Source organism: Jiella sonneratiae (genome assembly GCF_017353515.1).
Taxonomy (GTDB): Bacteria; Pseudomonadota; Alphaproteobacteria; order Rhizobiales; family Rhizobiaceae; genus Jiella; species Jiella sonneratiae.
The window spans coordinates 224,264-339,606 of record NZ_JAFMPY010000003.1 but is presented as its reverse complement, the minus strand read 5'-3'; the positions used below and the strand labels follow the sequence as shown (position 1 = coordinate 339,606).

General features: G+C 67.4%; 97 protein-coding genes, 1 tRNA gene and 2 pseudogenes (2 of these 100 running past the window's edge). 53 read left to right on the top strand and 47 right to left on the bottom strand.

What is annotated here, in order from left to right:
• Positions 1–54: the end of a DEAD/DEAH box helicase gene (locus tag J1C47_RS03825; protein ID WP_207349390.1), read on the top strand. The gene continues 1,494 nt to the left of window position 1, outside the view; only the last 54 of its 1,548 coding nucleotides appear in the window; the start codon falls outside the window, past its left edge; its stop codon occupies positions 52–54.
• Positions 55–231: 177 nt separating this feature from the next.
• On the opposite strand, the gene hflX is transcribed toward J1C47_RS03825, so the two are convergent.
• The 8 genes from hflX to dusB form a co-directional block, all read right to left on the bottom strand.
• A complete protein-coding gene (gene hflX, locus J1C47_RS03820; RefSeq protein ID WP_207349389.1) occupies positions 232–1,623 on the bottom strand; it encodes a GTPase HflX in 1,392 nt (463 codons plus the stop codon).
• Positions 1,624–1,872 (bottom strand): RNA chaperone Hfq, encoded by a 249-nt coding sequence (hfq, locus tag J1C47_RS03815; protein WP_083589440.1) that lies wholly within the window; start codon positions 1,870–1,872, stop codon positions 1,624–1,626.
• Between the two features lie 181 nt (positions 1,873–2,053).
• Entirely contained in the window at positions 2,054–3,430 is a 1,377-nt protein-coding gene (trkA, locus tag J1C47_RS03810) for a Trk system potassium transporter TrkA (protein ID WP_207349388.1), read from the bottom strand.
• A gap of 55 nt (positions 3,431–3,485) precedes the next feature.
• On the bottom strand, positions 3,486–4,850 hold the full coding sequence (gene ntrX / locus J1C47_RS03805; protein WP_207349387.1) for a nitrogen assimilation response regulator NtrX: 1,365 nt from the start codon (positions 4,848–4,850) through the stop codon (positions 3,486–3,488).
• Positions 4,832–7,087 (bottom strand): sensor histidine kinase NtrY-like, encoded by a 2,256-nt coding sequence (locus tag J1C47_RS03800; protein ID WP_207349386.1) that lies wholly within the window; start codon positions 7,085–7,087, stop codon positions 4,832–4,834. Before J1C47_RS03800 ends, ntrX begins: the two co-directional genes overlap by 19 nt.
• An 81-nt stretch (positions 7,088–7,168) precedes the next feature.
• Complete coding sequence (ntrC, locus tag J1C47_RS03795; RefSeq protein ID WP_207349385.1) at positions 7,169–8,611, bottom strand: nitrogen regulation protein NR(I); 1,443 nt, start codon at positions 8,609–8,611, stop codon at positions 7,169–7,171.
• A gap of 7 nt (positions 8,612–8,618) precedes the next feature.
• On the bottom strand, positions 8,619–9,764 hold the full coding sequence (locus tag J1C47_RS03790) for a two-component system sensor histidine kinase NtrB (RefSeq protein WP_245396330.1): 1,146 nt from the start codon (positions 9,762–9,764) through the stop codon (positions 8,619–8,621).
• Between the two features lies 1 nt (position 9,765).
• Positions 9,766–10,803 (bottom strand): tRNA dihydrouridine synthase DusB, encoded by a 1,038-nt coding sequence (dusB, locus tag J1C47_RS03785; protein WP_207349384.1) that lies wholly within the window; start codon positions 10,801–10,803, stop codon positions 9,766–9,768.
• Positions 10,804–10,970: 167 nt separating this feature from the next.
• Here dusB and J1C47_RS03780 point away from each other — a divergent pair, with 167 nt between their 5' ends.
• Together J1C47_RS03780 and J1C47_RS03775 are read left to right on the top strand one after the other, a co-directional pair.
• Complete coding sequence (locus tag J1C47_RS03780; RefSeq protein ID WP_207349383.1) at positions 10,971–12,182, top strand: bifunctional 2-C-methyl-D-erythritol 4-phosphate cytidylyltransferase/2-C-methyl-D-erythritol 2,4-cyclodiphosphate synthase; 1,212 nt, start codon at positions 10,971–10,973, stop codon at positions 12,180–12,182.
• On the top strand, positions 12,179–12,703 hold the full coding sequence (locus J1C47_RS03775) for a CinA family protein (protein WP_207349382.1): 525 nt from the start codon (positions 12,179–12,181) through the stop codon (positions 12,701–12,703). Before J1C47_RS03780 ends, J1C47_RS03775 begins: the two co-directional genes overlap by 4 nt.
• Positions 12,704–12,720: 17 nt before the next feature.
• On the opposite strand, the gene J1C47_RS03770 is transcribed toward J1C47_RS03775, so the two are convergent.
• The 7 genes from J1C47_RS03770 to J1C47_RS03740 all read right to left on the bottom strand — a co-directional run bounded on the left by J1C47_RS03770 (position 12,721) and on the right by J1C47_RS03740 (position 21,588).
• Positions 12,721–13,530: a phosphate/phosphite/phosphonate ABC transporter substrate-binding protein gene (locus tag J1C47_RS03770; RefSeq protein ID WP_207349381.1), complete on the bottom strand. Its 810-nt coding sequence runs from the start codon at positions 13,528–13,530 to the stop codon at positions 12,721–12,723.
• A gap of 52 nt (positions 13,531–13,582) precedes the next feature.
• Positions 13,583–14,548 carry a fatty acid desaturase gene (locus J1C47_RS03765; protein ID WP_207349380.1) on the bottom strand — a complete coding sequence of 322 codons (966 nt, stop codon included), beginning with the start codon at positions 14,546–14,548 and terminating at the stop codon, positions 13,583–13,585.
• A gap of 144 nt (positions 14,549–14,692) precedes the next feature.
• A complete protein-coding gene (locus J1C47_RS03760; RefSeq protein WP_207349379.1) occupies positions 14,693–15,850 on the bottom strand; it encodes an NAD(P)/FAD-dependent oxidoreductase in 1,158 nt (385 codons plus the stop codon).
• Between the two features lie 302 nt (positions 15,851–16,152).
• Complete coding sequence (locus J1C47_RS03755) at positions 16,153–17,343, bottom strand: NAD(P)/FAD-dependent oxidoreductase (protein WP_207349378.1); 1,191 nt, start codon at positions 17,341–17,343, stop codon at positions 16,153–16,155.
• A 10-nt stretch (positions 17,344–17,353) separates the two neighbouring features.
• Positions 17,354–18,961: an FAD-dependent oxidoreductase gene (locus tag J1C47_RS03750; protein WP_207349377.1), complete on the bottom strand. Its 1,608-nt coding sequence runs from the start codon at positions 18,959–18,961 to the stop codon at positions 17,354–17,356.
• Positions 18,962–20,233 (bottom strand): cystathionine gamma-synthase family protein, encoded by a 1,272-nt coding sequence (locus J1C47_RS03745; RefSeq protein WP_207349376.1) that lies wholly within the window; start codon positions 20,231–20,233, stop codon positions 18,962–18,964.
• The gene (locus J1C47_RS03740; protein WP_207349375.1) at positions 20,230–21,588 is read right to left on the bottom strand and encodes an aromatic ring-hydroxylating oxygenase subunit alpha; all 1,359 of its coding nucleotides are present in this window, start codon (positions 21,586–21,588) and stop codon (positions 20,230–20,232) included. The genes J1C47_RS03745 and J1C47_RS03740 overlap by 4 nt, the downstream gene beginning before the upstream one ends.
• A 90-nt stretch (positions 21,589–21,678) precedes the next feature.
• Between J1C47_RS03740 and J1C47_RS03735 the strand changes: the two genes are divergently transcribed.
• A complete protein-coding gene (locus J1C47_RS03735) occupies positions 21,679–22,680 on the top strand; it encodes a LysR family transcriptional regulator (protein ID WP_207349374.1) in 1,002 nt (333 codons plus the stop codon).
• 184 nt (positions 22,681–22,864) lie between these two features.
• On the opposite strand, the gene J1C47_RS03730 is transcribed toward J1C47_RS03735, so the two are convergent.
• Positions 22,865–23,173, bottom strand: a complete 309-nt coding sequence (locus J1C47_RS03730; RefSeq protein ID WP_207349373.1) for an FtsB family cell division protein — start codon at positions 23,171–23,173, stop codon at positions 22,865–22,867.
• A 223-nt stretch (positions 23,174–23,396) separates the two neighbouring features.
• On the opposite strand from J1C47_RS03730, the gene J1C47_RS03725 reads away from it, so the two are divergent.
• The 3 genes from J1C47_RS03725 to J1C47_RS03715 all read left to right on the top strand — a co-directional run bounded on the left by J1C47_RS03725 (position 23,397) and on the right by J1C47_RS03715 (position 26,752).
• Positions 23,397–24,359 (top strand): formate/nitrite transporter family protein, encoded by a 963-nt coding sequence (locus tag J1C47_RS03725; RefSeq protein ID WP_207349372.1) that lies wholly within the window; start codon positions 23,397–23,399, stop codon positions 24,357–24,359.
• Between the two features lie 243 nt (positions 24,360–24,602).
• Complete coding sequence (locus J1C47_RS03720; RefSeq protein ID WP_207349371.1) at positions 24,603–25,325, top strand: hypothetical protein; 723 nt, start codon at positions 24,603–24,605, stop codon at positions 25,323–25,325.
• An 80-nt stretch (positions 25,326–25,405) separates the two neighbouring features.
• The gene (locus J1C47_RS03715; protein WP_207349370.1) at positions 25,406–26,752 is read left to right on the top strand and encodes a cytochrome P450; all 1,347 of its coding nucleotides are present in this window, start codon (positions 25,406–25,408) and stop codon (positions 26,750–26,752) included.
• Here J1C47_RS03715 and J1C47_RS03710 read toward each other — a convergent pair.
• A complete protein-coding gene (locus J1C47_RS03710; protein WP_207349369.1) occupies positions 26,749–27,453 on the bottom strand; it encodes a metal-dependent hydrolase in 705 nt (234 codons plus the stop codon). The two genes, J1C47_RS03715 and J1C47_RS03710, sit on opposite strands and share 4 nt — an antisense overlap.
• Before the next feature lie 120 nt (positions 27,454–27,573).
• On the opposite strand from J1C47_RS03710, the gene ruvX reads away from it, so the two are divergent.
• Positions 27,574–28,050 carry a Holliday junction resolvase RuvX gene (gene ruvX, locus J1C47_RS03705; RefSeq protein WP_207349368.1) on the top strand — a complete coding sequence of 159 codons (477 nt, stop codon included), beginning with the start codon at positions 27,574–27,576 and terminating at the stop codon, positions 28,048–28,050.
• Here the strand turns inward: ruvX and J1C47_RS03700 are convergent.
• The 3 genes from J1C47_RS03700 to J1C47_RS03690 all read right to left on the bottom strand — a co-directional run bounded on the left by J1C47_RS03700 (position 27,998) and on the right by J1C47_RS03690 (position 30,741).
• Positions 27,998–28,336 carry a DUF6105 family protein gene (locus J1C47_RS03700; protein ID WP_207349367.1) on the bottom strand — a complete coding sequence of 113 codons (339 nt, stop codon included), beginning with the start codon at positions 28,334–28,336 and terminating at the stop codon, positions 27,998–28,000. The two genes, ruvX and J1C47_RS03700, sit on opposite strands and share 53 nt — an antisense overlap.
• On the bottom strand, positions 28,336–28,806 hold the full coding sequence (locus J1C47_RS03695; RefSeq protein WP_207349366.1) for a hypothetical protein: 471 nt from the start codon (positions 28,804–28,806) through the stop codon (positions 28,336–28,338). Before J1C47_RS03695 ends, J1C47_RS03700 begins: the two co-directional genes overlap by 1 nt.
• 234 nt (positions 28,807–29,040) lie before the next feature.
• On the bottom strand, positions 29,041–30,741 hold the full coding sequence (locus tag J1C47_RS03690; protein WP_207349365.1) for an acyl-CoA dehydrogenase family protein: 1,701 nt from the start codon (positions 30,739–30,741) through the stop codon (positions 29,041–29,043).
• 96 nt (positions 30,742–30,837) lie between these two features.
• Here J1C47_RS03690 and J1C47_RS03685 point away from each other — a divergent pair, with 96 nt between their 5' ends.
• From J1C47_RS03685 to dprA, 4 genes are all read left to right on the top strand, one after another.
• Positions 30,838–31,791 carry an aspartate carbamoyltransferase catalytic subunit gene (locus tag J1C47_RS03685; protein ID WP_207349364.1) on the top strand — a complete coding sequence of 318 codons (954 nt, stop codon included), beginning with the start codon at positions 30,838–30,840 and terminating at the stop codon, positions 31,789–31,791.
• Positions 31,788–33,095 (top strand): dihydroorotase, encoded by a 1,308-nt coding sequence (locus tag J1C47_RS03680; protein WP_207349363.1) that lies wholly within the window; start codon positions 31,788–31,790, stop codon positions 33,093–33,095. The genes J1C47_RS03685 and J1C47_RS03680 overlap by 4 nt, the downstream gene beginning before the upstream one ends.
• Before the next feature lie 104 nt (positions 33,096–33,199).
• On the top strand, positions 33,200–33,811 hold the full coding sequence (gene plsY, locus J1C47_RS03675) for a glycerol-3-phosphate 1-O-acyltransferase PlsY (protein ID WP_425354534.1): 612 nt from the start codon (positions 33,200–33,202) through the stop codon (positions 33,809–33,811).
• A gap of 73 nt (positions 33,812–33,884) precedes the next feature.
• Positions 33,885–35,021, top strand: coding sequence for a DNA-processing protein DprA (gene dprA / locus J1C47_RS03670; protein WP_207349454.1), 1,137 nt, complete (start codon positions 33,885–33,887; stop codon positions 35,019–35,021).
• Positions 35,022–35,078: 57 nt separating this feature from the next.
• Here dprA and J1C47_RS03665 read toward each other — a convergent pair whose 3' ends face one another.
• The gene (locus J1C47_RS03665) at positions 35,079–35,270 is read right to left on the bottom strand and encodes a hypothetical protein (RefSeq protein ID WP_207349361.1); all 192 of its coding nucleotides are present in this window, start codon (positions 35,268–35,270) and stop codon (positions 35,079–35,081) included.
• A 252-nt stretch (positions 35,271–35,522) separates the two neighbouring features.
• Here J1C47_RS03665 and topA point away from each other — a divergent pair, with 252 nt between their 5' ends.
• The 6 genes from topA to rpmG all read left to right on the top strand — a co-directional run bounded on the left by topA (position 35,523) and on the right by rpmG (position 43,725).
• The gene (topA, locus tag J1C47_RS03660) at positions 35,523–38,285 is read left to right on the top strand and encodes a type I DNA topoisomerase (protein ID WP_207349360.1); all 2,763 of its coding nucleotides are present in this window, start codon (positions 35,523–35,525) and stop codon (positions 38,283–38,285) included.
• Between the two features lie 5 nt (positions 38,286–38,290).
• On the top strand, positions 38,291–40,573 hold the full coding sequence (gene rnr / locus J1C47_RS03655) for a ribonuclease R (protein WP_207349359.1): 2,283 nt from the start codon (positions 38,291–38,293) through the stop codon (positions 40,571–40,573).
• Complete coding sequence (locus J1C47_RS03650) at positions 40,570–41,025, top strand: DUF983 domain-containing protein (protein WP_207349358.1); 456 nt, start codon at positions 40,570–40,572, stop codon at positions 41,023–41,025. The genes rnr and J1C47_RS03650 overlap by 4 nt, the downstream gene beginning before the upstream one ends.
• Positions 41,022–41,780: an NUDIX hydrolase gene (locus J1C47_RS03645; protein WP_207349357.1), complete on the top strand. Its 759-nt coding sequence runs from the start codon at positions 41,022–41,024 to the stop codon at positions 41,778–41,780. Before J1C47_RS03650 ends, J1C47_RS03645 begins: the two co-directional genes overlap by 4 nt.
• A 143-nt stretch (positions 41,781–41,923) precedes the next feature.
• Positions 41,924–43,117 carry an MFS transporter gene (locus J1C47_RS03640; protein ID WP_207349356.1) on the top strand — a complete coding sequence of 398 codons (1,194 nt, stop codon included), beginning with the start codon at positions 41,924–41,926 and terminating at the stop codon, positions 43,115–43,117.
• 440 nt (positions 43,118–43,557) lie between these two features.
• Entirely contained in the window at positions 43,558–43,725 is a 168-nt protein-coding gene (rpmG, locus tag J1C47_RS03635) for a 50S ribosomal protein L33 (RefSeq protein WP_207349355.1), read from the top strand.
• Positions 43,726–43,940: 215 nt separating this feature from the next.
• On the opposite strand, the gene J1C47_RS03630 is transcribed toward rpmG, so the two are convergent.
• The gene (locus tag J1C47_RS03630) at positions 43,941–44,114 is read right to left on the bottom strand and encodes a YdcH family protein (RefSeq protein ID WP_207349354.1); all 174 of its coding nucleotides are present in this window, start codon (positions 44,112–44,114) and stop codon (positions 43,941–43,943) included.
• Positions 44,115–44,326: 212 nt separating this feature from the next.
• On the opposite strand from J1C47_RS03630, the gene J1C47_RS03625 reads away from it, so the two are divergent.
• The 5 genes from J1C47_RS03625 to J1C47_RS03605 all read left to right on the top strand — a co-directional run bounded on the left by J1C47_RS03625 (position 44,327) and on the right by J1C47_RS03605 (position 47,313).
• Positions 44,327–44,530, top strand: coding sequence for a YdcH family protein (locus J1C47_RS03625; protein WP_207349353.1), 204 nt, complete (start codon positions 44,327–44,329; stop codon positions 44,528–44,530).
• A 29-nt stretch (positions 44,531–44,559) separates the two neighbouring features.
• On the top strand, positions 44,560–45,024 hold the full coding sequence (purE, locus tag J1C47_RS03620) for a 5-(carboxyamino)imidazole ribonucleotide mutase (RefSeq protein ID WP_207349453.1): 465 nt from the start codon (positions 44,560–44,562) through the stop codon (positions 45,022–45,024).
• On the top strand, positions 45,021–46,109 hold the full coding sequence (locus tag J1C47_RS03615; RefSeq protein WP_207349352.1) for a 5-(carboxyamino)imidazole ribonucleotide synthase: 1,089 nt from the start codon (positions 45,021–45,023) through the stop codon (positions 46,107–46,109). The genes purE and J1C47_RS03615 overlap by 4 nt, the downstream gene beginning before the upstream one ends.
• Before the next feature lie 149 nt (positions 46,110–46,258).
• Positions 46,259–46,384: a type B 50S ribosomal protein L36 gene (ykgO, locus tag J1C47_RS03610; protein WP_084411784.1), complete on the top strand. Its 126-nt coding sequence runs from the start codon at positions 46,259–46,261 to the stop codon at positions 46,382–46,384.
• 152 nt (positions 46,385–46,536) lie between these two features.
• Positions 46,537–47,313 carry a tetratricopeptide repeat protein gene (locus J1C47_RS03605; protein ID WP_207349351.1) on the top strand — a complete coding sequence of 259 codons (777 nt, stop codon included), beginning with the start codon at positions 46,537–46,539 and terminating at the stop codon, positions 47,311–47,313.
• Between the two features lie 155 nt (positions 47,314–47,468).
• Here J1C47_RS03605 and J1C47_RS23965 read toward each other — a convergent pair whose 3' ends face one another.
• Positions 47,469–47,603 carry a hypothetical protein gene (locus J1C47_RS23965; RefSeq protein ID WP_281065461.1) on the bottom strand — a complete coding sequence of 45 codons (135 nt, stop codon included), beginning with the start codon at positions 47,601–47,603 and terminating at the stop codon, positions 47,469–47,471.
• A gap of 149 nt (positions 47,604–47,752) precedes the next feature.
• Here J1C47_RS23965 and J1C47_RS03600 point away from each other — a divergent pair, with 149 nt between their 5' ends.
• From J1C47_RS03600 to proX, 4 genes are all read left to right on the top strand, one after another.
• Positions 47,753–48,244, top strand: a complete 492-nt coding sequence (locus tag J1C47_RS03600; RefSeq protein WP_207349350.1) for a hypothetical protein — start codon at positions 47,753–47,755, stop codon at positions 48,242–48,244.
• A 251-nt stretch (positions 48,245–48,495) separates the two neighbouring features.
• The gene (gene proV / locus J1C47_RS03595) at positions 48,496–49,701 is read left to right on the top strand and encodes a glycine betaine/L-proline ABC transporter ATP-binding protein ProV (protein WP_245396329.1); all 1,206 of its coding nucleotides are present in this window, start codon (positions 48,496–48,498) and stop codon (positions 49,699–49,701) included.
• The gene (gene proW, locus J1C47_RS03590) at positions 49,694–50,977 is read left to right on the top strand and encodes a glycine betaine/L-proline ABC transporter permease ProW (RefSeq protein ID WP_245396328.1); all 1,284 of its coding nucleotides are present in this window, start codon (positions 49,694–49,696) and stop codon (positions 50,975–50,977) included. Before proV ends, proW begins: the two co-directional genes overlap by 8 nt.
• A gap of 230 nt (positions 50,978–51,207) precedes the next feature.
• The gene (gene proX, locus J1C47_RS03585; protein ID WP_207349348.1) at positions 51,208–52,251 is read left to right on the top strand and encodes a glycine betaine/L-proline ABC transporter substrate-binding protein ProX; all 1,044 of its coding nucleotides are present in this window, start codon (positions 51,208–51,210) and stop codon (positions 52,249–52,251) included.
• A 244-nt stretch (positions 52,252–52,495) separates the two neighbouring features.
• On the opposite strand, the gene pyk is transcribed toward proX, so the two are convergent.
• From pyk to J1C47_RS03570, 3 genes are all read right to left on the bottom strand, one after another.
• Entirely contained in the window at positions 52,496–53,932 is a 1,437-nt protein-coding gene (gene pyk / locus J1C47_RS03580) for a pyruvate kinase (RefSeq protein ID WP_207349347.1), read from the bottom strand.
• A complete protein-coding gene (locus J1C47_RS03575; protein ID WP_207349346.1) occupies positions 53,929–54,402 on the bottom strand; it encodes a DUF1036 domain-containing protein in 474 nt (157 codons plus the stop codon). The genes pyk and J1C47_RS03575 overlap by 4 nt, the downstream gene beginning before the upstream one ends.
• Before the next feature lie 100 nt (positions 54,403–54,502).
• Complete coding sequence (locus J1C47_RS03570; RefSeq protein WP_342591925.1) at positions 54,503–55,498, bottom strand: DMT family transporter; 996 nt, start codon at positions 55,496–55,498, stop codon at positions 54,503–54,505.
• 389 nt (positions 55,499–55,887) lie between these two features.
• Here J1C47_RS03570 and J1C47_RS03565 point away from each other — a divergent pair, with 389 nt between their 5' ends.
• The 3 genes and pseudogenes from J1C47_RS03565 (at position 55,888) to J1C47_RS03555 (ending at position 56,861) form a co-directional block, all read left to right on the top strand.
• A complete protein-coding gene (locus J1C47_RS03565; RefSeq protein ID WP_207349345.1) occupies positions 55,888–56,199 on the top strand; it encodes a DUF1244 domain-containing protein in 312 nt (103 codons plus the stop codon).
• Positions 56,200–56,374: 175 nt separating this feature from the next.
• A pseudogene (locus tag J1C47_RS03560) lies at positions 56,375–56,509 on the top strand (DUF2312 domain-containing protein); the annotation flags it as partial.
• 88 nt (positions 56,510–56,597) lie between these two features.
• Complete coding sequence (locus J1C47_RS03555; protein WP_207349344.1) at positions 56,598–56,861, top strand: DUF2312 domain-containing protein; 264 nt, start codon at positions 56,598–56,600, stop codon at positions 56,859–56,861.
• Between the two features lie 8 nt (positions 56,862–56,869).
• Here J1C47_RS03555 and J1C47_RS03550 read toward each other — a convergent pair whose 3' ends face one another.
• The 4 genes from J1C47_RS03550 to J1C47_RS03535 form a co-directional block, all read right to left on the bottom strand.
• Positions 56,870–57,616, bottom strand: coding sequence for a hypothetical protein (locus tag J1C47_RS03550; RefSeq protein ID WP_207349343.1), 747 nt, complete (start codon positions 57,614–57,616; stop codon positions 56,870–56,872).
• Positions 57,617–57,669: 53 nt separating this feature from the next.
• Positions 57,670–61,077, bottom strand: a complete 3,408-nt coding sequence (locus J1C47_RS03545; protein ID WP_207349342.1) for a VPA1269 family protein — start codon at positions 61,075–61,077, stop codon at positions 57,670–57,672.
• Positions 61,067–62,584, bottom strand: a complete 1,518-nt coding sequence (locus tag J1C47_RS03540) for a site-specific integrase (protein ID WP_207349341.1) — start codon at positions 62,582–62,584, stop codon at positions 61,067–61,069. The genes J1C47_RS03545 and J1C47_RS03540 overlap by 11 nt, the downstream gene beginning before the upstream one ends.
• A gap of 642 nt (positions 62,585–63,226) precedes the next feature.
• Entirely contained in the window at positions 63,227–63,574 is a 348-nt protein-coding gene (locus J1C47_RS03535; RefSeq protein WP_207349340.1) for a DUF5615 family PIN-like protein, read from the bottom strand.
• A gap of 399 nt (positions 63,575–63,973) precedes the next feature.
• On the opposite strand from J1C47_RS03535, the gene J1C47_RS03530 reads away from it, so the two are divergent.
• Positions 63,974–64,474 carry a hypothetical protein gene (locus J1C47_RS03530; protein WP_207349339.1) on the top strand — a complete coding sequence of 167 codons (501 nt, stop codon included), beginning with the start codon at positions 63,974–63,976 and terminating at the stop codon, positions 64,472–64,474.
• 91 nt (positions 64,475–64,565) lie between these two features.
• On the top strand, positions 64,566–66,506 hold the full coding sequence (locus J1C47_RS03525) for an AAA family ATPase (RefSeq protein WP_207349338.1): 1,941 nt from the start codon (positions 64,566–64,568) through the stop codon (positions 66,504–66,506).
• A 368-nt stretch (positions 66,507–66,874) separates the two neighbouring features.
• On the opposite strand, the gene J1C47_RS03520 is transcribed toward J1C47_RS03525, so the two are convergent.
• The 4 genes from J1C47_RS03520 to J1C47_RS03505 all read right to left on the bottom strand — a co-directional run bounded on the left by J1C47_RS03520 (position 66,875) and on the right by J1C47_RS03505 (position 72,757).
• Positions 66,875–68,674 (bottom strand): helicase HerA domain-containing protein, encoded by a 1,800-nt coding sequence (locus tag J1C47_RS03520; protein WP_207349337.1) that lies wholly within the window; start codon positions 68,672–68,674, stop codon positions 66,875–66,877.
• Complete coding sequence (locus J1C47_RS03515) at positions 68,655–69,872, bottom strand: SIR2 family protein (protein ID WP_207349336.1); 1,218 nt, start codon at positions 69,870–69,872, stop codon at positions 68,655–68,657. The genes J1C47_RS03520 and J1C47_RS03515 overlap by 20 nt, the downstream gene beginning before the upstream one ends.
• 1,002 nt (positions 69,873–70,874) lie before the next feature.
• A complete protein-coding gene (locus J1C47_RS03510; protein ID WP_207349335.1) occupies positions 70,875–71,243 on the bottom strand; it encodes a response regulator in 369 nt (122 codons plus the stop codon).
• On the bottom strand, positions 71,243–72,757 hold the full coding sequence (locus J1C47_RS03505) for a sensor histidine kinase (protein WP_207349334.1): 1,515 nt from the start codon (positions 72,755–72,757) through the stop codon (positions 71,243–71,245). The genes J1C47_RS03510 and J1C47_RS03505 overlap by 1 nt, the downstream gene beginning before the upstream one ends.
• 351 nt (positions 72,758–73,108) lie before the next feature.
• Between J1C47_RS03505 and J1C47_RS03500 the strand changes: the two genes are divergently transcribed.
• Entirely contained in the window at positions 73,109–74,737 is a 1,629-nt protein-coding gene (locus J1C47_RS03500) for an ABC-F family ATP-binding cassette domain-containing protein (protein WP_207349333.1), read from the top strand.
• Between the two features lie 16 nt (positions 74,738–74,753).
• Here the strand turns inward: J1C47_RS03500 and J1C47_RS03495 are convergent, their stop codons facing one another.
• Positions 74,754–75,653, bottom strand: a complete 900-nt coding sequence (locus tag J1C47_RS03495; protein ID WP_207349332.1) for a LysR family transcriptional regulator — start codon at positions 75,651–75,653, stop codon at positions 74,754–74,756.
• Positions 75,654–75,761: 108 nt separating this feature from the next.
• Here J1C47_RS03495 and J1C47_RS03490 point away from each other — a divergent pair, with 108 nt between their 5' ends.
• The 14 genes and pseudogenes from J1C47_RS03490 to J1C47_RS03425 all read left to right on the top strand — a co-directional run bounded on the left by J1C47_RS03490 (position 75,762) and on the right by J1C47_RS03425 (position 94,427).
• Positions 75,762–77,246 carry an aldehyde dehydrogenase family protein gene (locus tag J1C47_RS03490; RefSeq protein ID WP_207349331.1) on the top strand — a complete coding sequence of 495 codons (1,485 nt, stop codon included), beginning with the start codon at positions 75,762–75,764 and terminating at the stop codon, positions 77,244–77,246.
• Positions 77,247–77,421: 175 nt separating this feature from the next.
• Positions 77,422–78,504 carry an alpha/beta fold hydrolase gene (locus J1C47_RS03485; protein ID WP_207349330.1) on the top strand — a complete coding sequence of 361 codons (1,083 nt, stop codon included), beginning with the start codon at positions 77,422–77,424 and terminating at the stop codon, positions 78,502–78,504.
• Between the two features lie 41 nt (positions 78,505–78,545).
• On the top strand, positions 78,546–79,304 hold the full coding sequence (locus J1C47_RS03480; RefSeq protein ID WP_207349329.1) for an alpha/beta hydrolase: 759 nt from the start codon (positions 78,546–78,548) through the stop codon (positions 79,302–79,304).
• 67 nt (positions 79,305–79,371) lie between these two features.
• The gene (locus J1C47_RS03475) at positions 79,372–80,073 is read left to right on the top strand and encodes an SDR family oxidoreductase (protein WP_342591924.1); all 702 of its coding nucleotides are present in this window, start codon (positions 79,372–79,374) and stop codon (positions 80,071–80,073) included.
• Between the two features lie 1,709 nt (positions 80,074–81,782).
• On the top strand, positions 81,783–82,088 hold the full coding sequence (locus tag J1C47_RS03470; protein ID WP_207349327.1) for a helix-turn-helix domain-containing protein: 306 nt from the start codon (positions 81,783–81,785) through the stop codon (positions 82,086–82,088).
• Positions 82,089–82,148: 60 nt separating this feature from the next.
• Positions 82,149–84,296 (top strand): DEAD/DEAH box helicase family protein, encoded by a 2,148-nt coding sequence (locus J1C47_RS03465; protein ID WP_207349326.1) that lies wholly within the window; start codon positions 82,149–82,151, stop codon positions 84,294–84,296.
• 13 nt (positions 84,297–84,309) lie between these two features.
• Complete coding sequence (locus J1C47_RS03460) at positions 84,310–85,935, top strand: HsdM family class I SAM-dependent methyltransferase (RefSeq protein WP_207349325.1); 1,626 nt, start codon at positions 84,310–84,312, stop codon at positions 85,933–85,935.
• On the top strand, positions 85,932–87,128 hold the full coding sequence (locus J1C47_RS03455) for a restriction endonuclease subunit S (protein ID WP_207349324.1): 1,197 nt from the start codon (positions 85,932–85,934) through the stop codon (positions 87,126–87,128). The genes J1C47_RS03460 and J1C47_RS03455 overlap by 4 nt, the downstream gene beginning before the upstream one ends.
• Positions 87,125–87,988, top strand: coding sequence for a hypothetical protein (locus J1C47_RS03450; protein WP_207349323.1), 864 nt, complete (start codon positions 87,125–87,127; stop codon positions 87,986–87,988). Before J1C47_RS03455 ends, J1C47_RS03450 begins: the two co-directional genes overlap by 4 nt.
• Positions 87,989–88,051: 63 nt before the next feature.
• Entirely contained in the window at positions 88,052–88,978 is a 927-nt protein-coding gene (locus tag J1C47_RS03445; RefSeq protein ID WP_207349322.1) for a restriction endonuclease, read from the top strand.
• A 342-nt stretch (positions 88,979–89,320) separates the two neighbouring features.
• The gene (locus tag J1C47_RS03440; protein WP_207349321.1) at positions 89,321–90,448 is read left to right on the top strand and encodes a hypothetical protein; all 1,128 of its coding nucleotides are present in this window, start codon (positions 89,321–89,323) and stop codon (positions 90,446–90,448) included.
• Positions 90,445–92,631, top strand: a complete 2,187-nt coding sequence (locus J1C47_RS03435; RefSeq protein ID WP_207349320.1) for a Rossmann-fold NAD(P)-binding domain-containing protein — start codon at positions 90,445–90,447, stop codon at positions 92,629–92,631. The genes J1C47_RS03440 and J1C47_RS03435 overlap by 4 nt, the downstream gene beginning before the upstream one ends.
• A gap of 217 nt (positions 92,632–92,848) precedes the next feature.
• Positions 92,849–92,983 (top strand): annotated as a pseudogene (locus tag J1C47_RS03430) (DUF2312 domain-containing protein); the annotation flags it as partial.
• 277 nt (positions 92,984–93,260) lie between these two features.
• Complete coding sequence (locus tag J1C47_RS03425; protein ID WP_207349318.1) at positions 93,261–94,427, top strand: mandelate racemase/muconate lactonizing enzyme family protein; 1,167 nt, start codon at positions 93,261–93,263, stop codon at positions 94,425–94,427.
• Positions 94,428–94,769: 342 nt separating this feature from the next.
• Here the strand turns inward: J1C47_RS03425 and J1C47_RS03420 are convergent.
• Together J1C47_RS03420 and J1C47_RS03415 are read right to left on the bottom strand one after the other, a co-directional pair.
• Positions 94,770–94,854 (bottom strand) — tRNA-Leu (locus J1C47_RS03420).
• A gap of 142 nt (positions 94,855–94,996) precedes the next feature.
• Positions 94,997–96,385 (bottom strand): M20/M25/M40 family metallo-hydrolase, encoded by a 1,389-nt coding sequence (locus J1C47_RS03415; RefSeq protein WP_207349317.1) that lies wholly within the window; start codon positions 96,383–96,385, stop codon positions 94,997–94,999.
• A gap of 222 nt (positions 96,386–96,607) precedes the next feature.
• Here J1C47_RS03415 and J1C47_RS03410 point away from each other — a divergent pair, with 222 nt between their 5' ends.
• Complete coding sequence (locus J1C47_RS03410; RefSeq protein ID WP_207349316.1) at positions 96,608–97,651, top strand: aldo/keto reductase; 1,044 nt, start codon at positions 96,608–96,610, stop codon at positions 97,649–97,651.
• A gap of 211 nt (positions 97,652–97,862) precedes the next feature.
• Positions 97,863–99,095: an MFS transporter gene (locus J1C47_RS03405; protein ID WP_207349450.1), complete on the top strand. Its 1,233-nt coding sequence runs from the start codon at positions 97,863–97,865 to the stop codon at positions 99,093–99,095.
• An 85-nt stretch (positions 99,096–99,180) separates the two neighbouring features.
• Here the strand turns inward: J1C47_RS03405 and J1C47_RS03400 are convergent, their stop codons facing one another.
• Both J1C47_RS03400 and rirA read right to left on the bottom strand, forming a co-directional pair.
• Positions 99,181–99,486 (bottom strand): DUF1289 domain-containing protein, encoded by a 306-nt coding sequence (locus J1C47_RS03400; RefSeq protein ID WP_207349315.1) that lies wholly within the window; start codon positions 99,484–99,486, stop codon positions 99,181–99,183.
• Positions 99,483–99,944, bottom strand: coding sequence for an iron-responsive transcriptional regulator RirA (gene rirA, locus J1C47_RS03395; RefSeq protein WP_207349314.1), 462 nt, complete (start codon positions 99,942–99,944; stop codon positions 99,483–99,485). The genes J1C47_RS03400 and rirA overlap by 4 nt, the downstream gene beginning before the upstream one ends.
• Positions 99,945–100,228: 284 nt before the next feature.
• Between rirA and J1C47_RS03390 the strand changes: the two genes are divergently transcribed.
• The gene (locus J1C47_RS03390) at positions 100,229–100,747 is read left to right on the top strand and encodes an RICIN domain-containing protein (protein WP_207349313.1); all 519 of its coding nucleotides are present in this window, start codon (positions 100,229–100,231) and stop codon (positions 100,745–100,747) included.
• A 52-nt stretch (positions 100,748–100,799) separates the two neighbouring features.
• On the opposite strand, the gene J1C47_RS03385 is transcribed toward J1C47_RS03390, so the two are convergent.
• The 4 genes from J1C47_RS03385 to dnaG all read right to left on the bottom strand — a co-directional run bounded on the left by J1C47_RS03385 (position 100,800) and on the right by dnaG (position 106,536).
• On the bottom strand, positions 100,800–101,093 hold the full coding sequence (locus J1C47_RS03385; RefSeq protein ID WP_207349312.1) for an HlyU family transcriptional regulator: 294 nt from the start codon (positions 101,091–101,093) through the stop codon (positions 100,800–100,802).
• Positions 101,094–101,211: 118 nt separating this feature from the next.
• Positions 101,212–101,832, bottom strand: a complete 621-nt coding sequence (locus tag J1C47_RS03380; protein WP_207349311.1) for a Uma2 family endonuclease — start codon at positions 101,830–101,832, stop codon at positions 101,212–101,214.
• Positions 101,833–102,245: 413 nt separating this feature from the next.
• Positions 102,246–104,261, bottom strand: coding sequence for an RNA polymerase sigma factor RpoD (gene rpoD, locus J1C47_RS03375; protein WP_207349310.1), 2,016 nt, complete (start codon positions 104,259–104,261; stop codon positions 102,246–102,248).
• Positions 104,262–104,595: 334 nt separating this feature from the next.
• Positions 104,596–106,536 (bottom strand): DNA primase, encoded by a 1,941-nt coding sequence (gene dnaG, locus J1C47_RS03370; RefSeq protein WP_207349309.1) that lies wholly within the window; start codon positions 106,534–106,536, stop codon positions 104,596–104,598.
• Positions 106,537–106,877: 341 nt separating this feature from the next.
• Here dnaG and J1C47_RS03365 point away from each other — a divergent pair, with 341 nt between their 5' ends.
• A complete protein-coding gene (locus J1C47_RS03365; RefSeq protein WP_207349308.1) occupies positions 106,878–108,296 on the top strand; it encodes a DUF2793 domain-containing protein in 1,419 nt (472 codons plus the stop codon).
• A gap of 50 nt (positions 108,297–108,346) precedes the next feature.
• Here J1C47_RS03365 and J1C47_RS03360 read toward each other — a convergent pair whose 3' ends face one another.
• Positions 108,347–109,801, bottom strand: coding sequence for a RimK family protein (locus J1C47_RS03360; protein WP_207349307.1), 1,455 nt, complete (start codon positions 109,799–109,801; stop codon positions 108,347–108,349).
• Between the two features lie 9 nt (positions 109,802–109,810).
• Positions 109,811–110,911 carry a GNAT family N-acetyltransferase/peptidase C39 family protein gene (locus tag J1C47_RS03355; RefSeq protein ID WP_342591923.1) on the bottom strand — a complete coding sequence of 367 codons (1,101 nt, stop codon included), beginning with the start codon at positions 110,909–110,911 and terminating at the stop codon, positions 109,811–109,813.
• A gap of 425 nt (positions 110,912–111,336) precedes the next feature.
• On the opposite strand from J1C47_RS03355, the gene J1C47_RS03350 reads away from it, so the two are divergent.
• Together J1C47_RS03350 and J1C47_RS03345 are read left to right on the top strand one after the other, a co-directional pair.
• Positions 111,337–113,142 carry a methyl-accepting chemotaxis protein gene (locus tag J1C47_RS03350; protein WP_207349305.1) on the top strand — a complete coding sequence of 602 codons (1,806 nt, stop codon included), beginning with the start codon at positions 111,337–111,339 and terminating at the stop codon, positions 113,140–113,142.
• 39 nt (positions 113,143–113,181) lie between these two features.
• Entirely contained in the window at positions 113,182–113,667 is a 486-nt protein-coding gene (locus J1C47_RS03345; RefSeq protein ID WP_207349304.1) for a chemotaxis protein CheW, read from the top strand.
• 56 nt (positions 113,668–113,723) lie between these two features.
• On the opposite strand, the gene J1C47_RS03340 is transcribed toward J1C47_RS03345, so the two are convergent.
• Positions 113,724–114,470, bottom strand: coding sequence for an SDR family oxidoreductase (locus J1C47_RS03340; RefSeq protein ID WP_207349303.1), 747 nt, complete (start codon positions 114,468–114,470; stop codon positions 113,724–113,726).
• A 118-nt stretch (positions 114,471–114,588) separates the two neighbouring features.
• On the bottom strand, positions 114,589–115,343 hold the 3' portion of the coding sequence (locus J1C47_RS03335; RefSeq protein WP_207349302.1) for a C40 family peptidase. 118 nt of this gene lie beyond the right edge of the window; 755 of the gene's 873 nt are visible here — the last part of the coding sequence; its start codon lies off the right edge, out of view; the stop codon is at positions 114,589–114,591.

Here is a 115,343-nt window from a genome sequence, read left to right as displayed (position 1 = left end):
ATCGGCTTCGGCGACGACATTCCCGCCTTCATGCTGATCCAGACCGGCACCTGACGGCGCCGGCCGGTTTCTTCTGACAGTGCCAACGTGATCGCGCGTCTTTCATGCGTCCCCCGGGACGCATGACGGCCTCGAGCATGATCCCGAAAAGTGGGAACCGGTTTTCGGAAGAGATCATGCGGACACAGGAAGATGGAGCGGGAGGATGAGCAACGCTCATTCCATCCCGCTCTAGCCCGCGATGGTGACGCCCGCCGTCGCCTGCCCGATCCGCCGCAGCTCGTTGCGCGCCTGCGCCGTCATCTCCGCCTTGAGATGCACCACGCCGTCCTCGCTGTCTTCGCGTTCGAGGACGGTGGCGTTGTCGTAGACCCAGGGCAGAAACGCCATCGCCTCCGGGCCGACGTCGAGCGCGACGCTGGTGATCTGGCCGGCGATGCGCCGCTCGATGTCGGCAAGAAGCGCCTCCGTCCCCTCGCCGGTCACCGCGGAGACGAGATGCGCCGACCCGGGATCGGCGAGCGAGGCCCTCGCCGCGGCGACGCGGTGCAGCGCGTCGGCGTCCAGCCGGTCGATCTTGTTCCACACCTCGACGACGTGCTCGGTGTCCTCGGTGTCGACGTCGAGATCGCGCAGGATCCGGCGCACGTCCTCGGCCTGGGCGAGCGTGTCGGGATCGGAGACGTCGCGCACGTGCAGGATCAGGTCGGCCTCCAGCACCTCTTCCAGCGTCGCGCGGAAGGCGGCCACGAGATGCGTCGGCAGGTCGGAGACGAAGCCGACGGTGTCGGAGAAGAGGATTTCTGTGCCGTGCGGCAGCACGGTCTTGCGCAGCGTCGGATCGAGGGTGGCGAAGAGCAGGTCCTTGGCGAGGACGTCGGCGCCGGTCAGCCGGTTGAACAGCGTCGACTTGCCGGCATTGGTGTAGCCGACGAGGGCGACGATCGGATGCGGGCGCTTGCGGCGCTTTTCGCGATGCAACTGGCGGGTGCGGCGGACCTGGTCGAGTTCCTTCTCCAGCCGCTTGATCTTTTCCTGCAGCTGCCGGCGGTCGGCCTCGATCTGGGTCTCTCCCGGGCCGCCCATGAAGCCGGCGCCGCCGCGCTGGCGTTCGAGGTGGGTCCAGGAGCGGACCAGCCGGCCGCGCTGGTAGTTGAGATGCGCGAGTTCGACCTGCAGCCGGCCTTCCTTGGTCCGGGCCCGGCGGCCGAAGATCTCGAGGATCAGGCCGGTGCGATCGAGCACCTTGGTGTCGAGCTCCTTTTCGAGATTGCGCTGCTGGACCGGGGTCAGCGGATGATCGACGATGACGAGGCCGATCTCGCCCGCCGCGACCACGCCCTTCAGCTCCTCGACCTTGCCGCTGCCGATCAGCGTCGCCGGCTGCGGCTTCTGGCCGGAGACGACGCCGCTCGACACCACGTCGAGGTCGATCGCGGCGGCGAGCCCGACCGCTTCGGAGAGCCGGGCCTCGTCGCTGCGGCGCACCGCCTCGAGCGCCGTCGCGCCGCGTGCGTCGGCGTCGGCCCTCTGCCGGAACACCGGCACGAAGACTGCGGCCCGCGTCGCAACGCGCTCGTGCTCGACCGGCCCGCGCGGCCCCTTTTCGCGAAATTCGGTCAATCAGGCCTTCCCGCTCTCGTCGACGCCCTCGTACATCTGCACCGGCTGCGACGGCATGATGGTCGAGATCGCATGCTTGTAGACGAGCTGCGAATGACCGTCCCGGCGCAGAAGGACGCAGAAATTGTCGAATGACGTCACGACGCCGGTCAGCTTGACACCGTTGACCAGAAAGATCGTCAACGAAATCTTCTGCTTGCGGACCGTGTTGAGAAACAGGTCCTGGAGATGTTGGGTCCGCTCTGGCATGCAGAAATGTCCTTTTTTGATTGTGCTGCAGCCTGGTTGATGACAGTCGCGGCCGTTTGCTGCGGACGCATTTTCCTTGATACCGCAGCTGCGAACCGGATCGAAGCCCGCCGCTTGCGAATCATGGTGCAATTTTCGCGACTGCTAACGAGATTGGCACGTTGGCAGGCAAAGTCACCGGTCAAAAGAATTCCAGGCTGACCCTGAACATCTGTTCGACGTGACGCACGGCCGCCGCGGCCGCGAAGATCACCACACGATCCTTCGCCTTGATCCGCGTCTGGCCGGTCGGCTTGACGTAGGTGCCGTTCCTGAGGATCGCGCCGATCCTGAGATTGTCCGGCAGGTCGAGGTCGCGCAGCGGCTCGCCGACCAGCGGCGAGGTCTCCAGCGCCTCGGCCTCGATCACCTCCGCGACGCCGTTCTGGATCGAATGGACGGCCCGGATGCGGCCGCGCCGCACGTGCTGCAGCACACGCGAGATGGTGACGGAGCGCGGATTGATGAAGGCGTCGATGCCGAGCATCCGGGTGAAACCCTGGTAGTCGGCATTGTTGAGGAGGGCGAGATTGCCCTTGCAGCCGAGTCGCTTGGCCATGACGCTCGACAGGATGTTGACCTTGTCGTCGTTGGTCAGGGCGACGAGCAGGTCGCTGGAGTCGATGTCGGCTTCCTTCAGGATCGCCTGGTCGAGGCCGCTGCCATGCAGCACGATCGTCCGCTTCAGCCCGTCGGCGATCGTCACGGCGCGGTCGTGATTGTCCTCGACGACGCGGATCCTGGCGCCGAAGTTGCGCTTCTCGATCTGCCGCGCGACGAAATAGCCGATGTTGCCGCCGCCGACGATGACGATGCGGCCGGCTTCCGGCTCCTCGTGGCCGAACAGGCCGAGGGCGCGGCGCACATGCGACTTCTCGGCGACGACATAGGCGACGTCGCCCGGCACCATGTGGTCGTTGGAGCCGGGGATGAACAGCCGGTCGCCTCGCCAGATGCCGACCACCGTCGCGTTGAGGTCCGGGAAGAGGTCGGTCAGCTGGTCGAGCGGCGTGTTGACGACCGGGCAGTCCTCGGAACATTCGATCGCCACCATGGCGATGTTGTCGTCGGCGAAGCGCACCGCGTCCATGGCGCCCGGCAGCGCGATGCGGCGCAGCACCATCTCGCCGACCTCGATCTCCGGCGAGATGATCACGTCGATCGGCATGTTCTCGGTGGAGAACAGGTCCTGCCAGTGCGGCCGCAGATAGCTCTGCGAGCGGATGCGCGCGATCTTGGTCGGCACGTTGAACAGCGAATGGGCCACCTGGCAGGCGACCATGTTGACCTCGTCGTGCAGCGTCACGGCGATGATCATGTCGGCCTGTTCGGCGCCGGCCTCGGCGAGCACGTCCGGCTGGGCGCCGTGGCCGACGAAGCCCCGCGCGTCGAGATTGTCGCGGATCGCCTGGACGAGATTGCGCGAGGTGTCGATCACCGAGACGTCGTTGCGCTCGGAGGCCAGCCGCTCGGCAATGCCGTAGCCCACCTGCCCTGCCCCGCAGATCACCACTTTCATCGCGGCCGCTCCATGTCCGTCCGTTCCCGGGGCGAAGCCATAGCGTATCGGCGCGTCAGATGCCGAGCGATTTCAGCTTGCGGTGCAGCGCCGAGCGCTCCATGCCGACGAATTCGGCGGTGCGCGAGATGTTGCCGCCGAAGCGGTTGATCTGGGCGACCAGATACTCCTTCTCGAACACCTCGCGCGCGTCGCGCAGCGGCAGCGCCAGAATCTGGCCGTTGGCCTGGCTCGGCGTGCGCGGCAGCATGTCGCCGACCTCGTTCGGCAGCATGTCGGCGGTGATCGGGTTGTCGCCGTCGCCCTCGCGCGACAGGATCATCAGCCGCTCGACGTTGTTGCGCAGCTGGCGCACGTTGCCCGGCCAGTCGCTCGCCTGCAGCACCGCCATCGCCTCCTCGCTGATGCGCTTCGGCTTGATGCCGGTCTGCTCGGCGATCTGCTTCATGAAGGCCTCGATCAGGAGCGGCACGTCCTGGCGCCGGTCGGCGAGCGGCGGCACGGTGATCGGGACGACGGCGAGGCGGTGGAACAGGTCCTCGCGGAACAGTCCCTCGGCGATCAGCGAATCGAGGTTCTGCGAAGTCGAGGAGATGATCCGGACGTCGACCTTCACCCGTTTCGACCCGCCGACCCGTTCGAAGGTCTGCTCGGTGAGGACGCGCAGGATCTTGTTCTGGGTCTCGCGCGGCATGTCGGCGACCTCGTCGAGATAGAGGACGCCGCGATGCGCCTCCTCCAGCGCCCCGACCTTGCGCTCGACGCCGGGGGGCGTCTCGTTGCCGAAGAGTTCGATCTCCATCCGGTCCGGGGTGATCGCCGCGGCGTTGAGCGCGATGAACGGCCCGGAGGCGCGCGGCGATGCGGCGTGGATCGCCCGCGCCACCATCTCCTTGCCGGATCCCGAGGCGCCGAGGATCATCACCCGGCTGTTGGTCGGCGCCACCCGCTCGATGACGTTGCGCAGTTGGTTCATCGGCTGCGACTTGCCGATCAGCTCGGCGAAGTCCGACGAGCGGCGCTTCAGTTCGAGCACCTCGCGCTTCAGCTTGGAGGTCTCGAGCGCACGCTCGGCGATGAGGATCAGCCGGTCGGCCTTGAACGGCTTCTCGATGTAGTCGTAGGCGCCGCGCCTGATCGCCGAGACCGCGGTCTCGATGTTGCCGTGGCCGGAGATCATCACCACCGGCACTTCCGGGTGCTGCGCCTTGATCACGTCGAGGAGGTCGAGCCCGTCGAGCCGGCTGCCCTGCAGCCAGATGTCGAGAAAGACCAGCCGCGGCACGCGGTCGGTTATCGCTTGCAGGGCGGCGTCCGAATTGCCGGCCGTGCGGGTCTCATGTCCTTCGTCCTCGAGGATCCCCGCGACCAGTTCGCGGATGTCGGCCTCGTCGTCGACGATCAGGATGTCCGATGCCATGGCTCACCAATCCTTTCCTCATCAGCATTGTTCGGTGCGCCGGCCCCCGCCGGGGCAGCGCCCGCCGGCAGCACGATGCGCACCATCGCGCCCTGCGGCTGATCCGGAGCATCCTCCAGAGAGATCGTTCCGCCGTGGTCCTCGATGATCTTGCGGACGATCGCGAGGCCGAGACCGGTGCCCTTCTCGCGCGTCGTCATGTAGGGCTCGAGCAGCCGATCGCGATTCTCCTTGGGAAAACCGCGGCCGTTGTCGACGATGTCGATCTCGTAGACGTCGCCGAGCGCCTTGGCGCGGATGGCGATCCGGCCGGCGACGCCCTCGGTCGCCTCGAGCGATTCCACCGCGTTCTTCACCAGATTGCCGAAGGCCTGCGACAAGAGCCGCACGTCGTAGGAGCCGTACATCGGCTTGTCGGGAATGTCGGCGGAAAAGGCGATGCCGTGGTCGCCCATCTCGCGCATGAAGACCGCCTCGCGCAGCGCGTCGCGCAGGTCGATCCGCTCCATCGTCGGCTTCGGCATGCGGGCGAAGGTCGAGAATTCGTCGACCATGCGGCCGATGTCGGAGACCTGGCGGATGATCGTCTCGACGCAGCGGTCGAACACCTCCCGGTCGTCCTCGACGCGCTTGCCGTAGCGCCGGCGGATGCGCTCGGCCGACAGCTGGATCGGGGTCAGCGGGTTCTTGATCTCGTGGGCGATGCGCCGCGCGACGTCCGCCCAGGCCGAAGTGCGCTGGGCGTCGACGAGATCGGTGATGTCGTCGATCGTCACCACCGAGGACTGGTCACCCTCGCCCTCTTCGGCCGAGGTGATGCGGATCGCCAGCGTGCGTTCGCGCTCGCGGATCTTCAGCTTGACCTCTTCCTGGTGTTCGGGCCGGCGCGAGGCGAGCGCCGCCTTGCGGATGCGGCCGATCTCCGGAAAGCTCGAATCGAGCTTGCGGCCGGTCACCCGGCCGGCCTCGACGCCGAGGATGCGCTCGGCGGATGGGTTGACCATCGAGATCGTCCCGTCGCGCTCGATGCCGATGACGCCGGCGGTGACGCCCGACAGCACCGCCTCGATGAAGCGCCGGCGCTCGTCGATCACGTCCTTGGCGTTGACCAGCTCGGAGCGCTGGCTCCTGAGCTGCAGGATCATGTTGTTGAAGGTGTTGGAGAGCGAGCCGACGTCGCCGTCCGACACCCGGACCGGGACGGAGACCGACAGGTTGCCCTCGGAAACCTCGTCGGCCGCGCCGATCAGCATGCGGATCGGCCGCACCAGACGGTCGGCGACGCCGATGCCGGTCCAGATCGCCGACAGAAGCACGATCAGCGTGATGCCGAGATAGAGCAGCGCGAAAGCGAGCTGCAGCCCGAATCGGTTCTCCCTGAGGCTCGAATACTCGGCCGAGCGCTCCTCCATCTCGCGCAGCGCCTTGATGACGTCGGGATCGACGGCGCGCACCGTGTAGAGATAGGCGTTGGATATCTGCCGCAGCCGGATGATCGCCCCGACGAGATTGGTGATGCCGGGCGGGATGAAGACGAGGTTGCCCTCGGCCGCCTTCTGCAGCGCGTCGGCCGGCGGCACCGGCAGCGGCTTGTCCTCGTCGACGTCGGCCTTGAGGAGCGGCTGGCCGTCGAGCCGCAGGATCTGGGCGCCGAGCAGCGAGCGCCCCCGCGCCTGTTCGGTCATCAGCTCCTGGAAGCCGCCGCGGTCGAGGTCGTAGAGCTGGCGCTGCTGGTCGAGGTCGTAGGCCATCGACAGCGTCGTGCCCTGCAGGTTGCGGGCGTTCTCGTTGACATAGGCCCGGGCGACGCTGATCGAGGATTCGACGATCGCCCGGGTGCGCATGCCGAACCAGCGGTCGAGACCGAGATCGAGGGTGACGCTGGCGACGATCGCGACGAGCAGCGCCGGCAGGATCGCGACGATCGAGAACAGGACGACGATGCGCACGTGCAGCCGCGAGGCGGCCCGCCCCTGGCGCCGCGCCCTGACCATGCGCAGCACCTCGCGGCCGATCAGCGCCGACAGGACGACGACGAAGCCGCCATTGACCACCGTCGCCACCGTGACGATCGTGTCGGTCGGCTCGACCGGCGTCAGCCCCATCAGCACGACGAAGGAGATCGCGCCGGTGATCAGCGCACCGGCGACGGCGAGGAGGCCCGGGAACAACAGGAAGCGCCGGCGTTCCATCAGGAACGGCACTTCGGTCTCGCTGTGAATCGGATGTGTCGTCATGCTTCGTGAATGGAATCAACGTCCGTTGCCACAAAGCAACGGAATGTGTCTAAACTGCAACGAAGCAACGAAAAAAGCGAGTCAGCGGATCGACCGGACGACGGAAATGTCGAGATCGCGGATCTTCTTGCGCAGCGTGTTGCGGTTCACGCCGAGGAGATCGGCCGCCTTTACCTGATTGCCGCGGGTGGCCGCAAGCGCCGCCGCGATCAGCGGATATTCGACCTCGCGCAGGATCCGCCCGTGCAGCCCCGCCGGCGGCAGGTCGTCGCCGAAGGAGGCGAAATATTCCGACAGATAGCGTTCCACGGAGGCCGAGAGGTCGATCGGCTTGGAGCCGTCGGTTTCGATTCCCGGGCCCTTGATCGGGTCACTGGTGAGCTCGTGCTCGACGATCTCGGCGGAGATCTCGTCCTGCGGATAGAGCGCGGCGAGCCGCCGGATCAGGTTCTCCAGCTCGCGCACGTTGCCCGGCCAGGCGTAGCGGCGCATCACGTCCAGCGCGCCCTGCGACAGCGTCTTGCGGGGCAGGCCTTCCTTCTCGGCGGCGGCGAAGAAGTGCCGCGCCAGATCCGGCAGGTCCTCGATCCGCTCGCGCAGCGGCGGCAGGCGCAGCGGCACGACGTTGAGGCGGTAGAACAGGTCCTCGCGGAACAGACCGCGGGCAATCAGCTGCCGCAAATCCTTGTTGGTCGCCGCGACGATCCTGACGTCGGTGGCGATCGGCGTGCGGCCGCCGACGATGGTGTATTCGCCCTGCTGCAGCACGCGCAAAAGCCGCGTCTGCGCCTCCATCGGCATGTCGCCGATCTCGTCGAGGAACAGCGTGCCGCCCTCGGCCTGCTCGAATCGGCCGCTGGTGCGGGCCTGCGCCCCGGTGAAGGCGCCCTTCTCGTGGCCGAACAGCTCCGATTCGATCAGGTCGCGCGGAATCGCCGCCATGTTGATGGCGACGAAGGGTCCCTTGCGGCGCCGGCCGTAGTCGTGGAGGGCCCGGGCGACGAGCTCCTTGCCGGTGCCGGACTCGCCGCTGATCGTCACCGTCAGGTCGGTCTGCATCATCCTGGCGAGTGCGCGGTAGATGTCCTGCATGGCCGGCGAGCGGCCGACCAGCGGCATCGCCTCCTGCATGTCGTCCGGGGCGGCGGCGCGGCCGGTCTTCGGCTCCGACAGCGCCCGGCGCACGATCGAGACGAGCTCGGTGAGGTCGAAGGGCTTTGGGATGTAGTCGTAGGCGCCGCGCTCCGAGGCCTTGATCGCCGTCATGAAGGTGTTCTGCGCGCTCATCACCACGACCGGAAGCTCGGGGCGCGAGTTCTTGATCTTCGGCAGCGTGTCGAAGGCGTTGCCGTCCGGCATCAGGACGTCGGTGATCACGAGGTCGCCTTCGCCGGCGGAGACCCAGCGCCAGAGCGTCGCGATGTTCGAGGTCACGCGGACCTCGAACCCGGCGCGCATCAGCGCCTGGGAAACGACCGTGCGGATCGCGGCATCGTCGTCTGCTACGATGATCTGCATTGCCATGGAGGTATCAGCCCTGTTCGTCGGCCGCTGTGGACGGCGCGTCGGGTTCGGAAAGCTCGCGCCAGGCCGGCATGAGGATGCGGAAGACGGTGTGCCCCGGCTGCGATTCGCATTCGATGACGCCGCCGTGGTCGCCGACGATCTTGGCGACCAGCGCAAGGCCGAGGCCCGATCCGCTGGGCTTGGTCGTGACGAAGGGGTCGAAGATGTGCTCGCGGATGTCCTCCGGCACGCCCTCGCCATTGTCCTCGACGGCAAATTCCAGCGGCAGCGTCACCCGGTCCTTGGTGCCGGGCACCGACAGCCTGACGCCCGGCCGGAACGCCGTGGTCAGCCTTATCTCGCCGTCCTCGCGGCCCTTCACCGCCTCGGCGGCGTTCTTCAGGAGGTTGAGGAACACCTGCACCAGCTGGTCGCGATTGGCGAGCACCGGCGGCAGCGACGGGTCGTAGAGCTCGAGGATCCTCACTTCCCGGGCGAAGCCGTTCTTGCCGAGCGTCTTCACGTGCTCCAGCACGGAGTGGATGTTGACCGCCGAGCGCTCGATCGGCCGCTGGTCGGAGAACACCTCCATGCGGTCGACCAGCTTGACGATGCGGTCGGCCTCCTCCTGGATCAGCCGCGTCAGCGCCCGGTCCTCGTCGCTCGCCGAGGTCGCCAGCAGCTGCGCGGCACCCTTGATCCCCGACAGCGGGTTACGGATCTCGTGGGCGAGCATCGCCGCAAGGCCGGTGACGGTGCGGGCCGCGGAGCGATGGGTGAGCTGGCGGTCCATCTTTTCGGCGATCGAGCGCTGCTGGATCATCACCACGACGAGGTCCGGCGCCTCCGGCATCGACGAGACGTAGAGATCGACCAGCCGCTCGCCGCCGAGCCGCGGCGAGGAGACGTCGACCCGGTATTCGCTGAACCGCGCCTGCTGCAGCCGCGCCTGGTCGACCAGCGAGAAGAACGGGCTGTCGCCCGGCACGAAGTCCTTCAGGCGCTTGCGCGCGAGATAGGCCGAGCCGGCGGAGAAGAACTGCTCGGCATCGGAATTGGCGAAGCGGAACCGACCGTCGGCATCGACGACGATGACAGGATGCGGCAGGGCGTTGAGGATCTGGAACGCCTCGTCGAGCATCGGCGGATTGTCGGTGGGCGTATCGGGCATATCAGGCGGCCTCCGTCCTCGGCGCCACCGCGGCGGCTTCGATATCGGCTGGGGTGGTGCCGGCGAGAAGGCGTGCGAGGCACCGCCGGACCGTGGCGGGCTCCTGCGCCGTCATCACCGCGCGACGGTCGGCCGGCGGCACGAGGCCCCCAAGCGCCGAAAAGCGGTCGAGATACCAGCTGAGATGCTTGCGCGCATGCCGCACCCCGGTCGCGATGCCGTAATGGGCGAGCATCGCGTCGTAATGGTTGAGGACGAGGGTCGCGAAGTCGGTGGCGGCGAGATCGTCGAAGGAGATCGCTCCGGCCATCAGGCCGGCGAGCCATGGCCGGCCGTAGCAGCCCCGTCCGACCATCACCGCGTCCGCGCCGCTCCGGGCCAGCATCGTCGCGATCTGCCCGGGCGCGACGAGATCGCCGTTGGCGACGAGCGGCACGCCGACGGCGCGGCGCACCGCGCCGATCGCCGCCCAGTCGGCGACGCCGTCGTAGAAGTCCATGCGGGTGCGGCCGTGCACGGTGACCAGCCGGGCGCCCGCCTCCGCGGCCCGGCGCGCCAGCCAGGGGGCGTTCATCGACTCGCGGTCCCAGCCGAGCCGCATCTTCACCGTGACGGGAACACGTCCGGCCCCTGCCACCACCGCCTCGACGATGGAAAGCGCGAGCTCCGGCTCGCGCATCAGGGCAGAGCCCGACAGGCCGCCGACGACCTTCTTCGCCGGGCAGCCGAAATTGACGTCGACGAGATCGGCGCCGGCATCCGCCAGACGGCGCGCCGCCTCGCCCATGACCCCGGCTTCGCGCCCGGCGAGCTGAACGGCATGGATGCCATGTCCGTCGCGCAGGGCTCGCAGGGTCGATTCGCCGTCGCCCTTCAGATATTCGCCGCTGGCGACCATCTCCGAGAAGACGAGGCCGGCGCCGAACCGGCGCGCGAGACGGCGGAACGGCACGTCGCTCACCCCCGACATCGGGGCGAGGAAGACGCGGTTGGCAAGACGCAGGCCCGCAACCTCGAGAGGTGTGGAAACGTCTGCCATTCTTCCGAATTCGCCTAAACTCTGAGCGACCATCGTAACTGTCGATTCTTGCGGCACCTGTGCCGTACTTAATCGGAGCATGCTCAAATGACAAGCAGTTTGGGCCTTGCATTCGCGATCGCCTTCGTGCTCCTCGCGCCCAGGATGTCGACGGGGGCGGAAGAGGCATGAGCGATGGCGTCGGGGTGATCCTGGTGGCGGCCGGCCGCGGCGAGCGCGCCGGAATCTCGACGGAAGGCCCGAAACAGTATCGGCGCATCGGCGGGCGCGCCGTCCTTGCCCACACGCTCGACGCCTTCCGCAGCCACCCGGCGGTCGGCGCCATCGTCCTCGTCGTCCATCCGGACGACCAGACGCTCTGCGAGGCCGCGCTCGGCGCGGCGATGGAGGCGGTCCATCTCGTCACCGGCGGCGCCGAGCGCCAGGTCTCGGTGCGCCGCGGCCTCGAACGGCTGGCGGCCTTGAACGACGCCCCTGAGATCGTCCTCGTCCACGACGCCGTCCGGCCCTTCGTCGACCGCGCGACCATCGACCGGGTGATCGAGGCGGTCCGAGCCGACAACGGCGGCGGCGGCGGCGGCGCGATCCCGGCCATGCCGATCGCCGACACGATCAAGCGCGCCGCCGCGGACGGCACGATCGCCGGGACGGTCTCCCGCAGCGGCCTCTACGGCGCGCAGACGCCGCAGGGCTTTCACCTCGACGCGATCCGCGCAGCCCACGCCGCGGCGGCCGAATCCGGGCGCTCTGACTTCACCGACGACGCGTCCATCGCCGAGTGGGCTGGCGCGCGCGTCGTGCTCGTCGAAGGGGCGGCGGACAACGTCAAGCTGACCACCCGCGAGGACATCGCCCGCGCCGACGCAAAGCTGAAGGACAGACACCCGATGATCGACGTGCGAACCGGCAACGGCTACGACGTGCACCGCCTCGTTCCGGGCGACCACGTCACCCTCTGCGGCGTCAGGATCGCCCACGACCAGGCGCTCGACGGACATTCCGACGCGGATGTCGGCCTGCACGCCCTCACCGACGCGCTGCTCGCCACCTGCGGGGCCGGCGACATCGGCGACCATTTCCCGCCGAGCGACCCGCAATGGCGCGGCATGGCGTCCCACGTCTTCGTCGAGCGGGCGGTCGCGATCGTCGCCGAAAAGGGCGGACGGATCATGAATGCCGACGTCTCGCTGATCTGCGAGGCGCCGAAGATCGCGCCGCATCGCGAGGCGATGCGCGCAAAGATCGCGGCGATCACCGGGCTCGCGATGGACCGGGTGTCCGTCAAGGCGACGACCAACGAACAGCTCGGCTTCCTCGGCCGGCGCGAGGGCATCGCCGCGATCGCGACGGCCTCTGTCGTCTACGGAGAGGCGCAATGAGCGGCGGCGCGGAGGAAGTAGGGGCCGCAGCCGAAGCGACGGCCGGCCGGCCCCTCGCCCGCGCCGTCGTCGAGCGCTATCAGGCACGGGGCTGGACCCTTGCCACGGCGGAATCGTGCACCGGCGGCCTCGTCGCCGGCGCGATCACCGACGTCGCCGGCTCCTCCGCCGTCCTCGATCGCGGCTTCGTCACCTATTCCAACGCGGCGAAAATCGACCTCGTCGGCGTCGACCCCTCGGCACTCGCGGCCCATGGCGCGGTGTCGGAGACGGTTGCGCGGCAGATGGCGGAGGGCGCGCGGGCCCGCGCCGGCGTCGACGTCGCGGTCTCGATCACCGGCATTGCGGGTCCCGGCGGCGGCTCGCCGGCAAAGCCCGTCGGCCTCGTCCACTTCGCCTGCGCCAGCGCTGCCGGAACCATGCATCGCGAGGCGCGCTTCGGCGACGTCGGCCGCGCCGCAATCCGCGCGGCATCGGTCGAGACGGCGCTCGCGATGCTGCTCGATGCGCTGGCCTCCTGAGCCGGTCGGCCAGCGGGTCAGGCGAGAACCGGATAGCCCGCCGCCTGCGCCTCGCGCTCGTACTTGAGGACGACGGCATAATCGTCCAGCGTGACGGGTTCGACGCCGCAGAGCCCGAGCGCCTCGGCCGCACCGGCGAGCGTCGGATCGGCCAGAGCCTCCGCAAGCGCCTGCCGCAGCAGCGCGATCTCCCGCGCCGAGGCGCCTGCCCGCGTCACGAAGGGCAGCGCCGGGCTTAGCGCCGTTTCGGCGATGATCCTGAGCCCGGCGACGCGCTCCGGCCGATGATGCTTGACGAGCCCGAAGGTGACGCAGTCGATCGCCGCGGCGTCGGCCCGCCCGGCGCTCACCGCCTCGAGGCTCGCGACATGGCTGCCGGTGACGACGACGCCGGCAAAGAACCGGCCGTTACGGGAAAGCGGCGCGATGCGGTGGCGGAAGAGGTTCATGCCGGAATTGCTGTCCGCCCCGTTGAGCGCCGCCCGCCGGCCGGAGAGATCGGCGAGGCTTTCGAGGCCCGCCCCGGCGCGCACGACGACGACGCTGCGATGCCGGGCTCCCTCGCAGCCTGGCCAGCGATAGACCGGAGCCGCCACCGGCGTCACCGCCTCGGCAAGCGCCGTCGCCAGCGGATAGCCGCAGGTCTGGGCGAGGATCAGCGCCGGGTCGCGCCAGATCTCCGAAAGCGGCCGCGCCCGGTCGAGCCGCTCGGGGACGTCGGTCATTCCCGCCGCGGCGAGCCGTCCGGCGACGCCGGCCCAGAGCGCGTCGTTCGCCTGCCGGAGCCAGTCCATGTCGTACATTCCAAGGCTCGCGACGCGGCTCATGATCCGCCCTTCCCGGCGTGTCGGGCGGGGCTTCCGCCGCCTCGACCGGCCGTCAGGCCGGCACGCTGCCGCCGCCGGAAGGCGTCGTCGGCGCCCGGCCGAGCGGATGCGCCGGCCGGTCGTGGGCGGCGACGAAGAAGCGCCGGAAGACGTCGCCATAACCCTGGTAGAGCAGGCCGCCATTGCCGTCGAGCAGCGACGCCCGGTTCGCGCGGTACCAGGACGGCAGGCGATACCACGGCAGCGTCGGATGGGCGTGGTGCGCCGCATGCAGGTTGTTGTTGAGGAAGAGCAGCGCGAAGACCGGCGAGCCCTCGACGACGGCGGTGCGCTTCGACACCACCCCTTCCGCCTTGTGCTCGGCAAAGGAGCGCACCAGCAGGAGCGCCGTCCCCGGATAGACGAAGATCGCCAGATAGGCGAGCGGCGACATCCCGCAGACGAAGACCAGCCAGGCGACGAGCACGGCACAGCCGAGAGCGTGGCGCGCCCAGATGACGGCGAGCCGGCGGTCGCCGGAAAGGATCGCCCGACCCTCCGACCACAAGAAGCGCGCGATCGACCAGGCCGGGCCGATCACCAGCCGCCCGGCGAGGCAGGTCTGGGCCTCGACGAGGCCGCGGGCGAGCGGGCTCAGCCGCATCCAGTCCGCTTCGGTGAAGTAGTGGGATTCGGGATCGTCCAGCGGGTCGGTCAGCCGTTCGTCGCGGTGATGGCAAAGATGCATGGTCCGGTAGCGCGCGAAGGGGATCCACAGCGACAGCGGCACGAAGCCGAGCGCCCGGTTGAAGGCCCGCCAGCGCGTCGGATGGCCGTGAATCACCTCGTGCTGCAGCGAGCCGTGCCAGGCGATCGTCCAGGCCGCCGCCGGCACCAGCAGGACGAGCGGGATCGCCGCATGCCAGACCGTCAGGATGCCCCACGAAGCGTAGATCACCACGGCGAGGCACAAGGTCGGCCATTCGATGGCCTGGCCGCGGTGGAAGGGTTTTGCTGTGATTCGAGGCGCGTTCGTCATGCGCCCATGATTCGGGCAGTCTTAGCCGGCTGACAATTCCGCACTTCAACAAGCCGTGATGAGAGTTATCCCGAAATCGCGCCAGACTCGTGACTTCTTTCACCACGCGCCGGGAACGATCCGCGATTTTCCGGCCGGCCCCGCCTATCCGGCGTGCTCCATCGCCGCCGCCTCCTCGGGCGACATCCGTCCGGCCGCCCATTTCGTCGTCGCTTCGTCCGACGCCTCGCCGGCGATCGCTGCGGCGACGCCCTCGCCCATCAGCGGTCCGAGCTTGAACCCGTGGCCGGAGCAGGCGCTGAGCACCCAGGCCCTGCTGCCCCAGGGCCTGACCTGGAACTCTTCGCTCGGATCGCGGGTGACGGTGTAGAAGCAGATCTTCCTCTCGATCACCCGGTAGCGGTCGAAATCGCGATAGGCGAGCCGCGCCGCGCGGTTCAGCCGGGCGAGATCGGCCGCAGTGGCGATGCGGTCGCCGTCGGCATCGCCGGCCCGCGTGAAGACGTGGTCGCCGATCTTCAGCCGGGTGCCGTTCTTCGGCGGCAGCGAGTAGGTGCCGCTCTCGGTCCCGAGATCGATCATCACCGGGGCGTTCTTCCAGGCGTCGACCAGTTCGGCCGGCGGGGTGAGATACATCACCGCCTGGCGCGACGGCACGACGCTGTCCGCGACGAGCGGCGTCAGCTTGTTCACCCAGGCGCCGGCGGCGATCACCACGCGGTCGGCGCGGTGGGTCTCGCCATTGGCGACGACGGTGCCGGCTTCAGGGTCGACCGCCTCGACCCGCGCGTCGGCGTGAAACGCGACCCCGGCATTGCCGAGCCAGACGGTGAGGTCGGTGAGGATGCGGATCGGAAACAGCATGCCGGCCTCTTCCGTCTCCACCACCTGCGTCAGGCCCTTCGTCTCGATCATCGGGAAACGCTCCGGCACGTCGGCGAGCGGCACCTCGTGGAAGCGCTTGCCGAGCGCCGTCATCGTGCGGGCCACCGGTTCGTACCAGTCGACGGGATCGCGCAGGAAGTAGAAGAGGCTGCCGGGCAGGAAGTGCCGCGCGCCGATGTCCTGAAACAGCCGCTCGTACATCCGGAATGCCCGCGGCATCAGATGGCCGTAGCCCTCCAGCGTGCCGTAGGCGTGCCGGGTGATCCGATGCTCGTCATAGGAGGAGGCGCGCGGATTGGGGATCGGCCCCTGCTCGAAGACCGAGACCCGGAAGCCGCGGCGGATCAGCGCCCAGGCGGTGGAAAGGCCGGCGATGCCGGCGCCGACGACGATGACGTGGCCGCGGGATTTCGTCATGGGATCAAGTGCTTCCTGTCGTTTCCGTGTGTTTCGAGCGAACCGCTCGAGGGACCGTTCCGGGGGAGATTACGCCAATCGCCGTGCAGCCGCACCCTCGCCTCAGGAGGCGCCGAACCTCCCCGCTTCGTCATTCTCGGGCCCCGTCCCGAGAATCCAGGGGCGGCTGCCGCCCCTTCTTCGGATGGCCCGTCCATGCCGCGACCCGTGGCGCCCGACGATCTCTGGATTCTCGGGACGGGGCCCGAGAATGACGACTGTCCGAGTTGCCGCGTCCCTTTTCAAAGCCGCCCCGTTCGACGTCATGCCGTACCGGCCCGGCCACCGGAAGCTTCCACCCTTGCCTCCGCCGGCTCCGGCGGCAGCCAGTTCAGATGCTCGCGCCAGTCGGCACGCAGGCCGTCGAAGCGCGCGAGCGACAATTTCGACAGGTCGGCGAAGCTGCATCTTCCGTCCACCACCAGGTCGCGGATGGCATGGCCCGACGCCGGCGACAGGCCGAAGCCGACGCTCGACATCGTCGCGACGGTGACGTTGCCGGGCGAGGACAGCCGCTCGATCACCGGCCGCCCGTCCGGGGTGTTCTCGACCACCCCGGCCCAGGAGCGGATGACGCGCGCATGCGCCGCTTTCGGCAGGAGCTCGGCGACCCGCCTGGCCAGGTTGCGGGTGACCGAGCCCGAGGGCTTCGGCGGCGCGGCGTCGAGCGCGACGTCGTCCAGCCATTCGTGCGGGCCACCCCCGTAAGCGAGATTGCCGCGCAGCGTCTGGCGGCCGTAGAGGCCGTGGCCGTCGACGCCGGTGAACGGCATCATCGCCAGCGGCTCGGTGACGATCATCTCGGCCCGCGCCGGCGCCATCGGGAGGTCGATGCCGAGCATCGCGAGGAGCTTGCCGGTCTGCGGGCCGGCGGCGATCACCAGGGCGTCGCAACCGATCGTCCCGGTCGCCGTCTCGATGCCGGTGACCCTGCCGCCGGCCGTCGCGATGCCGGTCACCGCCGTGTGCTGCAGGATCGTCGCGCCGAGATCCTGCGCCGCCCAGGCATAGGCCTGCGCGGTGCGCTGCGGATTGGCATGGCCGCCGAAATGAAAACGCACGCCCGAGACGACGTTGTCGCCGGCGAGCGGCACCAGGTCGCGCACGTCGTCGGGGCTCAGCACCTCCCAGTCGTAGCCGTCGGGAAGGCGCAGCGAGAGCCCCTCGTGGAACCTCTCCTTGCGCGGATCGACCTGGAAGATGATGCGGCCGCGCCGGTATTCCGTCGGATAGCCGAGGAGTTCGTCCATCTGCGGCCACAGACGCTGCTCCTCGTGGAACAGCGGGCTCTGATAGTGGGTGCAGCCGCCGCCGTTGCGGCCCGACGCCTCGAAGCCGACGATGCCCTTCTCGACCACGGTGACGGCAACGCCGGAGCGCGCCAGCCACCAGGCGGCCGAAAGGCCGGTGACGCCGCCGCCGACGACGACGACCGACGTGCCCTTCTCGCTCATCGCCCGCTCCTCAATAGGGCATGCCGGCGCGAAGCTGCTCGGCCTCACGCGTCGTGCCGATGTCCTCGTAGCCGATCCACTGGGTGGCGATGCCGAACCAGACGTTCCAGCCGGCATCCATCTCCGGGCTCTCCTGCCAGTCGGCAATGACCGACAAAGGCAGCGGCCGGACCGGCGCGCGATAGCCGGCGAGCGGCACCGTCTCTGGCGCGACACCGGCGCCGAGCGCCATCATGAGCGCCACCTGCTCGCGGCAGCGCCGCGCCTGGCAGGCACCCATGCAGACCCGGGTCAGCCGCTTCATCTGGTCCGGATTGACCGGGCCGTCCGCGGCGATCGTCGTCAGGTCGCGCCGGGCAAGGGCGTTGGAGCGCCAGTCGAGATAGCGGGGCGGCCTGACGCCGAGGAGGTCGCCGCGGGTGACGTCCTCGCAGATGCAGGCGAGGACGTCCGCGCCGCCGGTGCCGAGCATCGCGCGGGCGAAATCGAGCTGATAGTCGAGGCCGTTCATGGCCGCCGGCCGGTCCGCGGCCGCCCCGTCCGGAACGACGCCCGCCCCCGCCGTGCTCTTGCCGAGCGAGGCGAGCGCCGCCTGCCCGGCCCGCCGGCCGGACGCCGCGGCATCGCTGCCGAGGCCGGCACAGTCGCCGGCGACGAACACCTCGCCGAGCGACGTCGCGCCGTCGGCCGCGGCGACCGGGACGTGGCCGCCGCGCGCCGGCGCCATTTCGCGGGCGAGCCCGAGCACGTCGCAGAGTTCGATCACCGGCACGGTGCCGACCGCCATCACCACCGTGTCGCAGGCGATCTCGCGGCGGCTGTCGCCATCCCCGCTGCCGCAGACGACGAGCGCTTCGACACCCTCGGCGCCGCCCTTCGCCCGCAGCGGCACGTGGCCGGTCAGGAACGCGGCGCCGCGCGCCTCGAGCGCCGCGACGGCTTCCGCAGATCCCTGCGGCGCGTCCCGCAGTTCCACCAGCGCCGCGACGTCGAGGCCGCGCGCGAGCGCGCGTTCGGCCGTTCCGAGCGCCAGATCGCCGGAGCCGACGATGACGAGCCGCCGGCCGGCGAAGGCGTCGTAGCGGTCGAGGAGGGCGTGAAACGCCTGCGCGCCCATGACGCCCGGCTGGTCCGAGCCGGCGAAGGTGAAGTTGAGGTCGCGCGCGCCGGTGGCGAGCACCAGCCGGTCGAAGCCGACGAACCAGCTGCGCGTCTCGTCCGCGAGACCCGCAAGCCCCGAGGCGAGGCCGGCGAGCCCCGGCCCCTTCACCCAGGCGCCCCAGACGCTGGTCGACAGCTTCACGTCGACGCCCGCCTCGAAGGCCTCGGCGAGCGCCGGATTGCCCTCCAGCAGCTTCTCGACCAGCCGTTCCGGCGTCTGCACCGCATGGGTCGCCCGGCCGCCGTAATAGAGCGGCACGTCCATGCCGACGAGGCCGGCGGAGACCGGGTTCTCGTCGACCAGCATCACCGAGGCGCCGGCATTCGCGGCCTCGATCGCCGCAGCGCAGCCGGCGGCACCGGCCCCGACGACGAGGATTTCGACATGCTCGTCGATGGCAGCGGGTTTGCCGGCGATCGAGAAGCGATCGGGCGGCGGCAGTGTCACGTCGGTCATTCAGAATGCCTTCAGAGCCTGATCGAGATCGGCGACGAGATCGTCAGGGTGCTCGATGCCGACGGAAATGCGCAAGGAGGAATCGTCGACGCCGACCATTTTGCGGATCTCGGGCGGGACCAGATAGTGGGTGGTCGAGGCGGAATGGCAGATCAGGCTCTCCGTCCCGCCGAGGCTGACGGCCATGCGGAACACCTTGAGCCGGTCGAGCATGGCGAAGGCTTCGCGCTCGCCGCCCTTGATCCTGAACGAGAAGGTCGAGCCCGCCCCGCCGCACTGCCGGTCGTAGACCGCTTTGGCCGGCGAGCCCTCGTCGAGGAAGCCGAGATAGGTGACGGTCTCGACCTTTTGATGGTCGCGCAAGAATGCGGCGATCGCCCGGGCGTTGGCGTTCGCCCGGGCATTGCGCAGCGGGAAGGTCTCCAGCGAGCGGAGCAGCAGCCAGGAGGTGAAGGGATCCATATGCGTGCCGAGCAGCGTGCGCAGCATGCGCAGCGGGCCGATACGCTGCAGCGAGCCGGTGACCGAGCCGCCGAGAAGATCGGAATGGCCGCCGGCATATTTGGTGAGCGAGGTGATGCAGAGGTCGGCCCCGCATTCGAGCGGCTTCTGCAGCAGCGAGCCGAGGAAGGTGTTGTCGACGGAGACGACCGGCCGGGTCTGCTGCCGCCCGCCGAGTTCGTCGGCAAAGGCGGCGATCATCTGGATGTCGGCGATGCCGGCGGTCGGATTGGCCGGCGATTCGACGTGGATGAGGCCGATCGGCCCGTGCGCCAGAGCGGTTTCGGCCGCGGCTTCGAGGCTCATGCGGTCGAGGGCGTCGGCAATCCCCACCGGCTTGATGCCGAGCCCGGTCATCGGGCCGTGCAGCAGGCCGTGGGTGCCGCCGTAGAGCGGCGTCGTATGCAGGACCGACTGGCCGGGCTTCAGATGCGCCAGCATCGTCGCCGAGATCGCCGCCATGCCGGAGGCGAAGGCCGCGGCATCTTCGGCGCCGTCGAGCACGGCGAGCCGCTCCTGCAGGAGCTTGAGGTTCGGATGATCGAGCCGCGCATAGATGAAGGGCGCGTCCCTTTCCGGCGCCGGGCCGTCGAAATAGGCGCGGTGGACGTCCTTCGCCGCCGCGGCCGACGGATAGGCGAAGGTCGAGGAAAGGACGATCGGCGGCTTCACCGCGCCATAGGCCTCGCGCGGGTCGTAGCCGTAGCCGACGGCGAGCGTGTCGGGATGAAGGCCGGCGTCGCGCCCGTCCGGCGAGGTTTTCGCGCTCACGCCGGGCGCGCCGTCGGCTCGGCGGCGGTATCCTGGCCGGCAGAGGCGATGGCGGCGGCGGGGGCAAAGGCCTCGGTGGCCGGCCCGCTCGCAATGGGTGCCGCCGGCACGGCGTTCATCGCCTGCGGCCGCCGGTCGATGCCGGTCCGCGCGGCGATGAAGTCCTGCGCCTTCTCGCAATACCAGTCGATGAAGCGCACGACGTAGGATTCGCCGTCCTCGCAATAGGGGCCGGGCGTGTAGCCGAGCGAGTTGACGCCGCGCTGGTTGAGCTCGACGAGATCGCGGTCCTGGAGGTTGGTGACGTTCCACAGGGCGGTCAGCCGCTCGACGTCGTAGTCGACGCCCTCGACCGCATCCTCGTGGACCAGCCACTTGCAGGTGACGATGGTCTCGTTCGTCGCCGTGGGCATCGCCGAGAAATACACCGTCGTGTCGGCGGTCGAATGGCAGAAGGAATGCGGCTCGATCGCCCAGCGGAGCGATCCGACGTCGGCGTCCTCGCCGGCGATCATCAGCTTCTTCACCGCCGGCTGGCCGTCCATCGTCAGGGAGACCTGGCCCTCACGCAGCGGGAAGCGTTCGACCTGCCACCACGGGCCGAGATGCGGCCCCTTCTTCAGGCCGCAGGCGTCGAGCCGCCGGTCGAAGGCCTCGTGCCGCGGATCGCCGTCCTTGGCGAACTGCGCGCCGCGGGCCTCGCCGATCGGGAAGGTCAGCGCCAGTTCCGGATGGCCGACGGCGCAGTGGTAGCACTCGCGGGCGTTCTCCATCACCAGCTTCCAGTTGCCCCTTTCGACGAGGGTGTTCTGGTGGGCGAGCTTGGCGTTGTAAAGGCGATGCGGCGCGAGCAGCGGCTCGAGCTCTGCGCGGAAGCGCTCGAAGGCCGGCGGGACGTCGGCCATCGAGACGAAGATCGCGCCGGCGACCTCCTCGACATGGATCTTCTTCAGGCCATGCGCGCCGGGATCGAAGCTCGCCTGCATGTTGGCGGCGTGGACCAGCTTGCCGTCGAGGCCGTAGACCCACTGGTGGTAGGGGCAGGTCAGGCGCGAGCGCGCACCGGCGCCGTCGGCGCAGACCTGCGCCCCGCGATGCCGGCAGGAATTGTGGAAGGCCCTCAGCGCCCCGTCACGGTCGCGGGTGATCACCACCGGCGAGCGGCCGATGGTGAGCGCCATGTAGCCGCGCGGCTTCGGAATCTCGCAGGAGAATCCGGCGAGGATCCAGGACTGGCCGAAGATCGCCTCGAGGTCGAATTCATGGACGTCCGGACTGTTGTACAGGGCCTGCGGCAGCGAATGGCCGGGCTTGCGGCGGGCGAAGAGTGCCGCAATGTTGGACAGATCGGACATGGTGGCTCCTTTTGGTGCAAGGAGCTTGTCAGCGCTTGGAATCGGTTTCAAATACCGTTTTTCGATCGCCCTATCGAATTGAGGCAACGAATGCCGCTGCGCGCCGCCGATGCGGTCGACGAACCCCGGACGAAACCGAAGCCGGGCCCGGCGGACTTGCCGGGCAGCGCCCGGCTGTGGCTGCCGCTGAACGCGCTGCGGGCCTTCGAGGCGGTGGCCGAGCGGCAGAGCTTCACGGCAGCGGCGGCGGCGCTGCACATTTCCCAGAGCGCCCTCAGCCGGCATGTCGGCCGGCTGGAGGATCTGCTCGGCTGCAAGCTCCTGGAGCGCCGCCCGCAGGGTCTCGCCTTGACGCCGGCAGGCGCCGCGCTCCTGCCCGTCGTCGCCAGGTCCTTCGACGGCATCGAGACCACCATGCACGCGCTGCGGCGCCGGGCCGGCACCGGCCAGCGCATCCTGCGCGTCCACATGCCGCCGACCTTCCTGACCGTCATGGGAATGTCGCTGGTGCAGGAGTTCCGGCTCGCCTTTCCGGACATCTCGATCGACCTGTTCTCCTGGAACGGCGTCGGCCTGCCGCGCGGCGCGAGCTGCGACATCGCCGTCGTCTTCGACCGTCCGCGCTACGACGACGCCGTGCGGGACGCGCTGTGGATGATCGCCCAGACGCCAGCCTGCGCGCCTGAGCTCGCCGCGCGCTCGAAGGGTGTGGCGCTCGACGCCTTCCTGAGGAACAACGAGCTTCTCCACACCCGGCTCGAGGGCGAGCCCTTCGGCGTCCTCTGGTCGGCATTCGTCCGGCATTTCGGGCTCGACATTCCGGCCGAGCGCGGTCTCGCCCTCGATACCGAACGCCTGACGGTCGAATGGGCGATGACCGGCAACGGCGTCATTCTCGTCGACCCGGCGATGTTCAAGCGGGAGATCGACGACGGCCGCCTGGTCGTTCCCTACGACGCGGTCTCGGATTCAGGCTTCGGCTACTTCCTGACGGTTCATGCGGACGACATGTCCGACCCGGCGATCGCGCTGTTCCGCTCCTGGGTCATCCAGCGCTTCGCACACGTCCAGAAGGACGCGGTGCCGGCCTAGTGGATTGAATTTGACGGCTGAGCCCCGATCGGGTGAGGCGTCATGTCGAATGTCAAATTCGAAAAGCCACCCGAATCATGAACTTGGCTCCTGGTCTTTGGATTCCGTCGTTCGCTGCGCGGCGAAAGTCGGCCGGGTCGGTCGGCTCTTCGGGCACAAGGACGGCGCACCGCGACCGGTCCGCTCAGCGCAGAATGACGATCTCGTCCTCGCGGGCGACGTTGAGCGCCCGGCGGGCATTCTCGTCGATCATGTCCTTTTCGAGCGTCCCGTCCTTCATCGCCCGCACCCGGTGTTCGAGCGCGTCGCGCCGGGCGGTCAGTTCGGCGAATTCCGCCTTGCGCTCGGCGAGCTGCCGCTGCAGCGCCGCCTTTGCCTCGCTGCCATACTGGCCGGTCTCGGCATGCGTCGCGAAATAGGCGAGCACCGCCGAGGTCAGCGCCGGGACGACGAGCCTGCCGAGATAGGATTTGCGCTTCTGGATCGTGAGCATCGGTGCCTCCGCCGTGAAACTCGCACGCCCGTGGTTAAGCCCCCGTGAACGGCCCCCCATCGGACGTGAACGAGCCAGTTTGAATCGGCCGGCGCGGCGCGCCGATGAAATGCGCGTCAACGCCCCGGGATCCCGTTCTTTCAGGGGATTGGCGCCCTATCCTCGCCCGCGCCGACGGTTGTTCGCGGAAGGCTCCGGAACGTCTGGCATGGAACCCCGATTCATGGCGCGCGAAACCAACATCTCTCGTGACGACAGGCCCGAAGACGCGGACGAGGCGGAGAAAGCCCGCAAGGACCCTGAAGAATCCCTCGACAACGCCCCCTCCGAGGGCGCCACGATCCGCGACTTCTTCTCCTTCGAGGAGATCTTCGCGCGCGTCCTGTCGGTGGCGGATCACGAGCTCGACGCGACCAACCGCTATCTCTTCTGGAGTGGCCTCGGCGCCGGCGCGGCGCTCGGCCTCACCTTCCTCGCCCGCGTCGTCTTCACCGAGACCGCCCACGAGGCCGAGCCCGGACTTCTCGGCAACCTGCTCTATCCGGTCGGCTTCCTGATCATCGTGCTCGGCCGCTACCAGCTCTTCACCGAGAACACCCTGACCCCGGTGGTCCTCGTCCTGACGAAGCTCGCAAGCGTCGCCAACCTCCTGCGGCTGTGGCTGGTCGTCCTCGTCGCCAACATGGTCGGGGCGGTCGGCGTCGCGGCGATCCTCGCCTATTTCGACGTGCTCGACGCGCCGCGGCTCGAAAAGGCCGTGGAGATGGGCCGCCACGCCTACGAGACCGCCTGGTTCAAGATCTTCTCCAAGGCGATCATCGCCGGCTGGATCGTCGCGGCCATGGTCTGGCTGGTGCACAGCGCCCGCGACACGGTCTCGCGCGTCCTGTTCGTCTGGCTGCTGATGTATTTCGTCGGCGTCGGCGGCCTCTTCCACATCATCACCTCTTCCGTCGAGGTGTTCTTCCTCGCCTTCCGCGAAAGCGACGTCGACCTCCTGCCGCTGTTTCCGAACTTCGTTTTGCCCGTCCTGATCGGCAACACCATCGGCGGGGTGACTTTCGTCGCGGTGCTGAACTACGCGCTGTTCGCCGAGCACAAGGATTCCCGGCTCTTCGAGCGCTACGGCGAAAAGCTCGACTGGCGCGACTGGCTGTTCGGCATCGAGAAGAGGCATCGGCGCTGATCTCTGTGGGCGGCTCGGCGGGGAAAGTTCATCGCCGCGCCCGCCGGCCGCCCGTCAGGCATCGGCGACGCCTCGTCGGCGTCGCCGCCCGGGCGCCACTCCGATGAACCGGTCTTTTATCGAATTTCATTCAAATCCTTGGCATTAATATTGCCGAGAATTGTTCGGGTATGCTTCGATACATTTTCGGCGGAAGCGATCTATTGTGTCTTTCATTCACGCTCGAGAATGAAGGACGACGCAATGAAGAGCAGGATCTTCGTTTCCCTGTTGACCGCAGCGAGCACCGTTTCCCTCCTCGCCGCGCCGGCGAACGCCGGCGGCGCCCCCGTCGCCTGCTACCAGCCGGTGAGCGAGCCGGCGGCCTATGCGACGGTCGAGGAGAGCTACGTCGTGCGGCCGGCCGAGACCGTCTACGACGTCGTTCCCGCCCGCTACGGCTGGGGCACCCGCCAGGTGGAGGTCGAACCCGGCCGCGTCGTCGAGACGCCGGTCGCCGCCGAATACCGCTGGGTGGAACGGCAGGTCGTGCTTGAACCCGCCCGGGTGGTCCGCCACGCCGCCCCGGCCACCTATCAGACGGTCTCCGAACCGGTGCTTCTCGAACCCGGCGGCGCCCGCTTCGAATGGCGCGTCGTCAACGGCAAGCGCGTCTACTGCCGCGTCGCGGTCGAGCCGCGCTACGGATCGAGCGCCCGGACGATCGTCGTGCCCGGCCGGGAATGGACCGAGGTGATTCCGGCGCAATACGGCGTCTCGCGCGAAAGGGTGCTGGTGCGCCCGGCGACGGTCGAGCGCTACGTCGTGGCGCCGCGCTACGAGACCGTGCGCGAGTGGATGGTGATCGAGCCGGAGCGACGCGTCGCCCGGGTCATTCCGGCGCAATACGGCACCCGCCAGGTGACCGTGAAGGTGCGCGAGGAGCGCAGCGGCTGGCGGCAGGTGCATCTGCGCGGCTCCTGCTGAGCCACACACACAGGGCGGGACGGGGGGCGGCGCGGCAGATTCGCCGTTGCCTTCCGGACGCGGCGGCGCGATGACGCGGCATGGACCGTGCGACCGATCATGCCGCTTTGCCCGAAAGCTTCCACCTCGCGGCGGGAAAGCTCGCCCTCGACCCGCGCGATCCGAGCTTCTTCCAAAACCCCTACCCCGCCTATCGGGCGCTGATCGCCGCCGGCGGCACGGCGCATTGGGAAGCGGTCGGCGGTCTCGCGGTGGCCGGCCACGCCCTCGTCTCCGCCATGCTGCGCGACCGGCGCTTCGGCCGGGTCGTGCCGTCCGGCCCGGACGGGCGGGCGGATCCGTCGGGGCGGCCGGCGCATCTTGCCGACTTCTACGCCCTCGAGGCGAACTCGCTGCTCGAACTCGAGGCGCCGACCCACACGAGGCTGCGCGCCCTGTTGACCAAGGCCTTCGTCTCGCGGCGGATCGAGCGCCTCGCCCCGACGATCGGGCAGATCGCCGACGCGCTGATCGACGGCTTTCAGGACGGGGCCGAGATCGATCTCATCGGGCGCTTCGCCGCGCCGCTTCCCGTCATGGTGATCGCCGACCTGATCGGCGTGCCGCGCTCGGCCGGCGACGCGCTCGTCGGCTGGTCGCACGCCATGGTGGCGATGTACACGCCCGGCCGCAGCCTCGAAACCGAACACGCCGCCAACCATGCGTCGTGGGAATTCGCAGCCTTTCTCCACAAGCTCATCGCCGCAAAGGCGCGGGCGCCCGGCGACGATCTCGTCTCCGCCCTGATCGCCGCCGAGACCGAGGGCGGCGGACGCCTGTCGCGGGACGAGACGGTGTCGCTGCTCGTGCTTCTCCTCAATGCCGGCCACGAGGCGACGGTGCACCAGATCGGCAATGCCGTGAACGCCATTCTCCGCCACGTCGGGCACGAGGCCCGCGGCCCCGCCGGACAGAGCCCGGCGGCGTCGCCCGCCGGCCTCTTCGCCGACGCGGCCCTGGCCGAGGCCACCGTCGAGGAGACCCTCCGCTTCGACCCGCCGCTGCATCTCTTCGAACGTTACGCGCTGGAGCCGGTCGAACTGCCCGGCGGCGCAAGGCTCGAGCGCGGCGACAAGGTGGCGCTGCTGCTCGCCGCGGCGAACCGCGACCCTGCCGCCTATTCCGAGCCGGATCGCTTCATCCCCGCCCGCTTCCTCGGAACAAACCCGCCGACGCCGGTCTCCTTCGGCGGCGGCATCCACTTCTGCATCGGCGCGCCGCTCGCCCGGCTCGAAATGAAGATCGCGCTGACGCGGCTCTTCACGCGCTGCCCGGACATCTTTGTCGCCGCGCCGCCGCCGGTGCGCGACGCCTGGCATTTCCGCGGGCTGGAAAGCCTGCTCGTCGCGACGGCGCGGCAGGAGCACGGGCCGGACGGCCCGCGCTAGACCTCGAAGGGCTCGCCGACCTTCGGCGTCAGCACCTTGCCGGCATCGCCCTCCATCGCTTCCCGGAATTTTTCGGGGTTGGGATCGAGGATCGGCAGCGTGCCCCAGTGAATCGGCACGATCTTGTCGAAGGCGAAGTAGCGCCGGCAGGCGAGCGCCGCGACGGCCGCGCCCATGGTCAGACGGTCGCCGACCGGCACCATCGCGATTTTCGGATGATGCAGCTCCTCGATCAGCGCCATGTCGCCGAAGATGTCGGTGTCGCCCATGTGGTAGACGGTCGGGCCCGAATCGAAATGGAAGACGAGCCCGTTCGGCATGCCGAGATAAGTCACGGTGCCGTTCTCCTCGACCGAACCGGAGGAGTGGAACGCCTGGGTCAGGGTCACTGAGAAGTCGCCGAAGGCAGCGGTTCCGCCGGTGTTCAGCGGCTCGATCGCCTCGACCCCCTGCTTGTTCAGCCAGCTCACCAGCTCGAAATTGCCGACCACCTTGCAGCCGCTCTTCCGCGCGATGTCGACGGTGTCGCCGACATGGTCGAAATGGCCGTGGCTGAGGACGACGTGGGTGACGCCGCTCGTCGCGGCATCGACGCTATTTCCCTCGAAATGCGGGTTGCCGGTGAGGAACGGGTCGACCAGAATGACCGACGAGCCGGTGTCGATCCGGAAGGCCGAATGGCCGAGATAGGTGATCTTCATGGAGCGCGCCCCCTGTTGAGTGTCATCCGCCCCGCCGTTTGCTTCGGCGGGGAAACCGTCAGGACCGGTAAGTGCTCGGCCGGCCGCGGGCGTCAAGCCGTGCCGCAGGGGTCGCGGTGAATGGCCGTCCTGTCGCTCGAAGCCTTCCTCGACGCCGTCGCCCCGGGCCTGCCGCTCGCCGGCCTCGACCTCGGCACCAAGACCGTCGGCCTCGCTCTGTCCGACCGGAGCTGGGGCTTCGCGACGCCGCGGCCGGTGATCCGCCGCCGCAAGTTCGGCCTCGACGCCGCCGCCCTGAAACAGGCGCTCGACGGGGAGCAGGTCGCCGGCCTCGTCATCGGCCTGCCGCTCAACATGGACGGCAGCGAGGGACCGCGTGCCCAGTCCTCGCGCGCCTTCATGCGCAACTACGCCGCCCTCGACCCGCGGCCGGCGCTGTTCTGGGACGAGCGGCTGTCGACCGTCGCGGCCGAACGGGCGATGATCGCGGCCGACGTCTCGCGGGCCAAGCGGGCGGAGCGGATCGATTCGGCCGCGGCCGCCTTCATTCTGCAGGGGGCGCTGGATCGGCTGGTGGCGCTGCGCGGCTCAGCCTGAGGGACGCCGCGAGGCCGGCGGCGAACGCCGCGACGGCGCGGCGATGGCGAAGCCCCAGGATCGCGAGGAGGATCGCCGTGTCGAGGAGGAAGCCCGATGCGACCATCGCCGGCAGCCGCTCCGGCGCGACGCCGAGAATGTGCCCGGCGACGAGAAACACGCCTTCCCGGAAGTCGCGCGAGAGATAGACGCTGCCGAGGCTCTGCCCGACATCGGCGGCGGAGAGTGTGTACCAGCATACGACCGCGACCGCCGGCGCCAGCCAGAGGGCGAGGACGCCGCGCATCAGCCGCGGTCCTGGTCGCCGTCCTTGCCCTCGTGCCGCCGGCGATCGGCGACGGCGGCGCGCTTGGCCTCCTCGATCTGCGACATCACCGCCTCGAAGACGGCGTCGCCCTCCGCGTCGCTGCGGTCGGCGACGACGTGGTCGAAGAGCAGCGCGGCGAAGCCGAGGGCGATGAACAGCGTCGCCAGCGGCCCGGTGCCGAAGAGCGCGATGGCCGCGGAGCCGGACAGAGCGAGCGCGGCGTAGAAGCCGAAGAGGGCGGAAAATGTCGCCGCGGCGAAGGGCTCGGCAAGGCGTTCCGACGTCTTGGCGAGCGACAGGATGCCGGCGATCGAGACGGCGAAGGCGATGGTCAGCGCCGCGAGGATCGCGGCAAGGCCGAGCAGCTCGCCCTCGGAGATGCGAATCGCCGGAAGCTGCGCCTCGGCGAAGAGCCGCGCCCCGTAGGAGCCGACGAGAAGCTCGGACAAGCCGGCCTCGTGGGCACAGCGCAGGGCCGAAACGCCGCAGAAGCCGGCCCAGCCCGATAATGCGAGGATCGAAGCGACCCGGTTCGTCACGCGTTGGCTCCGTCGCCATGATTAACGAAGTGTTAACGCGAGTGTCGCGCTTTGGTGGCGCAGCTTCAACCCGTTCCCGCAAACGTCGTTAACGGGCCCGGCGCCCGGGCGCTCCGCCGCGGTTCCGGAGCGATCGAACGCCGCTCAGCGCAGCGGCGGGTAGAGATCGTCGACGATCGCCCGGCAGTCGTGCCTCAGGTCCACCATGCCGTAGCTGTGGCTGAAGACGCCGCCGAGCCTCGTCTCGGCGAAGGCCGCGGCGATCGGTCCGAGGCCGAGCCGCCTGAGGCTCGCCGCCGCGGCGGCAAGGGCCAGCTGCTCGGCGAGGAGCCGGCAGGACCCCTCGTCGGAAGCCGCCATCGACACCGCCGCCCGCAGCACGCCGGGCGTGCCGCCGGCAATCTCGCCGAGGTCCCGCTCGATCGTCGTGATCACCGTGTCGAAGGCCTCGGGATCGCGCTTCATGACGCGCAGCAGGTCGAGGGCGACGACGTTGCCGGAGCCCTCCCAGATGGCGTTGACCGGCGCCTCGCGATAGGCCCGGGCGAGCCGCCCGTCCTCGACATAGCCGTTGCCGCCGAGGCATTCCATCGCCTCGTAGGCGAAGGCCGGGGCGATCTTGCACACCCAGTACTTCGTCACCGGCGTCATCACCCGCGCCCAGGCGCGGGCCTCCTCGCCCGCTTCCGCCGCGAAATCGTCTGCCGCGTCGCCCGCTGCCGCGGGGCCGCCGCCGACGCCGCAGCGGTCGAGCGTCTCGGCGAGGCGGAAGGCGAGGACCGTCGCGGCGGCGGAATCGATGGCGAGTTCGCCGAGGACGCGGACCATCTGCGGCTGGTCGATCAGCAGCTTGCCGAACACCTTGCGCTCGCGGCAATGGTGGACGGCCTCCGCCAGCGCGCCGCGCATCAGCCCCGCCGAGGCGAGAGCGCAGTCGACCCGCGTCAGCGTCACCATGTCGAGGATCGTCGCGATGCCCCGCCCCTCGGCGCCGACCGGCCTCGCCTCGGCCTCGACGAACTCGACCTCCGAGGAGGCGTTGGAGCGGTTCCCCAGCTTGTCCTTCAGCCGCTGCAGATAGAGACCGTTGAGTGAGCCGTCGGCCCGGCGCCGCGGCAGGAGGAAGCAGGTCGGCCCGGCGGCGGTCTGGGCGAGTAACAGGAAGGCGTCGCACATCGGCGCCGACATGAACCACTTATGGCCGGTGACGGCGAAGGTCCCGTCGCCGCGCGGCACGGCCCGCGTCGTGTTGGCGCGGACGTCGGTGCCGCCCTGCTTTTCGGTCATGCCCATGCCGAGGGTGACGCCGGCCTTCTCCGACGCCGGCTTGATGCCGGGATCGTATTGCCGCGAGGCGATCAGCGGCAGCAGCCCGTCGCGGAGCGCGGGCGCCGCGGCCAGTGCGGCAAGCGCCGCGGAGGTCATGGTGACCGGGCAGAGATGCCCGCATTCGACGCCGGCCGTCATGTAGAAGCGCGCCGCCCGCGCAAGGTGGCGGATGCCGGCCTCCGCCGCCGGCCCGTCCCAGATCGAGGCGGCGAGGCCCTCGGCGATCGAGCGGCGCATCAGCGCGTGATAGGCCGGGTGGAAGTCGACCATCTCCAGCCGGTGGCCCTTCTCGTCGAATCGCCTGAGGCTCGGCGTTTCGAGATTGGCGAGCCGGGCGAGGTCGTGCGCCTCGTGCGAGCCGCAGAACCGGCCATGCTGGTCGAGCGACAGGATCACCTCGTCGCCGAAGCCCGCCGAAAGCACCTTCAGCAGCGGATCGGAGCGATAGGCGTTGAAGCCGGCGAATTCCGAGGACTGGTTGAACACCTCGTTTGCGGCGGGAAGCGCTTCGGGCATCTCTCCCTCCTCCTGATGCGACGGCCGGGCTGATGCGGTGGCCGGGCGCGAATTTCTTGCCGCGCCTTCCGACACCCCTTATAGCCCTCGCTCGATATGATCGCACCCGCTCCCCGCCCCGAGACCCCGCCCCGCCATCTCCTCGGCATCGCCGGACTTTCGCCCGTGGAGATCGGCGAGTTCCTCGATCTCGCCGAGGCCGAGGTCGCCGTCTCGCGGCAGACCGAGAAGAAGAAGTCGGTCCTGAAGGGTCGCACCCAGATCAACCTCTTCTTCGAGGCCTCGACGCGCACGCAGGCCTCCTTCGAGCTCGCCGGAAAGCGGCTCGGCGCCGACGTGATGAACATGTCGGTGGCGAGTTCCTCGGTGAAGAAGGGCGAGACGCTGATCGACACGGCGATGACGCTGAACGCCATGCAGCCGGATCTCCTCGTCGTGCGCCATCATTCGGCCGGGGCCGTCGCGCTGCTCGCCCAGAAGGTCGCCTGCTCGGTGGTCAACGCCGGCGACGGCGCCCACGAGCATCCGACGCAGGCGCTGCTCGACGCCCTGACCATCCGTCGCCGCAAGGGCCGCATCGCGCGGCTCGTCGTCGCGATCTGCGGCGACGTCCTGCACAGCCGCGTCGCCCGCTCCAACATCCTCCTCCTCAACGCCCTCGGCGCCGAGGTCCGGGTCGTCGCCCCCTCGACGCTGCTGCCGAGCGGCATCGACAAGATGGGCGTCACGGTCTTCCGGCGCATGGAGGACGGGCTGAAGGGCGCCGACGTGGTGATGATGCTTCGCCTGCAGCGCGAGCGCATGGAGGGCGCCTTCGTGCCGTCGGTGCGCGAATATTTCCGCTATTTCGGCCTCGACGCCCAGAAGCTCGCCCATGCCAGGCCCGACGCGCTGGTGATGCATCCCGGCCCGATGAACCGCGGCGTCGAGATCGCCTCCGAGATCGCCGACGGGCCGGCGAGCGTCATCGAGGAGCAGGTGGAGATGGGCGTCGCCGTCCGCATGGCGGTTTTGGAAAAGCTCATCGGCGCATCGGGAGACCCGGCATGAGCGCCGCCGGCGAACGGCCGCTCGTCGTCGAACGGGCGAGGATCGTCGATCCCGCGCGCGGGCTCGACGCCGTCGGCACGGTGGTCGCCCGTGACGGCCGCATCGCGGCGGCCGGGCCGGAGGCGCTGAACCAGGGCCGGCCCGAAGGGGCAGACGTCGTCGACGGCACGGGCCTCACCGTCATTCCCGGCCTCGTCGACGCCCGCGTCTTCATCGGCGAGCCGGGCGGCGAACATCGCGAGACCATCGCTTCCGCTTCCGATGCTGCGGCCGCCGGCGGCGTCACCTCGATCCTGACGATGCCGGACACCAATCCGGTGATCGACGACGTGGCGATCGCCGAATTCGTCATGCGGACGGCCCGCGACACCGCCCGCGTCAACGTCTTTCCGGCCGCGGCGCTGACGAAAGGCCTCGCCGGCAGGGAGATGACCGAGATCGGCCTTCTCGCCGGCGCCGGCGTCAGGGCCTTTACCGAGGGCCGCAAGACCCTGTCGGACCCGGCGCTGCTCCGGCGCATCATGACCTATGCCCGCGACTTCGGCGCCGTCGTCATGCACGAGACGCAGGATGCGGCGCTCACCGGCAGGGGCGTGATGAACGAGGGGCTCTACGCCTCCTGGCTGGGGCTTCCGGGGATTCCTGGCGAAGCGGAGATCATCCCGCTTGAGCGCGACCTCCGCCTCGCGGCGCTGACCGGCTGCCGCTATCACGCCGCCGAGATCTCGCTCGGCGAATCGGCCCGCGTCGTCGCCGCCGCCAAGGCCCGCGGTCTCGCCGTCAGCGCCGGCGTCTCGATCAACCACCTGTCGCTGAACGAGAACGACGTCGGCCAGTACCGCACCTTCTTCCGCCTCTCCCCGCCGCTGCGGCGCGAGGAGGACCGGCTGGCGATGGTCGAGGCGCTGGCGGACGGCACGATCGACGTCATCGTCTCCTCCCACGATCCGCAGGACGCCGACGACAAGCGCCGCCCCTTCGCCGAGGCCGAGCCCGGCGCCATCGGCCTCGAGACCCTGCTGTCGGCGGCCCTGCGGCTGCATCATTCCGGGGCGGTGCCGCTGATGCGGCTGATCGAGGCGATGACCAGCGCCCCGGCGGCGCTGCTCGGCATCGATCGCGGCACGCTGAAGCCCGGCGCCCCGGCCGACCTCGCCATCGTCGACCTCGACCGGCCGTTTCTCTTCACCGAGGACCGGATCCGCTCGCGGTCGAAGAATTCGGCCTTCGAGAACGCCCGCTTCGCCGGCGAGGTCTTGCGGACGGTCGTCTCGGGCCGCACAGTCTACGCCGCGAAGGACTAGCCGGCGGCGTCCGACCGCCGCCCGCGCCGGACGCGGCCCTGGCGCCGCTGTCGCGGACCCATGAATTTCGCGGACGAACGAATGTTTGAGGAGGGGAAATCTTGCTGGACGGTGCGTCCCTCGATCTCGGCTGGGCGGTCGTCTGCCTCGTCGCCGGCTATGTCTGCGGGTCGATCCCCTTCGGCCTCGTCTTCGGCTATCTGTTCGGCCTCGGCGACATCCGCAAGATTGGCTCGGGCAACATCGGCGCGACCAACGCGCTGAGGACCGGCAACAAGGTGATGGCCGGGCTGACGCTCGCCGGCGACATTTTGAAAGGAACCGTCCCGGTCGCCGTCGCGCTCTTCGAGCTCGGCCCCTTCTACGCGGCCGTCGCCGGCGTCGGGGCGTTTCTCGGCCACGTCTTCCCGGTCTGGCTGCGCTTCAGGGGCGGCAAGGGCGTCGCGACCTATCTCGGCATCCTGCTCGGCATCGCGCCGCTCGGCGTCGTCGTCTTCGCCATCGCCTGGCTGTCGATCGCCTACCTCACCCGCTACTCCTCGCTCGCCGCGCTGGTCGCGACGCTGCTCGTGCCGATCGCCTATTTCTTCCTCGGCTATCCGGCGGCGGCGCTTCTGACCACGATCCTGACGGTGCTCGTCTATCTGCGCCATCACGCCAACATCCGGCGGCTGATCGGCGGGACCGAGCCGAAGATCGGCGCGAACAAGGCATGACCCCGCGCCGGCGCCGCAGGGGTCCTGCCGCGGCCGGCGGGACCGGAGCAGGCCGTGCCGCCCCGGGGGCCGGATCGTGAGCCTGCCGGCCGCGCCGCGGCGGGGCGTCGTCCTCACCGAGGACATGCGGCTCTCCTGGCTGCGGCTCAGCCGCAGCGAGAATGTCGGCCCCGTCACCTTCCGCGAACTCATCAACCGCTTCGGCAGCGCCTCCGCGGCACTTCAGGCGCTTCCCGATCTCGCCGCCCGCGGCGGCCGCCGCATCGTCGTCTGCAGCGAGGCCGCCGCCGCCGAGGAGATGGCCCGGGCGAACAAGCTCGGCGCGCGCTTCGTCTGCCGGGGCGAGCCCGACTATCCGCAGCATCTCGCCCGCGTCGAGAGCGCGCCGCCGGTGCTTGCGCTGATGGGCGCTGCCGACTGTCTCCATCGCCCGTCCCTCGGCATCGTCGGCGCGCGCAACGCCTCCCTCTCCGGCGTCAAACTGACGCGGCTGTTCGCGACCGGCGTCGGAAAGGCGGGATATGTCGTCGTCTCCGGCCTCGCGCGGGGGATCGACGCGGCGGCACACGACGCGGCGCTCGCCACCGGCACGGTCGGCGTCTTCGCCGGCGGCCTCGACCACCCCTATCCGACGGAGAACCGCGCGCTGATGCGCCGGATCCTCGACGAAGGCGGCGCGCTCCTTTCGGAAATGCCCTTCGGCTGGACGCCGCGGGCGATCGACTTTCCCCGCCGCAACCGCATCGTCGCCGGGCTCTCCCTCGGCCTTCTCGTCGTCGAGGCTGCGATGCGCTCGGGCTCGCTGATCAGCGCCAGGCTTGCCGGCGAGTTCGGCCGGCTGGTCTTCGCGGTCCCCGGCTCGCCGCTCGATCCGCGGGCGGCGGGCACCAACAGGCTGATTCGCGACGGCGCCATCCTCGCCTGCGAGCCGGCGGACGTCCTCGAAGCGCTCGCCCCGCTCGCCGGGGACGGCACGCGGGGCGACGATCCGACGCTCTTCGAGCCGGCGGCCGACGGGCCTCTCGAAGAGCCCTCGAAGGACGAGCGCGAGCGCGTCGTCGAGGCTCTCGGGCCGACGCCGGTGACGATCGAGGAGATCATCGCCCATACCGGCGTTCCGACCGGCATCGTGCAGCTCGTCCTGCTCGAACTCGACCTCGCGGGCCGGCTCGAACGCCACCCGGGCGGCATGGTCTCGCTGCTCCTGTGAGTTGTCCGGCCCCGTGCCGCCCCTGCCCGGCCCGCCAAAGACGCGGCGGCTCGTCGGTCAGCGTGAACCGCCTGGATCCTCGGCGGCGCGCGCCGACAGCCGATTCTCCGCCTCCAGCCGTGCCATGTCGAGAAAATAGTGGAGGAGATCGCCGCGCTCGACGCCGGCCACACGCTTAAGTTGCTCCAACATGTCCGAGACATATTTGAGATTATCCCGCGTCTCAGCTTGATTTTCGGTCATGGCCATTCCAAACCCCGATGAACGCAGGAGTCGAAAGCGATGTCGGCAGCACTTCCCTCGCCGCCGCGCGCCTTCTATCTAAAGAGTTCTTATATGCAAACTCTCTCAATGGTTGCAACCAACCGGAGGACGAAGGCGCGTCGGACTTGACCGTTTCCGCCTGACTGTCCATCTGACGCATGCTCTGGGCCGGGCTTGGCCGCAAATTCGCGCAAGCCGGGCCCGATCTGCCAAGACCAGCCGCGGACAGGGGACCGAATGGACGTCGTCATCGTCGAATCGCCGGCCAAAGCGAAGACGATCAACAAATATCTCGGCAGCGGCTACAAGGTCATTGCTTCCTACGGACACGTTCGCGACCTGCCGCCGAAGGACGGCTCGGTGAGGCCGGACGAAGATTTTGCCATGAGCTGGGAGGTCGGAAAGCCGTCCCAGAAGCGCCTCAGCGAGATCGCCCAGGCGGTGAAGGGGGCCGACGCGCTGGTCCTCGCGACCGACCCCGACCGCGAGGGCGAGGCGATTTCCTGGCACGTGCTCGAGGTGCTGCGGCAGAAGAAGGCGATCGGCAAGAAGCCGGTGAGCCGCGTCGTCTTCAACGCCATCACCAAGAAGGCCGTGCTCGACGCCATGGCCAATCCGCGGCAGATCGACGAGCCGCTGGTCGACGCCTATCTGGCGCGCCGCGCCCTCGACTATCTCGTCGGCTTCACGCTCTCGCCGGTGCTGTGGCGCAAGCTGCCCGGCGCCCGCTCGGCGGGCCGCGTCCAGTCGGTGGCGCTGCGCCTCGTCTGCGACCGCGAAGCCGAGATCGAGCGCTTCGTCCCGGAAGAGTACTGGTCGATCGTCGCGCATCTCGCCACCGAGCGGAAGGAAGCCTTCGACGCGCGGCTCACCGCCTTCGACGGCGAGAAGATCCAGCGCCTCACGGTCAAGAACGGCGACGTCGCCGGCACCATCAAGCGGATGCTCGACGCGTCGACCTTCGCCGTCGAGAGCGTCGAGGCGAAGCCGACGCGCCGCAATCCCGGCCCGCCTTTCACCACCTCGACGCTGCAGCAGGCGGCCTCCGCCAAGCTCGGCTTCTCCGCCTCGCGCACCATGCAGGTGGCGCAGCGGCTCTACGAGGGCATCGACCTCGGCGGCGAGACGGTCGGCCTCATCACCTACATGCGGACCGACGGCGTGCAGATGGCGCCGGAGGCGATCGACGGCGCGCGCAAGGCGATCGGCTCGGACTTCGGGGCGCGCTACGTGCCGGAGAAGCCGCGCTTCTATTCGACCAAGGCGAAGAACGCCCAGGAGGCCCACGAGGCGATCCGCCCCACCGATTTCTCCCGCTCGCCGCAGAGCGTCAAGCGCTTCCTCGACCCGGACCAGTTCCGCCTCTACGACATGGTCTGGAAGCGCGGCATCGCCAGCCAGATGGCCTCAGCCGAGATCGAGCGGACCACCGTCGACATCCAGGCCAGGGGCGACGGCAAGACGGCGATGCTGAGGGCGACCGGCCAGGTGGTGAAGTTCGACGGCTTCCTCGCCGCCTATGTCGACCACCGCGACGATTCCAAGTCGGCAAGCGATTCGGACGAGGAGGGCGACGACGCCCGTCTGCCGCAGATGGCGGCGAAGGAAAGCGTGACGCGCCGCTCGATCGACGCCGACCAGCACTTCACCGAGCCGCCGCCGCGCTACTCGGAAGCCTCGCTCATCAAGAAGATGGAGGAGCTCGGCATCGGCCGGCCGTCGACCTATGCCGCGACGCTGCAGACCCTGCAGGACCGCGAATACATCGTCGTCGACAAGAAGAAGCTGCTGCCCGAGGCGAAGGGCCGGCTGGTCATCGCCTTCCTGCACAATTTCTTCGAGCGCTACGTCGAATACGACTTCACCGCCGACCTCGAGGAGAAGCTCGACAAGATCTCGGCGGGCGAACTTTCCTGGAAGGACGTACTCCGCGACTTCTGGCGCGACTTCTCCGACCATGTCGAAGGCACCAAGGAGCTGCGCGTCTCCGACGTCCTCGACGCGCTGAACGAGGAGCTGGCGCCGCTGGTCTTTCCGCCCAGGGAGGACGGGACGGAGCCGCGCGCCTGCCCGCGCTGCGGCGACGGCAAGCTGTCGCTGAAGCTCGGCAAGTTCGGCGCTTTCGTCGGCTGCTCGAACTATCCCGAGTGCAACTATACCCGCCAGCTCGGCACGAGCTTTTCCGCCGACGCCGCGGATGCCGAGACCGCCGAGGGGCCGAAGGAGCTCGGCACCGATCCCGAGACAGGCGAGCCGGTGACGCTGCGCTCGGGCCGCTTCGGGCCTTACGTCCAGCGCGGCGAAGGCGGCAAGGAAGCCAAGCGCTCGTCGCTGCCGAAGGGCTGGGAGCCGGCCGACATCGACCTCGAAAAGGCGCTGCGGCTCTTGTCGTTGCCGCGCGAGGTCGGCACCCATCCCGAGGACGGCAAGCCGATCCTCGCCGGGCTCGGGCGCTACGGTCCGTTCCTCCAGCATGACGGGATGTACGCCAATCTCGACTCGATCGAGGACGTCTTCGAGGTCGGCCTCAACCGCGCCGTCTCAGTGATCGCCGAAAAGAAGGAGAAGGGCCGCGGCGCGAGGGCCAAGCCCGCGGCGATCGCGACGCTCGGCGAGCACCCGACGCTCGGCGGCGAGATCACCGTGCGCGACGGCCGCTTCGGGCCCTACGTCAACACCGGCAAGATCAACGCGACGCTGCCGAAGGGCAAGGATCCCGCCTCAGTCACGCTCGAAGAGGCGATCCAGCTTCTGACCGAGCGGGCGGAAAAGACCGGGGCGAAAGGCGCCGGCGGCAAGAAGAAGGCAGCGACCGCCAAGAAGCCGGCCGCCAACGGCAAGGCCGCCGAGGCGAAGGGCGACAAGAAGCCCGCCAAGGCCGGCGCGGCCGGGAAGTCCGGCAGCGCCTCCCAGGCCTCCGGGTCGAAGGCGGGCACGGCGGCAAAGCGCGGCAAGGTCGCGGCGGAAGCCTCCGACACCGTTCCCTGGGACGCGGACTGACGGGCATGGCGAGGCGACGCGACGATCGGCAGGATGCGCCGGCGCTCAGCCGCGAGGCGGTCCTGCGTTTCGTCGCCGACAATCCCGGCCGGGCCTCCAAGCGCGAGATCGCCAAGGCCTTCGGGGTGAAGGGCGACGAGCGCGTCGCCCTGAAGACGCTGCTCGCCGAACTCCAGGCGGAAGGCGTCATCTCCGGCGACCGCCGGCGTTTCAAGACCCCCGGCGCGCTGCCGCCGGTCGGCGTCTTCGAGATCCGCCGCCGCGGCGAGGAGGGCGAGCTGCTCGGCGAGCCGGTGACCTGGGATCGGGCCGAGGACGGCGAACCCCCGGCGCTGCCCGTCCGTCTCGATCGCGCCAAGGGCGCCCCCCCCGGCGTCGGCGAGCGCATTCTCGCACGCGTCGTCGATCCGGCGGCAGACGGCGGCGGCGAGGCCGGCAGGCACCTGACGGTCATCCGCGTTCTGGAAAAGCGCCGCAGCCTCGCCCTCGGCGTATTCCGGGCGATGCCGGGCGGCGGCGGCAGGGTGGAGCCGGTCGAGCGCAGGCAGCTCGAATATGCCGTCGCACCCGGCGACACCAGGGACGCCCGGGACGGCGACCTCGTCGAGGTCGAGGCCGGTCCGCGCCGGCGTATCGGCTTGGCCGTGGGGAGCGTCGTCGAGGTCATCGGCTCGGTCAATTCGGAAAAGGCGATCTCATCGATCGCCCTTCATGCCCACGGCATCCCGCACGTCTTTCCGAAGGCGGTGCTCGAAGAGGCCGAGCATGCCGGGCCCGCCGGCATGAAGGACCGCGAGGATTGGCGGAGCCTTCCCCTCGTCACCATCGACCCGGCCGACGCCAAGGATCACGACGACGCTGTCCACGCGGCACCGGACGAGGACCCGGCCAATCCCGGCGGCTTCGTCGTCACCGTCGCGATCGCCGACGTTTCCTGGTACGTGCGGCCGGCCTCGAAGCTCGACAACGAGGCGCGCCTTCGGGGCAATTCAGTCTATTTCCCCGACCGGGTCGTGCCGATGCTGCCCGAGCGCATCTCCAACGACCTCTGCTCGCTGAAGGAAGGCGTCGACCGCCCTGCCCTCGCCGTGCGCCTCGTCGTCGACGCCAATGGCGACAAGCGCCGCCACGACTTCCACCGCATCATGATGAAAAGCCGTGCGAAGCTCGCCTACGAGCAGGCCCAGGCGGCGATCGACGGCAGCGCGGACGCGGTGGCGCCTCAGATCCTCGACACCGTACTGAAGCCGCTCTGGCAGGCCTATCGGCTGGTTCGCATGGCCCGCGAGCGGCGCCAGCCGCTGGAGCTCGATCTGCCGGAGCGCAAGCTGCGGCTCGACGCCGCGGGGCGCGTCGAGGAGGTCGTCGTGCCGCAGCGGCTCGACGCCCACCGGCTGATCGAGGAGTTCATGATCCTCGCCAACGTCGCCGCGGCCGAGGCGCTCGAGAAGAAGCGCCAGCAGCTCATCTACCGCGCCCACGACGCGCCCTCGCTGTCGAAGCTCGAGGGTCTGCGCGAATTCCTGAAGAGCCTCGACATCTCGCTCGCCAAGGCCGGCTCGCTGCGTCCGTCGCATTTCAACCAGATCCTGTCGCGGGTGAAGGGCGGCGAGAACGAGCAGCTGGTCAACGAGGTGGTGCTGCGCTCGCAGAGCCAGGCGCTCTACACGCCCGAAAATCTCGGCCATTTCGGCCTCAACCTCTCGCGTTACGCGCATTTCACCTCGCCGATCCGCCGCTATGCCGATCTCGTCGTCCACCGGGCGCTGGTGACGGCGTTGTCGCTCGGCGAAGGCGGCCTGTCGAAGGAGGACGAGGAGCTTCTCGCCGAGACCGCCGAGGAGATCTCGCGGGCCGAGCGCCGCGCCATGGCGGCCGAGCGCGACACCGTCGACCGGCTGATCGCCCATCACCTCTCGGAGCGCATCGGCGAGAGTTTCGACGGCCGCATCGGCGGCGTCACCAAGGCCGGCCTCTTCGTCCAGCTGCCGACCTACGGCGCCGACGGCTTCGTGCCGATCTCCACCCTCGGCAACGAATATTTCCACTATGACGAGGGCGCCCACAGCCTCGTCGGCGAGCGCTCCGGCCAGGGCTACCGGCTTGGCGACACGGTTTCGGTCCGGCTCGTCGAGGCGCAGCCGCTCGCCGGTTCGCTGCAGTTCGAGATGCTCACCGAGCCGCGGAAGCTGCCCGGCACGACCGGCTCGTTCCACAAGTCGCGGCGGCGCGGAGCGGCCAAGGGGCGGGACCGCAACGTCGCGTCCAAGGTGAGGAGACGGCGATGAACGAAGCCGGCCGGCCGCCCCTGCCGCCGACGCCGTCGCCCGCCGACTGGCGCCCGGCCACTCCCCGTCCGCTGGGGACGGCCTTGTGGCGCGGCCTGCGCGGCCGCTGTCCGCGCTGCGGCGAGGGACGCCTCTTCGGGTCGTTTTTGAAATCCGTGGAGGCCTGCGAAGAATGCGGCCTCGAAGTCCACCATCACCGTGCCGACGATCTGCCTCCCTACCTCACCGTCTTCATCGTCGGCCACCTCGTCGTCGCCGGCTTCATGGCGAGCGAGGAGCTGGTAGAACTTTCCATGTGGCAGCATCTCGCCATCTGGGTGCCGGTCACCATTCTGCTCAGCCTCGTGCTCCTGCAGCCGCTGAAGGGCGCGACCATCGGCCTGCAATGGGCCCTCGGCCTCGGCGGCTTCTCCGGCATGCCGGAAGCCGAGACCGGGGAGAGCCCCGGTTGATTGGCGACGGGCGGCTCGACGCCCTCGAGGCCGAGCGCCGTGCCGTCCAGGCGAAGGCCGGCGAGACCGCCGCGACCATGGTTCGCGATGCGGCGACCCTCGCCATCGTCGACCGGTCCCGGGACGAACCGCGCTTCCTGATGGGACTCAGGGGCCCGGGGCACGTCTTCATGGCCAACCGCTTCGTCTTTCCCGGCGGTGCGGTCGAGCCCGGCGACCTCGACGGCGCCGGATCCGTCGTGCTTGCCGAAGCCGTCGCGGCGCGGCTGACCGGCGACGTCCCGGCGGGGTTTGCGCCGCGTGACGCGGCCGCCCTCGTCCTCGCGGCGATCCGCGAGACCCATGAGGAGACCGGACTTTTCGTCGCACGCCCGCAGGCGCCGCCGCCTGCCCTTCCCGGCGGCTTCGCGGCCTTTTCCGAACGCGGCCTCGCCCCGGCCTTCGATTGGCTGGTGCCCGTCGCCCGGGCGATCACGCCGGAGGGAGCGCCGCGCCGCTACGATACCCGTTTCTTCGTCGTCGACGCCGCGCGGCTCGGCCCGGCCGAGGAGCGATTCGCCCCGCCGACCGACGAGTTCGCGGAGATCTCATGGGTGGGAGCCGGCGACCTTGCCGGGCGCTCGGTGGCGCCGATCACCCGCACGGTGCTCGACGCGATTCTGGCGCGGCTCGCCGACGGGTCCTGGCTTGACGCCTCCCGACCGATGCCCTTCTACCGCGTGGTCGACGGGCGGTTCCGCCATGACCTCATCTGAATCGGCGCTGCGTCTTGACCTTCGCGTGACGCCGCCACATCCCGCTGACGGAGCCGGCGCGCGGCTCGCAGACCCAGCAAGCCGAAGCGTCGCCTGCTGCGCGCCGCCGGCCGGTTCGAAGAGACGACAGCGGGGATAGCGTTTTGGATCGATCGACCGCGGACGACATCGTCGCCGAAGCCGAGGCGGAGCTCGAATCCGTCGACTGGCTGTCGGCCTCGGCCGCCATCGCCTCGATCAGCGCCGTCGGCATCGCCCTCGGTCTCGGCTTGCCGCTCCTGTCGGTCATCCTCGAGCGCCGCGGCATCTCGGCCTCGCTGATCGGCGCCAATTCGGCGGTCGCCGGCCTCGCCTCGCTGGCCGCCGCGCCGCTGGTGACGCCGATCGCCCAAAGGATCGGCGTCCGGGTGTCGATGCTGGCGGCGATCGTCGTCGCCGGCCTCTCGGCGATCGGCTTCTACGTCTTCACGCCGTTCTGGACGTGGTTTCCGCTGCGCCTGACCTTCCACTTCTCGATCACCGCGCTCTTCGTCCTGTCCGAATTCTGGATCAACGCGGCGGCGCCGCCCGGCAAGCGCGGCCTCGTCCTCGGCATCTACGCGACGGTGCTGTCGCTCGGCTTCGCCCTCGGTCCGTGGATCTTCTCCAAGGTCGGCAGCCAGGGTTTTGCGCCCTTCGGCATCGGCGCCGGCGTTATCTTCCTCTCGGCGATCCCGCTGTTCTTCGCCTGGAGCCGCGAGCCGGCGATCTCCAAGGACCGGCGCAAGGGCTCGTTCTGGCGCTATGTCTATGCCGTGCCGACGGCGACGGGCGCGGTGCTGATCTTCGGGGCCGTCGAATCGGGGGGCTTCACCCTCTTCCCGGTATTCGGCGAACGCGTCGGGTTCTCCGAAGCCGCGGCGGCCCAGCTGCTCACCGCCGTCGGCATCGGCAACGTCCTGATGCAGATCCCGATCGGCATCCTGTCGGACCGCGTGAAGGACCGCCGGACCCTGCTCGCCATCTGCGCCGGCGTCGGCCTCCTCGGCACGCTGTGCCTGCCCGTCCTCGTCGAGGACTGGTGGCTGATGGCCGGCGTCCTGTTCCTCTGGGGCGGCGTCGTCGCCGGGCTCTACACCGTCGGCCTCGCCCATCTCGGCTCGCGGCTGCCGCCGTCCGAGCTCGCCGACGCCAATGCCGCCTTCATCTTCTGCTATTCCGCCGGCATGCTCGTCGGGCCGCAGGCCATCGGCACCGCGATGGACCTCTTCGGCCCTCACGGCTTCGCCTGGTCGCTGGCGTTCTTCTTCGCCGTCTATCTGGCGCTCGCCGTCGGCCGGCTGGTCGCTGCGCGGTAGAGCATGATCCCGAAAAGTGGGAACCGGCTTTCGCAAGAGATCATGCGGAAGCAGGAAGATAGGACGGGAGGATGAGCGACGCTCATTTCGTCCCGCTCTGATTGTCCATCGCCGTCGCTCTGGCCCCACGGCTGCGCAAGCGACGCGGAGGCGGCTCCGTCGGGCAGTCGCCCGAAGGCAGGCACCATCGGCGCCTCTTCGATCCCCCCGCCGCGGCTTCGCGGGATTGCCCGGGCGATGTCGCGATGCTCTTGACACAAGACCGGCCATGGCTATTGTCCGGCCCGAATTTGCCGGCGCCGCGCGACGGCCCGTCTGCTATGGCGGGCGGCGACGCGGCGGCTTCATCCGGCGAGGTTCCCATCGGCGCAGGCCAGCGGTCGATTGCGGGAGGTTCTCCGCCCGGGATCGTTCCTGCGTAGCATCAATCGAGGAAGACCATGGCCAAGGCGACCACCATCAAGATCAAGCTGCTCTCCACCGCGGACACCGGCTTTTTCTACGTCACGCGGAAAAACTCGCGGACGATGACCGACAAGATGAACAAGACCAAGTACGACCCGATCGCGCGCAAGCACGTCGAGTTCCGCGAGACCAAGATCAAGTGATCCCGTCGCGGGCCGCCGGTTCGGCCTGCCGCTGATCTGAACAATCTTGACGGCCGCGGCGGGCGATCCCTGCCGCGGCCGTCCTGCGTTTCGGCTGCATGCCGCGCTTCGCCATGGCCCGGACACCCCTGCCCCCCGAAACGAAAAAAGGCGCCCGCGCGGGCGCCCTGTCGTCCGGGCGCGGCTTGCGCCACGCCCGGCGATGGTTCGATGGCTCAGTGCTCGCGGCGCAGCCTTTCGATCTCCTCCTTCAGTCGCAGCTTCCTGCGCTTCATCTCCTTGATCTCCGCATCGCTCATGGCTGGCTTGGAGGCCATGGCTACCGCGATCTCCTGATCGAGGGCAGAATGGCGCTGCTCCAGCGTCGTGATATGCGTGTTCAAGGACATAGGCATCTCCCTTCGAGAGTTGGGTCCGGCACGCCAGACTTGAGCCGTGACTGAAACCCGGCGAGCGTGTCATAAAACTTTGGTACTGTCGAACGAGGAGACAAGATTCCGCCCCGTCATCCGGCCGGGCGGTTTACAAATTCTGACGGTGTGGCAAGAGCTTCGCTGTGCCCCTTGCGGGGGCCGCGACGATGTGTCTCGAAAGGAAGTCGATGGGGGAACAGGAGCAGGCGGCGCTGCGGCTCGAAGTGGCGCGGCTGCGGCAGGAACACGCCGATTTCGACGCGGCCGTCAATGCGATGGAGGCGACGGGCTGCGACAGGCTGCGCGTCCAGCGCATGAAGAAGAAGAAGCTCGCCATCAAGGACCGGCTGCAGGACCTCGAGGACCAGATCATTCCGGACATCATCGCGTGACCAGCGAAAGCCCCCCCGTCGCGATCATCATGGGCAGCCAGTCGGACTGGCCGGTGATGAAGAACGCCGCCGACGTGCTCGACCGGCTGGAGATCGGCTACGAGGCGAAGATCGTCTCGGCCCACCGCACGCCCGAGCGGCTCTATCGCTTCGCGTCGGGCGCGCGCGAGGCCGGCTTCAAGGTGATCATCGCCGGCGCCGGCGGGGCCGCGCATCTTCCCGGCATGACGGCGGCGATGACGCCGCTGCCGGTGTTCGGCGTGCCGGTCGAGAGCCGGGCGCTCTCCGGCAAGGACAGCCTCCTGTCCATCGTGCAGATGCCAGCCGGCGTGCCGGTCGGCACGCTGGCGATCGGTCGCTCCGGCGCCATCAATGCCGGGCTTCTCGCCGCCGCCGTGCTGGCGCTGGGCGACCCGGCGCTCGCCGCGCGGCTCGATGCCTGGCGCGCCGAACAGACCGCAGCCGTTGCGGAAACCCCGAGGGACGAGACGTGACAGGCTTTCCGCTTCAGCCCGGCGCCACCATCGGCATCGTCGGCGGCGGCCAGCTCGGCCGGATGCTGGCGCTCGCCGCCGCCCGCTTCGGCTACCGGATCGCCGTGCTCGATCCGGCCGCCGACTGCCCCGCGTCCCAGGTGGCGAACGAGATGGTCGTCGGGCCCTATGGCGACGAGGCCGCGATGCGCCGCCTCGCCGGCCTCTCGGACGTCGTCACCTACGAATTCGAGAACGTCGCGGTCGAGCCGATCCGCAAGGCGCTCGGCGACACGCCGCTGTCGCCGCCGGCCGAGGCGCTGGAAGTCTCCCAGGACCGCGTCGTCGAGAAGGCGTTTCTCAACGGCATCGGCGTCGCCACCGCCGAATGGCGGGCGATCGACGCGGCCGAGGAACTCGCCCATGCCCTGCTGGATCTCGGCGGCGACTGCATCCTGAAAACCCGCCGCTTCGGCTATGACGGCAAGGGCCAGGCGCGGATCAGCGCGCAGACGACCTTCAGCGACGCCTTCGAAGCGATCGGCAGCGCCCCTGCGATCCTCGAAAAGCGCGTGCCCTTCGCCTTCGAACTGTCGGTGATCGCCGCCCGCGGCCGCGACGGGTCGGTCGCCGCCTACGATCCCGCCGAGAACGTCCACACCCTCGGCATCCTGAAGACCTCGACCGTCCCGGGACGCATTCCGCCGGAGATCGCCGACGCGGCAAAGGCCGTGGCGGGCCAGATCCTCACCCGCCTCGCCTATGTCGGGGTGATCGGCGTCGAGTTCTTCGTGGGAAATGACGGCACGCTCCTCGTCAACGAGATCGCGCCGCGCGTCCACAATTCCGGCCACTGGACCGAAGCAGGATGCCTGGTGTCGCAGTTCGAGCAGCATGTAAGGGCGATCGCCGGCCTGCCGCTCGGCCCGACTGCGCGGCATTTCGACTGCGTCATGGAGAATCTCGTCGGCGATGAGGTCCGCCGCTTCGACGCGCTCGTCGCCGAGCCGGCGACGATGGTGCATCTCTACGGCAAGGCGGAGACCCGCAGCGGCCGCAAGATGGGGCACGTCACCCGCGTCGCGCCGCTCTCGAAACCGCTCTGAGCCTTGATTGTCCGGCGCATCCGATTGACATCGGCGGGTCTTCTGGCTATCTCGCTGCCATCATCGAGACGCACCCGCATCGGGCGCTGCTCAAACTGTGCGGCGGAACGGAAGGACCCGATCGTCGCGACGATCGATCCGGTGAAGTCATGAAGATCAAGAACTCGCTCAAGGCCCTCAAGTCCCGCCATCGCGCCAACCGCATGGTTCGCCGCAAGGGCCGCATCTACATCATCAACAAGGAAGCGCCGCGCTTCAAGGCCCGCCAGGGCTGAGGCGCCGCCGCGGGCGACAAACGCAGCTCGCGCCTTGCTGTCGAACGACCCGCCCGCTGGCACCGCCCGGGCGGGTTTTCGCGTTGGATGATTTCTGCTGCTCACGACATCGTCGAATTGACAGCGGACCGGCGATCGCCGAACCTTGGGCGATGCGGCTTTTCACTTCCTGTTCCCTGATCCTCGCGCTCGCCACCGTCACGCCCGGCCCGTCGATGGCGCAGGTCACGCCGCCGGCGACGGGCGGGCCCGCCGAAGACGCGGCCCCCCCGCGAGATCCCGGCACCGGCGGCGACAATGCGCCGATGATCGTGCCGCCGCCGGACGAATCGCCGGAGACGGCGCCGGACGCCTTCGGCAGCCCGCCCGTCGCGGATGACGACAGCCTCGACGCACCGGCGGGAGAGACCACCGGCCCCGCCTCCGCCGAAAAGCCCGACGAAACGCGCGAAGCGAAGATCGACCGCCTGTTCGCCGAGCTGAAGAAGCAGCGCGACGCCACCGAAGCCGCCCGGATCGCGGGGCGCATCGAGCGCGAATGGCGCCGCTCCGGCAGCGCCACCATCGACCTTCTGATGCAGCGCGCCGCCAAGGCCATGGCCGACAAGAACGATGCCGCGGCGATGGACGAGCTCGACCAGACGCTGGTGCTCGCCCCCGACTATGCCGAGGCGTGGAACCGCCGTGCGACGCTGAACTTCACCATGGACCGCTGGGGCAAGTCGCTCGCCGACATCGAGCAGACGCTGGCGCGCGAACCGCGCCACTGGGGCGCGCTGATGGGCCTTGCGATGATTCTCGAGCGGCTCGACGAGAAGCAGAAGGCCTACGACACCTATCTGAAGGTGCTGGCGGTCTATCCCTCGCTGAAATCCGCCCAGGATGCCGCCGCACGCCTCGCCGACGACCTGACCGGCCCGGCCATCTGAGAGGCCGGCGGCCTCGCGGAACCGGCCTGTCTCGCCTTCGAGACGTGTACCGTCCCGGATCGAGCGGCGGTCGGCGGCGCTTGCGTGCCGCCATGCCGACCGGGGCGGTCCATCTGCGTCCCCGGGCGATCGGCGCCGCGTGCAGCCCTGGAAGATCAAAGCGTCGTCATCTTGGCCCCCGAGCCGGGATCCATGCCAAATCCCTGGCGCTCGAGCGACGGATCGATCCGACGTCGTTGCATCATCCGGTCCGATTGGCGCGCGAGCGTCATCCCGACATGCTCGGCCATTCCCGAGCCGTGACATCGGCAAGTCGTTGGCCGGCCAAACGCCCTTAATGTTTTCGTAATCTCTCGATCCGGAACGATGATCGCCGGTCCGGATTGGCCTTTCAGAGTGTCGCGGATGTAGTGACACAGAAACGATTGGAGGAATTTCTATGAAAAAGACGATTCTCGCCACCACCATTCTCGCCTTTGCCGCGGCTCCGGCGCTTGCCGCCAGCGGCGACGCCTCGTCGACCACGACGACGGACCAGACCAAGATGAACGATCAGTCGACCATGTCCGACAGCGGCTCCTCCGGCACGACCGGAAGCGATACCGCCGGCATGAGCAAGATGTCGGCCGCGGACATGGTGGCTTCGCAGAAGAAGGTTCTGAAGGCGCTGAAGTCCGCCGGCTACAAGGACGCCTCGATCATGGACGCCGCCTATCTCGTCGGCGCGACCACGCCCGACGGCGACAAGGTGGTGATGATGATCGACACCAGCGGCCGCGTCATGGGCGCCCAGCGCCAGGGCAAGTCGTCCGGCAAGACCGGTTCCGCCGGCACGACGGGCAACGGCATGTCGACCGGCAGCACCGAGAACGACATGTCGACCGGCAGCACCTCGGACGATGCGAGCGGCGGCAGCACCTCGTCGCAGTGATCTGACAGGATCACAGGGTCGACGCTCCCGACGAGCGCCGACGACGATCCGGCGCGGACCCCCGCGCCGGATTTTTCGTGCCCGGACCGGGCAAAAATGCATAGCCCGCTGCGATGGATTGCCTCGAAAGTAACGTTTTCGGCCCCGACGAGACTCGACAGCACGGCCATAATTGGCTAGCTACCCCCCATGATATTCCCAGATTGCAGAGAATTCCGCCGCATCGCATCCACGATTACGAGGCCGACGGTTTGAGTGAAACGAACGCGCTGACGGTTCGCAATCTCTTCAAGGTGTTTGGCGATCGACCGCAAGAGGCGATCGAACTCTACAGGTCGGGCAAGGACAAGGACCAGATATTCGCCGAGACGGGCATGATGCTTGGCGTCTCGGATGCTTCCTTTGCCGTCCGCGAGGGCGAGATCTTCGTCGTCATGGGCCTGTCCGGTTCGGGCAAGTCGACGCTGGTGCGGATGCTGAACCGGCTGATCACGCCGTCCGCCGGCGAGATCGTCGTGAAGGACGCCGACATCGCCAGGATGTCCGACAAGGAATTGATGGAGTTCCGGCGCCGCCACGTCTCGATGGTGTTCCAGTCCTTCGCCCTCCTGCCGCACCTCACCGTCCTGCAGAACGCCGCCTTCGGCCTCGAACTGTCCGGCGTCGACGTCGCGACCCGCGAGAAGCGGGCCAACGAGGCGCTGGAGCAGGTCGGGCTCGCCCCCTATGGCGGCGCCTATCCCAACGAGCTCTCCGGCGGCATGCAGCAGCGCGTCGGCCTCGCCCGGGCTTTGGCCAACGACCCGTCGATCCTCCTGATGGACGAGGCGTTCAGCGCCCTCGACCCGCTGATCCGCACCGAGATGCAGGACGAGCTCTTGGCGCTCCAGGCCGAGCAGCGGCGGACCATCGTCTTCATCTCCCACGATCTCGACGAGGCCATGCGCATCGGCGACCGGATCGCCATCATGGAGGGCGGCCGCGTCGTCCAGGTCGGCACGCCCGACGAGATCCTCAACGATCCCGCCGACGACTACGTCCGCTCCTTCTTCCGCGGCGTCGACGTCAGCAACGTGCTGACCGCGCGCGACGTCGCCGCCAAGAAGCAGGTCACCGTCTGCGAGCGCGACGGCAATCTGCGCGGCGCGCTGCAGCGCATCGCCGAGGCGGATCGCGACTACGCCTATGTCGTCGACGGGCGCCAGGCCTTTCACGGCGTCGTCTCGGCCGCTTCGCTGGAGACGGCGCTGAAACGGGGCGAGACGACGATCCAGACCGCCTTCCTCGAGAACGTCGCGCCGCTCAAGGCCGAGGCGACGATCGGCGAGATCATCACGCCCGTCGCCGAGGCTCCCTGCGGCCTGCCCGTGGTCGACAAGGAGGGGCGCTATCTCGGCGTCGTCTCGCGAAGCCGGCTGCTGCGGGCCCTCGACCGTGCGGAGGCTGCCCATGACTGACCCGATCACGCTTCAGAATTCCGGCGGCGCGGCGGCCGAAGGCGGCGACCACCTCTTGATGGCCCAGAACGCCAATCCCTGGGCGTCGGGCGCCGATACCGGCTCGGCCGACGCTGCCGGCGCTGCGGCGGGCGGCGCTTCAAACGCCGCATCTTCCGCCCCCGACGCAGCCCCGGCGGCCGCCAATCCCTGGGGCGGCGGCGGCGCTCCGGCGGGGGCCGACGGGGCGGCAAGCGCCGGCGCGACCGGCGGCGCCGGCGATGCCGCGGGCTCGCCCGACTGGCTCTCCAACATCGCGCCGGCGCCGGAACGGCATTTCGACCCGCTGCATCCCTTCGACCATTCCGTCATTCCCCTGCAGAGCTGGGTGGAGCACTTCCTGAACTGGGTGGTCTATCATTTCCGCCCGGTGTTCCAGGCGATCCGCTGGCCGATCGACGGCGTCCTTTCGGGGGTCGACGCGTTCCTGCTCGGAACGCCGGAACTGTTGATGCTGTGCTTCATCGGCCTGCTCGCCTGGCAGCTCGCCGGGCCGCGGCTCGCGATCGGGGCGGTCGCCGCAATGACCTTCGTCGGCCTCGTCGGCGCCTGGCCGCAGGCGATGGTGACGCTGTCGCTCGTCATCACCGCGGTGTTCTTCTGTGCCGTGGTCGGCCTGCCGCTCGGCATCTGGGTCGCCCGCAACGACCGCGTCGCGCGCGTCGTGCGCCCGATCCTCGACGCCATGCAGACGACGCCGGCCTTCGTCTATCTCGTGCCGATCGTCATGCTGTTCGGCATCGGCAACGTGCCGGGCGTCGTCGTGACGATCATCTTCGCCCTGCCGCCGCTGGTGCGCCTGACCAATCTCGGCATCCGCCAGGTGCCGTCGGATCTCATCGAGGCGGCGCGCGCCTTCGGATCGTCTGACCGGCAGCTCCTCTACAAGGTGCAGCTGCCGATCGCCATGCCGACCATCATGGCCGGGCTGAACCAGACGCTGATGCTCGCGCTCTCGATGGTGGTCATCGCCTCGATGATCGCCGTCGGCGGTCTCGGCCAGATGGTGCTGCGCGGCATCGGCCGCCTCGACATGGGCCTCGCCACCGTCGGCGGCATCGGCATCGTCATCCTGGCGATCATCATCGACCGGATGACGCAGTCCCTCGGCGTCTCGCGCCGCGAGCGCGGCAACGTCGCCTGGCACGCGACCGGCCCCGTCGGCCTCGTCAGGCGGCTTCTCGGCCGCGGCGATACGGGCGACGCCAAGACTTCGGGCCGGCCCCGCGCCGCCTGATGCCGGCGGCGGCAAGGCGCTGCGAGCCTTCCGCCGCCGAACGACTTCCGGACAAGGCGCGCGCCGCGCGCCGGCCGGATCCAGATGCGTATGGGCCGGGAGCCGGCTGCCCGTCTCCCGAGACCTCTGCGTCTTCGCCGCGGTCCGGCCTGCGCCGGCCCGCATCTTCCGGCGTGCGGCCCCCTGCCGCGTGCCGCAGTTTGCAATCAAGATCAGACAGGAGATCGAGCATGACCAAACCGATCCGCAAAAGCGCACTGAAGGCGCTCGCCGCCTCGGCCGGCATCGCCGCGATTCTCGCCACCGGGACCGCCTTCGCCGCGGACCAGCCGGGTGACGGCGTCACCGTCGTGCCGCTGAAGTCCTCGCTCGCCGGCGAAACCTTCCAGACCATGCTGGTGATGAAGGCGCTCGAAGAGCTCGGCTACGACGTCCAGCCGATCAAGGAGCTGGAATATGCGACCGCCTACGTGGCGCTCGCCAACGGCGACGGCACGTTCATGGCCGACAGCTGGGATCCGCTGCATGCGGACTTCTTCAAGGAGGCCGGCGGCAAGGACAAGATCTATCGCCAGGGCGTGTTCTCCGACAACGCGCTGCAGGGCTACCTGATCGACAAGAAGACCGCCGAGGCCCACGACATCACCAATCTCGGCCAGCTCAAGGATCCGAAGATCGCCAAGCTGTTCGACACCAACGGCGACGGCAAGGCGGATCTCGCGGGCTGCACCCCCGGCTGGGGCTGCGAGAAGGTCATCGAGTATCAGCTCGACGCCTTCGACCTGCGCGACACGGTGACCCACAACCAGGGTTCCTATTCGGCGATCATCGCCGACACGATCGCGCGCCACAAGGAAGGCAAGCCGATCCTCTACTACACCTGGACGCCCTACTGGGTCTCCGGCGTGCTGGTTCCCGGCAAGGACGTGACCTGGCTCAACGTCCCGCATTCGGCGCTGCCCGGCTCGCGCAAGGACGTCGACACCTCGCTGCCGGACGGCTCGAACTACGGGTTCCAGGTCAACCAGCAGAAGATCGCCGCCAACAAGGACTTCACCGACAGCAATCCGGCCGCGGCCAAGCTGTTCGCGGTGATGAAGGTTCCGGCCAACGACATCAGCGCCGAGAACCTTCTGATCCAGAAGGGCGAGGATTCCGAGGAGGCCATCGAGCGCCACGCCGATGCCTGGATCAAGGGCCATCAGGACCGCTGGAACGAGTGGCTGAAGGAAGCCCGCGACGCCGCCGACGGCGACAGCGCCGCGGCGAACTGAGCGCCGCACACGGCGCTGCAGCGAAGCGACATGCAGCGGGCGGCCCTCGGGCCGCCCGTTTTTCGTCTGCAACGGCCATCGGGCGTTGCGGCGTGGGAAAGTTCGCGTCTTGGACTGCCGCAGCGGCTCGAACCGAGCTGCGGATCAAAGGTCGGCCGCCGAGATCGCGCCCGAAGACGCGTCATGGAGACGCTCCGGGTGACGCCGGAAGGCGCGCCACCCGTTGCGGTCCCCGGATCGGCCGCTACACCGCCGAAAGCCCGTCCGAGCCGATATAGGCGATGCGCAGCATGTTGGTCGCGCCAGGGGTTCTCAGCGGCACGCCGGCGGTGATGATCACCCGGTCGCCGGCCTTGGCATAGGCCTGCTCGACGGCGATCCGGCAGGCCCGGTTCACCATGTCGTCGAGATCCTGCGCGTCCTCGGTGACGACGCAGTGCAGCCCCCAGACGAGCGACAGCCGGCGCGCCGTCGCCAGCACCGGCGACAGGGCGATGATCGCGATCTGCGGCCGCTCGCGCGCCTGCCTGAGGCCGGTGGTGCCGGTCGCCGTATAGGTGACGATGGCGGCGACGCCGAGGGTCTCGGCCATCTGCCGCGCGGCGAGCGACACGGCGTCCGCGCCGGTCGGCTGGGGCTCGGGGCGCTGGGCGAAGATGATGCCCGGATAGAGCGGATCCTTCTCGACCCGCTGGGCGATGCGATCCATGGTCGCCACCGCCTCGATCGGATACTGGCCCGCCGCCGATTCGGCCGACAGCATGATCGCGTCGGCACCCTCGAACACCGCGATCGAGACGTCCGAGACCTCGGCTCTGGTCGGCACCGGCGCCGTGATCATCGATTCCAGCATCTGGGTGGCGACGACCACCGGCTTGCCGGCCTTGCGGGCGGCGCGGGTGATGCGCTTCTGGATGCCGGGCACCGCCTCGAGCGGCAGTTCGACGCCGAGGTCGCCGCGCGCCACCATGATCGCGTCGGAGAGCTCGATGATCTCGTCGAGCCGGTCGACCGCCTGCGGCTTCTCGATCTTCGACAAGAGGAACGCCCGGCCGCGGGCGATCTTGCGCGCTTCGGCGAGATCGTCCGGCCGCTGGATGAAGGACAGCGCCACCCAGTCGACCTCGGCGGCCAGCACCGCGTCGAGATCGGCCCGGTCCTTCTCGGTCAGGGCGCCGGTGGCAAGCGTCGTGTCGGGAAGCGAGACGCCCTTGCGGTCGGAGATCTTGTCGCCGGCGACCACCTTGCACTCGATGCGCTTGGAATCGGTCGCCACGCATTCGAGCTGCAGCCGGCCGTCGTCGATGAGCAGCCGGTGGCCGACCTCGACCGCCTCGAGGATTTCGGGATGCGGCAACTGGACGCGCGTCGCATCGCCCGGCGTCGGATCGTCGTCGAGGGTGAAGGTCTGGCCGATCGACAGCGCCACCTTGCCCTCGGCGAACTTGCCGACGCGCAGCTTCGGCCCCTGCAGGTCGGCGAGAATGCCGATCGGCCGGCCGACATCCGCCTCGACCTTGCGGATGCGGGCGACGAGGTCGCGCATCAGATCGTGGTCGGCATGGCTCATATTGATGCGGAAGACGTCCGCGCCCGCCTCGTGCAGGTGGCGGATCATCTCTTCCGACGAAGAGGCCGGTCCCAGGGTCGCGAGGATCTTGACCCGTCGGTTGCGTCTCATTGTTTCCCCGATTCGCTTCTCGGTGCCTCGGTGAGCTGCACCATCCAGCTCGCCTGCTCACCCGTGTCGTATTCCCGGAACCCCATGCGCTGATAGCCGCGCTTGAGGCAGTCCTTGCGTCCGGTGATCTTGAATTCGTTCTCCGCGATGCAGAGGTTGATCGGCCCGGCCCAGCGGCTGCGCCCGTCGGCATCCTCGGCATAGAGATAGTAGTAGCGCGAGGAGAGCGGCCCCTCGATGATCGACTTGCAGGTCGTCGCCGGGATACGCCACCAGCCTTCGGTCGTCCAGCCGGCTTCGGCCCGATAGGCGATGGCAACGCCGACCAGGGACTGGGTGCCGTTGCAGACCCGGAAGTCGGCCCGCGCCGCGCCGGCCGTCAGCGGCGCGCCGAGAAGGAAGGCGGCGCCGGCGAGCGATGCAAGGCGAAGCGACTTCGGGAGCGCCGAGAACACGCCTTCGAGCGTCATATTCGATGTCCTGAAAATTGAACCGTACCTCAGGTCTGCAGTGTTTCGCGTTGCATCATGCCCTGTCAACGACCGGAGGGCCGCCCCGCGCCTTCGACTATCATGCTTCGACGACGCCGGTGCGGCGCGGCGGCCGCGCCAGGAAGATGCCGAGAAGGATGATCAGGCCGCCGGCGATCTGGGTGGGCTGCGGCGTCTCGGCGGCGAAGATCCAGGCGAAGGCCGCTGCCGCCACCGCCTCGACGAAGATCACCAGCGAGGAGAACGAGGCCGACAGCACCCCCAGCGCGACCGCCAGCAGCCCCTGCCCGCCGGCGTGGCTGACGAGACCGAGGGCGGCGAGGCTCGCCAATCCCGTGCCGGTCGCGGGAAGCAGTCCCTCGCCGGCGATCATCGCCAGCGGCAGCATCACGAGAACGGTGACGAGGCTCGTCGCCAGCGTCGTCGCGCCGGCCCCGAGCGCCGCGCGCGCCCGGCGCACCGCGAGGAAGTAGAGGCCGAAGAACAGCGAGGTGAGCAGTCCGAAGCCGTCTCCGAGCATCGAGCCGGCGCCGGTCCGCGACTGGAAGATCAGGAGCGCGGCGCCGGGAATGCAGACGCCGAGACCGAGCCAGGTGCGCCGGCCGACCGCCTCGCCGATCGTCACCCGGGCCAGCAGCGCCACCCAGAGCGGCGCGAGGCAGGCGAAGAAGGTGGCGTTGGCGATCGTCGTGTTGAGGATCGCGAGATGCCAGAAGGCGAGATCGCCGGCAAAGAACAGCCCGGCAAGCCCCACCGCCTTCCAGTCGGCGCCTGTCGGCCGGGGCGCGGCGGCGGGACGCCGCCGCCATTCGATCGCCGTCCAGGCGAGAAGCAGCGGCAGCGCGCCGAAGACCCGCCAGAAGGCGCTGGCGAAGGGGCCGACCTCGGCATTGCGGACGAAGACCGGCGAAATGCCCATCGCCGCGGCGCCGAGGAGCAGGAGCGCCAGCGCCGCCCCCGCCGTCATCGCGGCCGGGCCGGGTGCGGCCGACGGCACGCCGGCGACGGCGCGGCCCTTGCCGAGTGGCAGCCCCGGCAGGTCGCGCGGGGGCTCGCTGAGGATCTGGCTCGACACGGGGTCCACGTCCTTGCGGGAAAACGCTGTTTTGCCGTCATAGGACGGTTCGGCCGAGAGAGCAAAGCAACGGTTTCGAACGATGCGAATCTCGTCTCCGGACCATGATCGCGAAAAGCGGGAACCGGTTTTCCGGAACGGATCATGCGGACGAGAAGACGGGGGCAGGACGACGAGCGAGGCTCGTCGCATCGCACATCACGGCCCTGCCCCGCGACCCTGCCCTGATGCCCTGCCCCGCGGCGCGCTTGGCCCATCCGCCCCCGCCGGCCCAGATCTCGAAGGCCCGCATTTCGAAGGCGCGTATCGCCGGCAGGTGGCCTGCGCTTGATGCGACGCCGCCGAGGGTCGATATGCCATGCGACCGGGACAGACCAGGAGCGACACCGATGACAGATCTATCCGACGCCGATCGCACCGCCCTCGAGGCCGCCGCCTTCCGGCGTCTGCGCGACCATCTGCGCGAGCGCACCGACGTGCAGAACATCGACCTGATGAATCTCGCCGGCTTCTGCCGCAACTGCCTTTCCAACTGGTACCGGGAGGCGGCCGAGGCGAAGGGAATCGCCCTCGGCAAGGACGAATCGCGCGAGCTCATCTACGGCATGCCCTACGAAGAGTGGCGGCGGCAGTATCAGAGCGAGGCGAGCCCCGAGGCGGCGGCCGCCTTCGCCGCCAAGCCGCCGGCCGGGCGGCACTGAGGCGCACCGGAGAGGTCTCACGTTTCCGCCCGTCCTCGCAATCCACAAGGGGCCCGGCCGGAACGGCGGGGCTTTAGCCTCTCGTCACCCCGGCCCGCCATGGTAACGAAAGCGTTAGGAAAGCCCGCTAAAGGCTTTGCACCCGACAACCTGAAACCAACACGGAGTGCCGAACATGGCGGATGTCGACGGCGTCGCACAGGATCAGCTCCGCTCCTTCGTCGAGCGGATCGAGCGCCTCGAGGAAGAGAAGAAGACGATCTCGGACGACATCAAGGACGTCTATGCCGAGGCGAAGGGCAACGGCTTCTAGGCCCCCTCAAAGAACCGATTCTGAACAGTTTAATCAATCACTTGGACGGAAATCAAAAAGCCCGTCGCTGGAAGTAGGCCGCACCATGTCACAGACCTCAGAAAACGTCGCGGAAAGCAGTGTTGCGTCCGACGAATTGCGCTCATTCATCGAGCGCATCGAACGCCTCGAAGAGGAAAAGAAAACGATCTCCGACGATATCAAGGACGTGTATGGGGAGGCAAAATCCCGGGGTTACGACGCCAAGGTGTTGCGCAAGGTGGTCTCGATCCGGAAGCAGGACGCCAACGAGCGGGCCGAGATGGACGCGATCCTCGACGTCTACCTCCAGGCGCTGGGCATGGTCTGAGCCGCCGCTCAGCCATCCCGTCCATCGTCCTCGGCGAGTGCGAGCAAGAGTTCAAACTCGCGCTTGCGGATCAGTTCGGTCTCGGGCGGGTCTGCCATCATCAAGCGTTGGGACGCATACACGAGACCAAACTCACGCATCTCCAGCGGGTCTCGCAGGCGGGCGATCAGTTGTCTCAAGCACACTCGATCGGTCGGGCCCAAGACGGACCGCGGTGCCGGAGCCGCGCCCGCACGGCCGACACCGTCGACCAATGCATCGACGTCGATCGCCGGCATCGTCCTTAACGATGCGCGAAGGAGGTTCAGCTTTCGCTTCGCCTCCAATCCTTCCTCAATCCGCTCCCGGATGGCCATCTGGTTCTCGAAAGACAGCGACTCAAGGCTACGCTCGAAGCTGGCCTTCCGAGATCGCGGACGCTGCGGTTCGCGGAAAGCGAGCTCCTCCGCAAACCGCGCGCTGACGTAACTACGCAGATCTTCGTCTTGGCGGATAAACGCGGCGGTCGGCCCCGTCCATCTCTTGGGCTCCGGCGTCTCCCTGTTTCGCAACCGAACATACGCCTCAATGAGGGCGGGATGCAGGCGCAAGGGCCTGCCGCCGAACTGCACCGCGCGGCTTGGGTCGAGCCGCTTAGCCAGCTTGGCAGCCTCCCCCGACAGGATGTCGTCGCAAGCCGTCTTCAGCCGCTCCAATGTGCCGAGTCGCACGTCCGGTCTCGGCGTCCTGCGCGCCTCCTCGACAAGGCGGGCCATGATTTCGTCCGCCGGGGATACTGTTTTCCCGGCCACAGTATTTCGGCGGCCACTCACGACACGAACCTTTCCGAGCCATCGGTGCGCGACGGTCGTCCTTCGAGTATCTCGCCGATCCGGGCGATCTGGTCGTCGCTCGCCCTTCCCTCGAGAAGCCCGTCGATCTGCCCAATCTCGGCGCCCTGACCGAACAGGAACTCCCCGAGTATGTCGAGCAGCTTGATCTCCCTGTCCAGTCCGGCACCGGCCATCATTCCGCGCATTCCGGCGGAGTCCGCAATCCTGCGAAGTCCTGCGGCCAGCATCGCCTCTGTTCCAGGGGGAACGTCGATTGCAGCGGCGGTCACGATCCTCGCGTCCGACAGGATCCGATGCGCGAGCTCCAACTCGTGCATCTCCTCAAGGCGAACCTCTATCTCGGCCAACGAAGCCTCCGATCCCGCCACGACGAGCGTTCGCGCGTCGGCGCCATCACGTGGCTCCTGCAAGATGGACATGCATTTTGCGATGAGCTCGCTCTCCGCCTGCATCTCGGCAAGGATGGCTGCGCGGAACTCCACGTTCTTCCGGGTTGCGCTCCGTAGATGAGCGACCGGCTTGCCTTCGTCCTCAAGCTCGCGGATCTGACGGTTTATCTCGCGGTCGCGGTTGCCGGAGATCTTGTGCTCCATCGATAAGGCATTGTAGCGGGCGATCAGACCGCTGAGGAACCGGGGTCCTGAGAGACGGAAGCGGCATCCTGAACCGCATGCTCGGGGCCGCCACACGGGCCCGTACTTCTTGGCCGAAAGGCGCTTCCCTCCTGTCTCGCACGATCCGCCAACGCAGATCCCGTGAGCAAAGAAGTCCAGGAAGCCGACTTGGCTGCTGGAGTACTGCATAACGCGGTCGGCATCGATGCAGTCGTCCTCGCGGACGTGTACGGCCTCGGCTACCAGCTCGGCGAGAGCCCCCGGCTCACTGCGCGCGGCTCGCTCGACCACGTCCTTCCGGGCCTCGATGAGACGCATCATGGCTCCGTGCACGTGCTTGGACGACACGGCGCGGTACCGCAAGGTCATGCCGAGCGAGGCATGGCCAAGCACCTGCTGGACGGTCTCAAGGTTCTCTCCCCTCTCGAGCATCTCGGTGGTCGCCGTCACCCTCATCGAGTGCATGTCGAAGATCGCCAAGCCCTTCTCGTCGAGCAGGGGGTAGTGATACCCGAGGTGCTGGTCCACCAACGGCTGGCAATGCTTCATGAGCACCCGCCAGTACGACATCACCGTGCTCGAAGAGGGCGGGTAGATCCGCCTCGTATCGGGAAGGCGGAACAGGGGATAGGTCGGGCGTTTCCTCGCCAACGCCAATCTCTCCATTCCCGTCTGGGGATCCTTCGGGACGATTGGTGACCGCATCGGGTTGTACCGTCGCTGGAGGTCGATGAGCTCAGCTACGGCTGCGGGGAGGTGCGGAGCGATGAACTGGATCTCGTGATCGTCCCGGATCTTGTCCGTGTTGTAAAACATCCCGAGCGTCGCCTGCTCGATGCCATGCCCCAGCTTATACAGTCGAAGGAACCCTTCCCGCCTGCCGCGAGTGGCAAGGGGCGACGGGTTTCTGATTTCGCGAAGCGTGTCGATGTCGACGAGGAACTCGTCACCCTCCCCGCTATCGAGCCACCGAACGCTCGACTGCCGGGCCGGTGAGTGCAAGATGATGTCCACGATGAGAGGCACCACCGGCCAGAAGACGCCCTCAACCTTGGTCGCGCCTTCCTCGACCACACGGAAATGATGTCGTCCCGCTTTGTCGCTTCGTGCCAGGGCGTATCCGTCCCTGCGGTTCTCCACCGCGATGATGGAAAGTACGTTCAAGTCCATTGCCGGGCGTGGCGTACGGGTCCGGCTCGGCGGAGTCTTGCCCGTGTCCATCTTGGCGTCGAAAGGACAGGAGTGAAGTCCGGAGAATCCATCCCGCTTGGCGATGCGGTTCCACAGGTTGGCCAGCAACGAGATCACGCGCCCATGAACGTTCTCGCCGAACTCCGCCCGATTCTTCGTAAGAAAGCCGACGAATGTCGACGGCGAGGGGCTCCGTGCGCCGTCATTGACGTGCAGGGTCCGGACAACCTCAGACATGTCGCGCGGCGCCTCGGATTCGGACAGGGTCAGGAGATAGACCAGCCACGCGTTGCAGGTGGTCACCGGGATGTCGAGAGATTCTACCCTGAGCAAGGGAAGCGCTTCCCGCAGGTAGATCGCCCAGTCCCGTACGTGCGGTGGAATGGAGGTGACCTCTCCCCCAAGGCAGGCAACGGCTTTCTTAGTGTTGCAGGGGGTTGGGTTGAGGCACCAGTCGAAAATGTCGACGCCCGACTTGGCGATCCTGCGGCCAGTGGTGAAGACCGCGTGGAGGGGCGTCGCCGCGAAGTCTATGTCGAAGTGCCTCGCTGCGAGTTCGTAGACCCTGTTCATGCCGCTGGACATGGCATCTGCCGACGATCCATACATCATCATCCAACCCTTCATCGCGGCGAGGCAGCTTGGCGCGAACCGCGGCTCGCACCACGCGTTGCTCGCGAACGTCGTGTAGAGGAACGCTCTGGCCGCGGCCTCGCTTGACGTCCTTCGGCCGGAGGCAGAGAGGCTGATGACCCGTCCGGCGAGTTCGTGGGCATGCTTCGGTACGGCATGCAGGACGCAGAATGGCCAGAGGCTCATGGGATATCCCGCGCGAAGGTGCTTCGCGAAGCCAATCGGCCAGACCCACATCCCACGTGAAACCAGGTAGTGAGAAAACCAAATCGGCGCGTAGGCGATTCGGTCCTTACCTTGCGCCGTCTCGAGCGTCGTCGGTTTAGCAGTCGCAAGTAGCGACGCCTCGGTCGCTTCTGCCAGCGCCTCCAGCATGTCGGCTGGCTCGCAATGAGCGCCGAAGATGTCATAGATCGTTGAAGTCGCCATCCGAGTGTACCCCCTGGTCTTTAGAACCAATTCGAGGTCGCCGTTGTTTTGGGTGATCGTCCGAATAACCCTGCGCTGATCCACCTTCGACAGACCGCTAATAATGCTCGACAGACTTCCCTGCGCGTTTCGAAGACTTTGACGATTCCGCCCAAGCGCCGTTCGTCCGCCAACCGCTCCTATGTCCACCAGCGCTTCGACCACGGCCTGCTCCTTGAGGAAGGCAAACCGAGGCGGATTTCGGTTGATCTTCCTGAAGCCGAACGGTTCGTCCCGATCGAAACCATCGACGAAACCTAGATTTCCCCACCGATCGGTGATCTCGCCGTTCGTCATCGACCAAAGCTCGCCCAGCAAGTCCAGCGCAGATGCCTCAAACTCGCCCCACAGGCGGAGCAGTTCCAAGCGGCTGGGCATGCGGAGGATGACAACCGTATCGTTCAAGAGATTGGCATAGACGCCCGGTTCGTCATCTGTGGAGGCCACATTGCGCTCGTTCCTGAACTCAAGCTGCATAGAATGCACCGAAAAGCCTGGAGAGGGTCTCGTGAAGGTTGAGCGCCCGCCTGCCGTATTCCTCCTGTGATACGATGGAGGCATGGTGCATCATGATCTGGATGTCATGGTCGCTGAGCCCAAGCTCGTGCTTAGCCCTGGCCTTGTAGAAGTGCCGCAGCCAGTGGACAGACGGAATGCTGCGTCCCACGGTGAGGCCGACCCGGTCGACCGCGCGCCGGAAGGCCGCCTCGACGTTCTTGATCCGCAACGGGTCGCCGCGGGTTTCCGGATCGACGCCATTGACGAAGAGGTAGGGGTGGCGGAGGCCGGCGCCCGACATTAGACGGATGTCGCGGATGCGGCCGACCAGTCGCTCGAACTGCTTCGCCCGATCTGGATCGATCCAGTAGACGAAGCCATCGCCGTTGCGCCCTTCGTAGGGGACTAGGCCCTTCCAACCCGCGTAGAGGCCATCCTTCTTCGGAAGAAGGGGCCTCGCGACGAGGCCGTACTTTCGTTCGAGGACCGTTCTGCGGGTTGGACCGGAACGGGCGCTGGCGGACGGGTTGTCAATATAGCGGGAGTTCGTCGGATGAGCGAGGAGGACAAGGGGAGTCCCTGTCATGTCGCTGCTGCCGAAGAACTTGCTCATGTGACCCGGCATGACGTCAGCGTTCCAAACGTTCAGGCCTTCGGCGACACGGATGCCCCCAAACGCCAGCAGGAGCCACAGCGCGCGGAAAACCAAATTGGGTTCCTCGTCCACGAGCTCGTCGACCTGTACGCGCTTGAGGTCGCCCTTAGTCGAGTGTCCGCTCGGGCGGAGTGGAGATTTGAAATGCGAGGGAAACGCCGGATCGGGGGCGGCCAACTCCTTGAAGCGAGCTCTGAACGGCTCGAGGTGGGAGAGCCAGTCGTCGAGAGCCTCATGCCTGCGCCGTCTCGGGAAGTCGAAGTCGGCCGACCTGGAAAGCTGCTCGCCCAACCAGGACATCGGCCCCTCGATGCTTCGAGAGAAGCTGGCGAACTCGCGCACCGCATTGAAGTCCTGACGCGCCACGTCAAGGCAGACTGGGCGCCAGAGGGGAAGCGCCTGGGCCTCCACCTCCCTCGCCTGCTCCATCCCCAGCCGACAGGCAAGAAAATTGTGGACGAGGAGGTCGGCTTCGACCGCGTCCCAGAGTCCCCACCCCGCAACCTTGACGCTGTATTCGTAAAGAAGGCCGAGAGCCGACGCCTTCTGGCGCAGGTCCTTGCGGCCCATGCCGTCGAGTTTCCAGAGCCACTCAAGAACCTCGCGCACGAGGATAGCCTCACCATCCACGCCGCGGATGAAGAGCAACGGTATGGTCCGCTCTAGCCGGACAACGACCTGCCGACCGTTGACAAGGACGCGGTCGGGACGGTGAACCCTGACGTCCGCCACGATATGGGTCCCATAGTCCGGATGGCAGTTCAGCGGATTGCCCTCGGCGGCAGTTTGAATTTCCCCCCCGCCGAGATCCCCGTTGTCAGTGTCGGGCATCGTCCCCCCTTATCTGCGCCGCCCGTCCGACTGGACGGAAGCTTGCACGCAAAGCGTGCCGATCGTGCAGATTAAAGACTATCAAGCAGGAGACGATCCACTGCTCAGGAGTTGCTCACCTCGACCATTCTTGACGGAACGAAACCATTGAAAATCAGAGGATCCATGGCATCTGGCAAGGATTCGTTCGATTGCGAATCCTCAGTCTCGCAAGTCCCAAAGGGTCAAGGGCGCGAGTGCTAGATTTCGCAATATAAAACTCCTGATAGCGCCCTGATAGCAGTCGTTCGGGAGCAAATGAACCACCCGCCTCGAGGATGCTTTGCGCACCAGCAAGGGCAAGTACGGGCCTCGCACGGATCGAGGACGCGCCCGCCCGGCCCCCCTCCTGCTGGAACGCTGACACCTATGTGCTGGAGTTTAAGAGATGGGTTGGCCACAGTCGGCAAAGCATACCTGCGGACGGACCTGCGTCGGGACAGTCGTAACAGCGAGGTGAAAGCGTCAGCTTGATCATCCCCATGAGGCCGTCCCCGCACTGTTATAACCATTTTGTCAAAGTGGTTATAACAGTGCGGGACGGTTCCTACGAAGTGACTCAGGACAACCCGACAGGCCGGGGACCTTCAGCCCACCAGACACCTACTTCGAAACGTCCAGCGGCTCGCACTCCTTGAGGAAGTCCCTGCGGTTGGTCGTCGCGAAGATGTAGTCGTTCTCGATCGCGAACCGCGTCAGGTTCCAGTCCTGCAATCGCGCCTTGCCGATGTGCGGCCCGAAGTCAGCGTCAAGGTCGCGTGCCTTCGCGACCGCGACGAGCTGCGCGCTGAGGCACTCGTCGTTGAAGTAACTGTCCATCCGGTCTTCAACGTCCGGCCATCTCGGGCGGGTTCCCAACCTCGGCGAACCTCTCGGGAACGTCGCCATGAAGCGCTCGATCGACGGCGGCTTGTCCTTCTTCCAGCGGGTCGGGAACAGGGTCTCGGACATGCGGTCCAGAAAAAGGGCGGTGCTGCGGCCGTAGCGCAGCTTCGCTAGTTATGGTGACTGCCTGAGCGAAGGGGTAAGCAGTACCATGAATTCCGGCTAAAGGCTGTTGACCCGACTTTCCTTCATCTCTAATTGTTGAAGCATGAACAATAGCGCGCTTCTTTCTCGTACGTCTCAGCGTCCCCGGCGCTGCATTGCGGCGCGTCAACTTCGCATAGCCATACGCTGATCTCCCGAACCCGTATTGAAAGGTCCGCGAGCGCCTCTTCGGCCGCCGGCAATGGGATAAGTGTATTCATGCTTCGTCACCCAAACGTCGGTAGGCGCCAGGGGTCGCCGAAGGTCCGACCGGATTTTCTTTCCGACCACGCGTTCAAGTTCGTTCATACAGCGAAGTCGGTGGATCTGGCGGCCTTCCCCAACGATGCAAAGCGCAATACTGAGGCCCTGCTCGACACCGAGACCTCAGCCTTTCCCCGGCAGTGCGAGGACGGGACATCCCAACTCGACCTCCAAGTCGCCCGCGAGGTCGGCACCGAGGTTGTAACTGTCGTAGACGCCGACATGCCGCCGTTGGCCACCTGGATCGACGGGGCCAGCGCCGAGGGACACATTCTGCAGGTGACCGATTCCACCAACTTCGCGGCGGTCCATCCTGACAACGCCCGGGAGCTTCTGCGCTACGCCCGCTGGCGTCCGACGCTGGGCGACAGGGTCCGGCTGCTCGCCTTCCTCGACCAGGAGGGCTCGCTGTCCCTCGCCGACTGCATGACGGCGATCCGTTCCGGGCGGGACCCGATAGGCACGATCGCGGCGCTCGCGCTGCGGCGCTTCGTCGAGATCGAGCTCGACGAGGCGCCCATTGGCCCCGAGACCCGGGTCTCCCGCTTCCGGACCTGACCATCGCCCTCATCGACGCCGTCGCCTACGACACGGCCGCCCATCGCCGTGGCCGAAGGATCGCGTCCGCTTTCCGTTGAGGAATCCCCGCATGACCGACAATGCTCGCTCGAACTCTCCTTCCCGCCGACCGGACATCCCGAACCGCCGAACCCGCACCACCGACCTCTCGAGCTTCATCACCAGGGCGCTGATGCTGCGCGCCCTCCGATCGGCGGGAATGCAGCACATGCTCTTCGGCGCGCCCGGCGCGGTGATGGTCATTCCGTCCTCGGATGAGGATGCAGAGGAGTTCGCCAAGTGCGCGCGCCGAATGCTCCGGGGGTCGCCGGACCAATCTCTGGACCTGAAGCTTCAGGTCTACAACGCGACGGGCGGCACAAGCATGGAACGGGCCGCCGTTGAGGGGATCACGGCATATCCTCAGGTGGTCGTGGTGGCGCGCAAAGCCTCTATGTCGCTGCGCGCACTGGCAGCAGGCGCCGACGCGACCCTGTGGCTACCCTCGCCAGACGCCGACCTTGTCGGCACGGCACTGAGAATGGTCCGCAGTAGGAGCCCCGGCAGGCTCGACCTTGAGATGGTCGCGACGCTGCCGATCACCCTGATGGCGTCGTCCTTCCGAGGACGCAGCGTCGAGCAGGGCGTGGCACGAGCCCGGCGGCTGTCCGCAGCAAGGGCGCAGGGCCGGGCTCCCGTAGGCGACGGTCCCTCGTTGGACGACCTCCATGGCCTTGGCGATGCCGCGGCGTGGGGCCGCGCGCTGGCAGCGGACCTCGCCGAATACCGGGCAGGCCGCCTCCCGTGGACGTACGTCGACCGCGGTGTCCTTGTCGCGGGTCCGACGGGCACCGGGAAGACCACGTTTGCCCGTGCGCTGGCGAAGAGCTGCGGGGTGCCGATCCATGTCCACTCGATCGCGCGCTGGCAGTCGGCCGGTCATCTTGGCGATATGCTGCGAGCGATGCGGAAGGCATTCGAGGAGGCGCGTTCTTCCGCCCCGTGCATCCTGTTCCTCGACGAGATCGACTCCGTCGGGAACAGGGACGAGCGGTCAGACCAGAACCGGAACTACACACGGCAGGTGGTGAACGGCCTACTCGAGTGCCTCGACGGGGCAGAGGAGCGCGAGGGAGTGGTGGTCGTTGGGGCGACGAACCTGCCCCATGTCATCGACCCCGCCGTCCTGCGCCCCGGTCGCCTCGACAGGCGTATCGACATCCCGCTCCCCGACGAGCGCGCCCGTCAGGGAATCCTGCGCCATCATCTCCGAAACGACCTTGCGGCCACCGACCTGGCACCCTTCGCGGAACGCCTGGAAGGCAGATCCGGAGCCGACATCGAGCGTGCCGTCCGCGACACCCGCCGCCGGGCTCGAAGCGAGCGCAGGGCGATGGCGGAGGCCGACCTCGCGGCCTCGCTGCCCCCGGTCGAACGGCTATCCGACGCGGCCTTCCGGCGGGCCTGCGTGCACGAGGCGGGGCACTGGATCGTCGGCCACGCTCTCGAGCCGGAGTCCGGCATCGCTCCCGCGCTGGCCCGCGTCGCGCGGCACGTCGCCGAGGGGCGCGGCGGCTTCACGAACTTTGATCGGATTCCCGGGGCCGACCGCACGCGTGCGTCCCATCTCGCCGAGATCGCGGTCTGCCTCGCGGGAGCCGCCGCGGAGCTCGAGGTCCTTGGCGACCGCGGCAACGGGGCGGGCGGAAGGGAAGGAAGCGACCTGCAGATGGCGACGGCCATCGCGGTGGGGCTCGAGTGCTCGCATGGGCTCGGGAGCAGCCTCCTCTACAGGGCGCCCGCTGATGACAGGGCCGTCCGGGCGCTGCTGCTCCGCGATCCAGCCCTCGCCGGGGCGGTGCAGGAGACCCTAGCCTCCTGCCTGGAGCGGGCGCGGACCATCGTGCGCGAGCGGCGCACAGAAGTGGTGGAGGCTGCACGAATCCTTGGCCTGCGGGGCCGTCTCCAAAGGAAGGCGGAAGACTCAAACCAAGGATACGACCAATCCCCAAAATCTGAAGCTTCTGGATGAAAGTCCTGTCCCGCATGGGCGTCCATAGACGCCGCCCTCCAGCTCCAGAACATGATCGGGGTCGGTTCCAACAAGACGGCCTAGCTCCTGCTACCCTAGCTGCGCCGCGCCATGGTCGACCCGGAGCGCACGCCGCTTGAGGGCGAGGTCAACGAGATCTCCTTTCCGTAACGCGAGGACCAATCCCGCGACGGGCGGCCAAGGCAAGAGCACGGTGGGCAAGGTGTGCGTGATCGGCGCCGTCGAGCATCGCTTGGGCCGCACCTCCGGCCGTGTCCGACTGGCGCGGATCCGGGGATGGTCGACTAGCGCGATAGCACGGGCGTACCGGCCGCGGGAGGTCGCGCAATGGTGCCGTGCCCCTCGCATTAGGCAGCGGGCCGTGGTGGCCGCCCCCGTCGGCGTACAGCGGGTGATTCCGCCTTCGCTGCTGCCGCCCTCGACGGCGCTGCTGCTTTTGGCCTCGGCGGAGCCTCGAGCCGTATCCAGGTCCCGCCGACGCCGTCGGAAAGGTCGGGTCGGCGCTTCGGAGGAGTGACCTGCACGGGTAACGGCATCAGGGCACCCGACCCGATGATCAGCGCCTCTCCCTCCCGCAGGGTCGGGAGGAACGCCGCCATCGAGGCGTCTATCGCGCCGCTCGCGTTCACGATGACGCCCTGATCGCGCTCGTTGATCAGGCGGTGGACGATCATGAGCCCGACCTGGCTAAGCACGTCCTCCGGGATGTCGCGGGGCCTTTGGGTCGCCATGACCGTTGTCAGGCCGTACTTCCGGCCCTCCTTCGCGATCAGACCGAAGGCGTCGAGACTGACGCGGTTGAACTCGTCACCGATGGTCTTGGAGAGGAACTGATGCGCCTCGTCGAGGACTACGACCATGGGCCGCAGCTTGAACTGGCCGTCTCGGGCCTTCGCGAGAAGGTGGCGGCCGAGCGCATTCACCACCAACTCGCGCGCGGACTGCTCGAACGGCAAGTACTGCATGGAAACCCGCAGGATGCTGATTTCCCCTCCGAGGAACGCGTCGATTTCCTCGGTCACGTCCGACATGTAATCCTCGGGCGCGAACAGCGGCTTGAGATGGTCGGACTTGACGGCGCTCTCCACGCGCATGCAGAGCGAGGTGCAACTGCTGGCAGAGAATTCGTGCATGCCGCCCCAATGCAGGACGTCGCCGCCGCTAGGCGAAACGCACTCGAAGTAAATCTGTAACGCAAGCTGCCCGATGTCGTAGGGGGCTCCCGCCTTGCGTAACTCGGCGTCCCTTTCCAGCAGCTTCTGGTTGATAGGCTTCTTCCTCTGCATTGCCTTGTGCAGGCACCCATCCTTCCCGAGTTCGGGATGGAGGTGGAGCAGCTTTAGGCTCAGCACGGCGTCACGCAGCTTCGGCGCCTGAACGCCCTGGCTCGGTTGCAGCAGGGCGAAGAGGTCTGTCTCATTCAGGTGACGGTGCGGGAAGGACACAAAGCGACGCGTATCGTCCTCTCCCTCGCGCCGTCCCCCGAGATGCAAGTGCGTCGCCCCCTCCAGCGAATGGTACTCGCCCGTCGGGTCGATCAGCAGGACCTTTCCGCCCAGGCGCGCGATCTCCTCGACGAGGTGGGCGGTTGTCCAGCTCTTGCCGCCGCCCGTTGATCCAAGGATGGCGCAGTGGCGGCCGAACACCGCCATCGCCGACATCACGATCTCGCTGTCCTGCGAGCCAGTGAGGTGCCCGATCCGGACGGAGGAGCCCATCCTGTCGATGGCGCTGTCGATCGCGTGCCGGAGGAACTCGGGATGCGCGAGGTAGACGAACTCCCCCACGCGCGGCGCGCTCGGTATGCCGCGGGATGAGTGGCCGGAAACGAGGTCGACCGATCCTAGGAGGCGTACGACGCCGATGGGATTCGCCGCGTCGCCGCGGTCCTCGCGTTCCGGCTCGACGCTCAGCCGGTCGCGGTCGGGTAGCCGGATCTCTACCATCCGGCCGAGCACCGCCGACGTCTGGCCCTCGATGACGACGAACTCCCCGACTTGACCGCGATCGATAGCGTGCCCGGCGTAGCGGGCCGACGCGATCTCCGTGCCGAACGGAAGATTCAGACGCACGTCCAGCGGGGACACCGCCGTGACGGTGCCGAGGTAACGGGCTCTGTCAAACGGGCTAACGGCGATCTTGGGCATTTGTCGTGATGTTCCGCATGCGGTCGTAGTGGCGCTCGACCTCGGTCTGGGAGACGATGTCGGGGATGAGGGGCACGATGTCCTCGAAGGTTCCCTCGACCAGCGCAAGGCGCCCGTCCCCGTCGTCGACCAGCTTCGCGAAGCTCTCGAGGTAGGGACTGAAGAGTGGGCCGTCCGCGCACCTAGCCTCGATGACCGGGTCCACGACTACGAGGTTGAAGGACAGGTTGGAGCGCACGGCCGCCATGACGGGCTCGGCGATGTGCTTGTCGTTGAAGCCGAACCCGATGACGACGAGCGTCGTTGCGGGCACACGCAGCGACGCCTGAAAGGCGGCCATGATGTCCACGTAGGGCTGGCTGAACGCCATCTCGTACTTGGTCGACCGCGGATAGACGAGGAGCGGCTTACGCGTACCCTCGCGCTTGACGACGCGGCCGGACGCCTCGTCCAGTTCCCAGTCGATCGACCCATGGAGCTTCAGGAGGTGGAAGAGGTTTTCTACGTAGTCGGTCCGCTCCTCGGTGTCGCGGCGTACCACGTCGTAGTTGAATTGGTCGGGATTGAACCGCGGCTCGGATCCGAACGCGAACCCGTCCACCACGATAAATCCCTCGCGACCGGCGGCCACCTCGAAACAGCGGTCGTAGTTCGTCGTGAAGATCCGGACACGCGCCTTGCGGGACGGCCGCCGCGCGATCCGACGCAGGAAGTTGGCGTGCGTCCCGAGCGATACGTCCGCGGCGAGGAAGTCGACGGCGTCGAGTATGACCTCCTCCGCGACCGCCAGCAGCCTCTCCTGGAGCACGCGCACGCGCTCCGGGACGAGTTCCGTCGAGAGCTTGGCACGGGACAGGATGTGCTCGAGGTTGCCTTCCTCCTCGTCCACGTTCGCCGAGGCGGTGAAGGCGGACCAGCGGTCGCGTCCGCCAGGCAGCGGGTCGGCGGCGTCGAGCCGGACGAACTCCGCCCTGACCCGCTCGAGCAACTGCCACATCGTCGGCGCGAGCCTGTCGCCGCCACGCCTGACGCAGAGCGAAGTGCCAAGCCCGGAGAGGATGACAAGGTTCGCGGAGCGCACTGCCTGCGACAAGTGGCGCGCGGCTTCCTGAGCGCCGATGCCGCCGGCCTCGCCGTCCTCCCCGACTCCGTCGACCTCGGCCCATTGGCGGGATGTCCGGCTCGTCCTGATTCGCAATCGATCGTCCTCCGTCGGAAGAGCGAAGCAATAGGTGGCGGCCGATGCAAGCCAGAATTCGGTGCCATGGCAAGAGGACGACTTCCTTCCGTCAAAGGATTCGACAACCGGCGAGTCCGATGGCTTCCCAGCGGAGATTTGGGTCGAGAGACGTAGATCGGCCAGCCGCAGATAGTCGGATCGGAGACCGGGCGGATACCAGGACGGGACGCGACGCGACGCGACGCGTGGACCGCGGCCAACTCGGGTGGAAAGTCTCGATTACGCTCTTGGCCCGGACGACGACGGGCCGACGTCAACAAAGGCGATCGCGGCGCTTGCGCTCGGCAAGCTTGTACGGCGGCATCTGGCTCGATCCCGTGGTTGGCATACTCGGGTCGGTCCCCGTCCCTAGTTACCTGAGTCGAACGAGGTCTGCGACGCCGTTCGTACTCCTGCGCCCGGGAACCTGTTGGACGGAAGTCCGGCCTTCGCGGCGATCGCGGCCACCCCGCTTTCGTCCTGGCTAGTCGTGCCGATGCCGGCGGAAGCGGCTCCAAGCGCATCGGAGGTCACTGTGGCGTCTTCCGAGCGCGCCAGCATCTCGCCCGCCAGTTCTCGCAACTGCAAGAGATGGCGCTCAGCGCCCGCCCCCGCGAACTAAGCCTCGAACAGCTTATTGCCGTGTTCAGGCTGACCATGCGCATCGAGAACTCGAGATCTCGCATCGTCGTGGCATGTGTACCGACGCAGGCAACCGAGGCCTCGATCGCTCCCTTTAGCGCGCGGTTCCTCGCGTGCTCCTCCGCCGCCGCCTTCCCGAAGGCTCGTGACAAGGCGGCCGACGACCTCCACGAGGGAACAAATCGCTCAGGCGTCTTCGCTCTGCGTGAAGAGTCGGAACGTCGCAGCCGCGTCGTCGAGAGTCGCTCGCAGTCGGGAGCCGACCACTGCCGTGTCCTGCACGAGGTCGTCGCGGGCCGCGTCGAGCTGCAGATGAGATGCGGTGACCTCCCCGGACGGCTACGCGAACGCCGCCTTCAACGCGCTCAGCACCTCCCGTTCCGAATAGGGCTTGCCGACGAAGCCGATCGGCTCCCACTGCATTGCCCGGGCACGCGTCTTCTCGTCGAGATTGCCGCTGACGAACAACGAAGGGATGTTCCAGCCTTCCCGAAGACGACCTGCCGTCTCCACGCCGTTGGTTCCCCTCGCAAGATTGACGTCCATGATCGCCGCGTCGATCAGGCTGCCATGTCGCTCCGCGAAAGCGATGGCCTGGTGCATGTCGACGGCATTCCCGACCACCGAATACCCCGCCTCGACGAGGACGTCTTCCAGGTCCATCGCCAGCAGCATCTCGTCCTCGACGATGAGGATGGTGCAGGGCATCACGCCTCCTTCGCGAACACGACCGTCGCGTGGTATCCCTTGGCAGTGGGGCGTTCCTCGAACTCTCCGCCGAGTTGCGCCGCCATCGTCCGCACGAGGCGGGAGCCGAGCCCCGGTTTGATCGCCTGTCCGTCGAAGCCGATACCCTCGTCGGCAACGCAGAGTTCGAGCATGCCGTCCGGCAACTCCTTGAGCGTCAGCACGATCGGACCGGCGGCCCCCTCCGGGTATGCATATTTCAGGGCGTTGGTGACGAGTTCGTTGACGATCAGCGCGATCGGGATCGCCTTCTCGGTCCTGAGCCGGATCGGCTCGACATCGGTCCGGACGTGCTCCCTGAGATCCGAACTGTCGGCGAGGTCTCGGCAGAGGCCGTCGAGATAGTCCTGCATGTCGACGACGAGCGGGTCGTCGGTCCGGTAGAGGCGTTCGTGAACCGAGGTGATCGCCCGGACGCGGGAAATCGCCTGGGCGAACGCGGCCTTCGTGCCGGCGTCTTCGATGCGCCGGCTCTGCAGGCTGAGCGTGCTGACGACCAGTTGGAGGCTGTTCTTGACCCGGTGATTGACCTCCGCGAGGAGGAGGTCCTTCTGCCCCAGCAGGTTTTTCTGCAGCGAGAGAGCCTCCTCCAGGGCCTCTTCCCGCAGTTTGTCCGCAGTGACGTCCATGGCGACGCCGATCAGACGCAACTGGCCCTTCGACGTTCGGAGAACCTCGCCGCGCGACGAGAGATGCCGGATGTCGCCGTCCGGCCGGATCACGCGGTAGTCGAAGCGCAGCGACGTCCTGTCGGGGCTCGAGATCGCGGCCTCCACGATTTCCCGGACGCGCGGAAGGTCCTCCGGATGCATACGGTCAAAGAACGGCGCCGCGACGGGACCGCCTTCTCCCGGAGCGAAACCGAACATCTCGTCGATGACGGCGTTGCGCCGCCAGATGTCGGTTTCCGGCTCGTATTCCCAGGATCCCAATGAGCCCGCATGCATCGCGATCCGCAGACGCGCATCGGCCTCGCGGTCCTTCAGGACGCTCTCCGTTACGTCCATCGGAGTCTGGACGATGTAGCGGACCGCACCGTCCTCGTTCACGATCGGCGTATGGATCGGCGTCCAATAGCGCCTCTGGAAACCGCCCCCTTCTTCCGCCGGCCGGGGGATGTCGTACTGGATGACGTTCATTTCGTGCGTCTTGCCGGTGGCCAGCACGTGGCGAAGCGAGACCTCCAGCGGCCCCTGCTCCACCGCGCCGGCTTCCTCGGGGTTCTCCGGGAAGGCCTCGAGGATGTGCCGGCCGACGATGTCGGCACGAGTCCGGTCCGTCGTCTTCAGGTAGAGGTCGCTGGCGGCGACGATCACCAGCTCGGCGTCGAGGACGAGATAAGCCTGAGGGAGCCCGGCGAAGATTTTCGCGACATCCGCGGGCGGCAGCGAGTGAGGCATGTTCGTGACCAATCGGACGACGCTGGCGGAAGAGGAATTGGCTATTCGGCTACGATCTCGGACGGTCTCCGGCATCGGCCGACGACCAAGGCGGTGAAATTGGTCATTTGTTCGTGCCGGCAAGTTCGTGGATCGTCACGGACATGAGCGCAGAATGACTGATCTCGAGCGGTCAACAGGGGGCCGGACTGTCCAGTCACCACGTCGGCCGGCGATGCGATCCCGACAATTTTGCCCGCTCTGCCGAGCAAGGACATCATTGAGACCCGCGTCAACCCGTGGATCCTGCGAAAGGCGAGCCGGTTGATTTTGCCCTGCAACGGGCTTACCTCGCTTGCCGCGACCGAACGCAGAGGATCACCGCCGCGATGGATTTCCACCTGACCGCAACGCCGATTTGCCTTGCCATCAGGGATTTCCACACCCATGCCTGCGACGATCTCACTTTCCGCCCTCTCGCTCTCCACGCCTGACGGACGCATCCTTTCCACCGACCTCGACCTGACTTTCGGCTGCGAGCGAACCGGACTCGTCGGCCGCAACGGCGTCGGCAAGACGACACTTCTTCGGGTGCTCGCCGGCGATCTGCCGGTCGCCGCCGGCAAAGTCGCCGTCGGCGGCAGCGTCGGGCTGCTCAGGCAGGCCGTCCAACATCGGCCCGGCGAGACGATCGCCGATCTGTTCGGGGTTCGGGCAGGCCTTGCGGTGCTGCGCCGGGCAGAGGCGGGAACCGCCTCGGTGGACGAACTGGCGGATGCCGACTGGACGCTGGAAGAGCGCGTTGCCACGGCGCTCGTCGCCGTCGGCGTCGAGGCGCCGCTCGATACGCCACTTGCCGAACTGTCCGGTGGCCAGGCCACGAGGGTTCGCCTTGCTGCCCTCACCTTCGCCGCCCCCGACTTCCTTCTCCTGGACGAGCCGACCAACAATCTCGACCGCGAGGGGCGCCAGGCGGTGGTGGCGCTCCTTTCCGGCTGGAAGGGTGGCGCGGTCGTCGTCAGCCACGATCGCGAACTGTTGGAGACGATGGATGCGATCGTCGAACTGACGTCGCTCGGCGTGGCACGCTACGGCGGCAACTGGAGCCACTATCGCAGGGAGAAGGCGCTCGCGCTGGAGGCCGCGAGGCATGATCTCACCGATGCCGAGAAGCAGATCGCCGAGATCGACCGAGGCGCCCAACGCAGCGTCGAGACGAAGGCGCGAAAGGACCGCCGCGGCCGCGGCGCGGCGGCAAAGGGCGGGATGCCGCGCATCATCGCGGGCCTACGAAAGGATCGGAGCGAGGATTCGGGCGGCGTCGATGCCCGGATCACCGCTCGCAGACGGGAGCGGGCCTTCGGCGCGCTGTCCGAGGCCCGCGAGCGGATCGAGATCCTGCAGCCCTTCGCGGTGACGCTCGCGCCGACCGGACTTGCCTCCCGCAAGGACGTCCTGAAGCTTAACGACGTGTCTGCCGGCTACGATGCCGCCAAGCCGATCCTGCAGAACGTTTCGCTATCGATCGTCGGGCCCGAGCGCGTGGCTTTGACAGGGTCGAATGGGGTCGGCAAGACGACGCTTCTGAAGCTTCTCGTTGGAGATCTGCAGCCGCTTTCCGGTCGCCTCCGGGTTACGCCGGACGTCGCGATGCTCGACCAGACCGTCGGTCTCCTGAACCCGGCGACGTCGATCCTGGAGAACTTCCGGCGCATCAATCCGGGAGCCGATGCGAATGCCTGCCGTGCATCCCTCGCCCGCTTCACCTTCCGGGCGGGGGCGGCCGAGCAAATCGTCGGGACACTGAGCGGCGGCGAGATGTTGCGGGCGGGGCTTGCCTGCGTGCTCGGAGGGCCGCGCCCGCCTTCCTTCCTCGTCCTCGACGAGCCGACCAACCATCTCGACGTCGCTTCCCTCGAGACGATCGAGGCCGGACTTCGCGCCTATGACGGGGCATTGCTGATCGTCAGCCACGACGAGGCGGTCCTCGACGCCATCGGCATAACGCGGCGATGGCGACTGCGACGATCCGAAAGACCCGGCGTGCATGCCTGGATCGAAGCAGACGGCGAATGATCGTGCGCTCGGCTGATCACCTGCGCCGGCGATGCTGCCCGATCAGCTCGACCAGAGCCCGCAGTCCCGCCGGCACGTGCCTGCGGCCCGGATAATACAGGCGGAGATCATAGGCCGGCGGCATCCAGTCGCCGAGGACCGGCACCAGCCGACCCGTCTTCAGATCGTCGGCGCAGTTCTTGTCCGGCAGGTAGGCAAGGCCGAAGCCGGCGCGCGAGGCTTCCAGCATGACGTTCGGCTCGTCCAGCGTCAGCCTGCCGGGGACGTCGATCGTCTCGAGCTTCCCGTCCCGCCAGAACTCCCAGGGCGAGAGCGCCCCGCTTGGCATGCGCGCCCGAATACATTCGTGCCGCGCAAGATCGCCCGGGGACGCCGGCACGTCGCGTGCGGCGAAATATTCGGGTGTCCCGACCACGACAAATCGCACGTCGTCTCCGAGCGGGACGGAGACCATGTCGCGTGGCACGACCGCCGCCGGCCGAATGCCCGCGTCCCATCCTTCGGCGACGATGTCGACGAGGCGCCCGTCGGTGGCGATGACGACCTCCATGTCGGGGTGGCGACGCAAGTAGTCGACGATCACCGGCGAGAGGATCCGGCGCGCAGCACCCGACGAGGCGTTGATCCGCAGCGTCCCCTTCGGGCTGCCGCGCCGCTGGTTCACGACGTCCATGGCAAGGTTGATGTCGGCGACCGCCGGAGCCACCTGCTCGACGAAGGTCTCGCCGGCTTCGGTGAGGCCGACGCTGCGGGTCGTCCGGTTGAACAGCCTGATCCCGAGCCGCTCTTCCAGAGCGATCACCGCGTTGCTGAGCGCGGATGTCGACATGTCGAGCTCTCGGGCGGCGGCGCGAAAGCTCCGATGCCGTGCGACGGCGAGGACGGCTTCCAGTTCGACAAGCCCCGATTTGTGCATCGTCCGGATTTCCAGGATACGTCATCGCGCAACGTCCTGATTATCGCATATCCCCTTCGCCATTACATCGGCCGCATCCCAAGCTAATCGCTTGAAGAGGAGCGTCCGATGCGTTCGATCGACACCGCCTACATCGATGGGGCCTTCGTCACGGTTTCAGGCGATGAGGTCATCGACATCATCAATCCGGCCAACGAGAAACTGATCGGCCAACAGCGCCTCGCCGGCCGGCAGGACGCAAGACGCGCGATCGCCGCGGCAAGCCACGCACAGACGGCACTCTCGCAAAGCACGAAGGCCGAGCGGCTCGACATGCTGAGGAGCCTCCAAGCTGCCATCCTTCGCCGCGCCGACGAGATCCGCGACGTCACGATCGCGGAATACGGCGCTCCGATCAGCCGGGCCCGCTGGATCAGCCAGTACGCCTCAGACTGCTTCGGCTATGCCGCAGACGCCCTGCAGGGATACCAGTTCAGCCGCAGGATCGGCGATGCGACCGTCCGCATGGAACCGGTCGGCGTTGCCGCCCTCATCCCCCCCTGGAACGCCGCCGCCGGCACGATCTGCAGCAAGCTAGCCTCGGCGCTCGCTGCGGGATGCGCCTCGGTGATCAAGCCGAGCGAACTCAGCGGGCTGCAGTCGCAGGTGGTCACGGAGACGCTGCATTCCGCCGGGCTTCCGGCCGGCATCTTCAACGTCGTCGTCGGGCGCGGCAGCGACGTCGGCGACGAGCTCGGCACCCATCCCGACGTCGCGCGCATCTCCTTCACCGGGTCGACCGCGACGGGCAAGGCCATCGCGCGGGCTGCGAGCGAGACCATGAAGCGCGTCAGCCTTTCGCTTTCGGGCAAGTCGGCGGCGATAGTCCTCGACGACGCCGACTTCGAGGCAGCCCTTCCGATGGCGCTGAACAGCGGCTTCCAGAACAACGGCCAGGCCTGCATCGCGGGAACCCGCATTCTCGTCCCCCGTGACCGGCTGGAGGAGGTCGAGGCGATCGTCCGTGCGGCGATGGGCGCATGGAAAGTCGGCGATCCGGCCGATCCCGGAACGACGATCGGCCCGCTGGCGAACGCTGCCCAGTTCGACCGCGTCCAGCGATACATCGCCCGGGGCATCGAGCAAGGCGCGACCCTGATCGTCGGCGGGCCCGGACGGCCGGAGGGTCTCGCCCAAGGCTATTTCGTCCGACCAACCGTGTTCGCCGACGTCGACAACGACATGGACATCGCTCGCGACGAGATCTTCGGACCTGTTCTCTCGATAATCGCCTACGTCGATGATGACGACGCGGTCGCGAAGGCCGACGACTCCCCTTACGGCCTGCAGGCTTACGTCTATTCGCGCAACGTCGAGCGGGCGAGCCGCATCAGCGAACGGCTGATGGCCGGATCGGTCCTGATCAACCGGGTGACGCCCGACCTGCGGGCGCCGTTTGGGGGCGTCAAGCAGTCCGGCATCGGCCGCGAGTTCGGCATCTTCGGCCTCGAATCCTTCCTCGAACCCAAAGCGATCGTTCGCGAACACGCCGACGTCGAGGCAGCGTCAGCCCCGCAGTGGCGTGGCCCGGAGAGCATCACGGACTTCTACTGAGACGATCCGACCGCCCGCGATGAGCCGGCCGGTCGAGCGACGCGACCCGATATCGCGGCGGCAGCAACACCTGGATGCGATCGCGTCATTCGAAGTGAGAGCCTCCCGCAGTGGGAGCCGGACACCCGCAACCGACCTCGCCCGCCAAAGACCGGGCGTTACAGGAGAAACGAACATGGCAGAGCGACATTTTGCCGGTCCTGGCAAGGCCGAACACGTCGATCGCAACAGACGCGGACTGATCGGCATCGCTGCGGCGGCGATGGCCGCGGCACAACTCGGGAGCATCGGCGAGGCCCATGCGCGCAGCACCGCCACGAAGGCCGCCAGCCGTAACCAAACACGGCCCAGTTCGGGTGCATCCTTCGCGGCGATCCACCAGATCGACGCCGGCGTTCTGAATGTCGGCTATGCCGAGGCAGGCCCCGCCGACGGTCCGGCGGTGCTGCTCCTGCATGGCTGGCCCTACGACATCCACAGCTATGGCGACGTCGCGCCGATGCTCGCCGCCGCCGGCTACCGGGTCGTCATTCCCTATCTTCGGGGCCATGGCTCGACCCGCTTCCTGTCCGATGCGACGATGCGCAACGGCCAGCAGTCGGTCGTCGCGGCGGACGGCATCGCGCTCATGGATGCGCTCGGCATCAAGACGGCCATCGTCGCCGGCTACGATTGGGGAGCGCGCACGGCCGACATCATGGCGGCGCTCTGGCCGGAGCGCTGCAAGGCCCTTGTCTCGGTCAGCGGCTATCTGATCGGCAGCCAGGCAGCGGGCGCTGCGCCCCTGCCACCGAAGGCCGAGCTGCAGTGGTGGTACCAATACTACTTCGCCACCGAACGCGGCCGCACCGGATACGACAAGTACCGGCACGACTTCGCGAGGCTCATCTGGCAGATCGCGTCCCCCGACTGGCAGTTCGACGACGCCACCTTCGAGCGAAGCGCGACGGCGCTCGACAATCCCGACCATGTCGCCATCGTGATCCACAACTATCGCTGGCGCCTGGGTCTCGCCGAGGGCGATCCCAGGTTCGACGCGCTGGAACAACGGCTCGCCACGTTCCCCGCGATTACCGTGCCGACCATCACGCTCGAAGGCGATGCCAACGGCGCCCCTCATCCGGCTCCCGCATCCTATGCAGAACGGTTCTCCGGCAAGTACGTCCACCGCACCATCGAGGGCGGCATCGGCCACAATCTGCCGCAGGAAGCGCCACGCGCCTTCGCGAAGGCCGTCATCGACGCCGACAGGCTGTGAAGCCTGTTCCGCCTCACGTCTCAGACGAAAGGAACGACACAATGAACAAGCTCATCGCCGGGCTAGTGGTCGCCTCGGGCGTGCTGGGCGCCGCCGTCAACTCTGCCGCGGCCCAGAACCCCACGATCGTCCTCGTGCACGGGGCTTTCGCCGACGGATCGAGCTGGCAGAAGGTGATCCCTCTCCTGCGCGCGCAGGGCCTTGGCGTGGTGGCCGTCCAGAACCCGCTCTCTTCGCTGGCGGACGACGTCGACGCAACGAGGCGGGCCATCGATGCAGTTCACGGACCGGTCGTTCTCGTCGGCCATAGCTGGGGCGGGGTTGTTGTCACCGAGGCCGGCAACGATCCGAAGGTGACCTCCCTCGTCTATGTCGCGGCTTTCGCGCCGGACGACGGCCAGTCGATCGCCTCGATGACCGCCGGCGCACCGCCGCCAGCCTATGCGCCCTACCTGCGCAAGGACAGTGGTGGCTACCTCACCCTCACCGAAGAGGGCGTGAAGAAGGATTTCGCCCAGGATCTTCCGCCGGCCGAGGCGGAACTCGTCGCCATCACCCAAGGGCCATGGGCGGCCGAATGCATCGACGCAAAGGTGTCGCACGCGGCATGGCACGACAAGCCGGTCATCGATGTCGTCACCGAGAACGACCGGATGATCCCGCCGTCTCTCCAGGAAGAGATGGCGACGGCGATGAAGGCCAAGGTCGTGAAGGTCGCGTCAAGCCACGTGGCGATGCTCAGTCATCCGAAGGCCGTCGCCGACGCGATCATCGCCGCAGCCAAAGACGCAGGTCGATGAGCGCCCCCCCCCGCCAGCCTGGAGAACGTCCATGAGTGCGAATGAGCCCAATTTCGCCAGCGTCGCGTTGATCTTCGGCGGTTCCCGCGGGATCGGCGCGGCCATCGCCATCCGCATGGCGGAGGCCGGATACCGCGTGGCTCTGACCTATGTCTCACGTCCTGACAAGGCGCGGGAGGTCGCCGCGACGATTGCTTCCAAGGGCGGCGAGGCAGTGGCCATCGAGGCCGACAGTTCCGATCCCAGCGCGATCCGTGCCGCCGTCGCAGGCACTATTGAACGGTTCGGCCGCCTCGACGTCGCCGTCGTCAACGCCGGTGTCCTCCGCCTCGGCACGATCGACGAACTGTCGCTCGAAGACCTCGATCTGACGCTCGCCGTCAATGTCCGCGGCGTCTTCCTGGCGATCCAGGCCGCTGCTGCCGGGATGCTGGAAGGTGGACGCGTCATCACCATCGGCAGCAATGCCGCCGACCACGTCGTCAAGGGAAGCAGCATCTACGCGATGAGCAAGGCGGCCGTCGCGACCATGGTCAAGGCCATCGCCCTCGACCTCGCATCCCGAGGCATCACCGTGAACAACATTCAGCCCGGCCCGACGGAGACCGACATGACGGCTTCGATGGTCTCCGAACTGGCCGCGATGGTCCCCATCGGACGCGTCGGTCAAGGCGAGGAGATCGCCGAACTCGTGCTCTATCTGGCAGGTCCCCTGTCCGGCTACATGACGGGCTCTAGCCTGACGATCGACGGGGGTTTCGCTCTTTGAGCTGAAGCGGCCGCTCCAAGGCTCACTTCCGCAAGACAGCAATTGACCGAGGGAATTCGGCCGACGGCGCGCAATTCCTGGCCGTAGCCATTTTCCTAGCGGTGCCGTATCGGCGGCTCGCCAACCTTCATCTGTCGGCACCGAGCGGAGAGACAGCATGAGCGACGAGCGACGCCCGCCCCTCGATGACATCCGCCGCGAGTTCGACGACATCGTGCCGGGCGCCTCCCCTTCGAGTTTGGAAGCGTATGGAGGGCAGATCCGGAGCCGACATCGAGCGTGCCGTCCGCGACGCCCGCCGCCGGGCTCGAAGCGAGCGCAGGGCGATGGCGGAGGCCGACCTCGCGGCCGACCTGCCTCCGGCCGAACGGATTTCGGACGCGGTTTTCCGGCGGGACTGCGTGCACGAGGCGTGGCACTGGATCGTCGGCCACACCCTCGAGCCGGAGTCCGGCATCGCTCCCGCACTGGCGCGCGTCGCGCGGCACATTGCCGAGGGGCGAGGCTGCTTCACGGACTTCGACCGGATCCCTGGGGCGGACCGCACGCGAGCGTCCCACCTCGCCGCGATCGCCGTCTTCCTCGCGGGGGCCGCCGCGGAGCTCGAGATCGCGGAGAGCGCGGGGACGGCGGGGACGGCGGGGACGGCGCGGGCGGAAGGGAAGGAAGCGACCTCCAGATGGCAACGGCCATCGCAGTGGGGCTCGAGTGCTCGCACGGGCTCGGGAGCGGCCACCTCTACAGGGCGCACGCTGATGACAGCGCCGTCCGGGCGCTCCTACTCCGAGATCCGGCTCTTGCCGCAGCGGTGCAAGAGACCCTTGCCTGGTGCTCGGAGCGGGCGCGGGCCATCGTGCGCGTGCGTCGCGCAGATGTGAACGAGGCGGCACGGATCCTTGGCCTGTCGGGTCGCCTCGAGCATGCGAACTTTCCGCTCCACTGCGGTCCATGATTCAGGCGACCCCGCGCACCAAGATCTCGGAGAAGATCACTCCAGCGTCCGCCTGTCTGCTCCGTGGATACACCTCCCGCACGGACCGAAATGGACCTCGTCGAGACAACCAATTGAGCAACTTGTTCGACCGCTTGCTAGAAGCCTCTTTCCTGATCCACGGGCCGGTACCGTCCCAAGCGATACAGGCCGTCGCCTGTTAGGGTCCAATCCTGATCGAATGCTTCGACCACCACGGGCGAGGTTATGAGCGGGCCATGAGTCGGTGCGAGGCGGGGACAATCTCTGACGTCCCCAACAAGACACACAACCAGCGCAGGGCGCAGATGCCAATTCTCCAGGAGTGGTGCCCGGGCCAACTTCGCACGATGCGATGCTCTTCCCACAGCAATGGCCTTCAGCCCTTTCGTCAACGTCCGTAGCCGGTGAAGCTCCTCGTTAACTCTGGGATCACCTCCGAATGCCCGATATGAAAGGAAAGGTATCACGTTGAATGACATCGACTGCTGCCTCCTCCGCCAAGTGAGCCATGGAGCGACCATCACGACCACCTCGGGACGCGTGGGAGCGAATCCTGTTTTTGATTCGAGACCTGCCGCTGACGGATCGGCCCGCAGCAACCAATCCGTCAGTAGGCCAGCAAAAATCGACAGTCAATGTCGATTAATCGGTATCTTATGCCGATTTTTCAAGGCCTTCTGGATTCAAGTGAAGGACTCGGTATTGCGAATGCGCACCATCAACAATCGCGTTGCACATGGCCGCACATCCGCACCTGCTGAAAGTCGCCCGAATTTTGTTAGGTTGGGACCAGCCGACGCTCGCCGCGAGAGCGCAGGTGGGATTGGGGCTCATTCCCCGTCTGGAGAACGGCAGGAGCGTGAAGGCGACCTCATGGTTGAAGGTGCAGCGTGCTCTCGAAGATGGTGGCGTCGTTTTCATTGAAGGCCAACAGGATGGCCTCGGGCCGGGCGTTCGGTTGAAGCAGGACCTGCCCACGCCGTTTCTGCCAGCAGATTCCTTCGACAAAGTGGTTCCATCTGACGACGAAAGCGGCGAATAGTACTGCGTGCTCCCGAAAGGGTTGCATGCGGAGGTAGTCGGAGTACGGGGGCAGAGAATTTTGGCCAATGAAGCGTTCGCACGGGTCAAGATCGATCAGCTTCTGAAGGATGCCGGCTGGAAGCTCACCGACGGCCTCAGCGTTCGCTACGAGTACCCGCTTAATGATGGCGGCAAAGCCGACTACGTCCTGTTTGATCGCCTGGGCCGCGCGCTGGCCGTGCTGGAAGCGAAGAGCACTACAGTCAATCTGAGTGCCGGAGAGGCACAGGGCTTACGCTATGCCGACCAGATCGATGTACCCTTCGTCTTTCTCTCCAACGGCGAAGAGATCTGGTTCCGCGACAAGGGGCAAGACGCGCACTTTCGCCGCGTGGAGACCATTTTCAGCCAGGACGACCTTGCCCGGCGCAAGGCGGTCGCGGACATCCGCCGCAATCCGCTCGACGTCCCCATCGATGTAAGGATTGCCGGTGGCGGGGCGCGTCACCATCAGAGGGCTTGTATCGACAAGCTCTCGCAGGAAATTGTCGCCGGTCGCCGAAAGATGCTCGTGGAGATGGCTACAGGTACGGGTAAGACCCGCACCGCCGCGGCACTGCTCAAGCGCCTGTTTGAAGCCAACTGGGTGACCCGAGCCCTATTCGTCGTGGATCGAAACACGTTGGGGATCCAGGCGGAAGACGCCTTTGCCGAACACCTGCCGCATCTTCCGTGTTACCGCGTTCCGCGGACGGGACGACGCTTCCAGGACGAGAAGCGCATTACGATCGTGACGCTCCAGACCTTGGTGAACGAATACGAGAAGTACTCGTCCGGCTATTTCGACCTTATCATCATCGACGAGTGCCATCGCAGCATCTACGGACAATGGCGGCGGGCCCTTGACCATTTCGATGGCGTCAAGATCGGCCTCACCGCCACGCCCTGCGTAATGCGCGATGCTCCTGACGTGGATGAGGAGGATCGCGTCGCGATCCGGGACACTCTCCGCTTCTTCGAGGTTGCCCGTCCGACCTACAGCTACACGATGGCCGAAGCGATCGCGGACGGCCACCTCGTTCCCTACGAGATCTATCGCGCGATGACGGTGCGCACGGCCGCCACCGAAGGGTTCACGGTGGCCCGCAACGAAATCGACTGGGAGGCACTGGACGAGGAGTCCCGTCTTCAACTGGAAGCCCTCTTCGCCGACCAGGATCCTTTGACTGTCGACCCGACGGCATTGGAGCGGAGGTTCACGATACCCGAGCGCAACCGGGCCATGGTGCGCGAGTTTCGCGACGTCCTAGAGCGCGGCTACACGGGCCCCAAGGGTGTTCGGCGGGCGCCGGAGTGGGGCAAGACGATCGTCTTCGCCGTCACGAAGCGGCACGCCGAGACGCTCGCGCGGATGTTCGACGACGTGTTCGCGGACAAGAAGCCATCACCGACCACGCGCTACGCAGATTTCGTCGTGTCCGGAATGGGTCCGGACGACACTGTCGATGGCCAAGCCAAGATTAAGCGCTTCAAGAAGGAGGCGTTCCCGCAGATTCTCGTCAGCGTGAACATGCTGGATACGGGATTCGACTGCCCCGAAGTGCGCAACCTCGTGATGGCCCGCTTCACCCACAGCTCGATCCTTTACCAGCAGATGCGCGGCCGCGGCACGCGTCAGGCGCCTGGGAAGAGCCGCTTCAACATGTGGGACTTCACCGGAGTCACTTTGCGCCATGGCGATGACGAGTCGCCCGGCGAAGGGGGCGTGGTCGTCGTGCGTCCCCTCGACCGCCCGGAGGGCCGTGCGCGCCGAATGCTCACGCTCGACGTCCACGACGAGATCGATCCGACGACGCGCGAATGGGTGACCGTGGACGAGAATGGCAACGCCTTCATGGACATCGACGAAGCGCGTGTCGAATCCCTTGGAGCCGCATTCGAGACGTGGCTCAACGGACGTGAATTCCACATCGACCAAATCCGTCTGCTCCACCTCATCAAGGAGCAGATCAAGGCTAACGCGGCTGACCTCACGCTTTTCGAAAGCTGGCGTTTCGACACGCCTCCGCTTTCCATGAACGGCGGTTTCCAACGCGCCCGTGCTGTCTTCGGCGGCGAGGCCGAGCTCGAGCGGATACTCGCCAGCCTGAACCAAGCCGTGTTCGGCATTCCTTCGTCCGGAACCGCGCCCGACGAGGACGCGCCCCAGCCGGACATCCCCAAGTAAACCGAGTTCTCGAATGTCCTTCACTTCCGACATGCGTCGCAAGGTCGACCAGATCCGCGACTACCTCTACGGGGGCGGTTATCCAGATCCGCTGTCCAACGCGGAACAGCTCAGCTTCCTCTTCTTCTTCTACCTGATCGAAGGGATCGACGCCGCCAACCAGCGACAAGCCAAAGCGACGAAACGGCAATACACGTCCCTCTTTGCTGGCGACTGGACCGTCAGAAATCCGCTGAACGCGCCGGAGAAGGACGTCGACGTCATCCCAAAGGATCGGCTGCGATGGTCCTCTTGGGCGAACGCCATGTCGGGCGACGATCTCGTCCGATTCGTGCGCGAAGAGGTGTTCCCCTTCTTCGCCAGCATCGGCTCCGAGTTCGGTATGAGCTTCATGGCGCAGGCTCGGCTGGTGATCGATGACCCGACCGTCCTCGCCCAGGTCGTGAACCTGGTGAACGAGTTGCGGCTGGAGGAGACCGATCCCGACAGCAAGGGCGACCTCTTCGAGCATGTCCTTCGGCAGATCAAGCAGGCTGGCGAGTTGGGACAGTTTCGCACGCCTCGTCACATCATCCGCGCCATCGTGGAGCTGGTCGATCCGAAGATCGAGGAAACGGTCTACGACCCGGCCGCGGGAACCGCAGGCTTCCTCGTCGCCGCCTACGAACACATCCGTCTGGCCAACTCGTCCGATCACGGCCGGACCACTGCGGACCTGGAGGGCAAAACGTTCGAGCGTGGTCTGGGCGACCAACTCAACCATGCGCAATGGCGAAGGCTCCAGACGGAGACCTTCTACGGCAACGACGTCGATCCCAAGATGGTCAGCCTTGCCAGCATGAACCTCGCCCTTCGCAATCTGCCGGACGTCCGGATCCTCAAACGGAATGTGCTGACTACCAGCTTCGACAGACAGGCCAAGGCTGAGAGAGGGCTGCCGCTCGACGGCTACGACGTCATTCTGGCGAATCCTCCCTTCTCCGGGCGGATCGACCGGGACCGCATCGTTGACGACGTGAAGGTCGGCACCAGTACGGCGACCGAACTCCTTTTCGTCAAATACATGCTGGACAACCTGGCTGAGGGCGGTCGCTGCGGCGTCATCGTGCCGGAGGGGGTGCTGTTCGGCTCCACCGGCGCGCATAAGGAATTGCGCCGCATGCTGATGCAGAACAACCGGGTCGAGGCGGTGCTGTCGCTCCCGGGCGGCGTCTTCCAGCCCTATTCCGGGGTAAAGACCTCTGTCTTGGTGTTCCGCCAAGGCGGCCGCACGGGCCGCGTGATGTTTCTCCATGCCAACAATGACGGCTTCAAGTTGGACGCCAACCACGACCAGCCGACCGAGGCCGACGATCTCCCGGGTCTGATCGCTGCGTTCAACTGCCGCGACGACCTGTGGGCCGACTGGCGGGAGCGAGATCCGGCAGCGCCGTGGACCGAAAACTGGTGGTTCGCCGAAAGCACAGCCATCGAAAAGGAAGACTGGAACCTCTCGGCCTCGCGCTACCGGCCGGAGACGCGGGAAGCTGTCGAGCACCGGCATCCCCAAGAGCTCTTGGAAGAGTTGAGGGATGACGTGGCGTCGATCCTCGGCGACATCGAGGCCTTGGCGGCGGAGATGAGGGAGCCGGTGGCGTGACCGTCGTTCCTCAGCCCCTCGCCGATATTTCGACGGAGATCGTAAGCGGCATCGCTTGTGGAAAATCAAGAGTGGTCGCCGACGGTGTCCCGCATCTCAGACCGTTCAGCGTGACGGGGGATGGAGCCCTGTCCACGTCCGATGCTCCTCTCATCCCGGCATCCGCCATCCCGAAAGGGCGGTTGGGCTTCCGGCCAGGCGACATTCTATTCAACAACACCAACTCCGTCGAGTTGGTAGGTAAGTCTGCGATAGTATCTGATTCTCTTCACGCGTCGTTTTCAAACCACATGACCCGCCTGCGAATCGATGAGAGCAAGGCAAATCCCGGATACGTTCAGGCGTTTCTTTGGCATCTCTATCGCAAGCGCTACTTCGAGGCGCGCGCTACACGTTGGGTTGGCCAAGCAGCTTTCGGCACGACGCAGATCAAGGCGATCGAGATATCGCTTCCCCCACTCGATGAACAGCGGCGGATCGTCAGTCTGTTAAATCGGGCGGCAAGTATCCGGCGCCGCGCCGACGCCGCCCGCGCCAAGGCCTGCGCCATCGTCCCCACCCTCTTCCTTGACATGTTCGGGGATCCGGCGACCAATCCGAAGGGGTGGTCGATAGGGAAGTTGGGCGACACCAGCGACGTTCAAGGCGGACTTCAGGTAACCTCGAAACGATCCAGCCTCCCGATTGAGATGCCGTATCTTCGCGTTGCGAATGTGTTGCGAGGAGTCTTGGACCTTTCCGAGATCAAGTCGATCCGCTTAACCGACGCAGAGTGGCGCAGAACCGAACTTGTTGCTGGTGACATCCTCATCGTCGAGGGGCATGGGAATGCGAATGAGGTGGGTCGAGCGGCGACGTGGGACGGCAGCATCGATCAGTGCACCCACCAAAATCACCTAATTCGCGCCCGCCCGAACAGAGAGTGCTTGCTCCCCGAGTACCTGACAAGCTTCCTCAACAGCTTTTCCGGCCGCAGGGTTCTGATAGGCGACGGGAAAACGACGTCGGGGCTGAACACGATCAGCACCCGGAACGTTAAGGCCGTGCCCGTCCCACTGCCACCTCTTGCTCTTCAGACTGCCTTCGCCAAACAGGCACAACGCATCGAAGCGACTGCCCGCTCCCTCGACGCTGCGGCGACCAAGGCCGAAGCAATGGCCGCGGCGCTCTCAGCGGAAGTCTTCGGCTCATGACGGATCGTCTTCAAGCCGCATGGCGATACGCAGGAGCCGAGATCTGGCGCCCTTTGTTCAAGCGCTTCGCAACCAGCCATCCGGATCTTCCGATCGAGGTGGTTCGAACGGCGTTGGATCGCCCTCATGGAAGTCCGGCCATCTTCGTTGCTAGGGGGAGGAAGAAGCCGCTGGACCGGCTGAGGGAGGATGTGGCGACGTTGATCGACCAGCCCACCGATTCTCGAGCTGCCCTGCGGCGGATCAAGTCGGATTTCTTTCTCAACGGTCGTTCCGTTGCGATCCTCCTTTCGGACGTCGCCACAGCTCTTGCTCAATATGAGAGCGCGGAAATCGATGACGCCTACCGTGAGCGCGTCGTGGACTTCCTGCGACGTCACGAACTCCCATATCGGCTGGACACCCACCCATTCCGCCTTGTTCCACTGCTTCACGGTGAAATCGACTCCCTCTATGCGGGACTGCGCGTGCGCGCCGACAGGGACGTTCACCTCCGAGAGGCCTTGGCCGCGTTCGAGACCGCCTGGGCTCGCCAGTCCGCCGAGTGGAACCAACACACCGCCAAGGACGCCATTAGGATGGCCTCGCTTCTGGCCGAGAACATGCTTGTTTCCGCGTCGGCAGGACGCGAAAACGAGTTCAGCCGCGCGCTGAACAGAATGCGCCGTGAGGACCGCTTCCCCAGCAACGACTTCGCCAACATCTTCGATCGCGCGTATACGTTCGCGAACACCTATCCAAACATCCGGCACCCGGGCAACGCCGACTGCGTGAAACGCCTTCTTCGGAAAGAGGATACACTCATCGCCGCCCTCCTTTTTGTCGGCCTGTCGGCGTGCGCCCATGATCTCTGCGAGTAGGTGCGGCGGCAGGCAAAGACGCTGGTCTATGAACCGGGCGTCCTGTGAAGCAGGGGTGTTCCAATGACGGATCCCGCCACCTTCATTCCCGATTACCAGAGTCTGATGCTCCCCGTTCTTCGTAAAGTCGAAAATGGCGAAGCCAGAATCGGGAGCGTTGTCCACCAACTGGCCGACGCGCTGGGCCTATCCGAAGACGCCCGCGCCGTCCTTCTGCCGTCCGGCCGCCAGACCCTCTTCGCCAACCGGGTCCATTGGGCCAAGACCTATCTGACCAAGGCCGGGCTGGTTGAGGCCACAAGGCGCGGCCACTTCCGGATCACCGAACGGGGGCGCGAGATACTGGCCACCCGGCCGGAGCGGATCGACAACCGCCTGCTCAGCCGGTTCGAGGAATTCCGCCAGTTCACTCATCCGACAGGTTCGTCGGTCGAGGAAGAATTTGCACCCGCTACTGAAACTACCGCCGACCAGACCCCGGACGAAACCATCCGCGGGGCCCACCGTCGGATCGAGGCGGCTTTGGCTCAGGACCTGCTGGATCGTGTCTGCATCGCACCACCCGAGTTCTTCGAACGGCTGATCGTCAACCTGCTGCTCGCCATGGGCTACGGCGGCTCGGCCGCAGAGGCGGGCCGCACCCTCGGACGCAGCGGCGACGACGGCGTCGACGGCGTCATCGACCAGGACGCACTCGGCCTCGATCAGGTCTACATCCAGGCGAAGCGGTACGGAGCCGCCAACGCGGTCGGGCCTGGTGCGATCCGCGACTTCTTTGGCAGCCTCGACCGCCACAAGGCAGCGAAAGGCCTGTTCGTCACGACGTCGACGTTCACGTCGAGCGCCCGGGAGACAGCCGGGTATCTGAGTAAGCGGATCGTGCTGATCGACGGCACCAACCTGGCGCGACTGATGATTCGTTACAACATCGGTTGTCGTGTGGAGGAGACCCTGCACCTGAAGAAGCTGGACGAGGACTTCTTCGAGTAGGGAATTGGTGACAACCTAACGCTGTGTGTCAGGCCATTGATCGGGCGACCCGGCGCGCCGAGGGACTGCGCCAGGGATTGATCGCTCCAAGAGCTGGCGAATCTCCCGTAGGCTTGCCTGTCGTGGATCAGTTTGAACCACTAGATAGGGCGGCGCCGAGCGCCAGCCTTACGGCGAGAGGGGCCGCATGCGCCCTGCAAATGGTTGCCATCGATAGAAATTTGAATCAGATCGCGATGACGCGCCCACCTTCGACTGAGGATGGGCGGTCAGATGACTACATCGGGCAATCTAGGCTTGCAGTCGCTTCCATTATCATGGATGTCAGAATGGAAGAGGGACATGATGGTGCTCTTAAAGTCTGACAGTAGCTGGAAAAGCTGCGAAGAAACCCTTGCGGCTGTCGCCACCTCGCATGCGCAGGATCTCGCGGTGCCGAACCGCGTCAAGGGTGCCTATTTGGGCGGGGAGGTCTCGCAGGCGCAGGTCGTCAGCACCTGGGCCACGAATAACCCTGAGGGCGAGCTGCACACTTGGGCTGACGATATGGCGAAGGCCAAGGCACTGGTGGAAGGGCTGCCCGGCCTAGTCGCCGGTTTACTCAAGCGTCGAATGCGATTTGCCGTCAGTAAGCGCGAGCAGGACGGCACAGTGTTCGAACTGGCGCTCAGTCGGCTCGATGCCCTGCACGACACCCTTCCCCAGCGAGACAGGGGCATGCGTGTCAACGTTGTCTGCGCGGACCATCTTGGCAGGAAAAGCCCCCGCGCTTTTTATCGGGGCGGCAATGAGGGACACGCGCCCGTGACCCTCGCCGAGTTCAAGCCGACGGTCGACCGAATCCTCGAGCTTACGGTTCCGTCGGTTTATTCGGAATGGTTGTCGACGGAACAGAGGGACGTCGTCACCGACCTGCTGTACGAGGCGTTCAGGAATACACACGAGCACGCCAGGGCAGACCTGCAAGGAAGAGAGCTTCCGATCTCTTTCCGCGGGATCGTTGTCTGCCACCACTCCTTCCCGCGGGACAATCTCGCTCGTGCCGCGGCCGGAAGCAAACCGCTGTCCGGTTTCCTCGAACGGCTCACGCCGCCGATGGAGGGGAACAGGCAGATCCAATTGCTCGAACTGTCCGTCTTCGACTGTGGCATTGGTTATGCGTCGCACCTCCGCCGCCGGCCGTTGGACGAGCTCGCACCGGACGACGAGCTCGCGGCGGTGAACGAATGCTTCAAAAAAAATGTCAGCAGCAAGTCGCTGGCGGGCACCGGGCAAGGACTTGCGCTGATCGACGACCTGCTGCGCGACCACAACGGCTTCTTGCGGCTCCGCACAGGGCGCCTCTCAGTCTGCCGCAGCAGTTCGGGGTTGCAGGACCTGGTCGACACCGAGACAGGGGGGGAGCCCGTCCCGAGAACCCCGGTCTGCGGAACCGTCCTGACCTGCGTCCTGCCGATGAGGAAACGTTGAGATCAATCCTGACATCGAAGATCCGGCGAGACGTCGGAGGCACATCGGTCGAGACGCTCGTCCTGTATTCCGCCAGCGCCCCCCTCGACGCCCAGGAGTTCGAGACCGTCCTGAACGCCGAGCTCGAAAGGGACATCTGGCCCGACGAGATCTTGATTCTCCAGCAATACGACGGGAAAATGCCCGTCGCGACACAGATCTCTTCGAACCGGCGGTTGCAGGTAAGCCTCGATCGAGCGCACAGTCGAATCTCCGTCACCTTCTCGACTTTCGGGCCGGACGGCGGTGAAGTCGAACGCCACGCCCATCGCGGCGCGCGATGCTGCTTGACCTATGACGAACTGCGCAGGCGAATGATGACTGAGGTCTTCGTGCGTCGAGGTGGGTTCGTCCGGTCCACACCCGCGTATCACTTCGCCAATCCGTCGAAGCGACACACCGATCGGTTCATGCGCCTTGCGAACGCACTCGTTCGCAGCGCAGAGATGTCCTTCATCGGCTTCTGCTGTATGCCATACATCCCGGAGAGCACCCGAACCTGCTACGTCGATACGCCGGCGCTGCTCGGACTTGTGGGCGCCGTCAACGATCATCGTTCCGCTTCCGGGTGGGGGCGCGTCAGTGCCGACTGCTTCGGATCTTACGAAGGGCTTAAGTCATACGGGACACTGTCGAGCCGAGACGCGGTCGTGCTCATCTCCGCTTCGTCGAGCGGCGGCCTTGCGCGGGAGGTTGAAAAGAAAGGCTTCCCCGCGGATCAGATCGTGCACGTGACGTATCTTGGAAAGCACCCGTCCTCGTATCCTGTCGTCTGCGACCTTGCGTACGACCAAAAGGAGAATCCAGAGGGCGAAACGCCTGCTGTGGGTGACTGGCGGGAGGGACACTGCCCGCTGTGCACCGGCCAGTCGGTCGCGATCAACTTGTCAGGCGATCAGTTCGAGATCCCGACCCCGCTGCCGGCCCCCTTGATGATCGTACAGACCGACGCTCCAAAGGATCTCGACCTGCTGATGGGGCGACTCGCCGGAACCGGCGCTCTCTCGGTTGGGCTTGGCATCGGCTCCGAGCGGTTGAAGCCAATGTTCGTGCGCCCTGATTCACTGATGGCATCGGCCCCCTACCCGGAACGGCTGGACTACGCCATCTCTCGGGCCGTCCCGGCCTCGGTGAAGGTGATCGTGCAACTCGACGAGCCCTCAGCGATGCTGGTCGAACGGGTCCGGACCAAGCTGGTGACGGACGTTCGGGTCATCCGAAGGACCGAGCTGGATGGGCTAGATCCCGACATGACCACGGACGCCGTCCTGATCGTCGCCGCGGTGATCGAAAGCGGCCGCAGTTTGCAAGACGTCAGTCGGGAGTTGCGGTCTGCTTTTCCAAACGCCCCCCAGTCCTACCTCGTGGGATTCGCTAAAACGGCGTCTTACAGTCGCGATCAAGGACTCAAAAACTCCCTGATCAAGACGGCCGCGGTCGCCCCGCACGAGCTCGTGAAGGTCGAGACCATGATCCTTCCACCCGATCCTGGCGTGACGGCATGGTCAAGCGAACTGGAGTTCTGGCAAAGGCTGCAAGCGGAGGGAGCTCATGGGCATACACCGAAGAGCGCAGTCGAAGAGGTGGCGAGGCGGGTGGAACGTCTGAAAAATGCAGCCGAACCGCTTACCGACGACCTGTTCGTTCAGAATTCGGAAGCCCTCGCACTGAAACTGGAGCATGGTTTTGTGTTTTGGCCGGAAGACCTGCCGACGGCCCGTCCCCATACCCAAGCCGACGTTTTCTTCACGATGTCATCAGTCCTGCAGAACCTGCGACAATCGGAGACGAAGCGGGTCCTTCGGGCGTCGAGCATTCAGCATACCTTACTCGCAGCGGGGAACTTCGGCAGGTTCAACGACTCGATCATCCAAGCGAGCCTGCTGCGGGCGGCGTTTCCGTCGGAGATCAATTACGCCGCAGACCGAACATCGAGCAATGAGATGGGCCGTATCGCGCGCCGAATCATTGAGAACGCAGAGCGTCCTCGAGGCGGCGCAGCGGCGGAGATTCTGCTAGCCTTGGCGACAGAGCGTCTCAAGCTCTGCCCCGAGGATCGAGCATTCGTACTCAAGCCACTTGATGGAATGCCGCCAATCGTCGCCTTTCTCATGGATGCTTGCCGGAAGGCGTTGACCTCCTGATGTTGGACCCAAGTCTGCGTAGACTGGACAATCTCCTAGAATCGTTGGGACACTACAAGCCCGACTGCGTCGGGTCCAAGGCGCTCGATGGAGCGAGACGGAGGTGCGGGTCGGACGGCTACGGCCCGTTATGAGGCGAGCGCCGCCCGACCCGCGCCTCCGCCTCTACCGTGGGCTTACATGACATTAGGACTAGGTTTTTTGCGGAGGGGGACTAGGCTTCGACACCAAGGTGTTGCGGCGGATCATCTCGCTGCGCAAGCAGGATGCCGACGAGCGCCAGGAGCAGGAGGCGATCCTCGATCTCTACCTGCAGGCGCTCGGCATGGCGCCGAGCCTGCCCGACGAGTGAGCGGCCCGGCCCGGGCACGGGCCTGACGACGGCGGGGGTCGGCCGGAGCCGGCCCTCCCCGACGCCGGGGCCACCCCGGCCTTCGTCGCTCCAACTCCTTGTTTGGGCGGATCCCGCATTCAGAGACGGTTTTGAGCTTTTCGGGCCGATGCTGTAGAGGCCGGTTCAGGTAAGGAAGCGCCGCGACGTGCCGTCGCCCCGCGCTCACCCGGCAGGCGGCGGGCCCATCGTCGCCCGGCGCCGTCACGTCCCCTGCCGACCATCGAGGAGACCCGCCATGCGAATCGTCGACATCCGCGAGAAGACCGTCTCGATCGCCTCGCCGATCGCCAACGCCTATATCGACTTCTCCAAGATGACCTGCTCGACGGTCGCGGTGGTCACCGACGTCGTCCGTGACGGCCGGCCGGTGGTCGGCTTCGGCTTCAACTCCAACGGCCGCTACGGCCAGGGCGCCTTGATGCGCGAGCGCTTCATTCCGCGCGTCCTGGAAGCCGATGCCGCCGGCCTCGTCGACGAGGTGAACGACAATCTCGATCCCTTCGCGATCTGGCGAACGATGATGACCAACGAGAAGCCGGGCGGCCATGGCGAGCGCTCGGTCGCCGTCGGCACCATCGACATGGCGGTCTGGGACGCCGTCGCCAAGATCGCCGGCGTGCCGCTCTACCGCCTGCTCGCCGACCGCTACCGCAACGGCGTCGCCGACCGGACGGTCTGGGTCTATGCCGCCGGCGGCTATTATTATCCCGGCAAGGACCAGTCGAAGCTGAAGGACGAGATGCGCTCCTATCTCGACCGCGGCTACCGGGTGGTGAAGATGAAGATCGGCGCCGTGCCGCTCGAGGAGGACCTCAGGCGCATCGAGGCGGTGCTCGAGGTGGTCGGCTCCGGCGACCGGCTGGCCGTCGACGCGAACGGCCGCTTCGACCTCGAGACGGCGGTCGCCTATGCCAGGGCGCTGAAGCCCTACGGCCTGTTCTGGTACGAGGAGGCGGGCGATCCGCTGGACTACGCGCTGCAGGCCGAACTCGCCGAACATTACGACGGGCCGATGGCCACGGGCGAAAACCTCTTCTCCCACCAGGACGCGCGCAACCTCCTGCGCCACGGCGGCATGCGGCCGGACCGGGACTATCTGCAGTTCGACTGCGCCCTGTCCTACGGCCTCGTCGAATACATGCGCACGCTGGAGGTGATGGAAGGTCTCGGCTGGTCGTCCCGCCGCGTCGTGCCGCATGGCGGCCACCAGATGTCGCTGAACATCGCCGCCGGCCTGCATCTCGGCGGCAACGAATCCTATCCGGACGTCTTCCAGCCCTTCGGCGGCTTCGCCGACGGCGTGCCGGTCGAAGACGGGCATGTCGCCCTGCCGGACGTCCCCGGCGTGGGCTTCGAAGCGAAGGCGGCGCTCTACGAGACGCTGCGCGAGCTCGTCGACTGATACGAGATCCGCTCGATCAGAGCGGGGCTCGAATCAAGCCCGCGCGGCGAATGAGCGTCTTTGTTTCCGGCATCACGGAGTGATCTGCCGGAAAACGTATGTCGGCATCGCTCGGCCGAGAATCGGCACGGCCGCTGCGGGCTTCCGTCGAGGCCCGGACGCGACGCATGGCGACCGAGGCCCGACGGTCGCACCGACAAGCGCCCGGCGTCAGCTTCGCCGGGCTCCTCAGCCACGAGACCGGCTCGGAGCGCGCGTCGATGCGTGCGAACGACCGCACGGCCCTTCGGACGGCGTCGGATCCGCTTGCACCACGTCGACGATGGTTGAATGAGAGAAGGCTGGTGCGGTCGAGAAGACTCGAACTTCCACGGGTTGCCCCACAGCGACCTCAACGCTGCGCGTCTACCAATTCCGCCACGACCGCACGCCGTGTTCCCGAGGCCGCTTCGGCGTCGGTGGCGGGCGTTTAACAAGACTTGCCGGACCGCACAAGGGCAATCTTCCGACCCCGTGCGGAAAAGCTCGGGGCGCCGCGTCCGGCGCCCGCCGGGATCATGCTCGCTCGCTCAGCGCGCGCCGAGCGCCGCGAGGATCCGAGCCCAGGAGCGCTGGCCCTTGTGGAACGAGGTCAGTTCGTACTTCTCGTTCGGCGAATGGATCGCGTCGTCGGCAAGGCCGAAGCCGACGAGCAGCGAATCCATCCCGAGCCTCTGCTTGAACTCGCCCACCACCGGGATCGAGCCGCCCATGCCGATCATCACCGCCGGCTTCGGCCATTCGTCGGAAAGCGCCGCCTTGGCCGTTTCGAGGACCGGCGAATCGAAGGGCAGCTGGATCGCCGGCGAGCCGCCATGCGGATGGAACTCGGCACGGCAGTCGGCCGGCAGCCGCTCCTCGACGAAGCGACGGAACGCCGCGCGAATCCGCTCCGGGTCCTGCGAAAACACCAGCCGGAAGGAAATCTTCGCCGTCGCCTCGGCGGCGATCACCGTCTTGAAGCCCTTGCCGGTGTAGCCACCGGAAATGCCGTTCACCTCGGCGGTCGGCCGCGACCAGATCTGTTCGAGGACCGAGCGTCCCGATTCGCCCGCCGGAAGCTTCAGGCCGACCGGCTCGAGAAAGGCCTCGTCGGACATGCCGAGGGCCTGCCAGCTGGTCCTCACCGCCTGCGGCAGCTCGTCGACGCCGTCGTAGAAGCCCGGAATGGCGACGCGGCCGGTCTCGTCGTGGAGATCGGCGATGATCTTCGCCAGCACATGGACGGGATTGCGGGCGGCGCCGCCGTAATAGCCCGAATGCAGGTCGCGGCTGGCCGCCCTGACGACGACCTCCTCGCCGACGAGGCCCCTGAGGCCGGTCGAGATCGCCGGGGTCTCGCGGTCCCACATGTTGGTGTCGCAGACCAGCGCGACGTCGGCGGAAAGCTCGGCGCGGTTGGCGTCGAGGAAGGGGTTGAGCGACGGCGAACCCGATTCCTCCTCGCCTTCGAGGAAGATGGTGACGCGGCAGGGCAGCCCGCCGGTCTCCGCCTTGAAGGCGCGGCAGGCCTCGATGAAGGTCATCAGCTGGCCCTTGTCGTCGGCCGAGCCGCGGGCGGCGATGCACCGCGTCCCGTCGGGCCGGGTCTCGACCACCGGTTCGAACGGACCGGTCCGCCACTCGGCGATCGGATCGACCGGCTGGACGTCGTAATGCCCGTAGAAGAGGACGTGCGGCGCGCCTGCCGGGCCGTCGTGATGGGCGACCACCATCGGATGGCCCGGCGTGTCCCGGACCGAAGCGTCGAAGCCGATCGCGGCGAGATCGCCGGCGAGATATTCCGCCGCCTGCCGGCACTCGGCGGCGTGGGCGGGGTCGGTCGAGATCGAGGCAATGCGCAAGAGCTCCGACAGCCGCGCGACCGAGCGGTCGAGATTGAGGTCGAGGCAGGCGAGAACGCTGTCGAGATTGGCCATGACGGCTCCTTCCTTGAAACTTCGGCGTCCATCCGCGCTCCGGCGGGACGCTGCGAGGCTGGACGTGGTGGTATCGGCTCTGCCGCCGGCTCGGCAAGCGCCGTTTCGCCGGACAAATGCCGTCCTGCCATTGCGCCACGCCCGGATGCGGCTATGTTCGCCCGCGTCGGCCTGCCGCCTCGAGGCAGCGCCCTTGGTTTTTCCGTTTCCGGGTCCTTTTTCATGAAATATCGCCCGCTCGGCCGCACCGGCCTTTCCGTCAGCGAGATCTGCCTCGGCACCATGACATGGGGCTCGCAGAACAGCGAGGCGGAAGCCCATGCGCAGATGGAACTCGCCGTCGAGATGGGGGTCAATTTCTTCGACACCGCGGAAATGTATCCGACCACCCCGATGACGGCCGAGACCGTCGGCCGGACCGAATCGATCATCGGCTCGTGGTTTTCGGCGGGCGACCGGCGCGACGACGTCGTCCTCGCCTCGAAGATCACCGGCGAGGGCAACGCAAAGGTGCGCGGCGGCGAGCCGATCACCCCCGATTCGATCCGCCGCGCCCTCGACGCCAGCCTGAAGCGGCTCAAGACCGACCGCATCGACCTCTACCAGCTGCACTGGCCGAACCGCGGCTCCTACCATTTCCGCCAGAGCTGGACCTACGATCCGAGCGGCCAGAAGCCGGACGCGGTGAAGGCCGACATCGAGGCGGTGCTCGACGAACTCGGCGAACAAGTGAAGGCCGGCAAGATCCGCCATGTCGGCCTGTCGAACGAGACGGCCTGGGGCGTGATGCAGTTCGCCTCGATTTCAGAACGCGACGGCACGCCCCGCGTCGCCGCGATTCAGAACGAATATTCGCTGATGCACCGCATCTTCGATCTCGACCTCGCGGAGACCGCGCTCAACGAAGATGTCGGGCTGCTGGCCTATTCGCCGCTCGCCGCCGGTCTTCTGACCGGCAAGTACACCGCCGGGGCGATCCCGCCGGGCACGCGCGGCTCGATCAACAAGGGTCTCGGCGGCCGCCACACCGAGACCGCCGTCCGCGTCGCCGACGAATATTGCGAGGTCGCCCGCAAGCACGGTCTCGACCCCGCCCAGATGGGCATCGCCTTCTGCCTGACGCGGCCGTTCATGACCGCGGCCATCGTCGGCGCCACGGATCTCGACCAGCTGAAAACCGACATCGCCGCGGCCGAGGTGACGCTCTCCGACGAGGTGATGGCCGACATCGCCGCCGTCTACCGCCGCCATCCGCTGCCCTTGTGAGGGCGACTGCGCCGGCGGCGCAAGCGGCGGGACGCATGGCCGCCCCACCTCGCTCGCGCCGGTGCCTTCCGATCGAAACGGCGTCGATCGTCCCGATGCCCGCTGCCGGGCTTGACCGGTACAGCACAGGCGGCGTTCCGCCCCATTCAGGTTTTGCCGCGTGACCGACGAGCCGACCTCCCTGCCCTCCGCCACGACGCCGGCGCCGGAGGTGCCCGAACCCGACGTCAGCGACGACCGCTTCGCCGCCTTCCGGAACCGGCAGTTCGTGCTCTACTGGCTGGCGCGCTTCGCCGCGACCTTCGCCACCCAGATCGTCATCGTCTCGGTCGGCTGGCAGATCTACGACCTGACCCGCGATCCGCTCGATCTCGGCTTCGTCGGCCTCTGCCAGTTCGCGCCGGCGCTCGTCCTCGTCCTCGTCACCGGCGCCGCCGCGGATCGTTATTCGCGCCGCGGGATCATGGCCGCAGCGACGGCCATCGAGGGCGTCGGCACGCTGCTCGTCCTGTTCCTGACCTATCGCGGCCTCAGCGAGCCCGGACCGATCTTTCTCGTCCTCGTGGTCTTCGGGATCGCCCGGGCCTTCTTCGGCCCGGCCTCGCAGTCGCTGGTGGTCAACATTGTCTCGAGGCGGGAACTCGCCAACGCCATCGCCTGGAATTCCTCCTCCTGGCAGATCGCGGCGATCGTCGGCCCGGTTGCCGGCGGCCTGCTCTACGGCGTCTCGCCGATGGTCGCCTACGGTCTCGGCGCCGTGCTGTTCCTTGCCGGCGCCGTCGCGGTCATCCTCATCAAGGCGCCCGCCCGCAGGCGCGCCAACGAACCGGCGAGCCTTCAGACGATCGTCGCCGGCTTCCGCTTCATCTGGAAAGAGAAGGTGGTGCTCGGCGCGATCTCGCTCGACCTCTTCGCGGTGCTGCTCGGCGGGGCGGTGGCGCTGATGCCGGTCTATGCCCGCGACGTCCTCGACGCCGGGCCCTCGGCGCTCGGCCTCTTGCGCGCGGCGCCGGGCTTCGGCGCGATTCCGATGGCGCTGTTTCTCGCCGCGCACCCGATCAGGAACCACGCCGGCGCGATCATGTTCGTCTTCGTCGGTCTGTTCGGCGCCTTCACCATGCTCTTCGGCCTGTCGACCTCGATCTGGATCTCGGTCCCGGCGCTGATGCTGATGGGCGCGTCCGACATGATCAGCGTCTATGTGCGCGAGACGCTGATGCAGCTCTGGACGCCGGACGACGTGCGGGGCCGGGTCAACGCCGTGAACCAGGTGTTCATCGGTGCCTCCAACGAGCTCGGTGAGTTCCGGGCCGGCAGCATGGCGGCGCTGATCGGCGCGGTGCCGGCGGTGGTGCTCGGCGGGGCGGCGACGGTGGCGGTGGCCGGCGGCTGGGCCGTGATGTTCCCGGCGCTTCGCAAGGCGCAGCGGCTGGCGCGGGACTGAGGCCGGAGACCGTCGCCGGCGCCGCGTCCGTCTCTGCGGCCAAGGCGCGCGGCCGGCAGGGGCGACAGGCCCTCGCGCCGTCCGGCTATTCCTCGACCGTGACCGGGCAAGGCACGCCTTCGCGCTTGCATTTGTGCTGGTAGGTATAGGCCCAGAAGGCCGGGTTGCGCCCGCTCTCGGCGATGCGGGCGATCAGCGCCTCGATAAAGGCGCGCTTCGCCTCGGCGCCGCCGTGATGGGGAAAGGCTTCCTTCTCCGCCTTGGTCATCGAGCAGCCGATGCAGCGGCCCTGGCGCTTGTACTTGCACACGTCGATGCAGGGCGACGGCGCCGTTTCCCAGACCGCGTCCTCGTCCTCCTGCGCGGCGGCCTGACTGCCGGCGCGACTCATGCCAGCGCCGCGTGGTCCGTCGACAGCGGAATGCCGAGGGTCTCGGACAGGAACGGCCGGTTCTCGACGAGATCGGCGATGGAAAAGCGCGCGAGCGTCGACAAGAACGCCTCCAGCGCCTGGCGGAGCGCGGCGTTCAGTTCGCAGTGGAAGACCAGCGGACAGTCCGTCGAGCCGCCGTCGAAACACTCCGCCATGGCGAAGTTCTCCTCCATCAGCTCGACGACCTCGCGCAGGTTGATCGCCGTCGCCGCCCGGCCGAGCCGGATGCCGCCATTGCGGCCCCGCACGGTCTCGACGAGACCGGAGGCGACCAGCGGCTGCAGGATCTTGAACATGAAGGGCTCGGGCGCCGCATAGGATCGCGCCACCTCGCCGAGCTTGCTGAGGCGGCCCGGATTGGTCGCGAGATACATCAGGATGCGGATGGCGTAGTTGGTCTGCCGGGTAAGGCGCATATGTGAACTGCCCTGGTCTCGGAGCGGCGGCACCGCTCCCCTCCTGTCCCTTCACTTAAGCCTTTTTAGAGCAATTAAAAGGTAGAAATCAAACCGATGAGCGGCCGCGGACGTGGACCGGTCGGCGCCGGGCGACGGCACGCCCCGCCGGACGACGGGAGCGCGCGGCATCGGACGCCCCCACGGCCTTGTCCGGCAGATGGTCACGAAGTGGCGATCGTTTTATCTTCCCTTGAGGAAGATCGTCGGCTATCGAGCGACCGTCAACCCGTTAGGATCAGCTCATGTCGCTTCGCCTCGCTGCCGTCCTCTGCCTGTCGCTCGTGCCGCTCCAGGCGGCGGCCGGGCCCTTCGACCTTCGCTACTACCAGACGCTCTCGACCGAGTTTCGCGGCGGCGACATGCGCCTCGACGTCTACAACGGCGGACCGAAGGACAACATGACCCACCTCGCCCCGGCCGAGGACGTTTCCGGCCAGTACTGGAAGCTGACGCCGGCGGGGAAAGGCTTTTACCGGCTGACGACGATGTTCCGCGGACGCGGCATGTGCCTCGACGTCTTCAACGGCGGCCCGCGCAACAACGACGTCCACCTCGCCCCGTGCGGAAACTACACCGGCCAGTTCTGGCGCTTCCGGCCGGACAAGGGCGCCTATCGGCTGACCACGCAGTTCCGCGGGCAGGACATGTGTCTCGACATCTACAATGGCGGAGCAAACGACAACGAGCCGCATCTGACGCGCTGCGGCAACTATTCCGGTCAGTTCTGGCAGGTCTCGCCGACCTGGAAGGATGCGCGCTGAGCGCCCGCGAGGCTCAATCCCGACAGAGGCGGGGCGAATGCGGGCCGCGGCTTCAGGGCCGGAAGATCGCCTCGCCCTGCTCGTCGATGACCTGTTCGGCCTTGCGGAAGGCGAAGGCCGTCGCGTCGTCCTTCGAGGCGAAGAGATCGGCGCGGATCATCCGGTGTGACTTCGTCTCGCCGCCGACGTCCTTCTCGATGATCGCCGCGAGACGGAACTGTCCGCCCTCGGGCATCGGCGTCGCCTTGATGGTGAAGCCCTCGTAGTCGCGGCTGTCGGCGACTTTCGGCTCGGCCTGCGCCCCGTCTCGGCCGGAGCTGCCGAACAGCTTCTTCAGAAAGGACATGCGATCTCCTGGTTGGCAGGCCTGGGGCGGCCGGCTGCGGCGCCGGCACGCTCAAGCAAAACGCCCTGGCGGGACGCAGCGCGAGCGCCGGCGAGCCGCGAAACGCCGCTTCAGGCCTTCAGCTATAGTCGGAAAGCTTGATGGCGAGACCCGCGACGAGGGTCGGCACGAGCATCGCTTCGGTGCGGAAGTCGGTCATGCGGCGATAGCCGAGCGGCCGCGGCTCGAGAAACACCCGCGTCTCCAGCCTGACGGCGTCGATCACCCAAAGCTCCCGGACCCCGAAGGCCGCGTAGATCGAGGCCTTGCGGCCGCGGTCGTAGGCAAGGCTCGAATCGCCGATCTCGATGGCGAGAAGGCAGGCCGGCCCGTCCAGCCCCTCGAGCGCTTCGGCATTGGCGTAGACGACGAAGTCGGGCTCGACGAAGGTGTCCTCGGAAAGACGGAAGGTCGTCTCGGGGGTGAAGGCGAGAGGCTCCGGCAGCTTGCGCGCCAGTTGCATCATGACGAAGGTCTTCAGCCGCTCGTGGCGGATGCCCTTGGCCGACATCGGGACCAGTTCCCCCCCGATCAGTTCGACTCGCTCCTTGGGATCCATGATGCCGGCCGCCACCATCGCCTCGATTTCGGCAACGGTGAAGCGCCGCCGCAGCAGCCCTTCCGCCGCCTGCGTGGTGTGGGGGACGGGGCGGTCGAACGTCTGCGGAACGGGGTCGAGATCTTCTCTCAGCGCGCTCATGGGGGCGAGGATATCATCCGCAGCGCAAGGCGGCGAGTCTCCGCCCGCCGCCGCGGCAATCGCTCGAAGACCGGGAGCCGTCGGCGACGCCTCGATCTAATCCCTTGCGGGGGAGATGTGTGGCAACCCAGAGGGGGGGGTGCGGCGCGATCGCTGAAATGTCCGGCGCCGGGATGACCCCCTCTGCCTACCGGCATCTCCCCCGCAAGGGGGGAGATCAGGCCAATCGCCTCGCTCCGCCCGATTTCAAGCGACGCCCCTCACCCGGAGCGGCGATTTCACCGCCGCGCCGGTCACGTGGGCCAGGCAAGGTCGGCCGCGTCGGGGTGAACCGGTCCGGCCGCCCCGCGAGCTTGATGGTGCGGAACGAAAATGCCGAAAGCCGTGCGGCAAGCGGCACTCTCCGTCTTCGCTCAGCTGTCGAGGAAGCTCCGGAGCTTCCTCGACCGGCTCGGGTGCTTGAGCTTCCTGAGCGCCTTCGCCTCGATCTGGCGGATGCGCTCGCGCGTCACCGAGAACTGCTGGCCGACCTCCTCCAGCGTGTGGTCGGTGTTCATGCCGATGCCGAAGCGCATGCGCAGCACGCGTTCCTCGCGGGGGGTCAGCGAGGCGAGGACGCGGGTCGTCGTCTCGCGCAGGTTCCCCTGGATCGCCGCATCGATCGGCAGCACGGCGTTCTTGTCCTCGATGAAGTCGCCGAGATGCGAATCCTCCTCGTCGCCGACCGGCGTTTCGAGGGAGATCGGCTCCTTGGCGATCTTCAGGACCTTGCGGACCTTTTCGAGCGGCATCGCCAGCTTCTCGGCGAGTTCCTCCGGCGTCGGTTCGCGGCCGATCTCGTGCAGCATCTGGCGCGAGGTGCGGACGATCTTGTTGATCGTCTCGATCATGTGCACCGGAATGCGGATCGTGCGGGCCTGATCGGCGATCGACCGGGTGATCGCCTGCCGGATCCACCACGTCGCATAGGTCGAGAACTTGTAGCCGCGGCGGTACTCGAACTTGTCGACCGCCTTCATCAGGCCGATGTTGCCCTCCTGGATGAGATCCAGGAACTGCAGGCCGCGATTGGTGTATTTCTTGGCGATCGAAATGACCAGGCGGAGGTTGGCCTCGACCATCTCCTTCTTCGCCTGCCGCGCCTCGGCCTCGCCCTTCTTCACCATCTGGACGATGCGGCGGAACTCGGTGATTTCGAGCCCCGTCTCGGTGGCGAGATTCTGGATCTCCTGGCGCAGGTTCTTGATGCCGTCCTTCTCGTTCTGGACGAACTTCAGCCAGCCCTTGCCGGAAAGATTGGCGACGTGGCGCGTCCAGTTCGGATCGAGCTCCGAGCCCTGATATTCGCGCAGGAACTCTTCGCGCGACACGCTGTGCGATTCGGCGAGCCGCAGCAGCCGGCCCTCGTTGCCGACGAGCCGCTTGTTGATGTCGTAGAGCTGGGCGACCAGCGCGTCGATGCGGTTCTGGTTGAGCGACAGGCTCTTCACCGCGGCGACGAGGTCTTCCTTCAGCTTGCGGTAGGAGCGCTCCTGGCTCGGCGACAGCGTGCCCTGGGCGGCGAGGCGGTTCTCGACCTGCTGGTCCTGCAGCTTGCGCAGCCGCCGGTAGCCGTCGGCGATCTGGTCGAAGATCTCCATGACCTGCGGCTTGATCTCGGCTTCCATTGCCGCGAGCGACAGGTTGTTCTCGAGATCGTCGTCGTCCTCGTCGTCCTCGCCGGGCAGCGGCTGGCCGTCGCCGCCCGGGGCGCCGTTGGCGGCACCGTTGGGGGCGGCGGCGGGAGCTGCCGCGGCGCCGTTCGCTGCCTCGCCGGACGGCTGGGCCGTCGGCGTCTTCGCCTCGGGGCCGGCATAGGTCGCCTCGAGATCGACGATCTCGCGCAGCATGATGTTGCCGTCGTTGAGCTCGTCGCGCCAGATGATGATCGCCTGGAAGGTCAGCGGGCTTTCGCACAGACCCGCGATCATCGTCTCGCGCCCGGCCTCGATGCGCTTGGCGATGGCGATCTCGCCCTCGCGGGAGAGCAGCTCGACCGAGCCCATCTCGCGCAGATACATGCGCACCGGATCGTCGGTGCGGTCTCCGGCCTCGCGCTTCGGCGTCGTCGTGAGCTGGGAGGAGCTCGTCTCGGCGACCTCGGTGGATTCCGGCTCGCTCTGCTCTTCCTCGCCGCCCTCCTCGTCGTCCTCGACGACGTTGATGCCCATGTCGTTGAGCATGGCCATCATGTCCTCGATCTGCTCCGACGTGACGTCGTCGGAGGACAGCATCGAGTTCAGCTTGTCCATGGTCACGAAGCCGCGCTTCTTGGCGGCCTTGATCATCTTCTTGACGGCGTCGTCCGAAAGGTCGAGCAGCGGGCCGTCCGGCGCGCTGTCGCTACGCTCCTCGACCGCCGCTTCGTTTTCCTTGGCCTTTGTCGCCATTCGCTTCATTCTCCAGTTCGCATGCCCTTCGGGCGTCCCTCGCCTGAGCGAGGGCGGGCGCCTCGCGACGACGCGCAGGCACCATGTATGCGGCATCTGCCGTTAACGACGGCTTAACCATAAGCTGACCGGCGTGGCGGCCGGTTTTCTGGCCGTGCCGGAAGGCGCAGTGAAAAAAGGCGCAGTTCCGGAATCTTTCAAGCGCTTTACGCCGATAGTTCCGCCTCTCGACCGAACCGATATGTTCTGTCAAGCACCCAATCGCAATGGCCTGAGGCAATTCGCCGGTCCGAGCCGAGGCCGACGGGCCGTCGCAAGGCGCCGCCGGAACCTGTCAGATGGCCTTCATCGGCCGCCCCGACAAGAGGCCGAAGCCCTCGATCAGCGCTTCCGTGCCGTCGACCCGCTCGATCTCGCTCTTGATTTCCATCATGTGCAGATAGTTCGCCTCGGTCGGCTCGCGGCCGAAGGCCTCCTCGGCAAAGCCGATCTCGCGCCTCAGCGCCAGGAAACGGTGCTGGAGGTGCAGCATCTGGCGAACCGCCTCGCGGGCGTCCTCGAAGGCGGCGTCGGCGAGCACCGGCCAGAGCCGGACCGCCCGCAGCTTCTCCTCGAAGGCCTCGAACAGGCCGGCGGCGCCGTGGCGGGCGAGTTCGGCGATCAGCTGGTCGCGGTCCTTCGGCGGATTGGTCGCATGGGCGTCGAGCACCGCCGTGCGCAGCCGCGACAGGTCGCCCCGGGCAAGGTCGAGGCCGGCGAAGACGTCGAATTCCTCCTCCATAAGCACCGGATGGTTGACGAAGCCGACGACGATGGCGATCTCGCGAAGGCTCGGCGCCGGGCCGCCGGCCGGTGCCGCCAGCCGCGAGCGGGCCAGCCGGTCGGAGATCGGCGCCCGGCCCGGCTGCCCGCGGCCGCGGCGCTCGTCGCGGCGCCCGCCCCTGCGGTCGGACCGGCGGTCGTCGCGCTGGCCGCGCGAAGAGCCCGAGGCCGAGCCGAAGAAGCCGGCGAGCCGCTGGGAGAGATCGTCGAGATAGTGCCGGCGCACCGCCTCGTCGCCGATCGTGCGGTAGAGCCCCTTCAGCCGGTATTCGAGTTCGGCGCGCCGCTCCGGCGTGTCGAAATTGCCGCCATGGGTCTCGCGCATGAAGACGAGATCGGCGAGCGGCCGGGCGGCGGCGAGCACCCCGGCGAAGGCCTCCGGTCCGCCGTCGCGGACGAGATCGTCCGGATCCTTGCCCTCGGGAAGCAGCGCGAAGCGCAGCGACCGGCCGGGCTTCAGCAGCGGCAGGGCGAGTTCGGCGGCCCGGTTCGCCGCCTTCAGCCCCGCCGCGTCGCCGTCGAAGCACAGCACCGGCTCGCCGGCGGTCCGCCATAAGAGCTCGAGCTGGCGCTCGGTCATCGCCGTGCCGAGCGGCGCGACCACGTGGCCGAAGCCGGCCTGCGCCAGCATGATGACGTCCATGTAGCCCTCGACGAGGACGAGGGTCCCGGCCTCGCGCGCCGCCCGCCGCGCCTTGGCGAGGTTGAACAGCATCTCGCCCTTGTGGAAGACGTCGGTCTCGGGCGAATTCAGGTACTTCGCCTGGGCGTCGGCCGCCATCGCCCGGCCGCCGAAGGCGACCACCCGCTCGCCGGCGTCGAGGATCGGGAACATGATGCGGTCGCGGAACCGGTCGTAGGAGACGGCGATGCCCTCGCCATGGACGACGAGCCCTGCCGCCTCGATCTCCTCGCGTCCGAGCCCCTTCGCCGCGAGATGCTCCTTCAGGCGATTGCGGGAGTTCGGCGCGAAGCCGAGGCCGAAGGCACCTTGCGTGCGCGCCTCCATGCCGCGGTCGCGCAGATAGGCACGGGCCTTGGCCCCGCCCGGCTCGTGGAGCTGCTGGCGAAAGAAGGCCGCCGCTTCCGTCAGCGCGTCGAGCAGCGTGCCGCGCCGGGCTTCGCGGGCCTCGGCCTCGGCGTCGCGCTCGGGCATCGCCACGCCCGCCTCGCCGGCCAGCCGCTCCACCGCTTCGGGAAAGGACAGCCCCTCGAGCTCGGTGAGGAAGCGGAAGTGGTCGCCCGACACGCCGCAGCCGAAACAGTGGTAGCGCCCCTTGCGGTCCTCGCAGTGGAAGGAGGGCGTCTTTTCGCCGTGAAACGGGCAGCAGGCCCAGAAATCCCCGCGGCCGGGCTGCGACTTGCGGCGGTCGAAGGTGACCCGCCGGCCGACGACCTCGGAAATCGGGATGCGGTCGCGGATCTCGTCGAGGAAGGAAGGCGGAAAGCGCATGGCGGTCTCTTAGCAGGCATGCCGACGCTTCGAGGACTTTTTTATTGTCGACGACGGCGGTCACGCGCTTCTCACCGGAATTAACAAAGGATGCTCGTCTTCTCTCGGTTCGCATCAAAACGGCCGTGATCGCTGTTCGGCCGATGCCGGCGACATTCGCCGCAACAGAACGTCGGACAACCGACAGCGCTTCGCTTCGCTTTTTTTATAAGGAAAATGCCGCAAGGCATTGTCTTGAAATCGTTATCGACGCCACCCGATCCCGCGCCGGGCAAAAAGATATCTCCGGGTCCCGAAACGTCGGTGATCCTTTGGGCGACACCGCCCTGAGGAAACCGCCGATGTCCGACACCACCGACCGCCTCGCTCTGCCCTACATCCTCGCCGATCAGGCGCAGAAGCACGTCACCCACAACGAGGCGCTGGCGCGGCTCGACGCGTTGGTGCATCTCGCGGTTCTGGACCGCGACCGCGCCGAGCCGCCGGCCGAGCCCGGGGCCGCGGCCCGCCACGTCGTCGCAGCGGAACCGAGCGGCGCGTGGAGCGGCCGCGAAGGCAGCATCGCGGTCTGGCAGGACGGCGCCTGGCTTTTCCTCGAACCCGAGACCGGATGGCGGGCCTGGTGCGTCGCCGAAAAGACGCTTCTCGTCTACGGCGACGAGGGCTGGTCCGCCGCCGGCCCGGGCGCGGCGGATTTTGCCGCCGGCGTCCTCTCGCGGCTCGGGGTGAACACGGCGGCCGACGGCTTCAACCGCCTTGCCGTCAAGACCTCGGCGCTTCTCGTCAGCCATGACGACGTGTCGGGCGACGGCAACGGCAGCGTGCTCGGGACCTTCAACAAGGAGGCGAGCGGCAACGACGCCGGCTTCAACTTCCAGAGCGGCTGGTCGACGCGCGCCCTGATGGGGCTCTACGGCGACGAGGATTTCCGCATCAAGGTCTCGCCCGACGGCGCCACTTTCCACGACGCCATGGTCGTCGGCCGCGCCACCGGCATCGTGAGCTTTCCGAAGGGCGGCGTTCGCGAGCAGCTCGCTGCCGACCGGACCTATTGGGTCCGCACCGACGGCGACGACGCCAATGACGGCCTCGCGGACACGGCGAGCGGCGCCTTCCGGACCATCCAGCATGCGGTCGACGTCGCCAACGGCCTCGACGCCGGCATCCATACGGTGACGATCAGCGTCGCGGCGGGCTCCTACGACGAGGCCGTCCGGCTCGACAAGGCAAAGCTCGGGACGATGCAGATCGTCGGCGACGTGACGACCCCGGCCAACGTTTCGACGCGCAGCTTCAACTGCTCGAACGGCGCGATCTGGTCCGTCAGGGGTTTCCGGCTCACCTTCGTCAACGGCATCCGGGCCGACACCCGCGGGCAGCTCAGCTTCGACAGGATCGACTTCCAGGGAACCGGCGTCGCGATCTACGTCAACAACGCCCTTGCCATCGGCCAGGGTGCGACCCTGAAATTCGGCAGCGGCGTCACGACGATCGCCAGCCTCTACAATTACGGCTTCCTGACGCTCTATGGCGCGACGCTCGACCTAGCCGCCGGCACCGCATGGTCCAGCGCCGGCGCCTTCTTCCTGACCCTGCTTTCGCTGGCCTGGCTGCAGGCCGCGACCTTCACCGGATCGACCGCGACGGGAAAGCGCTACAGCATCGGGCTCAACTCCACCCTGTCGACCGGCAGCGGCGGAGCGAACTTCATCCCGGGCGACGCCGCCGGATCGACGGCGACGGGCGGACAGTATGTCTGACGCCGCCCGCGGCCGCCCCGCCCCGCCCCGGCGCGCCGCCGCGCGCCGGGCTATCGCTCGATCCGCTCGATGAACCAGCGGGTCAGCCGCGCCCAGACCTCGTCCTTCTCGATCTGGTCCTCGACGCCGTGCTCGAGATTGGGATTGTCGTTGACCTCGATGACGAAGACACCGTCGTCGGTCTCCTTCAGGTCGACGCCGTAGAGGCCGTCGCCGATGCAGCGCGCGGCCCTCAGCCCCGCATCGAGGACGTGCGGGGGTGCCTCGCCGAGGGAGAAGGCCTTGAAGCCGCCTTCCATCGGCCGCCCGCCGGTCTCGTGGTTGATGATCTGCCAGTGGTTGTCCGCCATCAGATACTGCACGGCGAACAGCGCCTCGCCGCCGAGCACGCCGATCCGCCAGTCGAATTTGGTCGGCATGAACTTCTGCGCGATCAAAAGGTCGGAATCATCCAGCCAGGAGGTGGCGAGCCGCTGCAGCGCGGCCCGGTCCTCGACCTTCTTCACCCCGCGCGAGAACGAGCCGTCGGGAATCTTCAAAACCATCGGAAAGCCGAGTTCGTCGGCCGCCCGCTTGAAGTCCTCGGGACCGGCGATCATCACGCTCGGCGGACAGATGACGCCGTTGCCGGCCATCAGCTCGTTCAGATAGACCTTGTTGGTGCAGCGGATCATCGAGATCGGATCGTCGATGACCGGCATTCCTTCCTGCATCGCGCGGCGGGCGAAGCGGTAGGTGTGGTTGTTGATCGACGTCGTCTCTCGGATGAACAGCGCGTCGAAATTGGCGAGCCGCGGCAGGTCCTTGCGGGTGATCGGCTCGACGTCGACGCCGAGCCGCGCGGCGACGCGCGCCCAGTGCTTCAGCGTGTCGACCGACGAGGGCGGCAGTTCCTCGCGCGGATCGTAGAGCGTCGCGAAAGCGTATTTCGCCGGCGTCTTGGTCTTGGCGGCGCGCCACTCCCGGGCGGTGTAGCGCTCCATCGCCGCGTAGAGCCGCGCCAGCTCCGCCTCGTCGAGCTTGCCGAGGGTCGAGAAGGTGATCCGGCGGATCGTCGGCTGGGCGGCGCCCGGCTCGAGATGGATGTCGAGGGCCGGCGCCCGGAACCAGTCGAACACCAGCTTGCCGAAGCGCTCCAGCCTATGGTCGCCGGCATAGCCGAAATAGACGCGGATCGGCGAGACCGGCGCCTCGCCCTTCTCGCAGGCCTTGCGCAGCGCGGCGTCGAGCTCCGGCAGGGCGTTCTCGTAGAGCTTCTTCTCCGACAGGTCGATCATCGTCTCGACCGAGGGGATGATGCGGTGACCGCGCGCCTCGGCGAGCAGCGAGGCGTAGTAGCTGCGGCTCTGATAGGCGTAGGATCGGGACAGGTTGATGATCTTCGGGCGCTGTCCGCGGAACAGGCCCGGTCGGGCGATGTAATCCCGGCTCGACATCACCTTGTGGGGCGTTGCGCTGTTGTCGAGATCGGCCAGGCGGCCGACGAGGACGACCCATTGGGACATGGAGAAGTGTCAGCTCCGTCGGGGTGAGAGGAAGACCGCCGCCCGAAGACCCGCCTTGCCGAACCGGGCCATCCTGTCGAAGGTCGCATAGGGCAGCGGCAGATAGGCCGCATCGGCGATCGACTCGCCGCGCTCGTCGGCGACCCATGGATCGTGGACGATGACGTGCCGCCCGTCGTCGCCATGGGCCAGCACCCAGTGCGGCACCTTCTTGGCGAACATGTGGTAGCCCGAGACGAGAACGATGGCGGTGCCGCCCCGGCCGAGATGGGCGCGCAGCGTGTCGAGGCTGAACGGCTCGACGACGACCCGGATGCCGTAGCCCGCGACGCGCCGGCGGAAATCCTCCTGGGCGAGCGCCATCACCTTCTGCTTCTCGGCGTTGCGCACGCCTTCGAGGAACAGGTCGCCGCTCTGCGACACGTGGACCTCGGCGTTCAGGCCGAATTCGTGGGCGGTCACCGCCAGGCCGTGCGGGTCGCAGCCGCCGGGCCCCGACATCATGAAGATCGTCGTCGCCTCCCGCCACAGCCGGATCTCCATCACCGGGTCGAGCTCGAAGCCGGCGACGTCGCGGGCCATCGCCATCATCAGGCAGCACGAACCGCAGGTGAAGTCGGTGGTCTGTTCGTAATAGGGAACCCCGGTGTCGTAGGGCTTGTCGCCGCGCAGCGTCTTCTCGAAGCGCAGCGCCGGCATGTGGTCGGCGTAATAGTCGAGATAGCGGCCGATCGGCCGAAAGCCCTCGGCGCGGTAGAGCCGGATCGCCCGCTCGTTGTCCTCGCGCACTTCCAGCCGCAGCAGGATGCGGTCGCGGTCGAAGGCCGCCGTCTCGGCGGTCTTGAGCAGCGCCCGCCCGATTCCCCGCCGGCCGGCGGGAGCGGCGACGGCGATGGAATAGAGCCGCGCCAGCGCCGTCCCGCGCCGGAAAAGCAGCGCCGCATAGCCGAGCATTGCCCGGCTGGCGGCATCCTCGGCGACGAGGATCAGCGCGCTCGCCGAGCCGATGAGGCTGCGGAACGAGCGCCGGGTGATACGGTCAAAGACGAAGCAGGCCTCCTCCAGCGCGACGAGGCTTTCGAGATCGTCAGCAACGGCGGGCCTGATCACGACACGGGCGTCCCGTTCGCCGGACGGCTCCGGCAAATTCAGCGCAACGGCGGTGGCGGGCATGGCGGCGTGTCTTGCAAGGCTGGGTTCGAAGGCTTCACCGCGCCCTTATGCACCCGCGGCCCGGCAAAAGCGACGGTCTTTCGCGCTCTCGCCCGCTGCCCCCCGGAGAAACAGACGGGCAGAGGCCGCCGCTGCCGCGACGGCCGTGCGTCGAAGCGAAACGGAACGCTTTCCGCCGGCGGTGAAATTCATCTTGAAGACAACTTTCGATATGCACCGATTCTTAACGTGCGGGGTGCGAAATCGCTTCTGCAGGTCGCAAGTATTGGCCGTATGCGGCGGATACCGTCAGCCAGATTGACGGTCGCACATAGGCTGCAATTCCCGCGGTCTCCTCGTCTCATGGAAGCAAGGCAACAGTCATGTTCAATCTGTCGCGGGCCCAGGTTGCGGATGCGAACGACCTTCTGGCAGCGATCGAAAAAACGGCGGTGGTGATCGACTTCGACCTCGACGGAACGATACTTCGGACAAACGGGACGTTCTTCGAACGATACGATTATTCCCCGGCAGAGCTGCGCTCGCTGAACCAGGCGACGCTCCGCGAGGAAGCCGGTCGGGACGACGTTTTCTGGGCGGAGCTAGCCGCGGGCAACGCCCGGAACGGCACGTTGCGGCTGCGCCGCAAGGGCGGCGGCCATGCCCGGCTGGAGGCGGCGTTCTATCCGGTGCGCAACCGCCGCGGCAAGCTCGTCAAGATCACCGCTCTCGCCCGCGAGGATGCGGGCCTCAGGCGCCAGATCGCCGAGATGGAAGGCAAGCTCGCGGCGATCTCGCGCTTCCAGGCGGTGCTGGAATTCTCGCCCGAGGGCATGGTCCTCGACGCCAATCCGAACGCCCTGACGCTCCTCGGCTTCGAACGCTCTGAGGTGGTCGGCCGCCATCACCGCGAACTGGTCGAGCCGGCGCTCGCGGCGAGCGAGGAATACCGCGCCTTCTGGCAGAAGCTCGGCCGCGGCGAGTTCGTCGCCGGGGAGTTCCGGCGGATCGCCAAGGGCGGCCGCCTCGTCCACATGCAGGCCTCCTACAACCCCGTCCACGACGCCGACGGCAAGGTGTTGAAGATCGTCAAGTTCGCCACCGACGTGACCGATCGGGTCGAATCGGTCGGGGCGATCGGCAAGGGGCTGGGCCGGCTGGCCGAAGGCGATCTCGGCCAGAGGATCGAGACGCGGTTCGACGCCGCGCTCGAGCCGGTGCGCGTCGACTTCAACCAGTCGCTCGCGACGCTCGAGGGCGCACTCGTCGAGGTCGGCGAAGCCGCCGCGACGATCGACGCGGCGGTCGCGGAACTCGGCACCTGCTCCGATCATCTCGCCGAGCGCACCGAAAGGCAGGCGGCGTCGGTCGAAGAGACCGCGGCGGCGATCACCGAAATGAGCGGCAACGTGAAGATCTCCGCCACCAATGCCGAGCAGGCGGGGAACGTGGTCGCGCGGGCCAAGGCCGAAGCGGAGCGTTCCGGCCAGATCGTCGCGAAGGCGGTCGCTTCGATGAGCGCCATCGAGCAGTCGTCGCAGAAGATCACCTCGATCATCGGCGTCATCGACGAGATCGCCTTCCAGACCAACCTCCTCGCCCTCAATGCCGGCGTCGAGGCGGCACGGGCCGGCGCGGCGGGCAAGGGGTTCGCCGTCGTCGCCCAGGAGGTGCGCGAACTGGCTCAGCGTTCGGCCATGGCGGCCAAGGAGATCAAGACCCTGATCAACGCCTCGAGCGCGCAGGTCGCGGACGGGGTCGAGTTGGTCGGCGAGACCGGCGATGCCCTCGCCGCGATCGTCGGCGAGGTCGAGACCATCGACGAAAAGGTGCAGGCGATCGTCGCCGCCGCCAGACAGCAGGCGGAGGGCCTCGCGGAAATCAGCAAGGCCGTCGGGTCGATCGACCTCGGCACGCAGCAGAATGCCTCAATGGCGGAGGAAGCGACTGCGGCCTGCCACCATCTGTCGGTCGAGACCCGGCGCCTGTCCGAGCTTCTCGGGCGCTTCCGACTCTCCGATGCGGAACGGGCGCCGGCGCGGCCCTTCGCGGCGAACGACGGCGCGACGCGCCGGCGGGGCCCGGTCGCGGTCGCCTCCAGCCAAGCAACAGCCATCGGCGCTAAGACCTCTCCTGCCCGCAACCTCATCCGCGACGTCGCCGACGCCTTCGCGTCGCCCGGAGCCTGAAGTCGCGGCAGACGTTCAATCATCCTACGGACGGATCCGATGACGACAGCCGAGCTCACGGCGGGCCACACCCAGACGAACGACGATCCGATCGAGATCATCGCCTTCTATCTCGGGGACCAGCAATTCTGCGTTCGCACCACCTCGATCCGCGAGATCCGGGGCTGGGCGAAGTCGACGCCCCTGCCCCATGCCTCGCCGGAGATCATGGGCATGATGAACCTGCGCGGCGCGGTCATTCCGGTGATCAACACCGCGCGCAAGCTCGGCCAGGGCTGGTCGACGCCGAGCGAGCGCAGCGCCATCGTCGTCGCCGAGCTCGGCGGCACGGTGTTCGGCCTGATGGTGGACCGCGTCTCCGACATCCTCACCCTCGACCAGTCGATGATCCAGCCGGTGCCGGAGATGACCGCCGGCTACGAGAAGGGCTATGTCGAGGGGATCTTCGCCCATCAGGGCGACATGATCTGCTTCCTCAATCTCGACCGCATGTTCGCCGAGCCCGGCAAGGCCGATTTCTTCTGACGCGAGGTCCGGCCCCCGTCCCGGCCGTCTCGGCCGAGGGCGGGGCAGCCGGCCGTTCAGCCGCGTCCGACGAAGGGCATCTGGTTGGCCATGACGGTCATGGTGAGGACATTGGCGTCGAGCGGCAGGCTCGCCATGTAGGCGACCGCCCGGGCGATGTGCGCGGCGTCGATCGTCGGCTCGGGCCTCATCGTGCCGTCGGCCTGCATGACGCCGCCGGACATCTTCGACGTCATCTCGCTCGCCGCATTGCCGATGTCGATCTGGCCGACGGCGATGTCGAAGCGGCGGCCGTCGAGCGAAGCCGACTTGGTGAGCCCGGTGATGGCGTGCTTGGTCGCCGTGTAGGGCGCCGAATTCGGCCGCGGCGTCGTCGCCGATATCGAGCCGTTGTTGATGATCCGCCCGCCCCGCGGCGTCTGCGCCTTCATGATGCGGAAGGCCTCCTGGATGCAGAAGAACGAGCCGGAGAGATTGGCCCCGACCGCCTTGTTCCACTCTTCGGCGGGAAGTTCCTCGAGCGGCACCGAGGGCGAGAAGACGCCGGCATTGTTGACGAGGAGATCGAGCCGTCCGAAGCGCTGCTCGACATGCGCGAAGAGCCGCGCCACCGCCGCGCGGTCGGCGACGTCGGCGGCGAAGGGATGGACGGCGTTTGCGTCGATCGCCGCCGCGGCGTCCTTCAGGACGGCCTCGCGCCGGCCGGTGATCACCACCTGATGGCCGTCCGCGACGAGCGCTGCGGTGATCGCCTTGCCGACGCCCGTCCCGCCACCCGTCACCACTGCGATCTTGTCCGACATGTCGCTTCCTCCCCTCTCATCGACGGCCGATCCTCGACCGTCTTTCGGCCGATGTAGACGATCGGGGCCCGCGAGCCAACGCCGGCCGTCATTCTCGGCCCGTTCTCCGGGCCGCCGCTCAGCCGCGGCGAAGCCGCCGGACGCTGGTGACGGCGACGGCCTTCGCCGCGAGGCGGTCGAGCGTTTCCTGCAGCGGCTCGATGGCGGTCATCATGTGGAAGGCGTTGGCATGCAGCAGTCGCCCGCCGTCGACCATGATCCCGACATGGCCCTTCCAGAAGATCAGATCGCCGCGCTCCAGCCCCTCGATGCCGGCAAGCCGGGTGCCGAGCGTCCGCTCCTGCATGTCGGTGTCGCGCGGCGCGGCGACGCCGCTCGTCGAAAGAGCCAGCTGGACGAGGCCGGAACAGTCGATGCCGAGCGCGCTCCTGCCGCCCCAGAGATAGGGAACGCCGACGAATCGCTCCGCCACCGCAACGAAGTCCTCGGCGAAGCGCTGCAGCGGCGCGAGGTGCTGCTTGACGACGTAGCCGCCCGTGGCGAGCCCGGCATAGGCGGCGTTCTTATCTTCCGCCTCGCCGGTCACGGCGACGAGCGCGCCCATCGGCAGCGCCCCGAGCGGCGGCCGCTTGATGTCGGGAGCGGGAAAGACCAGCGTGCGCGGCACCGCGACCCGCCGGGTGGGCGGGGCCGCGTCGCCGGCGGCGGCGAGGCACGCGGCCGGGACGTAGCCGACATAGCCGTCGGCCTCGGCCTGCACCCAGCACCAGCCCTCGTCGCCGTCCTCGAAGACGGCGACGCGCTCGCCCATCAAGAGTTCGGTGTCGAGGGCGGCATCCTCCCGGGGCCGGCGCCGCAGCGGCGCCAGCGGTG

Coding starts and splice junctions, on each gene's coding strand:
- hfq (WP_083589440.1), bottom strand. CDS start 1,872: ATGCCAGAGCGGACCCAACATCTCCAGGACCTGTTTCTCAACACGGTC.
- trkA (WP_207349388.1), bottom strand. CDS start 3,430: ATGAAAGTGGTGATCTGCGGGGCAGGGCAGGTGGGCTACGGCATTGCC.
- ntrX (WP_207349387.1), bottom strand. CDS start 4,850: ATGGCATCGGACATCCTGATCGTCGACGACGAGGCCGACATCCGCGAA.
- J1C47_RS03800 (WP_207349386.1), bottom strand. CDS start 7,087: ATGACGACACATCCGATTCACAGCGAGACCGAAGTGCCGTTCCTGATG.
- ntrC (WP_207349385.1), bottom strand. CDS start 8,611: ATGGCAATGCAGATCATCGTAGCAGACGACGATGCCGCGATCCGCACG.
- J1C47_RS03790 (WP_245396330.1), bottom strand. CDS start 9,764: ATGCCCGATACGCCCACCGACAATCCGCCGATGCTCGACGAGGCGTTC.
- dusB (WP_207349384.1), bottom strand. CDS start 10,803: ATGGCAGACGTTTCCACACCTCTCGAGGTTGCGGGCCTGCGTCTTGCC.
- J1C47_RS03780 (WP_207349383.1), top strand. CDS start 10,971: ATGAGCGATGGCGTCGGGGTGATCCTGGTGGCGGCCGGCCGCGGCGAG.
- J1C47_RS03775 (WP_207349382.1), top strand. CDS start 12,179: ATGAGCGGCGGCGCGGAGGAAGTAGGGGCCGCAGCCGAAGCGACGGCC.
- J1C47_RS03770 (WP_207349381.1), bottom strand. CDS start 13,530: ATGAGCCGCGTCGCGAGCCTTGGAATGTACGACATGGACTGGCTCCGG.
- J1C47_RS03765 (WP_207349380.1), bottom strand. CDS start 14,548: ATGACGAACGCGCCTCGAATCACAGCAAAACCCTTCCACCGCGGCCAG.
- J1C47_RS03760 (WP_207349379.1), bottom strand. CDS start 15,850: ATGACGAAATCCCGCGGCCACGTCATCGTCGTCGGCGCCGGCATCGCC.
- J1C47_RS03755 (WP_207349378.1), bottom strand. CDS start 17,343: ATGAGCGAGAAGGGCACGTCGGTCGTCGTCGTCGGCGGCGGCGTCACC.
- J1C47_RS03750 (WP_207349377.1), bottom strand. CDS start 18,961: ATGACCGACGTGACACTGCCGCCGCCCGATCGCTTCTCGATCGCCGGC.
- J1C47_RS03740 (WP_207349375.1), bottom strand. CDS start 21,588: ATGTCCGATCTGTCCAACATTGCGGCACTCTTCGCCCGCCGCAAGCCC.
- J1C47_RS03735 (WP_207349374.1), top strand. CDS start 21,679: ATGCCGCTGCGCGCCGCCGATGCGGTCGACGAACCCCGGACGAAACCG.
- J1C47_RS03730 (WP_207349373.1), bottom strand. CDS start 23,173: ATGCTCACGATCCAGAAGCGCAAATCCTATCTCGGCAGGCTCGTCGTC.
- J1C47_RS03725 (WP_207349372.1), top strand. CDS start 23,397: ATGGCGCGCGAAACCAACATCTCTCGTGACGACAGGCCCGAAGACGCG.
- J1C47_RS03720 (WP_207349371.1), top strand. CDS start 24,603: ATGAAGAGCAGGATCTTCGTTTCCCTGTTGACCGCAGCGAGCACCGTT.
- J1C47_RS03715 (WP_207349370.1), top strand. CDS start 25,406: ATGGACCGTGCGACCGATCATGCCGCTTTGCCCGAAAGCTTCCACCTC.
- J1C47_RS03710 (WP_207349369.1), bottom strand. CDS start 27,453: ATGAAGATCACCTATCTCGGCCATTCGGCCTTCCGGATCGACACCGGC.
- ruvX (WP_207349368.1), top strand. CDS start 27,574: ATGGCCGTCCTGTCGCTCGAAGCCTTCCTCGACGCCGTCGCCCCGGGC.
- J1C47_RS03700 (WP_207349367.1), bottom strand. CDS start 28,336: ATGCGCGGCGTCCTCGCCCTCTGGCTGGCGCCGGCGGTCGCGGTCGTA.
- J1C47_RS03690 (WP_207349365.1), bottom strand. CDS start 30,741: ATGCCCGAAGCGCTTCCCGCCGCAAACGAGGTGTTCAACCAGTCCTCG.
- J1C47_RS03685 (WP_207349364.1), top strand. CDS start 30,838: ATGATCGCACCCGCTCCCCGCCCCGAGACCCCGCCCCGCCATCTCCTC.
- J1C47_RS03680 (WP_207349363.1), top strand. CDS start 31,788: ATGAGCGCCGCCGGCGAACGGCCGCTCGTCGTCGAACGGGCGAGGATC.
- J1C47_RS03665 (WP_207349361.1), bottom strand. CDS start 35,270: ATGGCCATGACCGAAAATCAAGCTGAGACGCGGGATAATCTCAAATAT.
- topA (WP_207349360.1), top strand. CDS start 35,523: ATGGACGTCGTCATCGTCGAATCGCCGGCCAAAGCGAAGACGATCAAC.
- rnr (WP_207349359.1), top strand. CDS start 38,291: ATGGCGAGGCGACGCGACGATCGGCAGGATGCGCCGGCGCTCAGCCGC.
- J1C47_RS03650 (WP_207349358.1), top strand. CDS start 40,570: ATGAACGAAGCCGGCCGGCCGCCCCTGCCGCCGACGCCGTCGCCCGCC.
- rpmG (WP_207349355.1), top strand. CDS start 43,558: ATGGCCAAGGCGACCACCATCAAGATCAAGCTGCTCTCCACCGCGGAC.
- J1C47_RS03630 (WP_207349354.1), bottom strand. CDS start 44,114: ATGTCCTTGAACACGCATATCACGACGCTGGAGCAGCGCCATTCTGCC.
- J1C47_RS03625 (WP_207349353.1), top strand. CDS start 44,327: ATGGGGGAACAGGAGCAGGCGGCGCTGCGGCTCGAAGTGGCGCGGCTG.
- purE (WP_207349453.1), top strand. CDS start 44,560: ATGGGCAGCCAGTCGGACTGGCCGGTGATGAAGAACGCCGCCGACGTG.
- ykgO (WP_084411784.1), top strand. CDS start 46,259: ATGAAGATCAAGAACTCGCTCAAGGCCCTCAAGTCCCGCCATCGCGCC.
- J1C47_RS03605 (WP_207349351.1), top strand. CDS start 46,537: ATGCGGCTTTTCACTTCCTGTTCCCTGATCCTCGCGCTCGCCACCGTC.
- J1C47_RS23965 (WP_281065461.1), bottom strand. CDS start 47,603: ATGGCCGAGCATGTCGGGATGACGCTCGCGCGCCAATCGGACCGGATG.
- J1C47_RS03600 (WP_207349350.1), top strand. CDS start 47,753: ATGAAAAAGACGATTCTCGCCACCACCATTCTCGCCTTTGCCGCGGCT.
- proW (WP_245396328.1), top strand. CDS start 49,694: ATGACTGACCCGATCACGCTTCAGAATTCCGGCGGCGCGGCGGCCGAA.
- proX (WP_207349348.1), top strand. CDS start 51,208: ATGACCAAACCGATCCGCAAAAGCGCACTGAAGGCGCTCGCCGCCTCG.
- pyk (WP_207349347.1), bottom strand. CDS start 53,932: ATGAGACGCAACCGACGGGTCAAGATCCTCGCGACCCTGGGACCGGCC.
- J1C47_RS03575 (WP_207349346.1), bottom strand. CDS start 54,402: ATGACGCTCGAAGGCGTGTTCTCGGCGCTCCCGAAGTCGCTTCGCCTT.
- J1C47_RS03565 (WP_207349345.1), top strand. CDS start 55,888: ATGACAGATCTATCCGACGCCGATCGCACCGCCCTCGAGGCCGCCGCC.
- J1C47_RS03555 (WP_207349344.1), top strand. CDS start 56,598: ATGTCACAGACCTCAGAAAACGTCGCGGAAAGCAGTGTTGCGTCCGAC.
- J1C47_RS03550 (WP_207349343.1), bottom strand. CDS start 57,616: ATGGCCCGCCTTGTCGAGGAGGCGCGCAGGACGCCGAGACCGGACGTG.
- J1C47_RS03545 (WP_207349342.1), bottom strand. CDS start 61,077: ATGCAGCTTGAGTTCAGGAACGAGCGCAATGTGGCCTCCACAGATGAC.
- J1C47_RS03540 (WP_207349341.1), bottom strand. CDS start 62,584: ATGCCCGACACTGACAACGGGGATCTCGGCGGGGGGGAAATTCAAACT.
- J1C47_RS03535 (WP_207349340.1), bottom strand. CDS start 63,574: ATGTCCGAGACCCTGTTCCCGACCCGCTGGAAGAAGGACAAGCCGCCG.
- J1C47_RS03525 (WP_207349338.1), top strand. CDS start 64,566: ATGACCGACAATGCTCGCTCGAACTCTCCTTCCCGCCGACCGGACATC.
- J1C47_RS03520 (WP_207349337.1), bottom strand. CDS start 68,674: ATGCCCAAGATCGCCGTTAGCCCGTTTGACAGAGCCCGTTACCTCGGC.
- J1C47_RS03510 (WP_207349335.1), bottom strand. CDS start 71,243: ATGCCCTGCACCATCCTCATCGTCGAGGACGAGATGCTGCTGGCGATG.
- J1C47_RS03505 (WP_207349334.1), bottom strand. CDS start 72,757: ATGCCGGAGACCGTCCGAGATCGTAGCCGAATAGCCAATTCCTCTTCC.
- J1C47_RS03500 (WP_207349333.1), top strand. CDS start 73,109: ATGCCTGCGACGATCTCACTTTCCGCCCTCTCGCTCTCCACGCCTGAC.
- J1C47_RS03495 (WP_207349332.1), bottom strand. CDS start 75,653: ATGCACAAATCGGGGCTTGTCGAACTGGAAGCCGTCCTCGCCGTCGCA.
- J1C47_RS03490 (WP_207349331.1), top strand. CDS start 75,762: ATGCGTTCGATCGACACCGCCTACATCGATGGGGCCTTCGTCACGGTT.
- J1C47_RS03485 (WP_207349330.1), top strand. CDS start 77,422: ATGGCAGAGCGACATTTTGCCGGTCCTGGCAAGGCCGAACACGTCGAT.
- J1C47_RS03480 (WP_207349329.1), top strand. CDS start 78,546: ATGAACAAGCTCATCGCCGGGCTAGTGGTCGCCTCGGGCGTGCTGGGC.
- J1C47_RS03470 (WP_207349327.1), top strand. CDS start 81,783: ATGGCCGCACATCCGCACCTGCTGAAAGTCGCCCGAATTTTGTTAGGT.
- J1C47_RS03460 (WP_207349325.1), top strand. CDS start 84,310: ATGTCCTTCACTTCCGACATGCGTCGCAAGGTCGACCAGATCCGCGAC.
- J1C47_RS03450 (WP_207349323.1), top strand. CDS start 87,125: ATGACGGATCGTCTTCAAGCCGCATGGCGATACGCAGGAGCCGAGATC.
- J1C47_RS03445 (WP_207349322.1), top strand. CDS start 88,052: ATGACGGATCCCGCCACCTTCATTCCCGATTACCAGAGTCTGATGCTC.
- J1C47_RS03440 (WP_207349321.1), top strand. CDS start 89,321: ATGATGGTGCTCTTAAAGTCTGACAGTAGCTGGAAAAGCTGCGAAGAA.
- J1C47_RS03425 (WP_207349318.1), top strand. CDS start 93,261: ATGCGAATCGTCGACATCCGCGAGAAGACCGTCTCGATCGCCTCGCCG.
- J1C47_RS03415 (WP_207349317.1), bottom strand. CDS start 96,385: ATGGCCAATCTCGACAGCGTTCTCGCCTGCCTCGACCTCAATCTCGAC.
- J1C47_RS03410 (WP_207349316.1), top strand. CDS start 96,608: ATGAAATATCGCCCGCTCGGCCGCACCGGCCTTTCCGTCAGCGAGATC.
- J1C47_RS03400 (WP_207349315.1), bottom strand. CDS start 99,486: ATGAGTCGCGCCGGCAGTCAGGCCGCCGCGCAGGAGGACGAGGACGCG.
- rirA (WP_207349314.1), bottom strand. CDS start 99,944: ATGCGCCTTACCCGGCAGACCAACTACGCCATCCGCATCCTGATGTAT.
- J1C47_RS03390 (WP_207349313.1), top strand. CDS start 100,229: ATGTCGCTTCGCCTCGCTGCCGTCCTCTGCCTGTCGCTCGTGCCGCTC.
- J1C47_RS03385 (WP_207349312.1), bottom strand. CDS start 101,093: ATGTCCTTTCTGAAGAAGCTGTTCGGCAGCTCCGGCCGAGACGGGGCG.
- J1C47_RS03380 (WP_207349311.1), bottom strand. CDS start 101,832: ATGAGCGCGCTGAGAGAAGATCTCGACCCCGTTCCGCAGACGTTCGAC.
- rpoD (WP_207349310.1), bottom strand. CDS start 104,261: ATGGCGACAAAGGCCAAGGAAAACGAAGCGGCGGTCGAGGAGCGTAGC.
- dnaG (WP_207349309.1), bottom strand. CDS start 106,536: ATGCGCTTTCCGCCTTCCTTCCTCGACGAGATCCGCGACCGCATCCCG.
- J1C47_RS03365 (WP_207349308.1), top strand. CDS start 106,878: ATGTCCGACACCACCGACCGCCTCGCTCTGCCCTACATCCTCGCCGAT.
- J1C47_RS03360 (WP_207349307.1), bottom strand. CDS start 109,801: ATGTCCCAATGGGTCGTCCTCGTCGGCCGCCTGGCCGATCTCGACAAC.
- J1C47_RS03350 (WP_207349305.1), top strand. CDS start 111,337: ATGTTCAATCTGTCGCGGGCCCAGGTTGCGGATGCGAACGACCTTCTG.
- J1C47_RS03345 (WP_207349304.1), top strand. CDS start 113,182: ATGACGACAGCCGAGCTCACGGCGGGCCACACCCAGACGAACGACGAT.
- J1C47_RS03340 (WP_207349303.1), bottom strand. CDS start 114,470: ATGTCGGACAAGATCGCAGTGGTGACGGGTGGCGGGACGGGCGTCGGC.